General features: G+C 70.8%; 109 protein-coding genes and 4 tRNA genes (1 of these 113 running past the window's edge). 81 read left to right on the top strand and 32 right to left on the bottom strand.

Translation table 11 applies throughout. The features are described 5' to 3' along the window. The coding region (locus BLA60_RS00005) for a non-ribosomal peptide synthetase (RefSeq protein WP_154814029.1) at nt 1–3255 on the bottom strand (3255 nt) is incomplete at its 3' end. Nucleotides 3256–3607: 352 nt separating this feature from the next. Here BLA60_RS00005 and BLA60_RS00010 point away from each other — a divergent pair. Further along, nucleotides 3608–4354: a 2OG-Fe dioxygenase family protein gene (locus tag BLA60_RS00010; protein ID WP_075130592.1), complete on the top strand. Its 747-nt coding sequence runs from the start codon at nt 3608–3610 to the stop codon at nt 4352–4354. Beyond that, nucleotides 4351–5334 (top strand): aldo/keto reductase, encoded by a 984-nt coding sequence (locus tag BLA60_RS00015; RefSeq protein ID WP_075130593.1) that lies wholly within the window; start codon nt 4351–4353, stop codon nt 5332–5334. Before BLA60_RS00010 ends, BLA60_RS00015 begins: the two co-directional genes overlap by 4 nt. An 8-nt stretch (nt 5335–5342) precedes the next feature. Here BLA60_RS00015 and BLA60_RS00020 read toward each other — a convergent pair whose 3' ends face one another. Further along, the gene (locus BLA60_RS00020) at nt 5343–7091 is read right to left on the bottom strand and encodes a BTAD domain-containing putative transcriptional regulator (protein WP_075130594.1); all 1749 of its coding nucleotides are present in this window, start codon (nt 7089–7091) and stop codon (nt 5343–5345) included. Nucleotides 7092–7880: 789 nt separating this feature from the next. Between BLA60_RS00020 and BLA60_RS46480 the strand changes: the two genes are divergently transcribed. Then, complete coding sequence (locus BLA60_RS46480) at nt 7881–8219, top strand: helix-turn-helix domain-containing protein (protein WP_075130595.1); 339 nt, start codon at nt 7881–7883, stop codon at nt 8217–8219. Between the two features lie 33 nt (nt 8220–8252). Continuing rightward, on the top strand, nt 8253–9596 hold the full coding sequence (locus tag BLA60_RS00030) for a tyrosine-type recombinase/integrase (protein WP_245811765.1): 1344 nt from the start codon (nt 8253–8255) through the stop codon (nt 9594–9596). 49 nt (nt 9597–9645) lie between these two features. Here BLA60_RS00030 and BLA60_RS00035 read toward each other — a convergent pair. From BLA60_RS00035 to BLA60_RS00060, 6 genes are all read right to left on the bottom strand, one after another. Further along, nucleotides 9646–9720 (bottom strand) — tRNA-Val (locus tag BLA60_RS00035). A 1-nt stretch (nt 9721) separates the two neighbouring features. Beyond that, nucleotides 9722–9793: transfer RNA gene (locus BLA60_RS00040), tRNA-Cys, on the bottom strand. A gap of 81 nt (nt 9794–9874) precedes the next feature. Beyond that, nucleotides 9875–9947: transfer RNA gene (locus BLA60_RS00045), tRNA-Gly, on the bottom strand. A 106-nt stretch (nt 9948–10053) separates the two neighbouring features. Continuing rightward, complete coding sequence (locus BLA60_RS00050) at nt 10054–10479, bottom strand: SsgA family sporulation/cell division regulator (protein WP_075123646.1); 426 nt, start codon at nt 10477–10479, stop codon at nt 10054–10056. A gap of 362 nt (nt 10480–10841) precedes the next feature. Further along, nucleotides 10842–10913, bottom strand: a tRNA-Val gene (locus BLA60_RS00055). A 237-nt stretch (nt 10914–11150) separates the two neighbouring features. Then, nucleotides 11151–12569, bottom strand: a complete 1419-nt coding sequence (locus BLA60_RS00060; RefSeq protein WP_211288588.1) for an LVIVD repeat-containing protein — start codon at nt 12567–12569, stop codon at nt 11151–11153. 158 nt (nt 12570–12727) lie between these two features. On the opposite strand from BLA60_RS00060, the gene BLA60_RS00065 reads away from it, so the two are divergent. From BLA60_RS00065 to BLA60_RS00075, 3 genes are all read left to right on the top strand, one after another. Beyond that, the gene (locus tag BLA60_RS00065) at nt 12728–13384 is read left to right on the top strand and encodes a DUF305 domain-containing protein (protein ID WP_245811766.1); all 657 of its coding nucleotides are present in this window, start codon (nt 12728–12730) and stop codon (nt 13382–13384) included. 86 nt (nt 13385–13470) lie between these two features. Further along, complete coding sequence (gene thrS / locus BLA60_RS00070; protein WP_075130598.1) at nt 13471–15495, top strand: threonine--tRNA ligase; 2025 nt, start codon at nt 13471–13473, stop codon at nt 15493–15495. A 9-nt stretch (nt 15496–15504) separates the two neighbouring features. Further along, nucleotides 15505–16062 carry an HIT family protein gene (locus tag BLA60_RS00075; RefSeq protein WP_075130599.1) on the top strand — a complete coding sequence of 186 codons (558 nt, stop codon included), beginning with the start codon at nt 15505–15507 and terminating at the stop codon, nt 16060–16062. A 72-nt stretch (nt 16063–16134) separates the two neighbouring features. On the opposite strand, the gene BLA60_RS00080 is transcribed toward BLA60_RS00075, so the two are convergent. Further along, on the bottom strand, nt 16135–16719 hold the full coding sequence (locus BLA60_RS00080) for a YceI family protein (RefSeq protein WP_075130600.1): 585 nt from the start codon (nt 16717–16719) through the stop codon (nt 16135–16137). An 84-nt stretch (nt 16720–16803) separates the two neighbouring features. Between BLA60_RS00080 and BLA60_RS00085 the strand changes: the two genes are divergently transcribed. Genes BLA60_RS00085 through BLA60_RS00105 form a run of 5 tightly spaced genes read left to right on the top strand, consistent with a single transcriptional unit; the run spans nt 16804 to nt 21127 of the window. Then, nucleotides 16804–17286, top strand: coding sequence for a MarR family winged helix-turn-helix transcriptional regulator (locus BLA60_RS00085; RefSeq protein WP_075130601.1), 483 nt, complete (start codon nt 16804–16806; stop codon nt 17284–17286). 59 nt (nt 17287–17345) lie between these two features. Next, a complete protein-coding gene (gene pgsA / locus BLA60_RS00090) occupies nt 17346–17972 on the top strand; it encodes a phosphatidylinositol phosphate synthase (RefSeq protein ID WP_075130602.1) in 627 nt (208 codons plus the stop codon). Beyond that, a complete protein-coding gene (locus tag BLA60_RS00095) occupies nt 17969–18910 on the top strand; it encodes a phosphatidylinositol mannoside acyltransferase (RefSeq protein ID WP_075130603.1) in 942 nt (313 codons plus the stop codon). Before pgsA ends, BLA60_RS00095 begins: the two co-directional genes overlap by 4 nt. A 22-nt stretch (nt 18911–18932) precedes the next feature. Then, the gene (locus tag BLA60_RS00100) at nt 18933–20063 is read left to right on the top strand and encodes a glycosyltransferase family 4 protein (RefSeq protein ID WP_075130604.1); all 1131 of its coding nucleotides are present in this window, start codon (nt 18933–18935) and stop codon (nt 20061–20063) included. Nucleotides 20064–20086: 23 nt separating this feature from the next. Beyond that, nucleotides 20087–21127, top strand: a complete 1041-nt coding sequence (locus BLA60_RS00105; RefSeq protein WP_075130605.1) for an NUDIX hydrolase — start codon at nt 20087–20089, stop codon at nt 21125–21127. Here BLA60_RS00105 and BLA60_RS00110 read toward each other — a convergent pair. Further along, complete coding sequence (locus BLA60_RS00110) at nt 21120–23243, bottom strand: elongation factor G-like protein EF-G2 (RefSeq protein WP_075130606.1); 2124 nt, start codon at nt 23241–23243, stop codon at nt 21120–21122. The genes BLA60_RS00105 and BLA60_RS00110 overlap by 8 nt on opposite strands. Nucleotides 23244–23481: 238 nt before the next feature. Here BLA60_RS00110 and pdxS point away from each other — a divergent pair, with 238 nt between their 5' ends. Then, nucleotides 23482–24378, top strand: a complete 897-nt coding sequence (pdxS, locus tag BLA60_RS00115) for a pyridoxal 5'-phosphate synthase lyase subunit PdxS (protein ID WP_154814109.1) — start codon at nt 23482–23484, stop codon at nt 24376–24378. Between the two features lie 5 nt (nt 24379–24383). Here pdxS and BLA60_RS00120 read toward each other — a convergent pair whose 3' ends face one another. Beyond that, complete coding sequence (locus BLA60_RS00120; protein WP_075131397.1) at nt 24384–24935, bottom strand: helix-turn-helix domain-containing protein; 552 nt, start codon at nt 24933–24935, stop codon at nt 24384–24386. 74 nt (nt 24936–25009) lie between these two features. On the opposite strand from BLA60_RS00120, the gene BLA60_RS00125 reads away from it, so the two are divergent. The 4 genes from BLA60_RS00125 to BLA60_RS00140 are packed head-to-tail and all read left to right on the top strand — an operon-like array spanning nt 25010 to nt 27454. Further along, nucleotides 25010–25708, top strand: a complete 699-nt coding sequence (locus BLA60_RS00125) for an AzlC family ABC transporter permease (RefSeq protein ID WP_075130608.1) — start codon at nt 25010–25012, stop codon at nt 25706–25708. Further along, nucleotides 25705–26052, top strand: coding sequence for an AzlD domain-containing protein (locus BLA60_RS00130; protein ID WP_075130609.1), 348 nt, complete (start codon nt 25705–25707; stop codon nt 26050–26052). Before BLA60_RS00125 ends, BLA60_RS00130 begins: the two co-directional genes overlap by 4 nt. 29 nt (nt 26053–26081) lie before the next feature. Further along, nucleotides 26082–26708: a pyridoxal 5'-phosphate synthase glutaminase subunit PdxT gene (pdxT, locus tag BLA60_RS00135; protein ID WP_211288544.1), complete on the top strand. Its 627-nt coding sequence runs from the start codon at nt 26082–26084 to the stop codon at nt 26706–26708. Continuing rightward, nucleotides 26705–27454, top strand: a complete 750-nt coding sequence (locus tag BLA60_RS00140) for a YebC/PmpR family DNA-binding transcriptional regulator (protein WP_075130611.1) — start codon at nt 26705–26707, stop codon at nt 27452–27454. The genes pdxT and BLA60_RS00140 overlap by 4 nt, the downstream gene beginning before the upstream one ends. Before the next feature lie 6 nt (nt 27455–27460). Here the strand turns inward: BLA60_RS00140 and BLA60_RS00145 are convergent, their stop codons facing one another. Further along, nucleotides 27461–27943, bottom strand: a complete 483-nt coding sequence (locus BLA60_RS00145; protein WP_154814030.1) for a hypothetical protein — start codon at nt 27941–27943, stop codon at nt 27461–27463. 159 nt (nt 27944–28102) lie between these two features. Here BLA60_RS00145 and BLA60_RS00150 point away from each other — a divergent pair, with 159 nt between their 5' ends. From BLA60_RS00150 to BLA60_RS00190, 9 genes are all read left to right on the top strand, one after another. Beyond that, nucleotides 28103–29767 carry a purple acid phosphatase family protein gene (locus tag BLA60_RS00150; protein ID WP_084734496.1) on the top strand — a complete coding sequence of 555 codons (1665 nt, stop codon included), beginning with the start codon at nt 28103–28105 and terminating at the stop codon, nt 29765–29767. 59 nt (nt 29768–29826) lie between these two features. After that, nucleotides 29827–30432 carry a hypothetical protein gene (locus BLA60_RS00155; protein WP_075130613.1) on the top strand — a complete coding sequence of 202 codons (606 nt, stop codon included), beginning with the start codon at nt 29827–29829 and terminating at the stop codon, nt 30430–30432. Continuing rightward, the gene (locus tag BLA60_RS00160) at nt 30429–31199 is read left to right on the top strand and encodes a nickel/cobalt transporter (protein ID WP_075130614.1); all 771 of its coding nucleotides are present in this window, start codon (nt 30429–30431) and stop codon (nt 31197–31199) included. The genes BLA60_RS00155 and BLA60_RS00160 overlap by 4 nt, the downstream gene beginning before the upstream one ends. Nucleotides 31200–31270: 71 nt before the next feature. Beyond that, nucleotides 31271–31600, top strand: coding sequence for a hypothetical protein (locus tag BLA60_RS00165; protein ID WP_075130615.1), 330 nt, complete (start codon nt 31271–31273; stop codon nt 31598–31600). Continuing rightward, nucleotides 31590–33050, top strand: coding sequence for a sensor histidine kinase (locus BLA60_RS00170; protein WP_075131399.1), 1461 nt, complete (start codon nt 31590–31592; stop codon nt 33048–33050). Before BLA60_RS00165 ends, BLA60_RS00170 begins: the two co-directional genes overlap by 11 nt. Beyond that, nucleotides 33047–33709, top strand: coding sequence for a response regulator transcription factor (locus tag BLA60_RS00175; protein WP_075130616.1), 663 nt, complete (start codon nt 33047–33049; stop codon nt 33707–33709). The genes BLA60_RS00170 and BLA60_RS00175 overlap by 4 nt, the downstream gene beginning before the upstream one ends. 60 nt (nt 33710–33769) lie before the next feature. After that, nucleotides 33770–34957: a phosphotransferase family protein gene (locus tag BLA60_RS00180; RefSeq protein WP_075130617.1), complete on the top strand. Its 1188-nt coding sequence runs from the start codon at nt 33770–33772 to the stop codon at nt 34955–34957. Further along, nucleotides 34954–35436 (top strand): hypothetical protein, encoded by a 483-nt coding sequence (locus BLA60_RS00185; RefSeq protein ID WP_075130618.1) that lies wholly within the window; start codon nt 34954–34956, stop codon nt 35434–35436. The genes BLA60_RS00180 and BLA60_RS00185 overlap by 4 nt, the downstream gene beginning before the upstream one ends. 84 nt (nt 35437–35520) lie before the next feature. Next, nucleotides 35521–36249, top strand: coding sequence for an N-acetyltransferase (locus BLA60_RS00190; protein WP_075130619.1), 729 nt, complete (start codon nt 35521–35523; stop codon nt 36247–36249). Here the strand turns inward: BLA60_RS00190 and BLA60_RS00195 are convergent. The 3 genes from BLA60_RS00195 to BLA60_RS00205 are packed head-to-tail and all read right to left on the bottom strand — an operon-like array spanning nt 36238 to nt 39646. Then, nucleotides 36238–38664, bottom strand: a complete 2427-nt coding sequence (locus BLA60_RS00195) for an AAA family ATPase (RefSeq protein WP_075130620.1) — start codon at nt 38662–38664, stop codon at nt 36238–36240. The genes BLA60_RS00190 and BLA60_RS00195 overlap by 12 nt on opposite strands. Next, the gene (locus BLA60_RS00200) at nt 38661–38987 is read right to left on the bottom strand and encodes a hypothetical protein (protein ID WP_075130621.1); all 327 of its coding nucleotides are present in this window, start codon (nt 38985–38987) and stop codon (nt 38661–38663) included. The genes BLA60_RS00195 and BLA60_RS00200 overlap by 4 nt, the downstream gene beginning before the upstream one ends. A gap of 59 nt (nt 38988–39046) precedes the next feature. Next, nucleotides 39047–39646, bottom strand: coding sequence for a hypothetical protein (locus BLA60_RS00205; RefSeq protein WP_154814031.1), 600 nt, complete (start codon nt 39644–39646; stop codon nt 39047–39049). Between the two features lie 140 nt (nt 39647–39786). Between BLA60_RS00205 and BLA60_RS00210 the strand changes: the two genes are divergently transcribed. Both BLA60_RS00210 and BLA60_RS00215 read left to right on the top strand, forming a co-directional pair. After that, nucleotides 39787–40305 carry a DUF4262 domain-containing protein gene (locus BLA60_RS00210; protein WP_084734628.1) on the top strand — a complete coding sequence of 173 codons (519 nt, stop codon included), beginning with the start codon at nt 39787–39789 and terminating at the stop codon, nt 40303–40305. A 46-nt stretch (nt 40306–40351) separates the two neighbouring features. Continuing rightward, entirely contained in the window at nt 40352–42088 is a 1737-nt protein-coding gene (locus BLA60_RS00215; protein ID WP_075130623.1) for a metallophosphoesterase family protein, read from the top strand. Here BLA60_RS00215 and BLA60_RS00220 read toward each other — a convergent pair. The 5 genes from BLA60_RS00220 to BLA60_RS00240 all read right to left on the bottom strand — a co-directional run bounded on the left by BLA60_RS00220 (nt 42064) and on the right by BLA60_RS00240 (nt 47494). After that, complete coding sequence (locus BLA60_RS00220; RefSeq protein WP_075130624.1) at nt 42064–42795, bottom strand: SDR family oxidoreductase; 732 nt, start codon at nt 42793–42795, stop codon at nt 42064–42066. The genes BLA60_RS00215 and BLA60_RS00220 overlap by 25 nt on opposite strands. 119 nt (nt 42796–42914) lie before the next feature. Continuing rightward, the gene (locus BLA60_RS00225; RefSeq protein ID WP_084734497.1) at nt 42915–44447 is read right to left on the bottom strand and encodes a glucoamylase family protein; all 1533 of its coding nucleotides are present in this window, start codon (nt 44445–44447) and stop codon (nt 42915–42917) included. A gap of 12 nt (nt 44448–44459) precedes the next feature. Next, entirely contained in the window at nt 44460–45305 is an 846-nt protein-coding gene (locus BLA60_RS00230; RefSeq protein WP_075130625.1) for a carbohydrate ABC transporter permease, read from the bottom strand. Further along, nucleotides 45295–46218 carry a carbohydrate ABC transporter permease gene (locus BLA60_RS00235; RefSeq protein ID WP_084734498.1) on the bottom strand — a complete coding sequence of 308 codons (924 nt, stop codon included), beginning with the start codon at nt 46216–46218 and terminating at the stop codon, nt 45295–45297. The genes BLA60_RS00230 and BLA60_RS00235 overlap by 11 nt, the downstream gene beginning before the upstream one ends. 10 nt (nt 46219–46228) lie before the next feature. Continuing rightward, on the bottom strand, nt 46229–47494 hold the full coding sequence (locus BLA60_RS00240) for a sugar ABC transporter substrate-binding protein (protein ID WP_075130626.1): 1266 nt from the start codon (nt 47492–47494) through the stop codon (nt 46229–46231). 164 nt (nt 47495–47658) lie between these two features. Here BLA60_RS00240 and ruvC point away from each other — a divergent pair, with 164 nt between their 5' ends. The 7 genes from ruvC to BLA60_RS00275 all read left to right on the top strand — a co-directional run bounded on the left by ruvC (nt 47659) and on the right by BLA60_RS00275 (nt 54161). Further along, on the top strand, nt 47659–48249 hold the full coding sequence (gene ruvC, locus BLA60_RS00245) for a crossover junction endodeoxyribonuclease RuvC (protein ID WP_075130627.1): 591 nt from the start codon (nt 47659–47661) through the stop codon (nt 48247–48249). Continuing rightward, entirely contained in the window at nt 48246–48860 is a 615-nt protein-coding gene (gene ruvA / locus BLA60_RS00250) for a Holliday junction branch migration protein RuvA (protein ID WP_075130628.1), read from the top strand. Before ruvC ends, ruvA begins: the two co-directional genes overlap by 4 nt. Before the next feature lie 21 nt (nt 48861–48881). After that, complete coding sequence (ruvB, locus tag BLA60_RS00255) at nt 48882–49979, top strand: Holliday junction branch migration DNA helicase RuvB (protein WP_425427035.1); 1098 nt, start codon at nt 48882–48884, stop codon at nt 49977–49979. A gap of 41 nt (nt 49980–50020) precedes the next feature. Then, entirely contained in the window at nt 50021–50389 is a 369-nt protein-coding gene (gene yajC / locus BLA60_RS00260) for a preprotein translocase subunit YajC (RefSeq protein ID WP_245811767.1), read from the top strand. Nucleotides 50390–50545: 156 nt separating this feature from the next. Then, on the top strand, nt 50546–52357 hold the full coding sequence (gene secD, locus BLA60_RS00265) for a protein translocase subunit SecD (RefSeq protein WP_075130631.1): 1812 nt from the start codon (nt 50546–50548) through the stop codon (nt 52355–52357). Between the two features lie 2 nt (nt 52358–52359). Further along, nucleotides 52360–53637 (top strand): protein translocase subunit SecF, encoded by a 1278-nt coding sequence (secF, locus tag BLA60_RS00270; RefSeq protein WP_154814032.1) that lies wholly within the window; start codon nt 52360–52362, stop codon nt 53635–53637. Beyond that, entirely contained in the window at nt 53634–54161 is a 528-nt protein-coding gene (locus tag BLA60_RS00275) for an adenine phosphoribosyltransferase (RefSeq protein ID WP_154814033.1), read from the top strand. Before secF ends, BLA60_RS00275 begins: the two co-directional genes overlap by 4 nt. 4 nt (nt 54162–54165) lie before the next feature. Here BLA60_RS00275 and BLA60_RS00280 read toward each other — a convergent pair whose 3' ends face one another. Further along, on the bottom strand, nt 54166–54930 hold the full coding sequence (locus tag BLA60_RS00280; protein ID WP_075130634.1) for a dioxygenase family protein: 765 nt from the start codon (nt 54928–54930) through the stop codon (nt 54166–54168). A gap of 76 nt (nt 54931–55006) precedes the next feature. On the opposite strand from BLA60_RS00280, the gene BLA60_RS00285 reads away from it, so the two are divergent. Further along, nucleotides 55007–57319 (top strand): RelA/SpoT family protein, encoded by a 2313-nt coding sequence (locus BLA60_RS00285; protein ID WP_075130635.1) that lies wholly within the window; start codon nt 55007–55009, stop codon nt 57317–57319. Nucleotides 57320–57331: 12 nt separating this feature from the next. Here the strand turns inward: BLA60_RS00285 and BLA60_RS46080 are convergent, their stop codons facing one another. From BLA60_RS46080 to BLA60_RS00300, 3 genes are all read right to left on the bottom strand, one after another. Beyond that, on the bottom strand, nt 57332–58045 hold the full coding sequence (locus BLA60_RS46080; protein ID WP_084734630.1) for a helix-turn-helix domain-containing protein: 714 nt from the start codon (nt 58043–58045) through the stop codon (nt 57332–57334). A 36-nt stretch (nt 58046–58081) separates the two neighbouring features. Beyond that, nucleotides 58082–59779, bottom strand: coding sequence for a flavin monoamine oxidase family protein (locus tag BLA60_RS00295; RefSeq protein ID WP_154814034.1), 1698 nt, complete (start codon nt 59777–59779; stop codon nt 58082–58084). A gap of 134 nt (nt 59780–59913) precedes the next feature. Beyond that, entirely contained in the window at nt 59914–60756 is an 843-nt protein-coding gene (locus BLA60_RS00300; protein ID WP_075130636.1) for a peptidylprolyl isomerase, read from the bottom strand. A gap of 192 nt (nt 60757–60948) precedes the next feature. Between BLA60_RS00300 and BLA60_RS00305 the strand changes: the two genes are divergently transcribed. Next, nucleotides 60949–63195, top strand: coding sequence for an ATP-binding protein (locus BLA60_RS00305; RefSeq protein ID WP_162292879.1), 2247 nt, complete (start codon nt 60949–60951; stop codon nt 63193–63195). Here the strand turns inward: BLA60_RS00305 and BLA60_RS00310 are convergent. After that, nucleotides 63184–64137, bottom strand: a complete 954-nt coding sequence (locus tag BLA60_RS00310) for a nucleoside hydrolase (protein WP_075130637.1) — start codon at nt 64135–64137, stop codon at nt 63184–63186. The genes BLA60_RS00305 and BLA60_RS00310 overlap by 12 nt on opposite strands. A 67-nt stretch (nt 64138–64204) precedes the next feature. On the opposite strand from BLA60_RS00310, the gene BLA60_RS00315 reads away from it, so the two are divergent. From BLA60_RS00315 to BLA60_RS00330, 4 genes are all read left to right on the top strand, one after another. After that, on the top strand, nt 64205–64780 hold the full coding sequence (locus BLA60_RS00315; RefSeq protein ID WP_075130638.1) for an LOG family protein: 576 nt from the start codon (nt 64205–64207) through the stop codon (nt 64778–64780). A gap of 192 nt (nt 64781–64972) precedes the next feature. After that, nucleotides 64973–65743, top strand: a complete 771-nt coding sequence (locus BLA60_RS00320; RefSeq protein WP_162292880.1) for a GGDEF domain-containing protein — start codon at nt 64973–64975, stop codon at nt 65741–65743. 83 nt (nt 65744–65826) lie between these two features. Further along, nucleotides 65827–66525 carry an MBL fold metallo-hydrolase gene (locus BLA60_RS00325; protein WP_075130640.1) on the top strand — a complete coding sequence of 233 codons (699 nt, stop codon included), beginning with the start codon at nt 65827–65829 and terminating at the stop codon, nt 66523–66525. A 1-nt stretch (nt 66526) separates the two neighbouring features. Then, the gene (locus BLA60_RS00330; protein WP_075130641.1) at nt 66527–67156 is read left to right on the top strand and encodes a hypothetical protein; all 630 of its coding nucleotides are present in this window, start codon (nt 66527–66529) and stop codon (nt 67154–67156) included. A 546-nt stretch (nt 67157–67702) separates the two neighbouring features. Here the strand turns inward: BLA60_RS00330 and BLA60_RS46485 are convergent. Then, nucleotides 67703–69781: a YibE/F family protein gene (locus BLA60_RS46485; RefSeq protein ID WP_211288545.1), complete on the bottom strand. Its 2079-nt coding sequence runs from the start codon at nt 69779–69781 to the stop codon at nt 67703–67705. 379 nt (nt 69782–70160) lie between these two features. Here BLA60_RS46485 and pqqA point away from each other — a divergent pair, with 379 nt between their 5' ends. From pqqA to idi, 6 genes are all read left to right on the top strand, one after another. After that, on the top strand, nt 70161–70259 hold the full coding sequence (gene pqqA / locus BLA60_RS00340) for a pyrroloquinoline quinone precursor peptide PqqA (protein WP_075130642.1): 99 nt from the start codon (nt 70161–70163) through the stop codon (nt 70257–70259). 75 nt (nt 70260–70334) lie between these two features. Then, entirely contained in the window at nt 70335–71042 is a 708-nt protein-coding gene (gene pqqC, locus BLA60_RS00345) for a pyrroloquinoline-quinone synthase PqqC (RefSeq protein WP_075130643.1), read from the top strand. 2 nt (nt 71043–71044) lie between these two features. Further along, nucleotides 71045–71302 carry a pyrroloquinoline quinone biosynthesis peptide chaperone PqqD gene (pqqD, locus tag BLA60_RS00350; protein WP_075130644.1) on the top strand — a complete coding sequence of 86 codons (258 nt, stop codon included), beginning with the start codon at nt 71045–71047 and terminating at the stop codon, nt 71300–71302. Next, nucleotides 71293–72399, top strand: coding sequence for a pyrroloquinoline quinone biosynthesis protein PqqE (pqqE, locus tag BLA60_RS00355; protein ID WP_075130645.1), 1107 nt, complete (start codon nt 71293–71295; stop codon nt 72397–72399). The genes pqqD and pqqE overlap by 10 nt, the downstream gene beginning before the upstream one ends. Continuing rightward, nucleotides 72396–73286 carry a pyrroloquinoline quinone biosynthesis protein PqqB gene (gene pqqB / locus BLA60_RS00360; protein WP_075130646.1) on the top strand — a complete coding sequence of 297 codons (891 nt, stop codon included), beginning with the start codon at nt 72396–72398 and terminating at the stop codon, nt 73284–73286. The genes pqqE and pqqB overlap by 4 nt, the downstream gene beginning before the upstream one ends. A gap of 58 nt (nt 73287–73344) precedes the next feature. After that, entirely contained in the window at nt 73345–73920 is a 576-nt protein-coding gene (gene idi / locus BLA60_RS00365) for an isopentenyl-diphosphate Delta-isomerase (protein ID WP_075130647.1), read from the top strand. 293 nt (nt 73921–74213) lie between these two features. Here the strand turns inward: idi and BLA60_RS42875 are convergent, their stop codons facing one another. Beyond that, nucleotides 74214–74450, bottom strand: a complete 237-nt coding sequence (locus tag BLA60_RS42875) for a hypothetical protein (protein ID WP_154814035.1) — start codon at nt 74448–74450, stop codon at nt 74214–74216. A 283-nt stretch (nt 74451–74733) separates the two neighbouring features. On the opposite strand from BLA60_RS42875, the gene BLA60_RS00370 reads away from it, so the two are divergent. Next, entirely contained in the window at nt 74734–76659 is a 1926-nt protein-coding gene (locus BLA60_RS00370; RefSeq protein ID WP_245811768.1) for an intein-containing Rv2578c family radical SAM protein, read from the top strand. Between the two features lie 487 nt (nt 76660–77146). Further along, a complete protein-coding gene (locus BLA60_RS00380) occupies nt 77147–78181 on the top strand; it encodes a pyridoxal-phosphate dependent enzyme (RefSeq protein WP_075130650.1) in 1035 nt (344 codons plus the stop codon). A 370-nt stretch (nt 78182–78551) separates the two neighbouring features. On the opposite strand, the gene BLA60_RS00385 is transcribed toward BLA60_RS00380, so the two are convergent. Next, nucleotides 78552–79556, bottom strand: a complete 1005-nt coding sequence (locus BLA60_RS00385; protein WP_075130651.1) for a hypothetical protein — start codon at nt 79554–79556, stop codon at nt 78552–78554. Between the two features lie 218 nt (nt 79557–79774). On the opposite strand from BLA60_RS00385, the gene aspS reads away from it, so the two are divergent. The 3 genes from aspS (at nt 79775) to BLA60_RS00400 (ending at nt 83835) form a co-directional block, all read left to right on the top strand. Beyond that, nucleotides 79775–81556 carry an aspartate--tRNA ligase gene (aspS, locus tag BLA60_RS00390; RefSeq protein WP_075130652.1) on the top strand — a complete coding sequence of 594 codons (1782 nt, stop codon included), beginning with the start codon at nt 79775–79777 and terminating at the stop codon, nt 81554–81556. 4 nt (nt 81557–81560) lie between these two features. Then, nucleotides 81561–82502 (top strand): DUF389 domain-containing protein, encoded by a 942-nt coding sequence (locus tag BLA60_RS00395; RefSeq protein WP_075130653.1) that lies wholly within the window; start codon nt 81561–81563, stop codon nt 82500–82502. A gap of 190 nt (nt 82503–82692) precedes the next feature. Beyond that, nucleotides 82693–83835 carry an aminoglycoside phosphotransferase family protein gene (locus BLA60_RS00400; protein ID WP_245811769.1) on the top strand — a complete coding sequence of 381 codons (1143 nt, stop codon included), beginning with the start codon at nt 82693–82695 and terminating at the stop codon, nt 83833–83835. 4 nt (nt 83836–83839) lie between these two features. On the opposite strand, the gene BLA60_RS00405 is transcribed toward BLA60_RS00400, so the two are convergent. Continuing rightward, entirely contained in the window at nt 83840–84424 is a 585-nt protein-coding gene (locus BLA60_RS00405; protein WP_154814036.1) for a hypothetical protein, read from the bottom strand. Nucleotides 84425–84530: 106 nt separating this feature from the next. On the opposite strand from BLA60_RS00405, the gene BLA60_RS00410 reads away from it, so the two are divergent. The 8 genes from BLA60_RS00410 (at nt 84531) to BLA60_RS00445 (ending at nt 92804) form a co-directional block, all read left to right on the top strand. After that, nucleotides 84531–85892 (top strand): replication-associated recombination protein A, encoded by a 1362-nt coding sequence (locus BLA60_RS00410; RefSeq protein ID WP_075131406.1) that lies wholly within the window; start codon nt 84531–84533, stop codon nt 85890–85892. 119 nt (nt 85893–86011) lie between these two features. Beyond that, the gene (locus BLA60_RS00415; protein WP_075130656.1) at nt 86012–86422 is read left to right on the top strand and encodes a DUF948 domain-containing protein; all 411 of its coding nucleotides are present in this window, start codon (nt 86012–86014) and stop codon (nt 86420–86422) included. Continuing rightward, nucleotides 86419–86754, top strand: a complete 336-nt coding sequence (locus BLA60_RS00420) for a hypothetical protein (protein WP_075130657.1) — start codon at nt 86419–86421, stop codon at nt 86752–86754. Before BLA60_RS00415 ends, BLA60_RS00420 begins: the two co-directional genes overlap by 4 nt. Before the next feature lie 74 nt (nt 86755–86828). After that, nucleotides 86829–89498, top strand: coding sequence for an alanine--tRNA ligase (gene alaS / locus BLA60_RS00425; RefSeq protein ID WP_075130658.1), 2670 nt, complete (start codon nt 86829–86831; stop codon nt 89496–89498). A gap of 99 nt (nt 89499–89597) precedes the next feature. After that, nucleotides 89598–90083 (top strand): Holliday junction resolvase RuvX, encoded by a 486-nt coding sequence (gene ruvX, locus BLA60_RS00430; RefSeq protein WP_075130659.1) that lies wholly within the window; start codon nt 89598–89600, stop codon nt 90081–90083. Next, nucleotides 90080–91276 (top strand): endolytic transglycosylase MltG, encoded by a 1197-nt coding sequence (gene mltG / locus BLA60_RS00435; protein WP_075130660.1) that lies wholly within the window; start codon nt 90080–90082, stop codon nt 91274–91276. The genes ruvX and mltG overlap by 4 nt, the downstream gene beginning before the upstream one ends. Beyond that, nucleotides 91266–92195, top strand: coding sequence for a shikimate dehydrogenase (locus tag BLA60_RS00440; protein WP_084734501.1), 930 nt, complete (start codon nt 91266–91268; stop codon nt 92193–92195). The genes mltG and BLA60_RS00440 overlap by 11 nt, the downstream gene beginning before the upstream one ends. Nucleotides 92196–92204: 9 nt before the next feature. Beyond that, nucleotides 92205–92804, top strand: coding sequence for a GrpB family protein (locus tag BLA60_RS00445; RefSeq protein ID WP_075130662.1), 600 nt, complete (start codon nt 92205–92207; stop codon nt 92802–92804). 3 nt (nt 92805–92807) lie between these two features. Here the strand turns inward: BLA60_RS00445 and BLA60_RS00450 are convergent, their stop codons facing one another. Then, nucleotides 92808–93455 (bottom strand): prepilin peptidase, encoded by a 648-nt coding sequence (locus BLA60_RS00450; RefSeq protein WP_084734502.1) that lies wholly within the window; start codon nt 93453–93455, stop codon nt 92808–92810. 114 nt (nt 93456–93569) lie between these two features. Here BLA60_RS00450 and aroC point away from each other — a divergent pair, with 114 nt between their 5' ends. The 7 genes from aroC to BLA60_RS00485 are packed head-to-tail and all read left to right on the top strand — an operon-like array spanning nt 93570 to nt 100550. Next, nucleotides 93570–94757 (top strand): chorismate synthase, encoded by a 1188-nt coding sequence (gene aroC, locus BLA60_RS00455; RefSeq protein WP_075130663.1) that lies wholly within the window; start codon nt 93570–93572, stop codon nt 94755–94757. A gap of 3 nt (nt 94758–94760) precedes the next feature. After that, entirely contained in the window at nt 94761–95288 is a 528-nt protein-coding gene (locus BLA60_RS00460) for a shikimate kinase (protein WP_154814037.1), read from the top strand. A gap of 45 nt (nt 95289–95333) precedes the next feature. Beyond that, a complete protein-coding gene (locus BLA60_RS00465; RefSeq protein ID WP_084734503.1) occupies nt 95334–96470 on the top strand; it encodes a DNA glycosylase AlkZ-like family protein in 1137 nt (378 codons plus the stop codon). A 23-nt stretch (nt 96471–96493) separates the two neighbouring features. Then, complete coding sequence (gene aroB / locus BLA60_RS00470; RefSeq protein ID WP_075130666.1) at nt 96494–97588, top strand: 3-dehydroquinate synthase; 1095 nt, start codon at nt 96494–96496, stop codon at nt 97586–97588. A gap of 52 nt (nt 97589–97640) precedes the next feature. Beyond that, on the top strand, nt 97641–98069 hold the full coding sequence (aroQ, locus tag BLA60_RS00475) for a type II 3-dehydroquinate dehydratase (RefSeq protein ID WP_075130667.1): 429 nt from the start codon (nt 97641–97643) through the stop codon (nt 98067–98069). Next, entirely contained in the window at nt 98066–98962 is an 897-nt protein-coding gene (locus BLA60_RS00480; protein ID WP_075130668.1) for a GNAT family N-acetyltransferase, read from the top strand. The genes aroQ and BLA60_RS00480 overlap by 4 nt, the downstream gene beginning before the upstream one ends. 55 nt (nt 98963–99017) lie before the next feature. Continuing rightward, a complete protein-coding gene (locus BLA60_RS00485) occupies nt 99018–100550 on the top strand; it encodes a glycoside hydrolase family protein (protein WP_075130669.1) in 1533 nt (510 codons plus the stop codon). A 20-nt stretch (nt 100551–100570) separates the two neighbouring features. On the opposite strand, the gene BLA60_RS00490 is transcribed toward BLA60_RS00485, so the two are convergent. Further along, nucleotides 100571–100987 carry a B-4DMT family transporter gene (locus BLA60_RS00490; protein ID WP_075131408.1) on the bottom strand — a complete coding sequence of 139 codons (417 nt, stop codon included), beginning with the start codon at nt 100985–100987 and terminating at the stop codon, nt 100571–100573. A gap of 37 nt (nt 100988–101024) precedes the next feature. Here BLA60_RS00490 and BLA60_RS00495 point away from each other — a divergent pair, with 37 nt between their 5' ends. The 4 genes from BLA60_RS00495 (at nt 101025) to BLA60_RS00510 (ending at nt 104140) form a co-directional block, all read left to right on the top strand. After that, a complete protein-coding gene (locus BLA60_RS00495) occupies nt 101025–102122 on the top strand; it encodes a M24 family metallopeptidase (protein ID WP_075130670.1) in 1098 nt (365 codons plus the stop codon). Nucleotides 102123–102153: 31 nt separating this feature from the next. Then, nucleotides 102154–102717: an elongation factor P gene (gene efp, locus BLA60_RS00500; protein ID WP_075130671.1), complete on the top strand. Its 564-nt coding sequence runs from the start codon at nt 102154–102156 to the stop codon at nt 102715–102717. Then, nucleotides 102717–103136, top strand: coding sequence for a transcription antitermination factor NusB (nusB, locus tag BLA60_RS00505; protein WP_075130672.1), 420 nt, complete (start codon nt 102717–102719; stop codon nt 103134–103136). The genes efp and nusB overlap by 1 nt, the downstream gene beginning before the upstream one ends. A gap of 86 nt (nt 103137–103222) precedes the next feature. After that, nucleotides 103223–104140 (top strand): DMT family transporter, encoded by a 918-nt coding sequence (locus tag BLA60_RS00510; protein WP_075130673.1) that lies wholly within the window; start codon nt 103223–103225, stop codon nt 104138–104140. 52 nt (nt 104141–104192) lie between these two features. Here BLA60_RS00510 and bldD read toward each other — a convergent pair whose 3' ends face one another. Continuing rightward, entirely contained in the window at nt 104193–104681 is a 489-nt protein-coding gene (gene bldD / locus BLA60_RS00515; RefSeq protein WP_075123575.1) for a transcriptional regulator BldD, read from the bottom strand. Nucleotides 104682–104940: 259 nt separating this feature from the next. Here bldD and pyrR point away from each other — a divergent pair, with 259 nt between their 5' ends. The 10 genes from pyrR to coaBC form a co-directional block, all read left to right on the top strand. Then, entirely contained in the window at nt 104941–105531 is a 591-nt protein-coding gene (pyrR, locus tag BLA60_RS00520) for a bifunctional pyr operon transcriptional regulator/uracil phosphoribosyltransferase PyrR (protein ID WP_075130674.1), read from the top strand. Continuing rightward, nucleotides 105528–106460 (top strand): aspartate carbamoyltransferase catalytic subunit, encoded by a 933-nt coding sequence (locus tag BLA60_RS00525; RefSeq protein WP_075130675.1) that lies wholly within the window; start codon nt 105528–105530, stop codon nt 106458–106460. The genes pyrR and BLA60_RS00525 overlap by 4 nt, the downstream gene beginning before the upstream one ends. Beyond that, nucleotides 106457–107752, top strand: a complete 1296-nt coding sequence (locus BLA60_RS00530; RefSeq protein WP_075130676.1) for a dihydroorotase — start codon at nt 106457–106459, stop codon at nt 107750–107752. The genes BLA60_RS00525 and BLA60_RS00530 overlap by 4 nt, the downstream gene beginning before the upstream one ends. Nucleotides 107753–107795: 43 nt before the next feature. Further along, nucleotides 107796–108917 (top strand): glutamine-hydrolyzing carbamoyl-phosphate synthase small subunit, encoded by a 1122-nt coding sequence (gene carA, locus BLA60_RS00535; RefSeq protein ID WP_075130677.1) that lies wholly within the window; start codon nt 107796–107798, stop codon nt 108915–108917. Further along, nucleotides 108904–112218, top strand: a complete 3315-nt coding sequence (carB, locus tag BLA60_RS00540; protein WP_075130678.1) for a carbamoyl-phosphate synthase large subunit — start codon at nt 108904–108906, stop codon at nt 112216–112218. Before carA ends, carB begins: the two co-directional genes overlap by 14 nt. Beyond that, nucleotides 112215–113048, top strand: a complete 834-nt coding sequence (gene pyrF, locus BLA60_RS00545) for an orotidine-5'-phosphate decarboxylase (protein ID WP_075130679.1) — start codon at nt 112215–112217, stop codon at nt 113046–113048. Before carB ends, pyrF begins: the two co-directional genes overlap by 4 nt. A gap of 411 nt (nt 113049–113459) precedes the next feature. Next, complete coding sequence (gene mihF, locus BLA60_RS00550; protein ID WP_075130680.1) at nt 113460–113777, top strand: integration host factor, actinobacterial type; 318 nt, start codon at nt 113460–113462, stop codon at nt 113775–113777. Beyond that, nucleotides 113774–114382 (top strand): guanylate kinase, encoded by a 609-nt coding sequence (gmk, locus tag BLA60_RS00555; RefSeq protein ID WP_075130681.1) that lies wholly within the window; start codon nt 113774–113776, stop codon nt 114380–114382. The genes mihF and gmk overlap by 4 nt, the downstream gene beginning before the upstream one ends. After that, a complete protein-coding gene (gene rpoZ / locus BLA60_RS00560; protein WP_075123567.1) occupies nt 114379–114669 on the top strand; it encodes a DNA-directed RNA polymerase subunit omega in 291 nt (96 codons plus the stop codon). Before gmk ends, rpoZ begins: the two co-directional genes overlap by 4 nt. Beyond that, nucleotides 114666–115073 carry the start of a bifunctional phosphopantothenoylcysteine decarboxylase/phosphopantothenate--cysteine ligase CoaBC gene (gene coaBC / locus BLA60_RS00565; protein WP_075130682.1) on the top strand. The gene runs 822 nt beyond the window's last position, so 408 of the gene's 1230 nt are visible here — the first part of the coding sequence; the start codon lies at nt 114666–114668; its stop codon lies off the right edge, out of view. Before rpoZ ends, coaBC begins: the two co-directional genes overlap by 4 nt.

Raw genomic sequence — 115073 nt, forward strand, 5'->3', positions numbered from 1 at the left:
CTGCTCCAGGAACCACAACCGCGACTGCGCGAACGACAACTCGACCGGACCACCACCGACACGCGGCACCAACGGCATCTCAGCAACCCGGCGCGCCGCGTCGATCACCGCCGACAGACTACCCAACGTCGGCGTCGTGAACAGGTCCCGGACGACCACCTCCGCTCCCAGCACCTCCCGCAGACGCGTGATCAGGCGAATAGCCAGTAGTGAATGCCCGCCCAGGTCGAAGAAGTCGTCGTGTACCCCGACCCGGTCCACCCCCAGAACCTCGCTCCACACCTCGGCGACGGTCTCCTCGACCACCGACCGCGGCGCCGTGTACTCGGTCCGGTGTGGCGCGGTCGTGGCCGGATCCGGTAGCGAGTCCTCGTCGAGCTTGCCGTTGGGGGTCAGGGGAAGCCGGTTCAGCTCGATGAACCGCGATGGCACCAGCTGGCGCGGCAGCTGGGACGCCACCGCCGCACGCAGGGCCTGCTCGTTGACGGTCCGGCCCGGCGCCGCGACGACGTAGGCCACCAGGCGGTCGTCCCGGACGGTGAGGTACGCCTCGGCGACCTCCGGCCGTTCGGTCACCGCCGCCTGGACCTCACCCGGCTCCAGTCGCACCCCGTGGAGCTTGAGCTGCCGGTCGGTGCGGCTCAGGTAGAACAACGTGCCGTCCGACCCCATTCGAACGAGGTCGCCGGTGCGGTACAGCCGCTCACCCGCCGCGCCGTACGGGTCGGCCACGTACCGCTCCGCCGTCAGCCCAGGACGGCCCAGGTAGCCGGCACTCGGCGAAACACACTCGCCGCCCAGGTAGAGCTCACCGGGCACCCCCAACGGGACCTGTCGTCGTAGGTCGTCGAGGACGTGGCAGCGCACTCCGGGAAACGGGCGGCCGATCGGGAGGACCGATGGCAACTGGTCCTCCGGTCCCACAATCCACATCAGCGAGACGATGGCGGTCTCGGTCGGCCCGTAGCCGTTGAACACCGGCACCGGGGCGTACTGGCGCACCCGTCGCACCAGGTCGGGGGGCAGCACCTCGCCCGCGACGAACACCGCGCGCAGCTCCGGCAACTCGGGCGGTTGCTCGGCCAGGTACCTGCCGAGCACCGTGGGCACGGTGTACATCACCGTGACCCGCTCGGCGGCCGCGTACTCGGCCATCCCGCGTAGGTCGAACGTCATGTCCGGCGTGGCGATCACCACCGCGGCGCCGACCGCCAGCGGCCAGAACAGCTGTACCACCGAAATGTCGAACCCCAGCGGGCAGTTGTGCAGCAGCCGGTCGCCCGGCCGCAGCGGCATGACCTGCTGGTGATGGCGGACGACGTTGACCACCCCACGATGCGGCACCTGCACGCCCTTGGGCGTCCCCGTCGATCCCGACGTGTACAGGACGTACGCGACGTCCTCCCAGTGGGCCTTGGGCCGCGTCAGGTCGCCCGGCTCGTGATCGTCGCCGGCCCACCACGCGCCGGGAGCCAGCCGCAGGACGGGACAGGGGAGGGGAGCTGTCGGGGTCTCGGCACAGATCACCAGCACCGATCCGGTGTCCTGCAGCATCAACTCCGTCCTGGCGTCGGGCAGCGACGGATCCACCGGCAGGTAGTGCGCACCGGCGCCGAGCACCGCCAGGGCGGCGACCACGAAGTCGACCGAGCGCTCCAGGCGCACCCCGACCGAGTCACCCGGCCGCACCCCGTGGGCGGCCAGCATGCGCACCAGCCGGTCGACCCGTTCACCCAGCTCGCGATAGCTGACGACCTGGCCGTCACCCACCAGTGCATCGGCGGCCGGAGTTCGCGCGATCTGCGCGAAGACCAGATCGTGCAGCGTGTCCGGCTCGCCGGCCGGTTCCTCCGCCGCGGACAGGCGGCGCAGCTCGGCCTCCTCGCCGTCGACCAGCACGGGCAGGTCGGCCAGCCGGCAGGTCGGCTCCGTCGTTCCCGCCATCAGCACCAGCGCGACACGCCGCAACAACCGGGCCGCCGTGAGCTGGTCCAGCCGGGCGGTGTTGTACACCGCCGCCAGCTCAAGGCTGCCCGACTCCGCCGAGGCGAGGAGGTTGATGCTCTCCCGGCTCGCCTCGTTGTGCAGTTCGATCATCTTGGCCGTGACACCCGGCAGATTCAGCTGCGAGCTGCCGGTCTCGCGCTGGAAACCGACCTGTACCTGGCCGACGACCTCCCGCTCGGCGTCCGACCACAGTTCGCGCACCAGCCGTTCGTACGGCAAATCCGCGTGCCGGAACGCACGCAGCGTCTTGGCCCGGACCTGCTCGAGCAGTTCCTCAAAGGTGAGGTTCTCCGTGCTGTCGGTGCGCAGCACGAGCCGGTTGACGAACAGTCCGATGAGGTTCTCGTACTCCGCGCGGTCCCGGTTCGACGAGACGAACGAGGTCGTGACCGAGGTGGCGCCGGTGAGCCGGTGCAGCACCGCGTGAAGGGCGGTCGCGAGCAGCATGAACATCGACACCCGCTTGCCTCGGGCGAAGGCGTCGAGCCGGGCCGCGTCGTGGGCGGGAACCGTGTGCTCGGCCAGCCCGGCGGCGGGACCGTCGGGCGTGAACGACGGCCCGCTGGCGGGAAGTTCGAGTGGAGCCAGGCCGGTGCCGAGTTCGTCCCGCCAGTAGGCGAGGTCCTCGTCGAGCCGCTCCGCGCTGGTCTCCGCACGTTGCCGGGACGCGTAGCCGACATACCGCTCTGGCAGTTCGGGCAGCTCGACATCCTCCCCGTGTGCGTGACCCCGGTAGAACGCCGTCAGATCGCGGTAGAAGACGCCTGCGGACCACCCGTCCCACACGATGTGGTGCACGGCGAGGAACAGCAGGTTGTCCTCGGGGTCGAGCCCATAGAGCCGGGCGCGCAGCGGCCCCTCAGCCAGATCGAGCCTGCGGCTGACCGAGCCTCGCACGTCCGTCAGCGCGGCGGGGAGGCGCTCGGCGGCCGGCAGTCGAGAGAGGTCCATTGTGGACAGTAGGGGTGGACTGTAGGGTCGCACCTCCTGTACCGGCACGCCGTCGGGGGCGTGCACGACAGTGCGCAGCATCTCGTGTCGGGCGACCACGTCGTCGAGCGCGTGGGCGAGCGCTGTCACGTCGAGCGGACCACGCAGGCGCACCACCACGGGGATCGTGCAGGCCGCCTCGTCCGGACGAAGCTGGTCGGCGAGCCAGATACCCTCCTGCGCGAACGAGAGTGGCTCGGCCGAGCCAGACCGGATGTCGCGAGGTGGACTCGCGTCAGTCCAGGGGCGCACCGTCATGACTTCTCCCCACGGCCAGTCGAATCAGAGTTTCCATCGTGACCGCCACGGGCGTCGCACGTGCGCGCCGGCTATTTCGGGCCCGTGTGGTGGGCCACCCTGGTCATGCCTCCGATCCCGTGGTGAAGCGCGACCGACTACGGGTTCCGTACGGGGCCCGGGGCATCCGCCGGCAACCGCACGGAATCCGCGTCCATCCCCCGTAGTGCGGCAGACCGCACCGCCGCCACAACGCCGTCAGCCAGCCGGATCGGGGCGCCCGGTCCGAGCGACAGGTGATCGGGGACCGTCAGTTCTCCTGCGCAGCATGAGGACGGTCGACCGAACAGCGGCTCACCCCGGAAGGACTGTCATGTCGGACACCGACACCACCCTGAGCGCGCCCGCGCGCGCCGCCGTGGACGCACTGCGCGGCAGCGGCGAGCACCTGGCGCGCTCGCCCGAGCTTTCCGAGATCCTCGGCGTGACCGCGTCCGACTGGACCCGGTTCGCCACGAACTGGGAGGACCTGCGGCTCGACACCTTCATGGCGGACGGCGGCACCTACCGCTACCGGCGCTACGGCCAGTACGAGTACGTCCCCGGCACGGACGAGCTCGTGCTCCTGCCGCACGAGCCGTACCGGCAGGAGAAGTTCTTCAACCACCTCAACGGCGGTGTCGACCGGGTGTACGAGCCGCTGACCGACGCGTTCACCGGGGACTCGCTGCTGCACCGGCTGCTGGCCTCGCTCGGCGACATCTTCACCACGGTCGACGACACCCACCGCTGGCTGATCAAGCTGCACCCGGTGCGGATCATCGCGGGCGAGAAGATCGGGCAGCCCGCCCCGGAAGGCCGCCACCGCGACGGCGTTACGTTCGTCGGGTCGCTGCTGATCGACCGGCTCAACATCACCGGCGGCGAGAGCACCACCTACGACGACCAGCAGAACCTCCTGCGCACCGTCACCCTGTCCGAACCGGGTGACCTGCTCATCGGGGACGATCAGCGCACCTACCACCAGGTTACGCCGATCGAGGCGATTGACCCGGCCCAGCCCGCGCACCGCGACGTCCTGGTGGTCAACTACTCCGCGCTGCCGGGGAGGCTGTCGTGATCACCCACGAACTGGGCCGGCACGGCCTGACCGTGTCGGCCATCGGCCTCGGGTGCATGGGGATGTCGCAGGACTACGGTCCGGCGGACGACGAGGAATCGGTGCGAGTGATCCAGTGCGCGGCGGATCTCGGCGTCACCCTCATCGACACGTCGATGAGCTACGGCGCCGGGCACAACGAGGAACTTGTCGGCCGTGCCGTCGCGGACCGGCGCGACGATGTCGTCCTGGCCACGAAGTTCGGCATCTGGCGGGAGAACCGCGGCGACCCGCCCAGCCTCGACGCCCGTCCCGAGCGGATCCGCGGTTTCTGCGAGGACTCGCTGAAGCGGCTGCGCACCGACCACATCGACCTCTACTACCTGCACCGCGTCGACCCGACGGTGCCGGTTGAGGACAGCGTCGGGGCCATGGCCGAACTGGTGGCCGAGGGCAAAGTGCGCTACCTCGGGTTGTCGGAGAGCAGCACCGACGAGTTGAAGCGGGCCGCGAACACGGCTCCCATCAGCGCGGTTCAGTACGAATGGTCGCTGTTCTGGCGGGAACTCGAGGACGACACGCTCCCGTTGGCGCGCGACCTCGGTATCGGCGTGGTGGGGTTCAGCCCGTTGGGCCGGGGTTACCTCACCGGCAGGCTCAAACTGGACGAACTGGGGGAGGACGACGATCGCCGTCCTGACCAGCGTTTCCACGGCGAGCACTTGGCGGCCAATGACAACGGGCTCGCCCAGCTCAAGAGGATGGCCGCCGAACGGGACATCACACCCGGCCAGCTGGCGCTCGCCTGGCTCCTGGCCCAGGGCGACGATGTCGTGGCCATTCCCGGAACTCGTGACCGGACCAGACTCGCCGAGAACGTAGCGGCGGCGGACGTGTCGCTGTCCACCGCAGACCTCGCGCACCTCGAGGCGGTGGTTCCCCGCTCCGCGTGGTCGGGGGACAGGTTTTCCTACGCCGTCCCCCGGACCTCACGTCGGTAGCCCGGTGATCACGAGGTCTGCTGCCACGGGCTTTCGGCCGACCAGGTTTCCGGCAACTGCCCCGTCCGTAACCCTTCGGCGAGCGAGGACAACGACAACCATGGATCGGTGAGCGCCCGGGCCGCCACCGCCACCAGAACCGCCGGCAACCCCTCGCATCGCTGAAGAATCTTGCGTACGGCGTCCGGTTCGGCCATGGTCCGGGCCGGACCGAGCCTGCGCTGCAACAGCCTCAGCGCGTCCGGATCGGTCAACCGGTCCACGATGATCGGGCGCGCCGCTTCCGCGGCGACCAGCCCCACCAGTGGATCCTGGCTGGTGATCAGCGCTGCGCAACCGCGGGAGCCGGGGAGCAGCGGCCGCACCTGGTCCGCGCTGGTCGCGTTGTCCAGGACCATCAGCACCTGCCTACCGGTGAGCAGGCTGCGCAACAAAGCCGACCGGTCGATGCGGCTGTCCGGCACCTGGCCCGCGCCGACACCCAACGCCAGCAGGAAGCTGTGCAACACGTCGTCAGGAGCGCTCTTGCCGAGTACGGCGTACAACTGCCCATCGGAGAACCGCTTGGCGACCTGGTGTCCCCAGTGCACGGCAAGGCTGGACTTGCCGACGCCCGGCCGGCCCAGGAGCATCGCGATCACTACTGCGGGCTGCGCCAAGCCGTGGTCCAGCAGCGCGGTGAGGTGTTCGATCTCCTGGGTCCGGCCGGTGAAACCGTAGACGTCGGCCGGGAGCTGGGTCGGCACCGGACGGTCCCGGTCGGCTGGTGCCGGCACGGTCGCCGGACCAGGCTGTACCCGCGGCGGAAGGCCACGCAGGATCGCCTGGTGTCGCTCGCGCACCAACGAGCCAGGATCGATGCCGAGCTCGTCGGCGAGTTGCCTGCGCAGGGACTCGAACAGCTCCAGCGCTTCGGCTGGCTGGCCGGAGCCCGCCAGCGCGGTCATCAGCCGGGCATGGGCGGACTCGTCCAGCGCGTTGGACTCGACCAGTCGGTACAGCGGCGTGAGCACCTCCTCATGCCTGCCGGTGCTGGTCGCCGCGTCGGCGTACTCCAGCAGCACCGTCTCCAGTTCGCGCCGCAGCTCCGCCAGTGCGGGGAGTTCCTGCAACCCCGGCAGGTCCACCAACGGGGTGTCCCGGCGCAGCCCGATGGCCTGCCGGTACGCGTTCACCGCGGCGTCGGTCCGACCTGCCTCGTAGTCGCGCCGGGCCGAGCTCACCAGCCGGCGGAACGCCAGCAGGTCGAGTTCGTTGTCCTCCACGTGCAACGCGTAGCCACCGTTCACCGCGACCAGAACCGGCTTCCTCCGTTCTCTGGGCTGGATGCGCCTGCGCAGGCGGGACATGTGCGAGCGGACAAGGCTCACCGTGATGGGCGACCGCTCGCTTCTGGTGGCATCGACCAGACGATCCAGACTGACGGGGACGCCGGGCGAGATCGCGAGCAGCCCGAGGTACGTGCGTTGTCGTTCCGAGCTGAGGTTCACGTGCTCGCCGTCGACCGAGATCGACTGCGACCCGAGCACACAGATGCGAAGGTCCTGAGCCAACACCGGGCCTTGGGAGCCGAGGCGTACCAACTCCCGGGCTTCGACCGGGGACAGCTCTACGGCTTCGGCGATCCGGCGTAGAGTGCTGACTCTCGGGCGCTTGACTCGTCCCTGTTCCAGGTCCCGCAGTCCCGCCACGCTCATGCTGGCGCGGTCGGCCAGCTCACGCTGGGTGAGGCCCGCGTTTCGTCGAAGCTGTTGCACCAGGTCGCACAGTTCTCCGTGTATCCCGTTCAGATACAATCGACCCCCCAAAATGGGTTACTCGAATCGCCAACGACAGACCACGGGTCGAAGAAGATGGACCCGGGATGAGCGAGCTGGGGCGCGGCAGCAGGGCGCGGACTGTCCATCCTCCTCTCCTGGTTTTCCTGCTTACAGCGAAGTGAGCTAGTGAGGTGGCGGCCCGGCTCAACGGGACACCGCCGCTTCCGCGCAGTATAGGACTGAGGGACCCAAATCCGCGTCCGGTAAACACCCCACAGATCCAGGGCGAGCGGCCTCGACACGGTGCGGCCCGGGGTACCCTCGGTGCGTCGTGTCGTCACCGACCTGTTCGGCGAGCGTTCGTCGCGGTCAGGGAACGGGTGTCGCCGCGTGCGCGTTCTCGTACTGACCAAACTGGTCAGATGGCCAGTGCGGGTGTGGCTACGATCGGTTCGGAGAATCCTCGGGGTCCGTGTTCGTGTAGCGCAGGACCACCAGGCTCGGAGACGACATCGAACCCCGGTTCGCGGAACAGGTCCGCCCCGGACGGGACCAGCAGAGTGCCGCCGGCCGGCGCCTCCACCGAGTTCCCGCTGTGGGGTCTGGGTCTACCACCTCGCGGTGCTGAACCTCCAGCATGCTCCAGGGTAAAGCCCGCTCATCGAAACGGCTGACGCGCCGTGAGGCGTGCTGCGTTGAGCCACTCCCCGAATACACAACAGGTTCGGGGGCCGGTTTGACTGACGCCGTTACGAGCGGATCCAGTGACGTGTCCACAGAAGATTCATGGATCCCGCCGTCGATCGACTGTCAACGACAAAGAAGGAGGTTGTGCCTGACGGCCAGTACGACAATCTGATCTGGAGTGTGCAGGAACTAGCTGCCGCGATCCGTGAACTTGTGGCGCGGTCTCCGGTGTCCTCAGAGGAATTACTCACTGCGGAGCAGTTGGCTGAGCTGTTCCGTATGTCGCCGCGTACCCTGCGGGACCTCGCGGCATCCAATCGAATTCCACACCACCGAATCGGAAAACACTACCGATTCGGCCGAGACGATATCGCAGAAATCCTCGAGATGACAAGACAGGTCTCGCGAGCACGTCGTTCCCGACCGGGAGCGGCGTGAACAATGGCTCACACCACGGGAGAGTAGGAGACGATGGCACACGCCGAGAACAGAGGTGACGGATGGCGGGCGCGATACAAACGCCCCGATGGGACCTGGGGGAGCCAGTCCGGTTTCACCTCGGAGACCGCGGCGACGAACTGGGGCAACGATCAGGAGTCGCTGGTCCGGCGCAACACGTGGATAGACCCTCGGGACGCCGAGACGCTGTTCGGTGTCTTCGCGGAGGAGTATCTGAGCGCGATCTGTGCTCGCCTCGGCGAGGGGACGGCTGCCAAGTACCGGTCGCATCTGGACAGCCAGTTGCTGCCGCAGTGGTCGGACTGGCCGATGATCGGGATCTTCAACAGTTACATCGAGATCGAGAAGTGGGTGTCCGAACTCCACGAGGAGTATGCCGAGTCGACCGTGTCGTCGGTCTTCGCGACCTTCTCGACCTTTCTCAACGCCGCGGTGCGCGCGCGGATCATCCCCGCGAGTCCCTGTAGCGGTATCCGGGTCACCTCGGGTGAGTACGCGCCTGAGCGCCTCGTGGCGTCGCCGGTGCAGGCGCTGCGGGCGGCGATGCGGCTCTACGAGTCCGGGCTGGGTCTGGGTGGGTTCACGCTCTGTCTGGCCGACTTCTACACCGGCGGGCGCTGGGGGGAGTTGGCCGGGCAACAGAGCCACGAGTACGACGCCCAGAAGAAGGCGATCAGCATCCGGTCGCCGCTGAAGGAGGTGGGCGGGGTACTCAAGAAGCACGGCACGGCGGTCACCGAGACCTGTGCTGTGGTGCCCGCCCCGTCGGTGCGGAGACGTCGAGGTGCGGCGGCACGGAAGGGCCGGACCAAGACCCCTGCGGGTACCCGATGGGTGGAGTTGCCACCGAGTATCGCGGCGTTCTACGAGTTGCTGCTGGACAGCCACATCCACCCGTTTGTCTTCGCCACACCGGAGGGGCGTCCGTGGCGGCGGTCGAATTTCCGGCAGCGGTACTGGCGGCCGGCCTGGGACGGCATCCACGCGGACGATCCGTGTGCCGATGATCACATGCCCGCGATCCTGCCCTGGTTCACCTTCCACGAAGGCCGCCACAGCCATGCCACCTGGCTGACCGAGGACGGTGTCCCTGAGGTCGCGCGTCGGGCGCGGCTGGGGCAGAAGATGAAGGGCGTCGCCCGGATCTACGACCATGTGACCGACGTCATGCGCAAGCAGATCCTGGACGCCCTGGAAGCGCGGTGGGACGCCAGCCTGCTCGCGCTCACCGCTACGGAACGTGCTCGCCTGACAGGCTGGTTCCCCCATCTCGAACCGGTGATCACGAGGCTCATGATCGAGAACGGGGACGGTAAAAAAGATACCGTCTCCCATTCGTCTCCCACGCAAGACTGAAGCCCCGCTCCTCACGAGGAGGAACGAGGCTTCTACCAGCGCTGATGTCTGGTGGGCGATACTGGGATTGAACCAGTGACCCCTACCGTGTCAAGGTAGTGCTCTCCCACTGAGCTAATCGCCCGAGGCGGAGGCGGGAATCGAACCCGCGTACAGGGCTTTGCAGGCCCTTGCCTAAGCCACTCGGCCACTCCGCCGGCTGCCCGAGCGTATCCCGGGCGGACCAGGCTCGGACCGAGGGGCCAGGATTCGGTCCTGGGAAGACCGACCCCTCTTCGAGCGGACGACGGGACTCGAACCCGCGACCCTCACCTTGGCAAGGTGATGCGCTACCAGCTGCGCTACGTCCGCGAAAACCCCACGCCGGCCAGGAAGTTCCCGTCCCCCGTGGTGTGAGCGAAACTCTAGCCGACCCCCCGGAACCCCCTCGCACGGGGGTTCCCCTTTTCCGAAACGCTCAGGTCAGGTCGGTGGAGATCAAGTGTGTGAGCGCCTCGTCGACGTCCACCCACAGGTGCTCGTTGCCGGGCACCACGACGTCGTACGTGCGGTCGAGGAAGTCGGCGAGCTCCTGGGCAGAGGCCTCGAACACCGCATGCCCCGACGGCGAGCTCAGCTCGATCACGACGACCTCGGGATCGTCGACCGCCGGGCGGATGCGCACGTCGCCGTTGCCGGCTTCGGCGATCAGGCCGTCGGCCAGGAGGTCCCTGGCGAACACCCACTCCACCCAACCGGCGCGGCCGGTGCGGAAGGCCGCGACAACCGCGTACGGATCGCGGGTGTCGTAGCGCAGCTCGACCTTCACCGGCACCGCGGGCGTCCGCGGAGCCAGAAGGTCGAACACCGCCGTTGAGCGGAGCGTGACGTGGTCGTTGCGCATCGTCGCTACCCTTCTCTCCCTTCCCAGTCGTTGAACGACTGAGTCCCTTCCCTGTGACGGTTGGGAGACCCCTTTCGGTCAACGGCACCGCATACTTCACCCAAACGGGTCAGCGCTTCGGTACCCTGTGTCCAGGAGACGACACTCCGTGAACCTACCCCTGGCCTCTCCCATCCTGGCAAGAGGACGTCGGCTCGCGGTAGCGTCGTAGCCCGAATGTTGTTCGAGGCGCCTCCGGCAACTTACCCCAGGTCTTGCCCGATGAGCCCGTACCGACCCCGAATTCGGCGGACAGAGGTGGCGCGGAACACGCGAAAGGCCCCCATGCACCCGGTACTACCAGGCATTATGGGGGCCTTGCGTGGGCGATACTGGGATCGAACCAGTGACCTTTCCGGTGTGAGCGGAACGCTCTCCCGCTGAGCTAATCGCCCGTGGTGATCGAGATGGAACTGTACCGGACGCATTTCGGCCCGCTTGTCGGGGGGCCGGTTGTGTCTCGCGCTGGGCATTCGTCGGGTCACCGTCGGAGGTCGGGGCCTCTGTGGACGGCACGGTTCACCCGAACGGACCAGTGGCACTGCGGAGTGTTGTGGATCGTCACTGTTCGTGGCCAATGAGAGCGGGCCCCGTCGGCGACGCCGACGGGGCCCGGTTCCCACGTGCTGGGATCAGCGGCCGTAGCGGCCCTGGGTCTGCACGTTCAGCTCGTCCATCTTCACGCCCTTGGCCTTGTTCGTCCGGGGATCGTTGATCTCCAGGACGTCCAGGCCCTTACCGAGGTCGGACGAGTAGATGTAGCCGTTGTAGTAGTACGCCGACCAGCTGCCGCCGCCCTCGGCCGGGTCCGCGGCCGGGCCGCGCTCCCAGAAGCCGATGCGCTTCGGGTTCGACGAGTCGGTGAAGTCCCACACCTGCACGCCGCCCATGTACCAGGACTGGACCATGATGTCCTTGCCCTTGACCGGGATCAGCGAGCCGTTGTGCGCGACGCAGTTCTCGTCGTCGGTCTGGTAGCGGTCGATCTTGAAGTAGCTCTTGAAGTTGAGCTTGCGGTTGTCGCCGCGGCCGGAGATGTCGTAGATGCCGTCGGCACCGCGCTCGTCACCGATCTCGGCGTTGCAGGTCGCCGCGCCGCCGCCACCGAGCTCGTCGGTGAAGATCACCTTCGTGCCGGCGTTGTTGAACGTGGCGGAGTGCCAGAACGCGAAGTGCTCGTCGTCCTGGACCCGGTCGATCTCGCGGGGGGCGGTCCGGTCGGAGATGTCCCAGAGCACACCGTCACCCATGCAGGCGCCGGCGGCCAGGTCCTTCTCCGCGTAGACCGTGATGTCGTGGCAGCCGGTGGTGGCCGACGTCCCGTTCGGCCACGGGTTGCCGTCACCGGGGTTGCCGCCGTCCGGGAACAGGTTCGGCTCGGCGACGATCCTGGCCTGGGTCGGGTGCCGCAGCGGGACCTCGATGATCGAGATCTTGTCGTGCGGCGGCTGGCAGTTGGACAGGCTCGCCGACGGGCTGTAGGACGAGACGTACAGGTAGACGCTGCGCCCCTTCTTGTCCGGCACCAGCGTGTGGGTGTGGGACCCGCAGTCGGTCGCCACCGCCTTGATGTAGCGCGGCGAGGACTTGTCGCTGATGTCGAAGATCTTCATGCCCTCCCAGTACGGCTTCGTGCCGTCGTTCTGGGAGGTGGAGTTGCAGGAGTCGTCGCTGCGCCGCGAGTCGGTCGAGACGAACAACAGGTTGCCGGTGACCGAGATGTCGTTCTGGGAGCCGGGGCAGAGCACCTGGCTGACGATCTTGGTCTTCTTCGGGTTCTTGATGTCGTAGATCGTGAAGCCGAGGTAGTTGCCGACGAACGCGTACCGTCCCTGGAACGCGATGTCGGTGCCGGTGCCGCCGACCAGCGGCGCCGTCGGTGGCAGGTGCGCCACCTGCTTCATGTTCGAGCTGCTGACGATCTCGTCGGGCGCGGGGAACTCCTGGGCCGCCACCGAGGGGACTCCCGCCACCATGGCGGTGGCCGTCACGGCCGCCCCGGCAGCCACGGCTAACGCGCGTCTCCGCCACCCGCGCAGGGTCGATCTCACCACACTTACCCCTTCCGGTCTGCTGAAAGACCACATTATGACCGGGATGGTGAGGAATAAACTAGCTCCATTTGACTGGGCTTCGGCAGATCGGAACACGATTACCCATGACTCGGACATGCCGGACGGTTGGTACGGATCCGACGATACGACCACGGGTGTTCCCGCTGGTCGGAGCGCTGTTACTGGTGGCCGTCGCGGCCATCGGGTGCACCCAGCAGGAGGATGACCCGCCCGTGCCGGCCAACTCGGCCCCGGTGATCGTTCCCGGCAAGCCCGGCGCCGAGGCCAGCACGATCGCGCCCGGGGAGGCCACCACCGCCTACGAGCAGGAGCCCCCCAACGAGGCCGACGTGACGTTCGTGCGGAACATGATCGTCCACCACGCCCAGGCCGTCGAGATGGCCCGGCTGGCCCCCGAACGCGCCGCCGCCAAGGACGTCAAGGGCATCGCCGACCGCATCGGCGACACCCAGCAGCCCGAGATCGACATGCTCAACCGCTGGCTCACCCAGTTCGACCAGCCGACCGTCGACCCCAGCGCGCCCGCCCACGGCGGCCACGGCGGTCACGGGAGCGCCGAACCGATGGCCGGCATGGCCACCCCCGAACAGCTCGCGGCCCTGCGCGCGGCCAGCGGCAAGCAGTTCGACACCCTCTTCCTCCAGATGATGATCACCCACCACGAGGGCGCGCTGGCCATGGTCGAACAGGTCCGCACCACCGGCGCGGACGTGCGGGTGCAGGAGATCGCCGACGACGTCGCGGTCACCCAGACCGACGAGATCCACCGCATGCGCGGGATGATGCTCTGACCACACCGGAAACCCGCAGGCCAACCCCCGGCCCGGCTCGATAGCATCAACGCCCTACCGATGTCGAGCCCTCCCGAGGAGTAGCCGTGTCCCAGTCACGCCCACCAGTCGCCGATCCCACGCCGCGCGTGGTGGTGCCGGCGGGCACTACGGCGGGGGCCGCGGTCCGGGAGGCCGGCCTGCCCGGTAAGGGAGCGGACGCCGTCGTGGTGGTCCGCGACGCCGAAGGCCAGCTGCGCGACCTGTCCTGGACCCCGTCGGCCGACGCCGCCGTCGAGCCGGTCGCCGCCAACACCCCCGACGGCCGCGCGGTCATCCGGCACTCGTGCGCGCACGTGCTGGCCCAGGCCGTGCAGCAGCAGTTCCCGGAGGCCAAGCTGGGCATCGGCCCGCCGGTGCGTGACGGCTTCTACTACGACTTCGACGTCGAGCGGCCGTTCACCCCGGAGGACCTGCGGGCCCTCGAGAAGCGGATGAAGCAGATCATCAAATCCTCCCAGCGCTTCTCCCGGCGCGTGCTGGACTCGGTGGAGGCCGCGAAGGCCGAGCTCAAGGACGAGCCGTTCAAGCTGGAGCTGGTCGACCTCAAGTCCGACGTCGACACCGACGAGGTGATGGAGGTCGGGGGCGGCGAGCTGACCGTCTACGACAACCTCGACCCGCGCAGCGGCGACCGGATCTGGGGCGACCTGTGCCGGGGCCCGCACCTGCCTACCACCAAGCACATCCCGGCGTTCGCGCTGACCAGGGTCGCCGCGGCGTACTGGCGGGGCAGCGAGCAGAACCCGCAGCTGCAGCGGATCTACGGCACCGCGTGGGAGTCCCAGGAGGAGCTGGACGCCTACAGCGAGCGGGTCGCCGAGGCCGAGCGGCGTGACCACCGCAAGCTCGGTGCCGAGCTCGACCTGTTCTCCTTCCCCGACGAGCTGGGCTCGGGGCTGCCGGTGTTCCACCCCAAGGGCGGGATCATCCGCCGAGAGATGGAGAACTACTCGCGTCGCCGCCACGAGGAGTCCGGCTACGACTTCGTGAACACCCCGCACATCACCAAGGGCGGGCTGTTCCACACCTCGGGCCACCTCCCGTACTACGCGGAGACGATGTTCCCGCCGCTGTCGTTCGAGGGCGAGGACTACTACCTCAAGGCCATGAACTGCCCGATGCACCACCTGATCTTCCGGTCGCGCGGGCGGTCCTACCGGGAGCTGCCGCTGCGGCTGTTCGAGTTCGGCGCGGTGTACCGCTACGAGAAGTCCGGTGTGGTCCACGGCCTGACCAGGGCGCGCGGGTTCACCATGGACGACTCGCACATCTACTGCACCCAGGAGCAGGCGCCGGGGGAGCTGCGGTCGCTGCTGGCGTTCGTGCTCGACCTGCTGTCCGACTACGGACTGTCCGACTTCTACCTGGAGCTGTCGACGCGGGGTGACACCGGCAAGTTCATCGGCTCGGACGAGGAGTGGGCCGAGGCGACCGAGACGCTGCGGCAGGCGGCCGTGGACTCCGGTCTGGAGCTGGTGCCCGACCCGGGCGGCGCCGCGTACTACGGGCCGAAGATCTCCGTGCAGGCCAAGGACGCGATCGGCCGGTCGTGGCAGATGTCGACCATCCAGGTCGACTTCAACCACCCGAAGCGCTTCGGCCTGCAGTACACCGCCGCCGACGGTTCACGCCAGCAGCCGGTGGTGCTGCACCGGGCGCTGTTCGGGTCGATCGAGCGGTTCTTCGGTGTGCTGACCGAGCACTACGCGGGGGCGTTCCCGGCGTGGCTGGCGCCGGTGCAGGTGGTGGGCATCCCGATCGCCGACGAGCACGTCGAGCACCTGGAGCAGGTGGCGAAGGCGTTGCGGGAGCGTCGGGTCCGGGTCGAGGTGGACACCTCCGACGACCGGATGCAGAAGAAGATCCGCAACCACACCACCCAGAAGGTCCCGTTCATGCTGCTGGCCGGCGGCAAGGACGTGGAGGCGGGCGCGGTGTCGTTCCGCTTCCGGGACGGCTCCCAGATCAACGGGGTGCCGGTGGACCGGGCCGTCGAGCTGATCACCGAGTGGATCGCCGGCCGGGAGAACACCTCGCCGTCGGCCGAGAGCGTGCGGGTCGAACACTAGGATCGGCTCATGAGCAGCGATCCGTCGGAGCTGGTGTCGCAGGAGGGTGTCGGCGAGCCCGACGCCCTCCAACGGCTGTGGACGCCGCACCGGATGGCCTACATCAAGGGCCAGCACAAGCCGGTGGGCGACGACGCCGACGGGTGTCCGTTCTGCCGGCTGGTGGCCCTCGACGACGCGGACGCGTTGATCGTGGCGCGTGGTGAGCTGGTGTACGGGGTGCTCAACCTGTACCCGTACAACCCGGGGCACCTGATGGTCGTGCCGTACCGGCACGTCGCCGACTACCCGGACCTGACGGTGGCGGAGACGGCCGAGTTGGCCGGGTTCACCCAGCGGGCGATGGCGGTGGCGCGGTCGGTGTCGGCGCCGCACGGGTTCAACATCGGCATGAACCAGGGGGTGGTGGCCGGTGCGGGGATCGCCGCGCACCTGCACCAGCACCTGGTCCCGCGGTGGGGTGGGGACTCGAACTTCATGCCGGTGATCGGGCACACGAAGGTGCTGCCTCAGCTGCTGGCCGAGACCAGGGCGCTGCTGGCGAAGGCCTGGGCCGAGCTCCCCTGAGAGTGTCCCCGGGATGCCACACGGCGCCTCCCGCTCTGGTCGGAAGGCGCCGTGCCGGGGGAGGGCGGGGAGTCAGGACCCGGAGGTCTCGGTGTTCTCCGGCTGCCGGAGGACCGACTCGACCTCGATCTGGATGTCGATCTTGTCGCCGACGACCGCGAGGCCGTTCTGCACGCCCTCGAAGTTGACGTTGAAGTCCTTGCGGTTGATCTGGGCGGTGGCGCTGAACCCGGCGCGGGTGCCGCCCCACGGGTCGGCGCTGAAGCCGTTGAGCTCGAAGGTCAGCGGTACGACCTTGGTCACGCCCTTGAGTGACAGCTCGCCGTCGAGGACGAAGTTCTCGCCGTCCTGGCGGGCGCCCGAGGCCTTGTAGGTCATCTCGGGGTACGTCTCGACCTCGAAGAAGTCCGGTGAGCGCAGGTGCTCGTCGCGGGTGTCGTTGTGCGTGCTGATCGAGGCCAGGCCGATGGTGATGTCGACCGACGAGTCGAGCGGGTTGTCGGTGGTGACGATGGTGCCTTTGACGTCCGAGAACTTGCCACGAACCTTGGTCACCACCAGGTGGCGGACGACGAAGCCCACGTCGGTGTGCGCCGGGTCGATGTCCCAGGTCCCCGTGACGTAACCGGGTGGGATCTCGACGGTGGTGCTGGACATGTTGTGGTTCCCTCCGAGGTAGTTGAGCGATCAACCGAGAGCCTACACGTGCGTGATTGAGAGTTCAACAAGTACACTGGTGGCATGTCGGAGACCCGGTGGCTGAGCGCCTGTGAGCAGGAGATCTGGCGTGCTTTCATGTCGGCTGTCGACGGTCTCACCGACCAGTTCGCCCGGCAACTCCAACGCGACGCCAACATGCCCTACACCTACTACGAGATCCTGGTCGCGCTGTCCGAGGCGCCCGACCGCACACTGCGGATGAGCGAACTCGCCGGTGCGCGGGGCTCCTCGCGCAGCCGGCTCTCGCACGCCGTCTCGCGCCTGGAGGAAGCCGGCTGGGTCCGCCGGCAGAACTGCCCCACCGACAAGCGCGGCTCGTTCGCCGTGCTCACCGACGAGGGCTTCGCCGCACTCGCGGCCGCCGCCCCCGGACACGTCACCGAGGTCCGGCAGCGGCTGTTCGACGTGCTCACCCCCGAGCAGATCGCCCAGCTCGGGGACATCAGCCGGGCCATCATGCGCGGTCTCGGCACGCCGACCCAGCCACCCTGCCCTGAGCGGTAGGCCGGGCCGTTAGGCTGCGGGTGCCCCAGCCAGCGCAGAGCAAAGGGCTCGCCCGACCCATGTTGAACATCTTCGCCAGAGCCTCGGTCTCCCGCGTCACCGATCCGATCGGGGTCGTGCTGGTCCGCCTCGGCGTCACGCCCAACGCGATGACCCTGTTCGGCACCGCGGGCGCGATCGGGTTCTCCCTGTGGCTGTTCCCGACCGGGCACCTGCTGGCCGGCACCTTCGTGGTGTGGGGCTTCATGATGCTCGACCTGCTCGACGGGGCGATCGCGCGGGCACGGGGCGGCGGCACACCGTTCGGCGGGGTGCTGGACTCCACCTGCGACCGGCTGGCCGACGGCGCGCTGCTCGCGGCCATCGCCTGGTACGCGTTCGTGGTCGCGCAGAGCCGCTGGCTGGCGGCGGCCGCCCTGATCTGCCTGGTCCTGGGCCAGGTCGTGTCCTACGTCAAGGCCAGGGCCGAGGCGGCCGGGCTCTCCGCCGACGTCGGGCTGGTCGAACGCGCGGAGCGGTTGATCATCGCGCTGGTCGGCACCGGGCTGACCGGCCTGGGCGTGCCCTACGCCGTGGACGTCGCACTGTGGCTGCTGGTCGCCGGCTCGGTGATCACGATCGGCCAGCGGATCGTCGCGGTCCGGCGTTCGGCGGACGCGCTCTCGACCTCGGAGGCAGGCGAATGAGTGAGCGAGTGAGCCCGGGACAGCGGCTGGCCGACCTCGGTTACGCGGCCGGCTGGCGGCTGGTGCGCGGACTGCCCGAACCGCTCGCGCGCGCCGCGTTCCGCGCCGGCGCCGACCTGGCGACCCGCCGGGGCCGCGCCGGAGTCGCGCAGCTGCGGCGCAACTACGCCAGGGTCGTCCCCCAGGCCGGGCCGGGGGAGCTCGACGAGCTGGTCCGCGACGGCGTGCGCTCCTACGCCAGATACTGGATGGAGACCTTCCGGCTGCCCGGCATGGACCGGCACGCGGTCTTCGAGCGGGTCGACGAGACGGTCGTCGGCTGGCCGCTGATCCAGGCGGCGCTGGACCGGGGCAAGGGCCTGGTCGTCGCGCTGCCGCACACCGGCAACTACGACGTGTCCGGCATCTGGCTGGCCACCCGCGCCGGCGGATTCACCACCGTCGCGGAACGACTGCGCCCGGAGTCGCTCTACCAGCGCTTCCTGGAGTACCGCGAGTCGCTCGGGTTCGAGATCCTGCCGGCCTCCGGTGAGGACGTCGGGCCCTACCGGCTGCTGATGGAACGGTTGCGGCAGAACCGGATCGTGTGCCTGCCGGCCGACCGCGACCTGTCCCGCCGGGGCATCCCGGTCACCTTCTTCGGCGCGCGGACCAGGATGCCGGCCGGCCCGGCGCGGCTGGCAGCGGTCACCGGCGCGCAGCTGCTGATCGTGGACAACGCGTTCACCGACGACGGCTGGGGCCTGCGGTTCCACACGCCGATCACCGTGCACGGCCGCGACGACATCGCGCCGGCCACCCAGCGGATGGCCGACGCGTTCGCCGCCGACATCGCCGCGCACCCCGCCGACTGGCACATGATGCAGAAGCTGTGGATCGAGGACCTGTCCGAACAGCGTCAGCAGTCGCTGGCCGGTGAGGTCACGGAGTCGACATGACGGTCGACCCGAGGATCGGCCCGTGAGGATCGGGATCGTCTGCCCGTACTCCTTCGACATCCCCGGGGGAGTGCAGAGCCACGTCGTCGACCTGGCCAAGGCGCTGCGCCGGCTGGGCCACGAGGTCGACGTGCTCGGCCCGGCCGACGAGGACACCCCGGTACCGGAGTTCGTGCGCCCGGCCGGTCGCGCCGTGGGCATCCCGTACAACGGTTCGGTCGCGCGCCTGTCGTTCGGCCCGGTGTCCTACGCGCGGGTGCGCCGCTGGATCCGGCGCAACGACTTCGACGTCCTGCACCTGCACGAGCCGACCGCGCCGAGCCTGTCGATGCTGGCGCTGATGCTCGCCGACGGGCCGATCGTGGCGACCTTCCACACCTCGACCTCGCGGTCGCGCACGCTGAGCGCCTTCCAGGTCGTGCTGCGGCCGTTCCTGGAGAAGATCACCGCCCGGATCGCGGTGTCCGCGCTGGCCAGACGGGTGCAGGTGGAGCACCTCGGTGGCGACGCGGTGGAGATCCCCAACGGCGTGGACGTCGACTTCTTCGCCGCCGCCACCCCGCTGCCCGGCTACCCGAGGGACGGCGGGACGGTCGGGTTCGTCGGCCGGTTCGGCGAGCCGCGCAAGGGCATGCCGGTGCTGCTGGACGCGCTGCGGATCCTGCTGCCGGAGTTCCCCGGCCTGCGGCTGGTGGTCGTCGGCGGAGGGGACCAGGACGATCTGCGCCGCCAGGCCGGCCCCGCGCTCGCCGGACACCTGGAGCTGCTGGGGCAGGCCGACGACGAGGTCAAGGCCGGCATGCTGCGCGGCGTGGACGTCTACTGCGCGCCCAACACCGGCGGCGAGAGCTTCGGCATGATCCTCACCGAGGCGATGGCCGCCGGGTCGGCGGTGGTGGCCAGCGATCTCGACGCGTTCCGCCGGGTGCTCGACGACGGCCGCGCCGGGGTGCTGTTCCCGGTGGGGGACCCGGTCGGCCTGGCCTCGGCACTGCGCGGCATGCTGACCGACACGCGGCGCCGGGCGGAGGTCGTCGCGGCGGCCCGGCAGCGGGTGGGGGGCTTCGACTGGCCGGTACTGGCCGGTCAGGTCCTGCGGGTGTACGAGCAGGCGATCGCCGCGGATCCGCGGCACGTCGTCGAATCTGGGTGACGTCGAATCTGGGTGATGGAGTCGTGAGCACAGGTCTACTGGTCACGTTGCTGGCAGTCGGGATCGCGGTGGCCCTGGTGCTCGGGGTGTGGCTGGCCGCCACCGCGAACCGGCTCGACCGGTTGCACGTCCGGACCGACGCGGCGTGGGCGGCGCTGGACGCCGCCCTGGCCAGGCGGGCGGTGGTGGCCCGCGCGGTCGCCGCCGCCACCGCGCTGGACGACGTCGGCGCGGACAAGCTGCGCGCGGTGGCCGAACGGGCGGAGGGCACGCCCCGGTCCGAGCGCGAGGAGGCGGAGAACGCGCTGTCGCTGGAGCTGGCGGCGGTCGACCGCGGGCGGTTACCGCTGGCGTTGGCCGCCGAACTGCTCGACGCCGAGCAGCGGGTGGTGATCGCCCGGCGGGTGCACAACGACGCCGTGCGCGACACCCTCGGTCAGCGCCGGCGCCGGCCGGTGCGCTGGCTCAAGCTGGCCGGCACAGCGCCCCAGCCGGAGTACTTCGAGATCGTCGAGCCGGCGCTGACCGGTGGCCAGGACGGTGTTCCGCTGCCCCGGCCCTCGGCGCGGGTGCTGCTGGTGGACCGGGAGCGGCGGGTGCTGCTGTTCAACGGCCATGACCCCGGCCGGCCGGACACCCGCTGGTGGTTCACCGTCGGTGGCGGCGTCGAGCAGGGCGAGGACCTGCGTTCGGCGGCGCTGCGGGAGCTGGCGGAGGAGACCGGGATCCGGCTGGCGGCCGACGCCCTGGTCGGGCCGATGTGGCGGCGGCGTGTGGTGTTCAGCTTCGACGGGCGGACCTACGACGGCGAGGAGTGGTTCTTCCTCGCCGATCTGTCCGGTCAGAGCAACGGCGACGGCGACGGTGACGAGGACGGCGCCGAGGTCCGCATCGACACCTCCGGTTTCACCGACGGGGAGAAGAGCACCGTCGACGGGCACCGCTGGTGGAGCGCCGAGGAGCTGCGGCACACCGAGGAGACGGTGTACCCGGTGCAACTCCCCGCGCTCCTGCCCGAGGTGCTCACCTCCCCCTGGGACGGGACGGTCCGGCCGGTCAGGTGACCTGGGCGGCGATCGACTCCGGCAGCGGGTCGAACCGGCTGAACACGCGGGTGAACGTCGCCGAGCCCGAGGTCATCGAGCGCAGGTCGATGGCGTAGCGCAGCAGCGAGGTCGCCGGCACCTCGGCGCGGACCAGGCTGTAGCCCGGCGTGTCGGCGGCCTCGGTGCCCAGGACCCGGCCACGTCGGCTGGACAGGTCACCGAGCACGGTGCCGAGGTGGTCGTCGGGGAGCCGGACGGTGACCTCGTCGACCGGTTCGAGCAGTGAGATCCGGCCGTTGGCGGCCGCGTCCCTGAGGCCCAGTGACCCGGCCGTCTGGAACGCCGCGTCCGACGAGTCGACGCTGTGTGCCTTGCCGTCGAACAACGTCACCCGGATGTCGACCACCGGGAAGCCGGCGGTGAGGCCCTTCTCCAGCTGCGCGCGGACCCCCTTCTCCACCGAGCCGATGAACTGTGAGGGCACCGCGCCGCCGACCACCCGGTCGACGAACTCGAACCCGGACCCGACCGGCAGCGGCTCGACGTCGAGGTCGCACACCGCGTACTGCCCGTGGCCGCCGGACTGCTTGACGTGGCGGCCCTTCCCGCGTGCCTTGACCGCGAACGTCTCCCGCAGCGCCACCTTCACCGGCTCGGTCTCCACGTCGGCGCCGCCGGCGCGCAGCCGCGCCAGCACGACGTCGGCGTGCGCCTCGCCCATGCACCACAGCACCAGCTGGTGGGTCTCGGCGTTGCGTTCCAGCCGCAGCGTCGGGTCACCGGCGACCAGCCGGGCGAGGTTGCGCGACAGCGCGTCCTCGTCGTGGCGGGTCCTGGCCGCGACCGCCACCGGCAGCAGCGGTTCGGGCATCTGCCAGGGCCGCATGATCAGCGGCCGTTCCGGGCTGGACACCGTGTCACCGGTCTCGGCCGACCCGAGCTTGGTCAGCGCGCAGATGTCGCCGGCCACGCAGTGGGTGACCTCGCGCAGGTGGGAGCCCAGCGGGGAGTAGATGTGCGCCACGCGTTCGTCGACGTCGTGGTCCTCGTGGCCCCGGTCGGCCATGCCGTGGCCGGAGATGTGCACCGGCCGTTCGGGGCGCAGCGTGCCGGAGAAGACCCGCACCAGCGAGACCCGGCCGACGTAGGAGTCGATCGCGGTCCGCACGACCTCGGCCACCAGCGGGCCGTCGGGGTCGGCGGTCAGGCGCCGGGAGTCGTGCCCGCGCACGTCGCTGACCTCGGGCAGGGTGTGCTCCAGCGGGGAGGGGAAGGCGCGGGTCAGCGCCTCGAGCAGCTCGGCGAGCCCGACGCCGGTGGTCGCGCAGACCGGGATGACCGGGTGGAAGGTCCCTCGGGCGACGGCGGTCTCCAGGTCGTTGACCAACGTGGCCTGGTCGATGTCCTCGCCCTCGAGGTAGCGGTCCATGAGGGTCTCGTCCTCGCTCTCGGCGATGACACCCTCGATCAGCTCGTTGCGTGCGTCGTCGACCAGTGCGAGGTCCTCCTCGGTCGGCTCGCCGACCGTGGGCGGGTAGCCGTCGGTGTAGTCGAACAGCCGCCGGGTCAGCAGGCCGAGCAGTCCCGGCCGGCCGGGGGACGGGAGGTACAGCGGCAGCACGCCGGCACCGAACGCCTCCTGGCAGGCCGCCAGTTCGGCGGCGAAGTCCGCCCGCTGGTGGTCCAGGCGGGCGATCACGACGGCTCGTGGCATGCCGACGGCGGCGCACTCGGCCCACAGCGCGGTGGTCGCCGGGTCGACGCCCTCGGCGGAGCACACGACGAACAGTGCGGCGTCGGCGGCGCGCAGCCCGGCCCGGACCTCGCCGACGAAGTCGGCGTAGCCGGGCGTGTCGATGAGGTTGATCTTGACGTCGTTGTGCACCAGCGGGGCGACCGACAGGCCGACCGAGCGTTGCTGGCGCTGCGCGGCCGGGTCGTGGTCGCAGACGGTGGTGCCCTCGGTGACCGTGCCGGCCCTGCTGATCACTCCCGCCGAGGTGAGCAGGGCTTCGGTGAGTGTGGTCTTCCCGGAGCCGGAGGGCCCGACGAGAACGATGTTCCGAACGTTGGCGGGGTTTTCCACAGCGACCGCGGCTCCGCCGTCGCCGTTGTCCGAGTGTTTGCTCGCCATACCACTCAACCCTTTCGGTGCGACCTCACTGTCTGCCCGAACGTGCTCGATCTCACACCTGTTTACCAGTCTGAACGAGCGACGTCGACGACCCGTTTGACTCAGCGTCACCTGATGGTCACGGAAATCGAAGTGGCCTGGTGGAATACCTCCGAATTGGCACCGGAGAGGGGGCCACGTCGCTCCTAGACTGACGGCTGGGAACACCACCAGTGGAAGGAAACATCGGGTGACTGACATGTCGACCACCCCGCCGCAGACGGGAACGGCCCGCGTGAAGCGGGGCATGGCGGAGATGCTCAAGGGCGGCGTGATCATGGACGTGGTCACCGCCGACCAGGCCAAGATCGCCGAGGACGCCGGTGCGGTCGCGGTCATGGCCCTGGAGCGGGTGCCGGCCGACATCCGCGCGCAGGGCGGCGTGGCCAGGATGAGCGACCCCGACCTGATCGACGGGATCATCAACGCGGTGTCCATCCCGGTCATGGCCAAGGCCAGGATCGGCCACTTCGTCGAGGCCCAGGTGCTCCAGGCGCTCGGTGTGGACTACGTCGACGAGTCCGAGGTGCTCACCCCGGCCGACTACGCCAACCACATCGACAAGTGGCGGTTCACCGTGCCGTTCGTGTGCGGGGCGACCAACCTGGGCGAGGCGCTGCGCCGGATCACCGAGGGCGCGGCGATGATCCGCTCCAAGGGCGAGGCCGGCACCGGCGACGTGTCCAACGCGACCACCCACATGCGCAAGATCCGGGGCGAGATCAAGAAGCTCACCTCCCTGCCGGAGGACGAGTTGTTCGTCGCCGCCAAGGAACTCCAGGCGCCCTACGAGCTCGTCCGCGAGGTCGCGACGCTCGGCAAGCTCCCGGTCGTGCTGTTCACCGCGGGCGGTATCGCCACGCCGGCGGACGCGGCGATGATGATGCAGTTGGGTGCGGAGGGCGTGTTCGTCGGCTCGGGCATCTTCAAGTCCGGTGACCCGGCCAAGCGTGCCGACGCGATCGTGAAGGCGACGACCTTCCACGACGACCCGGACATGCTCGCCAAGGTCTCCCGTGGACTGGGCGAGGCCATGGTCGGGATCAACGTCGACGACATCCCCGAGCCGCACCGGTTGGCCGAGCGCGGCTGGTAGTCCACTCAGGTGTGCTCGGAGAGCATGACCACGACGGTGTCCGGTTCGAGTGCCTCGAAGATGTGCTCGACGTCGCCGGGGTAGGCGACGTAGTCGCCTGGTCCGGCCTCGACCGGGGTCTCGACCGGACCCAGTCGTGCTCTGCCCGAGCAGATCACCACGTGCTCGACCACGCCGGGCATGTGGGGGTCGGACTCCTTGACGGCGCCGGGTTCCGAGGTGATCAGGTACAGGTCGCGGCGGGCGTTGGGCGGGCAGGACGCGAGCAGTGTGACGACCCAGTCGGCGCGTTCGGAGTGGACGGCCGGCCCCTCGCCGGCCCGCACGACCTGCACCCGTGGCCTGGCCGGTTCGACGAGCCGGCTGAACGGGACGTCGAGGGCGACGCCCAGTGCCCACAGGGTTTCCACGCTGGGGTTGCCGCTGGCGGACTCCAGTTGGGACAGCGTGGACTTGGCGATGCCGGCCCGCCTGGCCAGCTCGGTCAGTGACAGGCCGGCCCGTTCCCGTTCGCGGCGCAGTGACCGGGCGATGACCTCGAGTGGTGCGCCACCCATGAACTCTCCGTTCGGCAGATCAGTCGCTGTGTTCGCGTTGACGAACGCCACTGTCGTGTTCAGTATAGGGTGCTATGCGTTCGATATGGCGAACCCTCACGCCGCCGCTCCGCCGGGACCTGCTGGCACTGTCCGGCGCGATCCTCGTGGTCGGCACGTCGTTCGGGACGATCGCGGTCGCCGCCGGCCTGCCGTGGTGGATGGCGTCACTGATGTCGGTCGTGGTCTTCGCCGGCGGCTCCCAGTTCATGGTGGTCGGCGTCGTGGCCGCCGGCGGCGGGCTGGTCACCGCGGTCCTCGGCGCGCTGCTGCTCAACGCGCGACACCTGCCCTTCGGCCTGGCCATCGGCCCGGTCCTGGGCCGCACCTGGCCGGCGCGGCTGCTCGGCAGCCACCTGCTGATCGACGAGTCGGTCGCCTTCGCCATGGCCCAGTCCGAGCCCCGACGGGCGCGCGCGGTGTACTGGGCGGCCGGGCTCGCGCTGTTCGTCTCGTGGAACATCGGCTGCGTGGCCGGGGCGATGGCCGGCCAGGTGATCGGCGACCCGGACGCGCTGGGCCTGGACGCCGCGTTCCCGGCCGCGCTGCTCGCCCTGGTCCTGCCGGCCCTGCGCGAGACCCGCGTGCGTCGCGCCAGCCTGCTGGGCGCCGGTGTCGCGCTGGCCGCCACCCCGTTCCTGCCGCCCGGCGTCCCGGTACTGCTGGCGCTGGTGGGACTGGTGATGCTGGTGCCGACACCCACCGGCCGCGACCGGGCGGAGGCGGCCACATGACGGTCACGGCCATGCTGGTCCTCGCGGCCGGCACCTACGGCTTCCGCGTCGCCGGCCCGCTGCTGCGGCAGTGGCTGGTCCGGCGCCGCGGGAACACCGGCGAGTCCGGCGAGGTCGCGTTACCGCCCCGGCTCACCGAACTGATGTCCACCGCGGCGACCGTTCTGCTGGTCGCCCTGATCGCCACCTCCTCGCTGACCTCGGGCGGCGGGTTCGCCGGGGTGGCGCTGCCGGCCGGCGTGGCGACCGCCGGGGTACTGGCCTGGCGGAAGGTGCCGTTCGTGTTCGTGGTGATCGCGGCCGCCGGGGTGGCGGCCGGACTCCGGGCACTGGGTGTGCCGTAGGCTGATTCGGGATTTCGGGAGGTCAACAGGTGTTTGGCGGGGAACCGCTCATCGGGGTGCTCGCACTTCAGGGCGACGTACGCGAGCACGTCGCCGCCCTGCGCGCGTCCGGCGCGCGGGCGCAACCGGTCCGCCGGGACACCGAGCTGTCCGAAGTGGACGGGCTGGTGATCCCGGGTGGCGAGTCCACCACGATCTCCCGGCTGCTGGCCATGTTCGGCCTGCTCGACCCGCTGCGCGAACGCATCGCCGCCGGTCTGCCCGTCTACGGTTCGTGCGCCGGCATGATCCTGCTGGCCGCCAAGGTCCTCGACGGCCGCGAGGACCAGCACCAGCTCGGCGGGCTGGACGTCATCGTGCGGCGCAACGCCTTCGGCCGCCAGGTCGACTCGTTCGAGGAGGACCTCGACGTCACCGGGGTCGGCTCGGTGCACGCGGTGTTCATCCGTGCGCCGTGGGTCGAGTCGGCCTCGCCGGAGGTCGAGGTGCTCGCCAGGGTGAGTGACACCCCGGACGTCCCGGGCGGCGAGCGAGCCGCCGGTAGGATCGTCGCGGTCCGGCAGGGGTCAGTACTGGCAACCGCGTTCCACCCGGAGCTGACGGGGGACACGCGCGTGCACCGACTGTTCGTGAAGATGGTGGAGGAGAATTCGTGAGCGGCCACTCAAAATGGGCGACGACCAAGCACAAGAAGGCCGCACTTGATGCCAAGCGGGGCAAACTCTTCGCCAAACTGATCAAGAACATCGAGGTCGCGGCGCGGACCGGCGGCGGCGACCCGGAGGGCAACCCGACCCTCTTCGACGCGATCCAGAAGGCCAAGAAGAACTCCGTCCCCCAGGACAACATCGAGCGCGCCCGCAAGCGCGGCGGTGGCGAGGAGGCCGGCGGCGCCGACTGGCAGACGATCATGTACGAGGGCTACGGCCCCAACGGCGTCGCCGTGCTGATCGAGTGCCTCACCGACAACCGCAACCGCGCCGCCAGCGAGGTCCGCACGGCGATGACCCGCAACGGCGGCTCGATGGCCGACCCGGGCTCGGTGTCCTACCTGTTCAACCGCAAGGGCGTGGTCATCCTGCCCAAGAACGGCCTGTCCGAGGACGACGTCCTGATGGCCGTGCTGGAGGCGGGCGCCGAGGAGGTCAACGACCTCGGCGAGAGCTTCGAGGTGGTCAGCGAGGCCACCGACCTGGTCGCCGTGCGCAGCTCCCTGCAGGAGGCCGGCTACGACTACGAGTCGGCCGACGCGAGCTTCCTGCCGTCGGTGAGCGTGCCGCTGGACGCCGACGGCGCGCGGAAGGTCTTCCGGCTCATCGACGCCCTCGAGGACAGCGACGACGTGCAGAACGTCTACGCCAACTTCGACGTCTCCGACGAGACCCTCGCCGAGATCGACTGACGGCTCTCACGCCCGCGGCAGCACCGACCCGGCCAGCGACCCGGCCGGGTCGTAGGCCACGCACATGACGTCCCGGTCGCCGTCGGCCCAGGTCTCGCGGGTGGGGACGACCGGGTAGAAGTCCAGTGCGGCGTCGATCGACAGGACGGTGAACCCGCGCTCGCACCGGTCCCAGGCCTGGGCCGCGACCCGGTCGCGGTCGAACGGCCCGTCCGGCAGGTGCACGAAGCTGTAGGCCTGGTTGTCCGAACGCTGGCCGCACGGCGTGTACAGCACGACCTCGCCACCGGCTGACGGGTGGAAGGCCGGGTCGGTGAAGCACTCGCCGGCCTCGATGTCCAGGATCCCGGGCGTCTCGGCGGTGACGAAGTGCTCGTCCTTGTGGACCGACGCGCGCGTGAGGTCGGCCCGTGCGGGCGCGAGGGTGACCGCGCACAGGCCGAGCACGACACCGAGCATGATCCAGCGCTGCGGGGGTTGGGCCGACACACGCGCAAGCGTAGGGCTGTTCCGCCCCGCGGCGGCGGAACCGAAACCGTTGTTCATCATGACGAAAGTCGCTGGTCGGGGAGCGTTCCACTGCCGATGAGCTAATCCGGTGGCCGCCGGGCGGATGCCCGGTCGTTCGAGTCCACAGGAGACGCTTACGTGAGTGACGTCAAGAGACGTGGGTCGGTCAGCCTGCGCAACGTCGGGGTCGCCGCCCTGTCGGCCACGCTGGTGATCGGCGGGTTCTCCGCCGCACCGCTGGCCTTCGGCGCCGATGTCGCCGAGCCGGTCAAGGTGCCGGCAGCGGAGATCTACCGGCCCAGCGCCATGCCCGACCGTCTCATTCTCATCCCCACCACCACCCCGGCCACGTCACAGAAGGTGACGTGGCGCGCCCAGGCGAGTGCCGAGTTCGCCCAGGCCCAGTTCCTGGTCGCGCCCCGGGCGCTCGGTGCCGTAGCGCCCGAACCCGGCGCGGTGACCACCGTGGCGGCCTCGGCCACCGAGTCGGTCAACACCTCCCTCGGCTACGCCTCGACCTACCACACCGCCGAGTTCACCGGCCTGCGCCCGGGAACCCGGTATACCTACCGCGTCGGCGACGGCGTCAACTGGAGCGAGTGGACGGACTTCACCACCGCCACCGCCGGTGCCCAGCCCTTCTCGTTCGTCTACTTCGGCGACGCGCAGAACTACATCGACTCCGCCGTGCCCCGGGTGTTCCGCCAGGCCTTCGCCGACCGCCCGGAGGCCAGGGTCGTCGTCAACGCCGGTGACCTCATCAACTCCGCCAACAGCGAGGAGGAGTGGGGCCAGTGGTACGCCGCTGACGGGTTCATCAACGCCCAGGTGAACAACATCTCCGTGCCCGGCAACCACGAGTACTCCGGTGGCCTGTCGGCGTTCTGGCGCCCGCAGTTCCCGTACCCGGACAACGGTCCCGGCGTCGAGGAACTGCGCGACACCGCCTACACGGTGGACTACCAGGGAGTGCGGTTCATCGGCCTGGACTCCAACGTGCAGAGCAACGCCACGCTCATGGCCGCGCAGACCACGTGGCTCGAGGGGCTGCTGAAGGACAACCCGAACAAGTGGACGGTCGTCACGTTCCACCACCCGGTGTACTCGACGACCGGGACCCGCAACAACCCGAACGTGCGCAACCAGTGGGGTCCGCTGCTGGAGAAGTACGGCGTGGACCTCGTGCTGCAGGGCCACGACCACAGCTACGGACGCGGTGACCAGGTGGTCAACCGCCGGTCCTCGGCGGTGCACAACGGCGTGACCTACGTGGTGTCGGTCTCCGGCGGCAAGATGTACGCGCTCAACAACGGCGAGAACTGGACCGGCAACGGCGCCGAGGTCCGCAGCAGCAGCCAGAACACCCAGCTGTACCAGATGGTCGACGTCGCGGCCGACACGATCCGGTTCGAGGCGCGCTACGCCAACGGCGAGCACCACGACGGGTTCGTCATCCGCAAGAACGCGCGGGGCGAGCGCACGGTCAACGACATCCGCACGGCGGAGAACACCGTCGGCGAGCAGGTCACCGTCGACCGGACCAGCGTCGGTCACAAGGCGACGGTGTCGGTGTCGGCCTACGGCTACGACCCCGGCGAGCGGGTCGCGGTGTACCTGCGCACGGTCGACCGGCACGGCGAGGGCCGGGCGAGGCTGCTCGACCACGTTCGGGCCGACGAGCTGGGCCGGGTCGTGGAGCGGGTGCGGATGCCGGCGTGGGCGAGCCGCGGCGGCACCTACCGGTTCTTCCTGGACAGCGAGAACCAGGAGTTCACCAGCCCGGTCATCACCGTGACCAGGTAAGACCCCTCTCTGCTGGCCGGGCTGGCCCTCGCCGGCCCGGCCAGTCCCCTGGAGTTGTCGTGCGCATTCTGTTGTTGGCCGGGGTGTTCGTCCTGGCGTTCGCCACCCCCGCGGCGGCCCATCCGTTCGGTCCGCCCTCGACCGCGCGGCTGGCCGTGGACGGGTCGACGGTGAGCCTGTCGTGGCTGGCCGCCGAGGACGACTGGGTCGCGCTCGGGCAGTCGCTCGGCGCGTTCGACGGGTCGGCGGCGGTGACCGGTGAGGAGCAGTTGCGCCGGTCACCGGCCGTGCGGGACTACCTGCTGGCGCGGGTCACCGTCAGCCAGGGCGGGCGGGCCTGTCCGGGTGAGCTGGCACCGCTGGCGGACCTGACGGGCCAGGGCGCCCGTTACACGTTCCACTGTCCGGCGTCGGTGGCCGAACTCGACGTGCGGGTCTCGGCCCTGACCGACCTGAACTCCGCGTACCGCACGGTGGTGACGGCCGACGCGGCGACACCGGCGCGGGGTCTGCTGACCGCCGCCGAGGACACGCTGCGGGTGCGGTTCTCCGGTTCCGGTGGCCTGCCGGGGTCGGTGGTCGGCCTGGCCGCCGGGCTCGCGGTGCTGGTCGCGGTGGTCGTCGCGGTGGGGCTCGTGGTGCTGGTGAGACGGAGGCGGGCATGACCGGGTTCGAGCAGAAGCTGGTCGGCCTGTTCGACAGCGGGGCGGTGTTCTGGCTGGCGCTGGTGGTGGCGTTCGGCGTCGGCGCGGTGCACGCGGTGGCGCCGGGGCACGGCAAGACGGTGACCGCCGCCTACCTGGTCGGCACGCGCGGCCGTTACCGCGACGCCGCGCGGCTCGGGGTGATCGTCGCGGTGATGCACACGTTCTCGGTGCTGGTCCTCGCGTTGGTGTGGGTCGGGGTGTCGGGCGTGGCGACGCTGGGTACGGAGACGCTCACCGCGTGGCTCCAGGTGGTGGCCGGCCTCGTGGTGATCGCCGTCGGCGTCCACCTGTGCTGGCGACACACCCGCACGAGAGCCACCGCGAACCACGGCCACGGCCACGGCCACGGGCATGGACATGGGCATGGGCACGGCCACGGGCCGGCGCCGGTGGATCCGTGGTCACGGCGCGGGCTGGTGGCGCTGGCGCTGTCCGGCGGGCTGCTGCCCTCGCCGTCGGCGTTCATCGTGCTGGTCAGCGGGCTGCTGACCGGCCGGGCGGTGAACGCGGTGGTGCTGGTGGTGGTGTTCGGCGTCGGGATGGCGGCCACGCTCACCGCGGTCGGGGTGCTCACGATCAAGAGCGTCGAGGTGATCGGGCACCGCACCAGGACCTGGTCTCTCGCCTCGACCGTCGCCGCCTGGACCCCGGTCGTGGCCGGGGCGGCCGTGACCGTCGGCGGCCTGCTGTACGTGGGTGTGGCGGTGTCGGTGCTGACCGGCTGACCTCGGCGGATGAAAGTTCTCTCATCCGCCCTTCACGTCGGCCTGTCCGGCCACCATGGACACTGGCCGGCATGCGGTTGACCACCCGGACGGCGGTGCTGGCCATCGCGCTGGTCCTGCCGCTGGTGGCCGCGCTGGCCAGCTACCTGCTGGCCGCCGACCCGCCGCCGCCCCGGGTGCCGGCGACCGTCGAGATCGGCGAGGCCAACCCCTCGCTGCCGCCACTGACCTCCCCGGCGCCACCACCTCCACCACGACCGTCGACCCAACCCCCGGAGCGGGTCGTCCCACCGCCACCACCGGTCAGTGACGACGGGGGTGATGATGACGATCGCGACGACGACATCGACGACGATGACACCGGCGGCGACGATGACACCGGCGGCGACGATGACGGCTGACCCGCCGCTGCGGCGCCGCCGGACGTGGGGCGTGCCGGCCCGCGTGGTCATCATGTGCTGGCTGCTGGTGCTGATGACCGTGGTGCTCGCGGCGGTCTGCCTGGTCACCCGGAACCTGCTGCGCCAGGAGGCGTACTCCGACATGACCGCCGCGCTCGAACAGGAGGCGCGCGAGTACCGCGACCTCGCCGCGCGCGGCGTCGACGAGAACGAGCGGCCGTTCCCCTCGGTGTCCGCGCTGCTCGACCACCACCTGGGGCTCCAGGTCGCCGACGACGACGAGGTGATCGTCGGCTGGGTCGACGCGCCCGAGAGCCAGTACCTCTACCAGCGGCGCGACGAGGTGCCGCTGCGGATGTCCGAGCACCCCGACCTGCTCGACACGATCGTCCGGTCGGCCTCGGTGAGCGGGGTCGAGCCCACCGCCGCGGGGGACATGCACTGGGTGCGGGTCCACACCACCGACCCGCGCGAGGGCGGCGGAACCGGCGCCTACGTCGTCGGCTACTTCATCGACCGCGACCTCGCCGAGATCGACCTCACGGTCCGCACGATGGCCCTGGTGTCGTTGGCGGGTCTGGTGTTCGCCGGCGTCGCGGCGTGGATCGTGGCCGGTCAGATCCTGGCGCCGGTCCGGCTGGTGCGCCAGGGCGCCGCCGAGATCACCGAGCACGACCTGACCCGCCGCATCCCGGTCGAGGGCAACGACGACATCGCCGCGCTCGCCGAACAGTTCAACGCGATGCTCGACCGGCTGGAGCAGGCGTTCGCCACCCAGCGCGAGTTCCTCGACGACGCCAGCCACGAACTGCGCACCCCGATCACGATCGTGCGCGGGCACCTGGAGCTGACCTCCCAGGACGACGACCCGGCCGAGCGGGCCGAGGTGGTGCGGCTGTGCCTGGACGAACTGGACCGGATGAGCCGGATCGTGGAGGACCTGCTGCTGCTGGCCAAGGCGGAACGGCCCGACTTCGTGCGCCCCGAGCCGGTGGAGCTGGCCGAGCTGACCAGCGACGTCGACGCGAAGGTGCGGGCGCTGGCAGACCGGGACTGGCGGCTGTCCGACATCGGCACCGGCCTCGTGCACGTCGACCCCCAGCGGGTCACCCAGGCGATGGTGCAGCTCGCGCAGAACGCCGTCCAGCACACGTCTCCCGGTGACCGGATCACGCTCGGTTCGTCCCACTGGGACGGCTCGGTGTCCCTGTGGGTGACCGACACCGGACCGGGGGTGCCGCACAACGAGATCGCGGTGATCTTCGAACGGTTCGCCAGGGGCAGCGGCGGACGGGCGCACCGGGGCGGCGCCGGTCTCGGCCTGGCGATCGTGCGGGCGATCGCCATGGCGCACCACGGGACCGTCCGGGTGCTGTCCACACCGGGGGAGGGCGCCACGTTCGGGCTCGAACTCCCGGCCGGAACGGGAGAGCGGGGTGTCGGGTCGTGAACCGGATCCTGATCGTCGAGGACGAGGCGCGGATCGCGTCGTTCGTGCGCAAGGGCCTGTCGGCCAACGGTTTCACCACGACGGTCGTCACCGACGGCCGCGGCGGCATCGACTACGCCCTCACCGGCGACTTCGACCTGATGCTGCTGGACCTCGGCCTGCCGGACCTGGACGGCTTCACCGTGCTGCGCACCATCCGCGAGGCGCGGGTGACGACCCCGGTGATCATCCTGACCGCCCGCGACTCGGTCCGGGACACCGTCGCCGGTCTGGAGGGCGGCGCCGACGACTACGTCACCAAACCGTTCCGGTTCGAGGAGCTGCTCGCCAGGGTCCGGCTGCGGCTGCGCGGCGACAACACCCCGGAGGCGACGGTGCTCAGCGCCGGCACGCTGTCGCTGGACCTGCGCACCCGCCGGGCGCGGGTCGAGGACCGCACGGTCGACCTGACCGCCCGCGAGTTCACCCTGCTGGAGCTGTTCCTGCGCCATCCCGGGCAGGTGCTGTCCCGCGAGCAGATCCTGTCGCACGTGTGGGGCTACGACTTCGACCCAGGGTCGAACGTGGTGGACGTGTACGTGCGGTCGTTGCGCCGCAAACTCGGCCAGGACCGCATCTCCACCGTGCGCGGGATGGGCTACGCCGTGGGCCGCGAGTGATGAAGACGCCTTCATCGGCGGCTCAGGTGACGGTCATCCCGCGCGACCAGCCTGAATGGCATGGACACGAACCTGGGCCCGCTGGTCGGGCCGGAGGCGGTGGAACTGCTCGCCGCGGTGCTGACGCCGGCCGGCGGCCGGGTCGAGAACTGGCGGGTCGACCAGGTCGACCACCAGCCGGGCGGGCGGACCACCGTCGGCTACCAGGTGCGGGTCGGCTGGGCCGACGGCTCGGTGACCGAGGAGACGCTCGGCGCCGCCACCGGTGACCTGCCGCCCGAGGTGGCGCGTCTGACCGACGGCCACACCGAGGTGGGTCTGTGGCGTTTCCCGTTCGACCCGGACCTGCCGGCGCTGCCCACGGCCTGCGACCCGCACCGCATGGGCCGGCTGGCGACCCGCCTGGGCCTCGACGGCGCCGCCGCCCGCCTGACCGTCCGGACCTACCGGCCGCGCCGCCGGGCGGTCGTCGAGCTGGCGACCCCGACCGGCACGGTCTACGTGAAGGTCCTGCGACCCGGCCGGGTCCGGTCGGTGCACGAGGCCCACCGCGCCGCCACCGCCGCCGGCTACCCGGCCCCCCACCCCCTGGGCTGGACCACCGACGGCCTCCTCGTCCTGGCGGCACTGCCCGGCCGCCCCCTCCGCGACGCCCTGCTCACCGGCACCCCCCTCACCGACGGCGTGGTCGACGGCGTGCTCGCGGCCCTGGACCTGCCCCCGGCCCTGGCCACCGGCGCCCGCCGCCTCACCTGGGGTCAGAAGGCCCGCCACTACGCCGGCGTCATCGCCGCCACGGTGCCCGACCTGGCCGCCAGAGCCCGGTCGATCGCCGCCGCCGTCGACCACGCCGCCCCCGAAGGCCCCGACACCCCGGTCCACGGCGACTTCTACGAGGCCCAGCTGATGGTCGCCGCCGACCGTGTCACCGGCGTCCTCGACATCGACACCGCCGGCCGAGGAGAACGCCTCGACGACGCGGCCTGCCTGCTCGCCCACCTGGCCGTGCTGGCAGACCTCCACCCCACCCGCCGCGCGCCCATCGACCAGTTCCGGGCGGCGCTGCACCCCCGCCTGACCCAGACCCTGGATCCGGCCGCGCTGGCCCGCCGCACGGCTGCGGTCGTGCTGTCCCTGGCGACCGGACCGTTCCGGGTACGGGAGCCGGGATGGCGGCGGGCCACCACCCAACGCGTCGAGCTGGCAGAGCGCTGGCTCGCGGAACAGATGCAAGGAGTCGAGGTATGAACATCAGGCGCACCTGGGTCGTGATCGGCACCGCCGCGGCCGTTGCCGGCTTCACCGGCACAGCCCTGGCCAGCGACGACGTCGACCTGAAGGACCAGCAACGGGCCCCGGTCACCGAACAGCACGACAGCCCCCGCCAGGCCTTCGCCGCCGACAGCGCGTCGTCCCCCGACAGCGCGAACTCGCCGAACGGCGCCGCCAGCGCCGGATCGCCGAGCAGTGCCGCCAGCGCCGCGTCGCCCAATGGCACCGACAGTGTCGCGTCGCCCAACAGCGCGGACAGTGTCGGGTCGCCCAACGGCGTCGACAGCGCCGGGTCGCCCAACGGTGCCCCCGCCGCGCCCGCCCCCCAACCCCAACCCGCGCCGGCCCCCGCGCCGGCGCCGGCCGCGCACTCCGCCGACAGCCCCGCCCCAGTGGCGTCGGCCAACAGCGCCGCCAGCGCGGACAGCGCCGGCAGCGCCGGCAGCCCCGACTGATCACCCCGCGAAGGCCCGTGGCCGGAACACCGGTCGGTGTTGCGGCCACGGCGCCGGTGTGGACCACGCGGCATACTGACTCCCATGGACGCGCCGCCGCCCGAAGCCGCCGGTTCGGATGTCGTGGACATCGCCGACCTCGCCGACCTCGACGACGCGGCCTTCGACCAGGTGTACGACCTCGTCCTGGCCCCGTCCTTCCCGCCGACCGAGCTGCTCGGCCGGGAGGTCCTGCGCGCGCTGTACCTCGGCGGCAACCCCGACTTCTTCGGCTACACCGTCCTTCGGGGACACCGGCCGATCGCCGCCGCGTTGTGTGAGCACCATCGTCCGAGTCGGATCTCGTTGCTGGACAACCTCGCCGTGGCTCCCGACATCCGTCAGGGTGGTCATGGCGGCCGGCTGATGCGCCACCTGTTGTCCCGCTGGGAGTCCGCCGATTCGGTCGCGTTTCTCGCGGAGGTCGAGGACCCGCGCCACCACCCGGGCGGCGAGCACGGCGACCCGGCCGCCCGGCTGCGTTTCTACGACCGCCACGGTGCCCAACTGCTTCCGTTGCCCTACTTCCAGCCCTCGCTCGGGCCGGGGCTCGACCGGGTGCCGAACCTGCTGCTGCTCGCCCTCCGCACCCGCGACTCCGGGCTGCCCAGCGCCGCCCTGGGCGCGTTCCTCGACGACAACATCACGGCCTGCGAGGGCGACACGGCCAGGGACACCGACCCCGACTACCGCTCGCTGCGGGACCGGGTCACCGCCTGGCCGCCGACCGCACCGCTGTGGCCGCTGTCGCGCCTGGCCGACCTACCCGAATGATCCGGGCTCGGCCCGCAGATCGTCGAGGCCGGCGACCGGGTCGAGGCAGTCCTCCCAGTCGCGTCGCCAGCGGGACATGAAGTCCGAGCCCTCGGTGCGCAGGTCGGCCGGGGACGGTCCTGCGACGAACAGGGCCGTGAGCGGTTCGGCGGGGTCGGTGGGCAGGACCTCGTGGCAGGCTTCCTGGCCGCCGGTGCGCAGGCCGGCGACGAACTCGGCCATCGCCTCCGGTGACAGCTGCGCCGCGCGTTCGGCGGCCCGTCCGGTCATTTCCAGGTAGAAGCGGCTGGTGTACTCGTCCGGCCCCCGCTGCCAGGCGCCGTGCAGCCAGTACGCCTGGCGCACCGCCCGGCCGTAGGCGGCACCGGCCGCGCGGGTCTCGCCGCGCTGCCACAGCAGGTCGCCGCGCAGCCGGTGAAGGTTGCCCTGGACCTCGTGGTCCCAGTCGTCGTCCTCGCCCGCGCGGGTGAACTCGTGCCGGGCGGCGCGTGCCAGCAGGTCCTCGGCCTGCGCCGGGTCGCCGGACTCGTAGGCCATGTCGGCACGCTCGTAGAGCATCCACACGACGTTCCAGTCGTCGTCGAGTTTCTCGAACGCGGAGGTCGCCGCCCGGTAGTAGCGCACCGCCCTCGGGTCGCCGGGGGCGCGGAAGCGGATCGAGTGCGCCAGGAACACCGTGATCAACGCGTCGGCGAACGCCACGTCCCGGCGCTCCGCGTCGGTGAGGCGCACGCCCCTGGCCAGGCTGTCGACGGTGAGGCTGCGCACCAACAACAGCTGGTCGCGGACCTGGTCCCACGGCGCGTCGGCCGGTTTCGGCGCGCCCATCGGATAGCTGGTGAGCAGGGTCGCCAGCGCCTCGAGGAACTGGCGGTCGCGCCGCAGCTCGGTCTCCACCAGCTCGACGTCCTCGCTCGCGTTCGCCCAGATGGTCGCCGTGCGGTGCCAGTCCTCCAGCAGCCCCCGGTTGAACTCGAACGGCACGTAGCAGCCCCACCACCAGAACGCCTTCAGGAACACCAGCAGGAACCGGGACCGGGTCACCGCGCGCCGCTCGACCAGCATCCCGGTGTGGTGCAGCCAGCGACGTTTCCGGTGCTGCCACAGGGGATCCTCGAACGCGTACCAGGACTCGTAGGACTCGCCGTCCAGTTCGGTCAGCGCACCGAAGTAGTGTTCGGCGGCCAGGCGGTGCAGCTCCAGCCAGCGGGAGCGGTTGCGCGCCGGGGTCCGGGCCTCGATCGCCAGCCGCAGGAACTCGTGCAGCCGGTAGCTGTTGTGGGCGCGGCCGGAGGTCTCCACCACCTGCCGGATCATCCGCAGCCGCACCAGGTCGGCGATGACGTCGGCCGCCTGGACCTGCGAGGAGTCGGTCAGCTTGGTGAGCAGGCCCTCGGTGAACGTGTCGGCCACCGCCGCCGCCTCGACCGCCGCCCGGTGACGTGGTTGCCGTGCGGCGCCGAGGATCGTGTCGACCAGGTCGGCCCACCGCTGGTGGGTCCGGGTCGGCAGCCGGTCGAGGGTGCGGCGCAGCGTCAGCGCGTCCAACGCCGGCCCGCCCAGTTCCAGGACCAGCTCGGCGACCAGACCGACACCGCCGGGGTGCCCGTCGGTGAACCGCTGCACGACGTCGGTGACCTCCTCGGCCACCGGGACGCCCGAGCACCGCTGCCGCAGGCATTCGGCGGTCTCGGCCCGGGTGAAGTGGTCCAGCGGCAGCTGGTCGAACTCGGTGTCCTTGAGCCAGGTCCGCACGGTGGGGGTGCGGGCGAGCACCACCAGCGTTCTGGGCAGGTGGCGGGCGAGGTCACGCAGCAGCCACCAGCCGATCTGGTCGTCGGCGACCAGGTCGAACGCGTCGATGGTGACCAGGACCGGGCGGCGGCGCCGGCGCAGGGAGGACTCCCACGCGGCGACGAACGCGTCGGTGATCCGCTGCTGCCGTTCCCGCAGCGCGTCCCGGGTGGCCGACTCGGCGTTGACCTCGACCCGCGCGGTGAGGGTGCCGACCCTGGCCGCGTCGCCGAAGGTGATCGCGTTGTATCCCTGCTGCCGGTCGGCCTCCGGTCCGTCGAGGCGGGCGAGGGCGCGGAACTCGGCGAACTCGCGGTGCCCGTCGTCGAAGTACCGGTGCAGGATCTGCTTGGACCGCGACAGGGTTTCCAGCAGCATCGTGGCCGACGCGTTGGGCCCGAACTCGCCGGAGTAGCCCTCGCCGATGCCGTGGTCGCGCATGTCGATCCGGATCACCCTGGCCGGGCCGTCGTCGGCCGCGGCCGCGAGCCGTTCGAGGAACATGGTCTTGCCGATGCCGTTGAGGCCGGCGACGTCCACCACCCGGCCGTGCAGGTCGGCCGAGTACAGGTGGTCGAGGCAGGTCCGCAGTTCCCGGTCTCGGCCGATGAAGTCGGTCATCTGGGTCCGGAGGAGATGTCGATGTCGTCGATCGTGGCGTCGTCACCGACGCGCAGCACGTTACGACGTCCGCGCACCCGCAGCCGGCGGGACCGGACCCGATCGCCGAACCGCACGGTGTTCCCGGGTTCGGTGCCCGACGGTGCGCGGGACACCAGCAGCGAGACCGCCGCCGTCAGCACGGTCAGCACGCCCACCACGACCCAGGCCAGCACGCTGTACTTCCATTCGGTGGCCAGGTTGATCGCGACCGCGAGCGCCGAACCGAGCAGCGCCGGGACAAGAGCCAGTACGACCGAACGCCGAAACCGCTGACCGGACATGGGGACCTTCGCTCTGCCGTGGCACGTCCCGACCGTGACCCCGATCATACTCCGCGTGGTCACGCGCAGGTGGCACGCCAACACCGCAGGTCCCAGTGTTCGACGGGAGTTCCGCCGCCGCCCCGGACCACCCGCTGCCCGTGCGCGAAGGTCACCGTTGCCGAGGTGCGCACCCACAGCCACGCGGTCAGCTTCGGCTCCGGCCGGGTCCAGACGTGGTACCAGGCCTGGCCATCGACGTCGTCCCCGGTGGTCACCAGCGGGACCTGCAGATACCACTGGGCGGGCGCCGGCAGATGTCCCAGCAGGTCGCGGACCGGCGTCGGCAGCGCCCCCAGCGTCGGCGGGCGGTCCTCACGGGTGACGGCGCCCGGCCCAGGGCCGTGGAACTCGCTGCTGGTCAGCGAGCCGGGAACCCACCGCAGGATCTCGAGGCGGTGTCGCGCCCGGCCCTCGGTGGTGACCGGGGTCGCCACGCACATCGCCCGGTCGCCGAACGCCGTGACCGACGTGCGGTTCGGGTCGTCGTGGTCGCGCCACCACATCTGGAGGGTGCCGAGCTCGCCGGCGAGCCGGTCGCGCAGCGCCGCCCGCAGCCCGTCCCAGTCCTGCCGCGCGGCGGGGTCCACGGCCGGTAGCGCACCGGGTACGTGCAGCACACCCCGCTCGTCGACCACTTCGGCCCCCGTCCGTCGTCCCGGTGTGACACTGGCACAGGTTGCGACCGTTCGGCAGACGCGGGCCGCCGCGTTTCGTATCCTCACGGCCGGGAGCGCGAAAGATCGACCAGGGGGTGCCGGTGACCGACGGTGGTTCGAGCCTGACCGAGGACGACCTGGCCCTGCGGGACCGGCTGATCGCCGAGGCCGACACCAACGGCCACGCGATCGTCCAGGTCCCCGCCGAGGACGGCGAGGCGCCGTTCACGTTCTCCGTCGGCGCCTACCGCAGCTTCGGCGTGCCGGAGGGCATCGTTGTCGGCCTGCCGCCCGACGCCGGCCGGCACCTGGTGAACGTGTACGTGCACCGGGTGGCCGCCGGCAAGAAGTACATCCCGGGCGTGCGGTACCACGACTTCTTCGACGGCACACCGATCACCTTCGAGCGTGTCGCCAAGGGCCACTACTTCCCCTACTTCGGCACCGCGTTCCTGCTGCACCCCGACGGTGACTTCCCGGCCCTGCAGCTGATCGTGCCGACGGCCGACACGGTCTGGCCGTGGCAGCCGCAGGCGCCGGCCGGGTTCGCGCGCTGGCAACGGATCCTGACGGTCAGCGGCAGCCCGGAGAGCTGGGTGCCGGGCGTCAACGGACCGTGACCCCCGGTACTCGACATCGCACCGGCGATGCACGAGGCTGTCCGGCATGGCAGCGCCCCGGCCCCGCCCACGGGAGATCACCGAGGAACAACTGGGTTTCCAGCCACGGCGGGCGGTGCGCTGGCTCAACCCGGGGGTGCTGATCACCACCGGCGCGCAGTCGGTGATGGCCTCGATCTTCGGTTCCTACGCGGACAAACGCGAACTCCAGGCCACGCTGGGAGCCGGGGTCCACTCCCACGCCGAGGACGGCCACTGGCTGGACTTCGTCGCCGACCTCGGTGACGGCTTCGACGCCACCTACTCCATCGCCTCGCTGCTGGCCGCGCCGGAGCTGACCGTCGGCGGGCAGACCCTGCCGCGCGGACGGGTGCTGGTCATGGGCGGTGACCAGGTCTACCCGGCCGCGTCCACCGAGGCCTACGAGGACCGCAGCAAGGGTGTCTACCGCGCGGCGCTGCCGGTCGCGCCGCCCGAGTCGCCGACGCTCTACGCCCTGCCCGGCAACCACGACTGGTACGACGGCCTCACCACGTTCCTGCGGGTCTTCGGCCAGGGCCGGCCGGTCGGCGGCTGGGCCACCGCGCAGAGCCGCAGCTACTTCGCCCTCGAGTTACCCCACCGGTGGTGGCTCTACGCCGTCGACACCCAGTTCGACGACTACGTCGACGCCCCGCAACTGGCCTACTTCCGCGACGCCGCCACCGCCCTGGAGGAGGGCGACGCGGTCATCCTGTGCACCTCCAAGCCCGCCTGGGTGCCGGCCGGCTCCGGCGGGCCGAGCACCGGCTACGACACCATCGAGTTCTTCCAGCGAGAGGTCATCCGCCCGCGCGGCGCCACCGTCCCGCTGATGCTCTCCGGCGACAAGCACCACTACGTGCGCTACGCCGAACGCGACGGCACCGGCCAGCGGATCACCTGCGGTCTCGGCGGCGCCTACCTCGCCAGCACCCACACCCTGCCCCGGACGCTGACCCTGCCGCCGGCGCGGTCGCGGGTGCGGGCCCCGTCCGACCAGCGGCGCTACGACCTGGCCGCCCGCTACCCCGGCAAGACCGAGTCGGAGTGGCTCGCGGCCGGGATCTTCCGTCTGCCGTGGCGCAACCCGGGGTTCTGGGCGCTGACCGGCCTGCTGCAGACGGCGATGACGCTGGCCGTGCTCTACGGCGTGACCGGAGTCGGCAACCCCGACCGCCAGGGCGTGTTCGGTCAGCTGGCGGCCTGGTCACCGGCGGCGGTGGCCGCGGTCGTGCTGGTGTTCGCCGGGGTGGCGTTCGCCCGGTTCGACCTGCCGAGGACCGGCAGAACCAACGTGCTCGCCGGTGTCCTGCACGCCGCCGGGCACCTGGCGCTGAGCGCCGGCTGGGCGTTCGCGGTGCGTTGGCTCTACCGCGACGTGCTGCCCGAGGGCGCGGCGGGGGACTGGCTGGTGTTCGGGTTCGTGGTGGTCGTGACGCCGGTGGTGCTCGGGTTCCTGGACGCGCAGCTGGTCGCGCTGTACCTGCTGGTGGCGAGCCGGTTCGGGATCAACTCCAACGAGGCGTTCGCCGGGCAGGGCATCGAGGACCACAAGGGTTTCCTGCGCCTGCACATCGCCGGGGACGGCACGCTGACCGTGTACCCGGTGCGGCTGTCGAAGGTCTGCCGCCGCTGGCGTGCCAACCCCGACGGCGCCCCGACCGACCCGTGGCTGCTGCCGGTGGAGCGGTTACGCCCGGAGTTGGTGGAGGCCCCGGTCAGGGTCCCGCGCGACCCTCAGGCCGCGCCGCCGTTGACGTAGAGGACCTGGCCGTTGACCCACCGGCCGGGGCCGGCGAGGAACGCGACGGTCTCGGCGATGTCGGTCGGGGTGCCGAGGCGCCCCAGGGGGTTCGCCGAGGCGATCTGGTCGATGAGTTGCTGGCTCTTGCCGTCGAGGAACAGCGGTGTGGCGGTCGGCCCGGGGGCGACGGCGTTGACCGTGATGTCCCGGCCGCGCAGCTCACGGGCCAGGATCAGCGTCAGCGACTCCACCGCGCCCTTGGACGCCGCGTAGGCGGCGTACCCGGGCATCTGCAACCGGGTCACCGACGTGGAGAAGTTGACGATCGCGCCGCCGGGCCGCAGCCGCCGCGCGGCGAGCTGGTCGACGACGAACGTGCCGCGCACGTTGGTGCGCTGGACGCGGTCGAACGTGTCCAGGTCCAGGTCGACGACCGGCGCCAGCGGCATGATCCCGGCGGTGTGGACCAGCACGTCGACCCCGCCGAACTCGCTGTCGGCGAGGTCGAACACCGCCGCCATGGCCGTCTCGTCGGCCACGTCCCCGCCGGCGACGACCGCGCGGCCCCCGGCGCCGGTCACCGCGCCGGCCGCCGCCACCGCCCGGTCCCGGTTGCCCGCGTAGTGCACGACGACGGCGAAGCCGTCGGCGCCGAGCCGTTCGGCGCTGGCCCGGCCGATCCCGCCCGACCCACCGGTGACGATCGCGACCCGCTGGTCCGCCATGTCCGCTCCTCCCACCCGACTGACGCTCCCGATCATCCGCCCCCGGCGCCGACCTCGGCTACTCCGAGGCGACGCCGGGCGTGGACGACCGCGCCCGGCCCGCGCCCGGCCTGCGTCACTCACTGGTGGCGCGGCAGGCTGAACTCCTCCATCGCCATCACCGGGCGCAGGTGCCGTTGCGGTCCGCCGGGGACGAACGCCTCCCGCAGTACGTCGTCGCCGAGCAGGTTGCCCAGCGTCCCCATGATCATGCCCTGGTCGAGGGCCAGGTACCGCTTGGCGACCGTGCCGCTGCGCACCGCGATCGAGTCGTAGAACCCGCCCGGGCCGTAGCTGTCGAAGTCGCGCCGCAGCTTCGCCAGCTCGGTGGTCGCCGCCCTCGGCTGGTAGGGCAGCGCCAGCACCACCGCGTGCGGGGTGACCACCCCGTCGCCGTACCCGGCCGGTTCCGGCTGGGCGTCCCGGCAGCCGGCGAACCCCGGGTCGACCGAGGTGCGTTCCTGGTCGCTGGTGTAGCCCAGCGAGTCCAGGCCCATCGCGTCCACGCCGTACTCGCGGTAGCCGCCGGCCGGGTTGGACGCGGGGGAGAAGCCCCAGTAGCCGTAGCCGGCGTCGCGCAGGCCGTGCTCGATCTGCCCGCGTACGTACACCGAGTGCTGCCGTGCCCAGGAGTTCCTGCCCCAGCTGACCTCCGGCACGAACAGGTCGGGCATCAGCTCCTCGAACATGTCCCCGCCCCAGGTCGGCACGAACTTCAGGCCCCGGTAGGTGTAGTGGCCCTCGAACACCGGGACCCCGAGGTAGTCGACGAACTCGCCGTTCGGGCGCTGCTCCTGCCAGCCGTAGTCGCAGGTGTCCGGGAACGTCCGCCACGGCGCGAAGTAGTGCGCGGGTGGCACCTGCCCGAGCGAGATCGCCACGTAGCTGATCATCCGCACCTCGCTGGCGAAGTTGCCGTAGGTGTGGCAGGTGTAGAACACGTCCTCGCCGATGCCCAGGTAGTTGCCCGGCAGTGAGCAGCCCGGCGGCTGTTCGTCCCAGAACCCGCCGCGCATCAGGCCGGCCGGCACGTCCGGGCCCCGGGCGGCCGGGTCGTAGTAGAAGTCGAAGCGCATGGGTTCCAGCAGCTCACCGGCCCGCGTGCGGGCCTCCGGGACGGCGTTGCGGACCACCATCAGCGCGGTCGCCAGCCACGCGTTGTCCACGCTGGACAGGAACGGGTGCACGACCGTGCCGTCCTCTGGCCAGGTCCGCAGCTTCGCCAGGGTCACCGGGTCGTACCAGTTGTAGAACTGGCCGGAGTCGGCGTGCCGCTCCAGCCTGGCCACCGAGTCCAGCGTCCTGCGGGTGCGTTCCACCAGCTCACGCCGCCCGATCAGGCCCAGTTCCTCGGCCACCACCGCCGACCACAGGTACGAGCCGATGTTGGTCGGCGAGGTGTAGCGCGAGCGCGTCGACGGGTCGAGGTCGCCGCCGATGTTGTCGGCCGGCAGACCCGTCGCCGGCGCCACCAGCGCGGTGAACGACCGCCAGGTGTCCCGCGCGAGCCGCTCGAACCCCGGGGCGGCCGCCGGCTGCGCGGCGGCGGCGGGGGCGAGCGGGGTGACCAGCGCGACGGCGAGCACCGCCGTCACGGCCAGGCGTAAGGCCATCGGTGAACCCTCCTACTTGAGTCCGGTGGTCGCGATGCCCCGGACGAAATGGCGTTGCAGCAGGACGAACACGACGAGCACGGGCACCACGACCACGACCGAGCCGGCGAGCAGCAGGTCGTAGTCGGTGCGGTTCTGGCCGATGGCGTAGAGCGCCAGCGCCACCGGCAGGGTGTAGGTGTCCTCGGTCGTCGCGGACACCAGCGGCCACAGGAAGTTGTTCCAGGAGGACAGGAACGTCAGGATCCCCAGCGTCGCCAGCGCCGGGCGGCACAGCGGCAGCACGATCCGGCGGAAGATCCGGAACTCGGTCGCGCCGTCGATCCGCGCGGCCTCCAACAGGTCGTCCGGGATCGACAGGATGAACTGGCGCATCAGGAACACGCCGAACGCCTGCGCGGCGAAGGGCAGGATCAGGCCGGCGAGCGTGTTGACCAGCCCGAGATTGCTGGACAGCACGAACAGCGGCACGATCGTCACGATGTTGGGCACCATGATCGTGCCGAGCACCACCGCGAACAGCAGCCGCCTGCCGCCGAAGGGCAGCTTCGCCAGCGCGTACCCGGCCGCTGAGCAGAACAGCAGGTTGGTCAGCGTGGTGAACACCGTGACGACGACCGAGTTGGTGAAGTAGGTCGGAAAGTCCAGCCTGGCGAACAGGTCGCCGTAGTTGGCGAAGGTCACCTCGTCGGGCAGCCAGGTCATCGGCACCTGGCGGATCTCGCTCTCGGTCTTGAACGAGGACAGCACCATCCACACGAACGGCCCGACCATCACCACCAGCCCGGCCGCCAGCACCAGGTGCAGGCCCAGCCTGGCCACCCGGTCCTTGCGTCGCGTGCCGCGCTCACCGGTCAACGTTGTTCCTCAGCAGCCGGAACCAGGCGATCGACAGCCCCACGACCACGACGAACAGCACGTAGCCCATCGCCGAGGCGTAGCCGTAGTTGCCGAAACCGAACTGGTTGTAGGTGTGGTGGGCCATCGACAGGGTCGAGTCCAGCGGCCCGCCCTGGGTCATCACGAACGGCTCCTCGAAGTACTGCACGTAGGCGATGGTCGTGATCACCGCGACGAACAGCATCGTCGGCGCCAGCATCGGCACGGTCAGGTGCCGCAGTTGGGCCCAGCGCCGCGCGCCGTCGATCGTCGCCGCCTCGTACAGCTCGCGGGGGATGGCCTGCAACCCGGCCAGGAAGATCACCATCGCGAAGCCGAGGTTGCGCCACGCGGCCATCACGATCAGCGTCGGCAGCGCGAACGCCTCGTCGTTGAGCCAGTTCGGGCCCTGGATCCCCACGGCCGAGAGCAGTTCGTTGACCAGTCCGGACTCCGGCTGGAGCAGGAAGCGCCAGACCACCGAGATGGCCACGATGCTGGTGACCACCGGCAGGTAGTAGCCGACCCGGAACGCCGTGCGGAACCGGACCAGCCCGGAGTTCAGCCCCAGCGCGAACGCCAGTGCCAGTGCCATCGTCAGCGGGACACCGACCCCGACGAACACCGCGGTGTTCACGCACGCCCGCACGAACTTGGGGTCGGTGAACAGCCGCACGTAGTTGTCGAACCCGACCACCTCGACCCCGAGCGGGTCGAGCAGGTCGGCGCTGCGGATGTCGGTCACGCTCATCACCAGCGACACCGCCACCGGTCCCGCCGTGAACAGCAGGAACAGCACGGTGAAGGGCAGCGCGAACGTCCAGCCGGTCAGCGCCCGGTACAGCGCGGACCCGGCCGCCGGTGACGTCCGGGAGTTCCTGGTCCGGCGCACGCCGGGGTCCTCAGTTCCCGGTACCGATCGCGCTCGCCTGTTCCTGCATCGCCGTGGCGGCGGCCTCGGGGGAGGTGGCGCCCTTGGCGATCTTCTCCAGCTCGGTGTCCACGCCGGCGGCGATCTGTTCCCAGGTGGGGATGGGCGGCGGGGCCTTGGCGGTGTCGAGCTGGTCGCCGAAGGTCGCCAGCAGCGGGTCGTCGGCCAGCACCGGGTCGTCCCACGCGGCCTGCACCGCCGGCAGGTCGCTGACCGTCTGGTACCACCTGACCTGAACGTCCGGTCGCATCAGGTAGGAGACGAACTTCCAGGCGCCGTCGCGGTTGTCGGCCTCCTTGAACACCGACAGGTTCGACCCGCCGATGAAGGAGGTGTACTCGCCGGGGCCGGCGGGCATCGGCCACAGCTCGAACTTCCCCTCGCCGCCGAGCTCGTTGAGCAGGCCGATGTGCCACGGCCCGGACACGAACGACGCGATCTCCCCGGACAGCAGCTTGGGCTCCGGCTCACCCTCCCGCAATCTGTCCCGTGTGGACAGTCCGTCGGCGTAGAACGACTCGTAGTAGGCCAGCGCCTCGACGTTGGGCGCCGCGTCGAGCACGAACCGCGTCCCGTCGTGGATGTCGCCGCCGTTCTGCCAGACGAAGGGCATCACCGTCTGCCACGCGCCGGTCTGGCCCGGTTGCAGGTAGATGCCCCACTTCGCGCCGCCCTTGGTCCGCAGGGCGGTGACCGCCGCGTGCAGGTCCTCCCAGGTCGCCGGCGCCTCGGTGATCCCGGCCTTCTCGGCCGCCGCCCGGTTCACGAACAGCAGCCGGGTCTCCACGTACCACGGCACGCTGTAGGAGGTGCCGTCGACGACGCCGGTCTCCCAGGCGCCGGGGAAGAAGTCCTGCTCGGACACCAGGTCGGACGGGACGACGTCGAGCGCGCCGGTGTTGGCGAACTCGCCGATCCAGGTCGTGCCGAGCATGGACACGTCCGGGGTCTCCTGGCCGGCGATCGCGGTGGAGATCTTGTTGTGCGCGCCGTCCCAGGGCACCGGGGTCACCGTGACCCGCGCGTCCGGGTTCTCCTTCATGAAGTCCTCGGCCAGCACGGATAACTTCTCGCCCTCCGTGCCCATGGCCCAGACGGTGATCTCGCCGGAGGCCTTGCCCTGGTCGAGTTGGGCGCCCTCCTCGGCGGCGCCGCCGCCGTCGTCGTCGCGTCCGCAGGCCGAGGCGAGCAGCGTCACCGCCAGGACGGCCGCGAGGAGTCGGGTGGGTCGGGTCATCGCATACCTCCGGGTCGGTCGCCGTGGACACCAGACTGGAAGCGCTTACATTCCCTGTACGAGGATGTTTTAGCACGCATGTCAACAGCCGCCGTGTCGCTGCCGGACCCGGGCGGGGACCCTCGATAGGGTTCGAACTGATGTTCTCAGGGAATGGTGGACGCATGCGCGTGTTGGGTGTCGACCCCGGGCTGACGAGGTGCGGGATCGCCGTCGTCGACGGGGGCACCGGTCGCTCGGTGCGCTGTGTCGCGGTCGACGTGATCCGCACGTCCCCCGACGACGACCTCGCGCTGCGCCTGCTGGCGGTCGCCGACGCCGTCGACGAGTGGCTCGACCGCCACCGCCCCGACGTGGTCGCCGTCGAGCGGGTCTTCAGCCAGCACAACGTGCGCACCGCGATGGGCACCGCCCAGGCCGGCGGCGTCGTCGCCCTGGGCGCCGCCCGCCGGGGCCTGCCGGTCGCCTTCCACACCCCCAGCGAGGTCAAGGCCGCCGTCACCGGCTCGGGCCGCGCGGACAAGGCCCAGGTCACCACGATGATCACCCGCCTGCTGGGGCTCGCCGAGGCCCCCCGCCCGGCCGACGCGGCCGACGCGCTGGCCCTGGGCATCTGCCATCTCTGGCGCGCACCCCTGCGCGACCGCCTCGCCGAGGCCGAGGCGAAGGCGGCCGAACTGGCCCGCCGCCACCGCGCCCGGATCACCGAGGCCGCCCGAGGCGCCGCGAAGGGCGCGAAAGGAACGACGTCATGATCTCCTCAGTCCGTGGCCGGGTGCTCGCCATCGGTCTCGACCACGTCGTGGTCGAGGTCGGTGGGGTCGGTCTCGCCGTGCAGGCCACCCCGGCCACCCTTGCCACCCTGCGCACCGGCGAGGAGACGGCGCTGGCCACCGCCCTCGTGGTGCGCGAGGACTCGTTGACCCTCTTCGGTTTCGCCGACCACGCCGCCCGCGACCTGTTCGGGCTGTTGCAGACCGTCTCCGGGATCGGCCCGAGGATCGCGTTGGCCACCCTCGCCGTGCTCGACCCCGACCAGCTGCGCGCCGCGCTCGGCGAGGGCAACCTCACCGTGCTCACCCAGGTGCCCGGCATCGGCCGCAAGGGCGCCGAGCGGATGGTCATCGAACTGCGGGACAAGATCGGCGCCCTGCCGGCCGCCGCCCCCGCCGTCAACGGCGCGGTCCGTGGTTCGGTCGTGGAGGCGTTGGTGGGCCTGGGTTTCCCGGCCAAGCAGGCCGAACAGGCGGTCGACGGCGTCCTCGGCGGCAACGGCTCGGGCAACGGTTCGGGCAATGGCTCGGGCACCGCCGACCAGGCGACCGTGCTGCGCAAGGCACTGGCCACCCTCGGCCGCAAGCGGTAGCGGATCATGCACCATGGCCCGGTGACCGGGGACGAGATCGAGGACGAGTTCGGCGGATCCGCCGACGGCACGGAGCTGTCGCCGCTCGCGACACCGAACGAACGTGACGACGAGACGTCGCTGCGACCCCGCCGGCTCGCCGAGTTCGTCGGCCAGCCCCGGGTCCGCGAACAGCTCGAACTCGTCCTCCAGGGCGCGACCCAGCGCGGCGTCCCACCCGACCACGTCCTGCTCTCCGGCCCGCCCGGCCTCGGCAAGACCAGCCTCGCGATGATCATCGCCGCCGAACTGGGCAGCGCGCTGCGGATCACCTCCGGCCCGGCGCTCGAACGCGCCGGCGACCTCGCCGCGATGCTGTCCAACCTCGTCGAGGGCGACGTGCTGTTCATCGACGAGATCCACCGCATCGCCCGCCCCGCCGAGGAGATGCTCTACCTCGCGATGGAGGACTACCGGGTCGACGTGGTCGTCGGCAAGGGCCCCGGCGCCACCAGCATCCCACTGGAGATCGCGCCGTTCACGCTGGTCGGCGCCACCACCCGGTCCGGATCGCTGACCGGCCCACTGCGTGACCGGTTCGGCTTCACCGCCCACATGGAGTTCTACTCGCCGGCCGAACTGGAACAGGTGCTCCGCCGCTCGGCGGCGATCCTCGGCGTCGACCTGCGCGAGGACGGCGCCACCGAGATCGCCGGCCGCTCCCGGGGAACACCCCGCATCGCCAACCGCCTGCTGCGCCGCGTCCGCGACTTCGCCGAGGTGCGCGCCGACGGTTCGATCACCCGCGAGATCGCCATGTCCGCGCTGCGTGTCTACGACGTCGACGAGCTGGGTCTGGACCGCCTGGACCGCGCCGTACTGGACGCGCTCGTGCGTTCGTTCGGCGGGGGGCCGGTAGGGGTGTCGACACTGGCTGTCGCGGTCGGCGAAGAAGCAAGTACGGTGGAGGAGGTGTGCGAGCCATATCTGGTTCGAGCAGGCATGTTGGCCAGGACGCCCCGGGGCCGGGTGGCGACCGCGTCGGCATGGACGCACCTAGGGCTGTCGGCCCCGGCTAACGCCCCAGGTCCGATTCCGCCTACTCTGTTCGGCAGTGACCCTGCGCACACCGCAGACTGAATACAGCTTTCCACGGATGGAGAAAAATGGAACTGCTTCCCATGCTTCTGCTGTTCGGGCTGCTCGGCGTCATGATGTACTTCATGAGCCGGCGCCAGCGCAGGGCGCAGGAGCAGCAAGTCGCGCTGCAGAACTCGCTGACCATCGGTGACCGGGTGATGACCACCTCCGGTCTCTACGGCACGGTCATCGACACCTCGGACGACAGCACGATCGGCATCGAGATCGCGCCCGGTGTCGAGACCGAGTGGCTGCGTGCCGCGGTGCGCGAGAAGGTGGGCCCGGTCGTCGAGGACGATGAGGACGTCGTCGAGGACGCCGAGGGCGAGGACGTCGACCTGGTCGAGGACGAGACCCTGGTGGACGAGGACGTCAAGGACGACACCAAGGCAGACACCAAGCAGAAGTAGCCATAACCTGTGAACGTGACGTGACCGTGTGACACGGGCCTCACGTCACCACAGGTACGCTGCGCCTTCGCCCGCACTTGTCAACGGGTGCGGGCGCAGTCGTGTGTGACAAGACGCGCCGGAGGACCGACGCCAGTCCGAGGAGACCGACCGACCGTGGCACCACCGTCAGGGCAGATCCGCCCGGGGCGCTATCTCGCGTTCTTCCTGTTCATCGTGGTCCTGCTCTACACCTTGGTGTTCGCCACCCCGGATCATCAGCTGAAACCCAAACTGGGTATCGACCTCCAGGGCGGGACCCGGGTCACCCTGACGGCCAGGACCGAGGACGGCCAGGCGCCCTCGCGTGAGGCCCTCGAACAGGCCCGGCAGATCATCGAGAACCGCGTCAACGGTATCGGTGTCTCCGGCACCGAGGTTGTCCTCGACGGTAGCAACTTGATCATCACCGTACCGGGCGAGGAGGGCGATCAGGCCAAGGACCTCGGCCAGACGGCCCAGCTCCGCTTCCGGCAGGTGTACCAGGCGGTCCCCGCCGAGCCGGCGCCCACCGAGGAACCGGCGCCGAGCACCGACCCGTCGGCCCCGGCCTCCACGCCACCCTCGACCCCACCGTCGACCCCGCCCCCGGCCGACGCCTCGACCCCGCCGGACGCCTCCAGCGCCCCGCAGGGCCGCCCGGCGCCGGCGCTGGCCGGCCAGCCCAGCGACGAGCCGTCCCAGCCGCCGGCGAGCGAGCCACCCGCCTCGGACCCGGCCACCGAGCCGCCGGCCGACGGTGATGACGGTGACAGCGCCGTCGACCCGGAGACGGCCAAGCAGATCCAGGAGGCCAAGGCGGTCCGCCAGGCCGCGACCCTGGTCCCCAGCGCCGACGGCACGGTCCAGGCCGACCCGGCCGCCCAGCAGGCGGCCATCGCCGCACTGGACTGCTCCAAGGCCGACCCGCTGGTCGGCAACGACGACCCGAAGCTGCCGCTGGTCGCCTGTGACCAGGACGGCACGGCCAAGTACATCCTCGGCCCCACCTTCCTGCAGGGCACCGAGATCTCCGACGCCAACTCCGCGGTCAACCCCGAGGGCGTCGGCCACGTGGTGACGCTCAACTTCAAGAGCGAGGGCACCCGGATCTGGGCCGACTACACCACGGCCAACGTCGGCAAGCAGGCCGCGTTCGTGCTCGACACCCAGGTCGTGTCGGCCCCGGAGATCCGCGAGCCGATCTCCGGCGGGCAGACCCAGATCAGCGGCGGTGCCGGCGGTGGGTTCACCGCCGACGAGGCCAAGAGCCTCGCCGAGGTGCTCAAGTACGGCTCGCTGCCGCTCTCGTTCGACAACTCCGAGGCCGAGACGGTCTCGGCGACCCTGGGCCTGGCCTCCCTGGAGGCCGGCCTGATCGCCGGCGCGGTCGGCATCGTGCTGGTGTTCGTCTACTGCCTGTTCTACTACCGGATGCTCGGCCTGCTGACCGGTCTGTCGATCGTGCTCTCCGGTGTGATCGTGTTCGCCGTGCTGGTGCTGCTTGGCCGCTGGATCGGGTTCACGCTCGACCTCGCCGGCGTCGCCGGGTTCATCGTCGCCATCGGTATCACGGCCGACTCGTTCATCGTGTTCTTCGAACGGCTCAAGGACGAGATGCGGGAGGGCCGAACGTTCCGGTCGGCGGTCCCCAGAGCGTGGGTCCGCGCCCGGCGCACCATCCTGTCCGCCGACGCGGTCATGTTCCTCGCCGCCGGTGTGCTCTACGTCCTGGCCGTCGGCCAGGTCAAGGGCTTCGCGTTCACCCTCGGCATGTCGACCGTGCTCGACCTGATCGTGGTGTTCTTCGTGACCCACCCGCTGGTCGCGCTGGCGTCCAAGTCGAAAACCCTGTCCAGTCCGAAGCTGTCCGGTCTCGGCAACGTGCAACGCGTGTCGAACGACCGGACCGCCGGTGGTCGCGCCCGCACCGCGACGAAGGAGGCGTGACGGTGGCGAGCGACGAATCCCCCCGTCCGGCGGCCAAGCCACGCAAGCTCCGCGAACGGCTCTACGTCGGCAACGGCGCGTTCGACGTCGTCGGCAAGCGCAAGCGCTGGTACGTGTTCTTCGCGGTGCTGATGCTGGTCTGCATCGCCTCGATCGTGTTCCGGGGCTTCAACCTGGGCATCGACTTCGAGGGCGGCACGCGTATCTCGATGCCGGCCCAGGGCGCCAACGGCGAGATCTCGACCGAGCAGGTCACCGACGTCTTCTCCGACACCCTCGGCCGTGAGCCGGCGACCGTGCAGGTGGTCGGGTCCGGCGAGAGCTCGACCATCCAGATCCGCTCGGAGACGCTGAACAGCCGCGAGGTCGCCGACCTGCGCGAGGCGCTGTTCAGCGACTTCCAGCCGCTCAACGACAGTGGCCAGCCCAGCGAGCAGGCCATCTCCGACAGCGCGGTGAGCGCGTCGTGGGGTGGGGAGATCTCCCAGCAGGCGCTGATCGCTCTGGCCGTGTTCCTGGTGCTGGTGACGATCTTCCTGGCGGTCTACTTCGAGAAGTGGATGGCGGTCGGAGCGCTGGCCGCGCTGATCCACGACGTCGTGGTCACCGCCGGCGTGTACTCGATCGTCGGCTTCGAGGTGACCCCGGCGACCGTCATCGGTCTGCTGACGATCCTCGGCTTCTCCCTCTACGACACGGTGGTCGTGTTCGACAAGGTCAAGGAGAACACCCGGGGTCTGCTCGGCCTGACCAGACGGACCTATGCCGAGGCGGCCAACCTCGCGTTGAACCAGACGCTGATGCGGTCGATCAACACGTCGCTGATCGCCGTGCTGCCGATCATCGGTCTGCTCGTGGTCGGCGTCGGCCTGCTCGGCGTCGGCACCCTGCAGGACCTGGCGCTGGTGCAGCTGACCGGCATCCTCGCCGGCGCGCTGTCCTCGATCGCCCTGGCCACGCCGATCCTGGTCGACCTGAAGATGACCGACCAGAAGTACAAGGACCAGGCCCGCCGGGTGCACGCCCGCCGGGAGAACCTGGCCCGCAAGGCGGCCGCCGAGCAGGACGCCACCGGCCAGGTCGAGGTCGAGGTCGAGGATGAGTTCGACGCCAGCGACGACGACGCGCTGGCCGCGGAGCTGCGCAAGGAGAAGGCGATGGCGGCGGCCTCCAGCGTGCCGGCGCGCAACCCGAAGCCGGCGGAGTCCGGCCGGCGCAAGCAGGGCGGGCGACCGGGCGGCAAGCACGGCGGCCGGCCGACCGGCAAGAAGCGCCACTGACCGTGGCTGATCTGCGACGGGCGTTGGAACTGGTGCGCACGGTTCCGGACTTTCCGGAACCGGGCGTGCTGTTCCGCGACCTCAACCCCCTGTTCGCGGACGCGGAGGCGGTCCGGACGGTCGTCGACGCGATGGCCGCCGGGCTGCCGGCCGACGTCGACGTGATCGCCGCCGTGGAGGCCAGGGGCTTCCTGCTCGGCGGTCCGGTGGCGGTCGCGCTCGGCTGCGGCCTGGTGCCGATCCGTAAGCCGGGCAAGCTGCCGGCCGTGGCCGACCGTGTCGACTACTCGCTGGAGTACGGCACGGCCTCCCTGGAACTGCCGGCGGGCGTGCTCGAACCCGGGCAGCGGGTGGCCGTGGTGGACGACGTGCTGGCCACCGGCGGCACGGTGGCCGCCGTGTGCCAGCTGGTGGAGCGGGCCGGCGCGCGGGTGTCGGCGGTGTCGGTGGTGCTGGAGCTGACCGCCCTCGGCGGCCGGGGCCTGCTCCCCGGCCGGGACATCCAGGTCCTGCAGACGATCTAGGCGGCTAGGCGAACTGCACGGACCGCTTGGACAGGCCGTACCAGTAGCCGTCGATGACCGACCGTGGCGCTTCGCTGGTGGCCAGGCCGGCGCCGAGCGTGACGAACAGCGGGGCGAAGTGCTCGGTCCTCGGGTGAGCCAGTTGGCTGGCCGGGGCCTTGTGCGGGAAGTCCAGCAGCGCGTCGAAGTCCCGTTCGGCCAGTACCCGTGAGCCCCAGTCGTCGAACTCGGCCGACCAGGACGGCGGGGCGACGGCCGGGTCGGTCATCTGGATCTCCGACAGGTTGTGGGTGAAGAACCCGGACCCGACTATCAGTACGCCCTCCTCGCGCAGCGGGGCGAGTCGTTGGCCGACGCCGAGCAGCTCGGTGGGGTCCAGTGACGGCATGGAGATCTGCAGGACGGGCACGGTGGCGTCCGGGTACATCTCCACGAGTGGCACGTAGGCGCCGTGGTCCAGGCCCCGGGTCGGGTCGTCGTGCACCGACGGGCCGAGCAGGCCGCGGACCTTCGCCGCGAGTTCCGGCGCGCCGGGGGCGGCGTAGGTGACCTGGTAGTAGCGCTCGGGGAAGCCCCAGAAGTCGTAGACCAGTGGCGCGGTGGTCGTGGCGCCGATGGTCAGCGGGGCGTTCTCCCAGTGCGCGGACACGATCAGGATGGCGCTGGGTGTCGGCAGGCCGGCCGACCAGTCGGCGAGTTCCCTCGTCCAGACCTGGTCGTCGGCCAGCGGCGGGGCCCCGTGGCTGAGGTAGATCACCGGCATCGACATGACAACTCCTGAGGTTGAAGATTCAACTATACGTTAGCAGGCTATTCTCAGGACTTGGAGTTCTCGGGAGCCGCGAGTGAGCCAGAACGTTGAGACCGGGGCGACACAGGATGGTGCCGCCCAGCAGAACGCCGTGCGGGCACCGTCGGCGACCCGCCGGGTACGGGCGCGCCTGGCCAGACGGATCACCGCCCAGCGGTCCGCGCCGGTCAAACAGGTGCTCGAACCCCTCGCCGCGGTCCACCGCGAACTGCACCCCAAGGCCGACCTCGCCCTGCTCCAGCATGCCTACGACGTCGCCGAGGAGGCCCACCGCGACCAGCGGCGCAAGTCCGGCGACCCGTACATCACCCACCCGCTCGCCGTCGCCACCATCCTCGCCGAGCTGGGCATGGACACGATCACCCTGGTCGCGGCCCTGCTGCACGACACCATCGAGGACACCGAGTACTCGCTGAAGAACCTGCACGACGACTTCGGCGAGGAGGTCGCCCGCCTGGTCGACGGCGTGACCAAGCTCGACAAGGTGCAACTCGGCTCGGCCGCCGAGGCCGAGACCATCCGCAAGATGGTCATCGCCATGGCCCGCGACCCGCGCGTCCTGGTCATCAAGCTCGCCGACCGGCTGCACAACATGCGCACCATGCGCTTCCTGCCCCCCGAGAAGCAGGCCAAGAAAGCCAGGGAAACCCTGGAGGTGCTCGCCCCGCTGGCCCACCGGCTGGGCATGGCGACCGTCAAGTGGGAGCTGGAGGACCTCGCGTTCGCGATCCTGCAACCCAAGAAGTACGACGAGATCGTCCGCCTGGTGGCGACCAGGGCACCCTCGCGGGACACCTACCTGCACAAGGTGACCGAGGAGCTGACCACCCACCTCGAACAGTCCCGGATCAACGCCAAGGTCGAGGGCCGCCCCAAGCACTACTACTCGATCAACCAGAAGATGATCGTCCGCGGCCGCGACTTCGACGACATCCACGACCTGGTCGGCGTGCGGCTGCTGGTCCAGGACGTGCGCGACTGCTACGCGGCCATGGGCGTGGTGCACGCGCTGTGGCAGCCGATGCCCGGCCGGTTCAAGGACTACATCGCCCAGCCGCGCTTCGGCGTCTACCAGTCGCTGCACACGACCGTGATCGGTCCGGAGGGCAAGCCGCTGGAGGTGCAGATCCGCACCTACGACATGCACAACACCGCCGAGTACGGCATCGCCGCGCACTGGCGGTACAAGGAGACCAGAGGCACCCACGAGGGCCACGCCGTCGAGGTCGACGAGATGGCCTGGATGCGCCAACTGCTCGACTGGCAGCGGGAGGCCGCCGACCCCGGCGAGTTCCTGGAGTCGCTGCGCTACGACCTGGCCGCCCGCGAGATCTTCGTCTTCACCCCCAAGGGCGACGTGCACACGCTGCCCGCCGGCTCGACCCCGGTCGACTTCGCCTACGCCGTGCACACCGAGGTCGGCCACCGCTGCATCGGCGCGCGGGTCAACGGCCGGCTGGTCGCCCTGGAACGCAAGCTGGAGAACGGCGACGTCGTCGAGATCTTCACCTCCAAGGCCGAGGGCGCCGGCCCCTCCCGCGACTGGCTCGCCTTCGCCGCCTCACCACGCGCGCGGGCCAAGATCAAGCAGTGGTTCGCCAAGGAACGCAAGGAAGAGGCGATCGAGGCCGGCAAGGAGTCGATCACCAAGGAGGTCCGCCGGGTCGGCCTGCCCATGCAGCGACTCGTCTCCGCCGACTCGATGGCCGCCCTGGCCCGCGAACTGCGCTACACCGAGATGAGCTCGCTGTACGCGGCCGTGGGGGAGGGCCACGTCTCCGCCCGGCACGTCGTCCAGCGCCTGGTCGCGCTGCTCGGCGGGGTCGAGCACGCCGAGGACGAGCTGGCCGAGCGGGCCACCCCCTCCACCATCACCCGCCGCCGCTCGACCGGCGATGCCGGCGTGATCGTCAAGGGCGCCAGCGACATCTGGGTCAAGCTCGCCCGCTGCTGCACCCCGGTGCCCGGCGACGACATCCTCGGGTTCGTCACCCGGGGCGGCGGCGTCTCGGTGCACCGCACCGACTGCACCAACGCCGGTGAGCTGATCGCCACGCCCGAACGGCTCGTCGACGTCGAGTGGGCGCCGTCGGAGTCGTCGGTGTTCCTGGTGACCATCCAGGTCGAGGCGCTCGACCGGCACCGGCTGCTCTCCGACGTCACCAAGGTCCTGGCCGACGAGAAGGTCAACATCCTGTCCGCCTCGGTGACCACCTCCCGCGACCGGGTGGCGGTGAGCCGGTTCAGCTTCGAGATGGGCGACCCGAAGCACCTGGGCCACGTGCTCAAGGTCGTGCGCAGCGTCGAGGGCGTCTACGACGTCTACCGGGTCACCTCGGCGTCCTGACCCGGTTCCGGTTCAGCCGACCAGCGCGGTCAGCGGCACCCCCGCCAGCGCCCGCACCTCCCGGGACAGGTGCGCCTGGTCGGCGTAGCCGCACCGGTGGGCGACGTCGGCGAGGCCGGTGCCCTGTCTGGCCAGCCGCAGGGCGTTCTGGAACCGCAGCACGCGCGCCAGCACCTTGGCGCCGTAACCGAACGCCGCCAGGCAGCGCCGGTGCACCTGCCGCTCGGTCAGCCCGATCTCCTCGGCCATCGCGCTGACCCGCCGACCGGCGCCGGCCAGCGCCAGCAACGCCGGCACGGCCGGGTCCGGCCCGGTGCGCACCCCGTCGAGCACCGAGGCGGCCAGCACGTCCTGGGCCTCGGCGGCCGACGTGGTGCCGTGAAGGCCCTCGGCCAGCCGGGCCACCCGGCCGGCCTCCCACAGCGCGTCGAGGGGGACCTGCTGGTCACGCAGCACGTCGGCCGGCACGCCCAACCCCGCCGGGGCGTGCCCGGAGCGGAACCGCGCGCCGACCATCTCTCCCGGCGCCGTCGACGCCAGCCGCGCGGCGGTGTCCGGCCCGGCGACGAACAACGCACCGGTCGCGCGGTGCCAGATGATGTCCGCGCAGGCGTCCGGCACGACGCGCGCGACCCCGGCCGGGGGCGTGTCGACCCGGCGTGCCCACACGCGGGTCAGCAACTCCCCGGTCGGGGCCGGCGGGCGTCGTTCGGTGTACCGGTCCACGTCCGGCAGTCTGCCACCGGACACCGACCGTTGTGGCTAGGGCCGCAGCGCGCGGGAGTCCGGCACCTGGTGGACCACCGGCGGCTCGGACCGCTGGGTGCCGGTCAGCTGCCCGACGACGTACTCGGCCGACATCAGGGCGCCCTCCTGCCAGCCGGGCAGCGGCGAGACCTGGTCACCGATCACGAAGAACCGGCGGTTGGTCGGCGTGTCCGGCGCGAGCAGCCGGCTGTAGGCGAACGCCGAGTTCACGTCGGCCGGATCCCAGTGCGCGCTGACCCCGGACTGGTAGGGCACCTTGTGCCAGGCGATCGACAGGCCGTTGTTCGGCACGATGTCGGTGTCGCCGAACTCGGTGTGCAGCCTGGTCGCCGACTGGCGGGCGGTGTCCAGCCGCTCCGCCAGCGACATCTCGCCCATCTTGATGGCGTCGTCGTCGAAATTGTAGGCACCGGTCATGGTGCCCTTCTCGGAGAAGTAGTCGTTCGACGGATACCAGACCTGCTGAATGATGTCATTGGTCCAGCTGATGCCGCCGTAGATCTGGTACTTGTCCGATTCCCAGAACCGCTCGTTGGCCTGCCAGCCGACCTTGCACGACGGCCCGAACTTGAGAATTCCGACGGCTTTCTGGAAGTCCGACGAGAAACCGCCCTTGAGGACCTTCTCGTGCAGCACCGGAAGCGGCATGTTGCTCAGGCAGTAGTCGACCGTCCGCTCGCCGCCCTTGGCCGACTTCACCAGGACCCCGTCGGGCAGGATCTCCACCGAGGTGACCGGGTCGTCGTAGGTGATCGTGCCCTCCGGCAGGTCGCCGACCAGGGCCTTGACGATCATGTCCATGCCGCCGACCGGCTGGAACATCGTGGCCTGCCACAGGTGGTTGACCGGGTGGTAGAACTGGTTCTGCCAGTACCGGGCGTCGATCAGGTCGCCGAGGCCCAGCGGCGTCGGCGCCTGGGGCATGTCGGTGACGCTCAACGGCACCTTGTTGCCGGCGCGGGTCGACCCGGTGTACTCGAAGTCCTTCGTCGTGTTCAGGTCACCGAACACGGTGAGCAGGTCGAGCAGGTTCTCCTGCTGCGAGGACGACAGCGCGGCGAGTTCCGCGGTCAGCGCGCCCTTCTTCACCGCCCGGTGCAGCAACGCCGCCAGGTGCCCCCTGGTGTCGTTGGCCACCCGCCGGTTCGTCTCGGCGACCCCGCCGACCGCGGCGAACCGGTTGGCGGTGGTCTCCATGATGTACGGCTCGAGCAGGACCTCCAGCCGGGAGCACAGGTCCAGCACGCGGCGGTGGTGGTAAGGGATCCGACCCGCGCCGAGGTTGAGGTAGAGGCCCTCGTCGAAGGTGCAGGTCTGGGTGGTGATCGTGCCGCCGCTGCCGTTCTCCACGACCTTGTCGCCGGTGCGCGCGGTGAAGTTGCGGCCCCCTGGCCGGTCGAGGGCCTCGGAGATCTCCACGGAGTACCCCTGGTCCAACAGCAGGCGGGCGGCCCGCAGCCCGGCGACCCCCGCCCCGATGATCAGGACGGTGCCGGCCTGCCGTGCGCCGCCGCGCCCCTGCCGGAACTGCCCGGCCGGTGCCGCGGTCGCCGGAATCGCCCCGGTCATCGACTGCAACAATGCCGAGCCGGCGGTCGCCGCCCCGATCACGCTCAGAAAACGGCGGCGCGACGGCAACCGGGTTCCGGATTCCACTCCGGCGTTCCCGGCAGGCTTGTCGACTGTGGACACGATTGGTTTCTCCCTCCGACACACGGCAATTCCGCAAGGGAACCTAAAACCGTGGGCCGAAGGGAGCGACCGTTGTCACTCGCCGATCGGGGCCGGTCACTCAGTGGAGTGGCGGTTACTCACCGTTGTGATCGTCAGCTGTCGACCGTGGCCGTCTTGATGTTCACCGGCGTCTTCGGCGCACCGTCGTCGGGCGAGCTGCCCGGCGTGATGCCGGCCTGGGCGATCTTGTCCAGGACCGTGAGCCCCGGAGCCTCCACCTTGCCGAACACCGCGTAGTTCGGCGGCAGGGTGGAATCGCCGTAGACCATGAAGAACTGGCTGCCCCCGGTGTCCGGGCCGCCGTTGGCCATCGCCAGCGTGCCGCGCGGGTAGATCTTCAGCGGCTCACCGGTCGGGTTGTTCGGCGCGTCGGCCAGATCGGTCGGCAGCTCGTCGGGGATCGTGTAGCCGGGGCCGCCGGTGCCGTCGCCCTTCGGGTCACCGCACTGCAGGACCTTCAGGCTCTCCGAGTTCGTCAGCCGGTGGCACACGGTGCCGTCGAAGTACTTGGCCTTCGCCAGATGCTCGATGCTCTGCACGGTGCACGGCGCCAGCGCGCGGTCCAGCGTCAGCGGGATCACGCCCTGATCAGCGGTGACGGTGATCTTCACCGTGCCATCGGACGGCGTCTGCGCCGGGTCGTCGGGCAGACCGGCCTCCGCCGGCGGCTGCTCGGCCGGGTTCTCCGTGTAGGCGCACGACCCGTCGGTCGTGTTGGCGGGCGCGGTCTCCTCCTCGGTGGGGTTGGTCGCCGCCTCCGAGTCCTCGGGGCCCAGGTTGGCCAACCAGTACACCAGCCCGACCACCGCGACCACCACGATCACGGTCAGGCCGACGCCCCAGATCCGGCGGCGCTTCACGCGCTCCGCCCGCCTGGTGAGCTGTCGCTCCAGCTTGCGCTTGGCGGCCTGCCGACGCTGCTCGTTGCTCGGCACGGGCACCCTCCTGACTCAGCCATCCGTCCTGCCGGGCGGCAGTCTATGGGTAACCAGGGTAAGAACCGTGTGGAGGTCCCGAGAAACTCAGGGGATTGCCAGGTTCCGAAGGGAGAGTGGGAACCTGGATACTGGGCGTGGCAGGGTGGTGACCCATGGACCGTGCCAGCGGGTACTGACAAGGTGGACTCCATGCAAGACAGGCGTGACGACGGGACCTCGCCGTTCGCCGATGAACTGGAACGCCTGCTGCGCAAGCGCGGGCTGTCCTGGCGTCGCCTCTCCGACCTGATCGGCTACACCCCGAGCTGGCTGTCCAAGATCAAACACGGTGCCCCGCCCTCGGCCGAACTCGCCCGCAAGTGCGACCAGGTCCTGGAGGCGGAAGGCCAGCTCATCGCCCTTGCCGCGTCCTCGGGTGGCCCCGTGCGACTGGCCCAACTGCCGGCCGCCGCGGCCACGTTCGTCGGCCGGGAGGCCGAGATGGCGGAGCTGTCCCGGATCCTGTCCGGCGAGGGCGAACCGGGCATCCCGCAGACCGTCGCGATCGACGGACCGCCCGGCGCCGGCAAGACCGCACTGGCCCTGCGGGTGGCGCACGCGGTGGTCGCCCGCTACACCGACGGCCAGCTCTACGTCGACCTGCGCGGATACTCACCCGACGGCCAGCCCCGGATCGTCGAGGAGGTGCTGGAGGAGTTCCTCACCGCACTCGGCGTGCAGATCGACGTGATCCCGGCCAGCCTGGAGTCGCGGGCCAAGCTGTACCGCTCGGTGCTCGCCGACCGGCGGGTGATGGTCGTGCTGGACAACGCCGCGGACTCCTCCCAGCTGCACCACCTGATGCCCGGCGCGTCCGGCTGCGCGGTCGTGGTGACCAGCCGCAAACGCCTCGGCGGCCTGACCATCCAGACCGACCGGCGGGTCACCCTCGGCCCGATGGCCGACGACGAGGCGATCACCCTGCTGCGCAAGGTGATCGGTGAGGAGCGGGTCGCCGCCGAACCGGACGCGGTACGGGCACTGGCCAACCGCTGCGGCAACCTGCCGCTGGCGTTGCGCATCGCGGCCGAGCGGGTCGCCACCCATCCGCACCACTCGGTGAGCCTGCTGGTGGAGGAACTTGCCACCGAGGACGAGCGGCTGGAAGCGCTGTCCACCGACGACTCGGTCGCCGTGAAGACCGTGTTCTCGTGGTCCTACCGTGACCTGTCGGCCGAGGCGGCACGGATGTTCCGGCTGATCGGTCTGCACGTCGGCTCGCACCTGAGCACCGGCGCGGCCGCGGCACTGGCCGACCAGCGGCTGACCAAGGCGCGGCGACTGCTCGACCGGCTCACCGGCGTGCACCTGCTGGAGGGCCTGGGCAGCGACCGGTACCGGATGCACGACCTGTTACGCGTCTACGCCGCCGAGCAGGCCACCCTGGAGGAGCCGCAGCAGGAGCGCACGCTGGCGCTGCGCCGGATGGTCGACTGGTACCTGCACAACAGCTACGCGGCCAACCACGCCCTCGCCCCGCAGCGCCACGACCCGGAACTGGAGAAGTCCGAGTTCTCGGTGGAGGTCACCGACTTCGACTACGACTCCGCGCTGGAGTGGTGCGAGCTGGAGATGTCCAACATCGCGATGGCGACCCGCACGGCGGTCGAGGTCGGCGAGAACGTGGCGGCGTGGAAGCTGCCGGCCGGCTCGTTCAACTACCTGAACCTGCGCAAACGCTGGACCCCGTGGGTGGCCTCGCACGAGGTGGGGGTGGTCGGCGCGCGGCGGGCCGGCGACCGCTACGGCGAGGCGTGGGTGCTCAACAACCTGGCGATCGCCTACCGGGACCTGCGGCGCATCGACGAGGCCAAGGAGTGCTTCCAGCAGGCCAGAGTGCTGCGGATCTCGCTCGGTGACCGGGTCGGGCAGGCGTGGAGCCTGACCGGCATCGGCTACCTCGGCCTGGACGAGCAGCGCTACGGCGACGCGGCGCTGAACTTCGGGGAGGCGCTGGACATCTTCCGCGAGGTCGGCGACCGGCACGGGGAGGGCATCTCGCTGGCCAACGTCGGCGACGCGTACCGGGCGCTGCACGACCACGACCGGGCGGTCGAGGCGCTGGGCAGCGCGCTGACCCTGTTCCGGGAGATCGCCGACCGCTACGGCGAGGGCTACACGCTGGTCAAGCTGGGCGACACCTACTCGGAGCTGAACCGGGCACCGGACGCCCTGGAGTGCTTCGAGCACGCCCTGGAGGCCCGCCAGGAGCTCGGTGACCGCTGGGGCGAGGGGGAGACCCTGCACAAGCGTGGGCTCGTGCTGCACGACAGCGGGCAGCACGACCTCGCCGTGGAGTCCTTCCGCGCGGCCCACGCGATCTTCGAGGAGCTGGGGGATCCCAGAGCCGCCGATCTGCGCGGGTTGTTGGCCGACAACCAGGAGTCAGCCCTGTAGGGACTTGAACATCTGGTCCAGGAACCGCGGCACGTCGACCTTTTCCGCGACCTTCACCGGAACACGGCCCGCGCCGGCGGTCGCCGGAATGTGGTCGTCGCTGGAGATCATGCGTCGGTCGGAGACGACCTGGCCCCTGGTGTGCGTGCCGGTGAGTTCCACGCCGAGCGGGATTTCCCGATAGCTGGCGAGATTCTGGTCCAGCATGATGGCCGCCGCCAGCGGGTCGTGCAGGGTACAGGTGACCTCGCCGAACATGTGGGAATAGAACTGTCCATAGTGGTCCAGCAGTCGGCTGGCGAACCGCGCCCGGGGGCTGTCGACGGAATTCAGCGCGGCCAGCCATTCGCCGTTGACACGGGCCTGTTCGGTGGCGTCGAGACCCACGAGCGTCAGGTCCGGGAATCCCGAGTCGAAGACCAGATCGGCGGCTTCCGGGTCGTGGAAGAAATTGGCGTCGGCGTACGGGGTGATGTTTCCCGGGACGTTCACCGCGCCGCCCATGATGACGACCGAGCGCAGCAGACTGGGTAATTCCGGTTCGAGGATGACCGCGAGCGCGATGTTGGTCAGCGGGCCGAGGGCGAGCAGCGTCAGCTCACCGGGGTGCGCACGGGCCAGCCGCACGAGCTGTTCGGCGGCCGAGCCGGGTGCCACCGAGCCTGTCGGCGGCGGACCGGCGTGTCCACCGAGCCCGTCGTCACCGTGGACGAACTCCGCGGTCTGCAGCGGCTGGGCGAGTGGCCGGGCGGCACCGACGGTCACCGGCGGAGTGAGGCCGACGAGCTCGAGCACGCGAAGCGCGTTCAGTGCCCCGACCGGGGCGGGCACGTTGCCGTGGACACTACCCACGGCGACGATCTCAGCGTCCTCCTGGGCCGCCAAGTACATGATCGCGAGGGCGTCGTCAACCCCCGGATCGGTGTCGAGAATGATGCGCACGCTGAGGCACTCAACCAGACGACCCGGTTGTCGTGCCAGACCGGGGGTGCGTGATCTGATCTTGAATATGCGGGTATGTGTTTTCTGTGGATCGTCCGCCGGCAGGGGCCCTGCCTACCTGGAGGCGGCGGCGGAGGCCGGTCGTGTGCTGGCCGGCAGGGGCATCGGTCTGGTCTACGGCGGGGCCGCCGTCGGGACCATGGGCGCGGTGGCCGACGCGGCGTTGGCGGCCGGCGGTGAGGTGATCGGGGTGATCCCAAGGTCGCTGGTCGACCGGGAGGTCGCCCACCCGAGTCTTTCGAACCTCGAAGTGGTCGCTGACCTGCACGAACGCAAAGCGCGGATGGCGGAGCTGGCGGACGCGTTCCTGGTGCTGCCCGGCGGCGCCGGCACCCTTGAGGAGCTGTTCGAGGTCTACACCTGGGCGCAGCTGGGGCTGCACGCGAAGCCGATCGCACTGCTGGACGTCGACGGGTTCCACCAACCGCTGCTGGGGATGCTCGACCACCTCGCGGGAGAGGGTTTCCTCGGCGAGGCCTACCGGGGCATGCTCATCGTCGAGACCGACGTGAATCGGGTGCTCGATCGTTATGCGAGCTACTCGCCGACCAGCCCCAAGTGGGTTGACGAGCACGAAGAGTGATCGCGGCCGTCGCCCTTGACTCACCCATTCGGTGTTTCCTCAAACGCTCAACACCTCAACACTGTTCAGTTCGCCCGTGACTCCGGATAGTTAGGTGTACACGGCCGGTGAAGGCGTCGGTTTGGATTGACGTGTACGGGGGATCCGGCCAGGGAGTAGTCGATGCAGGTGTCATGACCAGGGGAGATGTCGATGAACACCGCTAGGGCGGGGGCCGGCGAGAACTCGCCGGTGACCGCGGACCATGAGCCGGAGATTGTGGCGCCAAGGTCGGGGGACCGGCCGCTGCAGTCCGTGTGCGATCCGGGCCCGGCCGCTGGGGAGCGGCGCTGTGGCTCGTGCGGCCAACTGCTCACCGATCCGCCGACCGGGCTGATCGAGCGCTGGCACTGGGACGAGATCGCCGCCGAGGAGGTGGCCCGCGCGAGGGGGAACGGCCACTCCGTGGCGTTGATCATGCTGGACCTCGACCGGTTCAAGGACGTCAACGACAACTACGGCCACCTCGCCGGGGACGCCGTGCTGCGGGGGGTCGCGGACGTGATCCGCGAGAACACCCGCGACGGCGACCTGGCGTGCCGCTACGGCGGGTCGGCCGGCGACGAGTTCATGGTGTTGCTGCCGAGGTCGGGCCTGGAGGAGGCCTTGGCGGTGGCTGAGCGCATCCGTGCCGAGATCACCGCGATGTCGGTGACCGCGAAGGTCACCAGGGAGATGTCGGCCTCGATCGAGGGCCAGACGGTGTCGATCGGCGTGGCGACGTACTGCCTCGGCGATCTGGCCGAACTGGATCTCGAGGACCTGATGCTCGACGCCGACGTGTCCCTGCGGGCGGCCAAGCGCCACGGCCGGGACCGGATCTGCGTGGCGAACGTGGACGTGACGAGCGAGCAGTCGCAGGGCAGCCAGGCTGACCGTAGGCTGGCGAGCTGGTCACGCTTCCGCCGCCTGCGGTCCGTGTAGAGCGATCACCTCGAAGGAGCCCGCGAGCCCTACGCGCGGGGCTCGCGGGTTCCGCCGGGGTGGGCCGCGTGTAAGTTGCGTTCGTGCTCGTTGTCGGATTTCCCACCGGGGCGTTCCAGGCCAACTGTTATCTGGTCGCGGCCGGCGAGGGTGAGCCGTGTGTGATCGTCGACCCCGGCCAGGACGCCGAGGAACCGATCAGTGAGGCGCTGCGCAAACATCGCCTCACCCCGGTGGCCGCCCTGCTGACCCACGGACACTTCGACCACGTCTTCTCGGTGACCCCGGTCTGCGACGGCAACGACATCCCGGCCTGGATCCACCCCGATGACCGGTCGCTGCTCAGCGATCCCCTCAAGGGCCTCGGCCGGGAGAGCGCGGCGTTCTTCGGCGGGCGCCTGGAAATGCGCGAACCGGCGGAGGTCCGGGAACTGTCCGACGGTGCGGATCTGGACATCGCCGGCCTGCGCCTGACGGTTGATCACACCCCGGGCCACACCATGGGTTCGGTCGTCTTCCGTTCGGAGCTGGACGAGGGCGGCCGCGTGATGTTCGCCGGCGACACGCTGTTCGCCGGTTCGATCGGCCGCACGGACCTGCCCGGCGGCAACATGCGCGCGATGACCGAGACGTTGCGGACCCGCATGCTCCCCCTCCCCGACGACACGGTGGTCCTGCCCGGTCACGGCCCCAGCACGACGATCGGTCGTGAACGCGCGACCAACCCGTTCCTGCTGGGTCTGGACGATCCGCGCACCGCCGGGCCCACCAGAGGACTCTGACTTGACCGCGCCGGAGCGAGTTTCCCTCAACCTCACCGAAGTGACCAACGCCCGCCGTCGAGGCTGTGTGGCCCTGGGTGTGGCGGCGTTGTTCGGTGCCGCCCTGGGGGGTCTGGTGGGCCTGCTGGCCAACCAGACGGCCGCCCTGATCACCGCTGCCGTGGTGATCGTGCTGATGACGGCGTTGTTCTGGGTCTCCGGCCGCCGCCGCCTGTGGTTGGAGGGCGACGAGGTCGTGTCCAAGGCGGTGGCGCGCAAGAAGGTCGACCTGCGCCACGCCGAGCGGATCGAACTGCTGGTCACCGACATCCGGGGTACCAGGACGATCGGCCTCCTGGTGGGCGCCAAGAACAAGACGATCAACCTGTCGCTGGCGGTCTACGCCGGCACCGGCGGTCGTGAGCTGGGCATCCTGATCCTCCGCCGCCTGGCCGACATCCTCGCGGGCAGCGACAACACCAGCGGCCTGATCTTCTCCCAACTCCTGGTGGCCCAACTCCGCGCCGAGGCCAAGGGCGAGGCGGCTGCCGACCGCCCGCTCTACCGCCTGGCGTCCCTGGCCCCGACCGGTCGCCTGGCCCAGCGCCTCAAGCCCGAAGCCATCACCCGCTTCGTCGCTAGTCTCGATTGATTGCTGGTTGTCTGCTCTGCGGTTTGGTGTCTCTGGCGCCGGCCGGTTGCTTGGCGTGGCGCTTCAGGTCTGAGGCCATGACCGGCTTGGTCGCTGGTCTCGATTGATTGCTGGTTGTCTGGCCTGCGGTTTGGTGTCTCTGGCGTTGGCCGGTTGCTTGGCGTGGCGCTTCAGGTCTGAGGCCATGACCGGCTTGGTCGCTGGTCTCGATTGATTGCTGGTTGTCTGGCCTGCGGTTTGGTGTCTCTGGCGTTGGCCGGTTGCTTGGCGTGGCGCTTCAGGTCTGAGGCCATGACCGGCTTGGTCGCTGGTCTCGATTGATTGCTGGTTGTCTGGCCTGCGGTTTGGTGTCTCTGGCCTCGATCGGTTGCTTGGCGTGGCGCCTCAAGCCCGAAGCCATTACCCGCTTCGTCGCTAGTCTCGACTGACTGCCTACCGCCGGCCTGTCGGCCCGGCCTCACCGCCCGTGGCGGCCACCAGGTGGCCTGGACGCCGGTCCGAGCATCGCCCCGGTGCCGGCCCGTGCCACAAGCGTCGGGTGGGGCGCTACCGCTGGTCGTCCAGGTCGTCGTCGAACCACGCACGCTGGTCCGGCGGCGGCCCGCCAGCCTGAGGTGACGTTCCGGTGCCTCGCCGCTGTTCCGTGCCGTCGCGGTGATGCGTTCGCCTCGGTAGGTCCGACTGTGCTTCACCTGGCGCCAACCCGCCAGCGACCGATTCGTCGGAGCGAGACCCCCGATCCGGGTCGATCCGCCGGCCGCTTCGCCGTGCACGAGACAGCCGTTCGTCGGAACGGCGCGACTCACCGGTGCCGTGTGTCCGCCCAGCCGGTACACCCGCACGACCGTCGGGTCGTCCCGACTCGCCCCTGGCGCCGGATCGTGGCGGACGGTCAGCGGACTCACCGCCAACCCTTCTGGCACTGCCACCGTCAGAGCGGCCCGCTTCGCCACCGGTCTCGCGTGTGCGTGCGCCGGGCAGGTCTGCCCAGTTCCCGGGATGGTTGGTGTCGCGGGTTCGTGCCCCCGGGCTTGTCCGGCCCTCGTCGTTACCCGGTTGGTGGCTGGTGTCGTGTGTTCGTGCGGCTGGCAGGTGTGCGCGGTCGCCGGAACGGCCCGATTCAGGACCAGCGCGGCCGGAACGCGCCGCGGGAAGATCCGCGCCACCGCGGCCTTCGCCGTCGCCCGCGCGCCGGGTCCACTGGCCTCCGCCGCCGCGGCCGGAACGGTCTGGCTGACCGTCCCCACGCTCGGCACGGGCCCGGTTCCGGGCCGGCCGACCAGCGCCGGACTCCTCCTGGTGCTCGCCAGGCTGTCCGGTCCTGGACCGGCCGCCGCCCGAGTCCCGCCGCCCGGCCGGTTCCGGTGCCGGCTCCTGGGCGGCGACCGCCGCCGCCAGCGCGGTCGTGATCGGCACCGCCGCCACCAGGCCGATGCTGCCCACGAGCGTGCGCACCAACTCCTGGGCGATCGACTGGGACGTCAGGATGCTCCCCAGCCCCACCCCGGAGATCGACGAGTACAGCAGCATCGGCAGCGCCGCCCCCGCGTATGCCATCACCAGCGTGTTCACCGCCGACGCCACGTGGTCGCGGCCGATACGCAGGGCCGAGGTGTACAGCTCGCGCCTGGTCAGCAGCGGGTTCGCCGCCCGCAGCTCCCACACCGCGCTTGTCTGTGTCACCGTCACGTCGTCGAGGACGCCCAGCGCCCCGATCACCACGCCGGCGAGCAACAGTCCTCGCGTGTCGATCGGTGCGTTGAGCAGACCGACGAGCGTCGCGGTCTCCTCGTCGAGGCCGGTCAGCTTCGCGAACGCCGCCCACAGCGCGCCGAGTACGCCGATCAGCGCCAGGCTCACCATCGTGCCCAGAACAGCGGTCGACGTGCGCGCCGAGAACCCGTGGGTCAGGTACAGCACCACGAACATGATCACGCCGGCGCCGCAGACCGCGACCAGCAACGGACTCTCCCCGCCCAGAATCGCCGGCAGCACGAAGAACACCAGCACGAGGAAGCTCAGCCCGAGCGCGATCAGGGCCTTGAGCCCCTGCCACCGGCCCAACACCAGCACCGCGACCGCGAACAGCCCGGCCAGCAGCGCCAACGGCACGTCTCGCTGGAAGTCCACCAGTTGGTAGGACCCGCTCTGCCGGGGATCACTGCCGCCGTAGGACAGCACGACCTCGTCGTCCACGGCGAACCGGGGCGTGCTCGGCTCCTGCGGCACGATGACACCGATCTCCGCACCGGGCGCCTCGCCATCGGTCATCCGGACCGTGACCACCAGGCACTGTGGCTCGTCCGGCTGCTCGCCGACCTGCACCTGACCGGTGCACGAGCCGCTCTGGGCCGCGGTGATCACGCCGTGCACCGGACGTCCGGCACCGCCCTGGGTCTGTGGCCCGCCGCCGAACGGGAACAGCAGGATCGTGCCGACCGCCGCCGCCAGCGCGAACGGGATGAGCAGCGCGGCGACCAGGGTCCGCACCCGCCGCGACGCCGGTGGCGGAGGACTGTGGTCGTGGTGGTGATGGTGGTGGGCGGACGGGCCGGGTCTGTCCCGTACCTCGGGTTCGGCGGGGTCGGTCACCCGTGGGATCGGTTCGGTCTCGCCCTCGTACACCGGCGCAGTCTCTCAGGTCCGGCGGGCTGACCAGGCGTGGTGGTGGCACAGGCGCCGAGCGAGCCACTGGTCCAGGCTTCAGCGTGCCAGCCGGCGGACCCGCGCGGTGCCGGTGCCGACGGTCCCACCGTCAGGCCACCAACGGTCTACACAGGACTCCCGATGGTGGGATCACCGCCCGGCGGGGCGCTTGCCAGGGCGGAAACCGCTGCTCGGCTGTCTCGGCCGCCATGTCCACAGTGGATGCCAGATTCCCAGGTCCCGACGGGTATTCGAGTCGGTCATGAGCGGGGTACGACTCTTTCATCGGACCTTCCCGGGAAATGCGGATACCCTGATAACCGCAAGGTTACGGGTCGACGATCCTTTGGAGGGAACGATGCAGGACAGCCCTGAGCTGGAGGTCTGGACCACTCCTGATTTCGTCGAGTACGAAACGCCGATGGAGGTCACGGCCTACGCGGCGCGGATGGACTGACCGCAACATCCAGTCCGGCGGTCCGGGTCGGGTGTGCCCCGGTCCGGGCCGCGGGCAGACATCGGAGGTGTCAGCGTGTCCACGTCGAGTCCTGCTCGTGGTGCCGAGGAGTTCGTCGCCGCGCTGCGTGGCCTGTCGTACCGCTACTGGGGATCCCACCCGTTCCACGTCCGCATGCACGCCGGCGAGCTGAGCGAGCACGAGTTGCGGGTCTGGGCGGCGAACCGGTGGTACTACCAGAGTGTGCTGCCGCGGAAGGACGCGGCGATCATCAGCAACTGCCCGGTGCCCGAGGTGCGCCGGGACTGGCTGGACCGCATCGTCTACCACGACGGCACCGCCGAGGGCGACGGCGACAGCGGCCGGGAGCGCTGGCTGCGCCTGTGCGAGGCGGTCGGCCTCGACCGCGCCGAGGTGCTCGACGAGCGGCACATCGTGCCCGGCGTCCGGTTCGCCGTCGACGCCTACGTGACCTTCGCCAGGACCAGGCCGTGGGTCGAGGCGGTCGCCTCCGGCCTCACCGAGATGTTCTCCGGCCATCTGATGCAACGCCGGGTCGGCGACATGCTCGCCAACTACTCGTGGATCCGCCGCGAGGACCTCGTCTACTTCACCAACCGCATCGACGCCGTGTCCGAGGAAGGCAAGTCCACTCTGGACATCGTGGTCCGCTACTGCGTGACCCGTGAGCAGCAGGACCAGGCCATCGCGGCACTGTCGTTCAAGTGCGACGTGCTGTGGTCCCTGCTGGACGCCATCGAACGCGCCGCCATGAAGGAGTAGCCATGCCAGGCAAGCCGCGGCTGCGGCGAGGGGTCCGGCTCACGTTCGACAAGGTCAGGGACACGCACGTTCTGCTGTTCCCAGAGGGTGTGCTGGTGCCCAACGCGACCGCGGCCGCGGTGCTGGAACTGTGCGACGGCGCCAGTGACGTCGACCAGATCGCCGCACGCCTGGGCACCCGGTTCCGAGGCGTGCGCGCCGAGGACGTGACCGACGTGCTCGCCAGGTTCGAGGACAGGAGGGTCGTGGAATGGACGTGACCGTCGAACCGCCGCTGGGCATGCTGGCCGAGCTGACCCACCGCTGCCCGCTGCACTGCCCCTACTGCTCGAACCCCGTCGAGCTCGCCGCCAAGCGGGACGAGTTGACCACCGAGCAGTGGCTGGCCGTGATCGAGGCCGCGCGGGACCTCGGCGTGCTGCAGGTACACCTGTCCGGCGGCGAGCCGCTGCTGCGCCCCGACCTCCCCGAACTGGTCAGCCGGGCCTCGGACCTCGGCTGTTACGTCAACCTCGTCACCAGCGGACTCGGCCTGACCAAGCCACGCCTGACTGACCTGGCCGAGCGGGGCCTCGCCCACGTCCAGCTGTCCGTGCAGGGCGCCGACGCCGCCAGGGCCGATCTCATCGCCGGTGCCAAGGCGCACGCGCGCAAGATCGACGCCGCCGCCGTCGTCCACGAGGTCGGCCTGCCGCTGAGCGTCAACGTCGTCCTGCACCGGGCCAACCATGACCAGGTCGGTGCGCTGATCGCGCTTGCCGAACAGCTGGGCGCCGACCGTCTCGAACTGGCCAACACCCAGTACTACGGCTGGGCACTGCGCAACCGCACGGCGTTGATGCCGACTCCCGGGCAACTTGCCGCCGCCGAGCCGATCGTGCGCGCCGCCGTCGAACGACTCCGTGGGCGGATGGAGATCGTCTACGTCGTCGCCGACTACTACGAGAAATACCCCAAGCCGTGCATGTACGGCTGGGGCGCCCGGCAGTTGACCGTGGCACCGAACGGGGACGTGCTTCCCTGCCCGGCCGCCTCGGTGATCACCACGTTGCCCGTGGAGAACGTGAGGAGCCGGCCGCTGGCGGAGATCTGGTACGAGTCCGAGTCGTTCAACGCCTTCCGCGGCGAGGACTGGATGCGCGACCCGTGCCGTACCTGCGACTTCCGCGCCCGCGACTTCGGCGGCTGCCGGTGCCAGGCCTTCATGCTGACCGGCGACGCGTCGGCCACCGACCCGGTCTGCTCCCGCTCGCCCGACCGTTCCGTGGTGGACGGGATCCTGGCGGCCGAGGACGCGGCCGTGCGCTCCGGCGGCGTTCCGGAGTTCGTCATGCGCACGCCGACGGTGGTGCGGTGAGGGTCCGGTTGCTCGGCACCGCCGCGGGCGGCGGCTTCCCGCAGTGGAACTGCGCCTGTGCCCTGTGCGCGGCCTGCCGAGCGGGCTCACCGGACGTGCCGCCGCGCAGCCAGGACTGCCTCGCCATCAGCCTCGACGGCAAGGACTGGTACCTGGTCAACGCCTCACCCGACCTGCGGTCGCAACTGCTCGCCGAGTCGGCGCTGGCCCCCGGACCCGGACCACGGGACACCCCGTTGCGCGGCGTGCTGCTCACCGACGCGGAACTCGACCACAGTCTCGGGCTGATGTTGCTCCGCGAGAGCGGCGGACTGCCGGTGTGGGCGCCGCCGGCGGTGCTGCACGCGCTCGCCGAGCGGTTCCCGATCCGCGACACGGTCGGCCGCTACGGCGACTGGCGGTGGGAACCGGTTGGCTCGTCCGTCGCCGGCCTCACGGTGACGTCCCTGGCGGTGAGCGACAAGCGACCCAAGTACGCGCGCGAGTCCACGGCGGACGGACCGTGGGTCGTGGCGTATCGCATCGAGGACCCGGCGACCGGGGGCGTGCTGGTCTACGCGCCGTGCCTGGCGACCTGGCCGACCGGCTTCGACGAGTTCGTGGCCGGAGCGGACTGTGTCCTGCTGGACGGCACCTTCCACTCGGCCGGGGAGATGACCGGCACCGGTACCAGCACCGCCGCGCAGCACGCCATGGGCCACGTCCCGATCGACGGCCCGGACGGCAGCCTCGCCCGGATCCGGTCGCTGGAGTCACCGGGAACCCGGTGGATGTACACCCACCTGAACAACACCAACCCGGTCCTCGACCGCCGCTCGCCCGAGTACCGCCAGGTGGTCGAGGCCGGTGTCGAGGTACCGACCGACGGGACATCACTGAACCTGTGAGGCGCCGGGGTTGACAGCCAGGCATGCTTGACCCCTGCCGCCTGATGAGGAGATGTGAATGGAACAGGTCGTCCTGCTCGACGAGCAGGGGCGGGGGATCGGCACCGCGGACAAGGCGACGGTGCACCACCGCGACACCCCGCTGCACCTGGCGTTCTCGTGCTACGTGTTCAACCGGTCCGGAGAGCTGCTGGTCACCCGCCGCGCGCGGTCCAAGACGACGTGGCCCGGTGTGGTCACCAACTCGTGCTGCGGACACCCCGCGCCGGGCGAACCGTTCACGGCCGCGGTGACCCGACGGCTACGGGACGAGCTGGGCCTGCCCGCCCCGGCCATCGACCTGATGCTGCCCAGGTTCCGCTACCGCGCGGTCATGGGCAACGGCGTGGTCGAGAACGAGCTCTGCCCGGTGTTCCGCACGGTCACCGACACGCAACCACGGCTCGAGCCGGCCGAGGTGGACGAGTACGGCTGGGTGTCCTGGCCGCTGTTCCTCAGCCTGGTGACCGGCGGGGAGCTCGCCGTGTCGCCCTGGTGCGGGCAGCAGGTCGACCAGTTGGCGGCGTTGGGCGACGACCCGCTCGGCTGGCCGGTGGCCGATGCGGGGGAGTTGCCGCCGGCCGCGGCCGGCTAGCGCTCCCCAGCGTCCGCTGGCAGGAGGAGAGCACTGCCGAACCATCGAGGTCGGCTTATTCGTGACGTCAAACAACGAACGCTGGTGGGAAACCAACGTGGCACTACGGGTGGAGCAGGCGGTGGTGGCCGGTGCCGGGGTGATCGGCAGACCACCGCCGCCTGCTTGGCCGAGATGGGCTGAGCGGTCCAGGTGTGGTCGGCCGAACCGCCGCAGGTGACCACCTCGGTGATCATGGGTGCCCGTTGAGGGCGTCGTTCCGGGCCGGTGCGTCCGCGGGCCGCCGCTGACGGTCAACCTGCCCTGAGGCCGTGCTCGCGAGGTGGCGGTGCCTGGCCGCCCAGCTGCCTGACGAGCCGGCGTACCGTCCGTAATCGGTCGGCGTCGGTGATCCGCTCGCCTGTCTCGGCGGGGCCACTGTAGCCGAGGATCGGCGATCGCGCCGCGCGCAGGACGAACGGGCCGCCGGTAGCGGCCACAGGGTGGCCGGCGCCGTTCACGGCTGCTGGTTCGCGCGGGGCGGTGGTCATGGAGAACACGGTAGACACCTGGTCCGACAGTGTCGGTGCGGTGGCTGTTCTCGCAGGTGAGAGCGTTGTCGTGACCGATCCGATGTGCTCGGACCCGGACGGTGTCCGCCTCGGACGGTGGACTGTGGACAGCCGTTTGGTCGTCGGGGCCGTGCGCGCGATCCTCTTCCCGAGGCGCTTGCGAAGGCCGTCCCGAAGCCCGCCGAACGGCGGCTCCGGATCGAAAACACTCGACCAGGTGACCTTGATTGACACCTCATCGAACGTGTGTTCGACTGTGATCGTGCGATGGGACAGCCAACGGGTAGATCAGCAAGGACAGCAGACCCTGCCGGGTCTGCCGGGTCTTGTGCGCAGCGTGGAGACGCCGGAGTTCGCCGGCATGGTCTTCCACGAGGTGCGGGCCAGATCGATACTGAACAAGGTGTCGGGCAAGTCGGCGCTGCCGTTCCGGTGGACGATCAACCCGTACCGAGGGTGCAGTCACGCCTGCCGGTACTGCCTGGCGGGCGACACCCCGATCCTGCTCGCGGACGGGCGTACGCGCCCGCTCGCCGAGCTCAGGGTCGGCGACGAGATCTACGGCACCGAGCGTCAGAGCAGCAGACGCCGGTATGTGACCACCCGCGTTCTCGCGCACTGGTCCACGGTGAAACAGGCCTACCGGTTGACGCTGCGCGACGGCACCCAGCTGATCGCCAGCGGCGACCACCGGTTTCTCACCGACCGGGGCTGGCGGCACGTCGCGAAGAGTGCCGAACGTCGGCGGCGTGCCGTGCTCGCCTCCGGCGACAAGTTGGTGGGCACCGGTCACTTCGCCGTCGCGCCGAAGCAGACCGTCGAGTACCGCAGCGGTTATCTGTCCGGAGTCGCCGGTGGGTTCGGCGAGCCGTCCGAACCTCGGGTACTCCAACGGGTGCGGGAATACCTGACCGGTGAGGACTCGATCAGCCTGCCGGTGGAGAGGCCTCTCGTGCCGAGCGAGGAGTGGCGCAAGGGCTTCGTCGCCGGGGTGTTCGATGTGGACGGTGAGTTCGCCCGGGGCGACCTGCTGGTCGCCCGCACGGGCCGGGCGAACGTCAGCACGATCTGTGAAGCGTTGCTGCGTATGGACTTTCGGTTCACGGTGGAGGACCTCGGCCATCGCAGCGGTGTTCAACGGATCCGGTTGAGAGGAGGCCTGGCGGAACAACTTCGTTTCCTGCACACGGTCGATCCGGTCCGCACGGGTGACGGCGAGCTGGCCGGGACAGCGATCAAGGCGGCCGACCGATTAGCCATCGAGACGGTCGAACCACTGGGTCTGGAGATGCCCATGTTCGACATCACGACCGGCACCGGTGACTTCATCGCCAACGGTGTGGTGAGCCACAACTGCTTCGCGCGGAACACGCACACCTACCTGGATCTGGATTCCGGCCAGGACTTCGACACCCAGGTGGTGGTGAAGGTGAACGCGGTCGAGGTGCTGACCGCGCAGCTCCGTTCACCGCGTTGGACCCACGAACACGTGGCCATGGGCACCAACACCGACCCGTACCAGCGGGCGGAGGGCCGGTACAAGCTGATGCCGGGAATCATCCGGGCGTTGGCCAACAGTGGCACCCCGTTCAACATCCTCACCAAGGGCACGGTGTTGTCGAGGGATTTGCCGCTGCTGCGGGAGGTGAGTGCCGATGTGCCGGTCGGGTTGGGAGTCTCGATCGCGCTCGTCGACCGTGACCTCCAGCGAAGTCTCGAACCGGGCACCGCCAGCCCACAGGCGAGACTGGAACTGGTCCGCAAGATCGTCGATGCCGGCCTGCCGTGCGGAGTGTTCGTCGGTCCTGTCCTGCCCGGACTGACCGACTCCGTCGAGCAACTCGACGCGCTCCTGGCGGCGATCTCTGCCACCGGCGCGACCGGAGTCACGGTGTTGCCGCTGCACCTGCGGCCCGGCGCGAGGGAATGGTTCGCGACGTGGCTGGCGCGCGAACACCCGGAACTCGTGCCGAGCTACCGACAGATCTACGCACGCGGCGCCAACGCCGACATCCGTTACCGCCGCTGGCTGGGACGGCGGGTCGGGCCACTGTTACGCAAACACGGCCTGGCCGGCAACGAGGACCGCTCCATGAGGAAGGAGGAACCCACTTGGCCGAAGGGAAGCCTGGTCTCGATACCGGAACAGGCCGCGTCCGCGCCACAGGAGCAACTGGAGCTGTTGTGAGCACAGGACATCACCACGACCTGTCCACCTCGCTCCGGCTCGCGCGCGGCCGAGGCGAGGCGGTCATCCGGACAGATCCACGGACGGGTGGAGAGCCACCCCGGGACCAACCGGATACCGCGAGGACGCGGACCACCGCGATCCGTTCAGGACAGTGCCGATAGCCACTGACTGACCAGACCGCAGGTCCGTACTCAGCCCGTCGCACGCCGAGCGACCGGGACACCAGCGCCGCATCAACGGAAACAGCAACCGAGGTGGCCGGCCTCGTTGATGTGACCAGGTGGCGATGCGACGCTGCCGTCGAAGCGGCTGGGCGGCTGGGCGGCTGGGCGGCTGGGCGGCTGGGCGGCTGGGCGGCTGGGCGGCTGGGCGGCTGGGCGGCTGGGCGGCTGGGCGGCTGGGCGGCTGGGCGGCTGGGCGGGCCACTGACGAGAGGTTGCGCGGCGGAGATCTGACGGGGGAGGGCTGCCGTTAGGGTCCGCACATGGACGCGGGCAACCTCAGTCAGTGGGCCGATGACGCCGTTCGACGGGTGTGGGCCGAGCACCGGGTGACACCGCTGCGCACGGTGGAGCGGGTCTCACCGGACGGGGTGACGGTTCTGCTCAAGGACGAGTCCCTGCTGCCGACCGGCAGTCTCAAGTACCGCCACCTCGGGGCGATGTACTGCCAGGCCATCGCCCGTGGTCGCATCGCGGCGGGGACACCTGTCGTCGTGGGGACGGGTGGGGCGGTGGCGGTCGCGGGGGCGTACTTCGCGCGGCTGCTGGAGTTGCCGTTCACCGCGGTGGTGCCGGCCAAGACAGCCAGCGGTGTTCTGGAGCGGATCGAGGGGTTCGGCGGGCGGTGGCAGGTCGGGGAACTGCCTCCGGTGGCGATTCAGGAGGAGGCAACCGAACTCGCCGCGCGGGTGGGCGGGTACTTCCTCGACCACTTCACCGACGCCGACACCGCGATGTCCGCAGCGGGGCCGACGGTGGCCGAGGAGGTGTTCAAGGAGGTCACGCCTGACTGGATCGTCGTCGGCGTGGGCACCGGCGCCACCTCGGCGGCGATCGGGCGGCACCTGCGTCAGCACGGGCTCCCGACGCGGCTCGCGGTCGTCGACCCCGAGAACTCGGCTTACTTCCCGGCCTGGGTGACCGGGGCCGCCGACTACGGCACGGGCATGCCGTCGCGGATACCGGGAATCGGGCGGCCGAGGGTCGAGCCGGGGTTCCAGCCGGACCTGATCGACCTCGTCATCCCCGTTCCGGACGCCGCCGCTGTGGCGGCCATGGGATGGCTGCACCGTGTGGCCGGCGTGAACGCCGGCCCCGCGACCGGTGCCAACCTGTGGGGCGCCCGGTACCTCGCCGCGCGCCTGGCCGAGGAACGCGGCAGCGGAACCGTCGTCACCGTCAACGGGGACAACGGCGACGCCTACCGCCACACCCACCTCGACGCGGACTGGGTACGCGCCCGTGGGCTCGACCCGGCGCCGTTCGAGGCCGAGATCGCCGAGTGGGACCGGCGGTAGCGCCTGACAAGACCGGCGCCCTCGCCGCGAGCAGGCCGGTACCCCTTGGCGCGATCAGGTTGGTGCCCCTTGGCGCGATCAGACTGGCGCCCTCAGCGGTAGCGGTCACGGTCTGCTCCTCACTCATCGGTGCCAGCCCGCCACGGTCGCACTGGCGCTGGCGAATGCGGCGCCACCACCTCGTCGTCGCCGGAGGACTCCGTGGCCGCGTCGGCCCCGTTGGGCCTGCGTCGATGACCTGGGCTGGTGGGGTGCGGCGGACGCAGCGGGACCGGCGCCGGTGGCGATGCGTGGATGGCGATGCGTGGATGGTGGGGCCAAGCGAGTGCCAGACAGGACCGCGGTGACGCGGGGCGAACAAGGGCGGGGGTTACGTGCGGTCCTGGGGCCATTCCCAGCGGATGCAGAACGTGCCTGGGCCGTAGTCGAGGGCCACGGCGTGGGCCTCACCGGCTGCGTTGACCTCGATCTTGCGGCGGGTGGTGGTCTGTTCCTCGGGGTCCACCGTGTACTGCTCGCAGTAGGCCGGCAGGGCCCGGGGGTCGAACCGGAGCTCGAGGACGAACTCGCGTGCCGGCGTCGTGAACTTGCGCGAATACGTGTCGTCGCCCCGGGAGTACGGGGGACCGGGGTGGTTGAGCGCGTACTCGACGATCGTCGTGTCGCCCCTCGCGAGAGGGGTGTTGAGGAGGATCTCCGCGGCGATCAGGCCAGCTGCCTCGTCCCGGGCTATGCGGCCGATTCGGCACGACTGGTGCGCGGTGATCTCGGGGAACGGGCGGCCGATGCGCTCGAGGTCGTAGACCATCAGAGTTCGGTCGACACCGTCACGTTCGGCGCGGAGGACCTGGCGGACGCTGATCCTCTTCTCGCCCCGGTCGACGCCGACGTCGATCCGGTCGTGCTGGCTCAGTTTGGTCAACGCTGTCTCAGTGGTGAAATCGATCCGCTTGAGCAGCTTCGTCACGGGCTCGCGTTCGGACCATAACGCCTCGATCGGGAGGCGGGAGGACTCGCGCTGCACGCGGCCGCGCGGCCGCGGCGGGCCCAGTAGCGCGATCAGCGAACCCGGGGCCACACCGAGCACCGACTCCAGGTGACCCAGCGCCGCCAGCGACTCGGCGCGTTCCGGACGCCGGCGGCCCGACTGCCAGTAGCTCAACGCCGTCACACTGACCGACACACCACGCGCCCGTAACCGGTACTGGATCCGGTCGAGGCTCAGCCCGCTGGCCTGAATCGCCGTTCGCAGTGCGGTGGGGAAGGCGTCCGCGGCAAGGCTGTCCGTCGTGTGTGCGGTGAGCGTGCGGCGCATGTCGCCTGCCGCCGCTCGATGCAGTTCCCGAACTGGTTCGCGGGTCGCGCCGCCAGCCATCGTGGTCTCCCTGCGTTCGCCCCCCAGCGATTCCTACCACCTGGTAACCAACACCCTACGGGTTGACCGCAAGGCTTGGTAGCCGTCACGTTAAATCCGCGAGTGATCGCCCTGCTGCGTACGGTGATGGTAGACCCGCAAACCTGCTGGGCGGAACCGCCGTGGCGTTGGCTAGCCTTCTCTCGTTTCCATCGAAATCCGACAGGAGAGAGCACGCCGTGATCCGCACGCACGAGGCCGGGACGCTTCGGGCCGAACACGCTGGTCAGACCGTCACCTTGAGCGGTTGGGTCGCCCGTCGGCGTGATCACGGTGGGGTCATCTTCGTCGACCTTCGTGACGCGTCCGGAGTCGCCCAGGTCGTCTTCCGCGAAGGGGAGATGGCCGAGCGGGCCCACCAGCTGCGCTCCGAGTTCTGCATCCGCGTCGTGGGTGAGGTTTCTCGCCGCCCCGAGGGCAACGAGAACCCGGAGATCGCCACCGGCGACGTCGAGGTGCTGGTGACCGAGCTCGACGTCCTCAGCGAGGCCGCGCCGCTGCCCTTCCAACTCGACGAGCACCTCACCGTCGGCGAGGAGGTCCGGCTCCGCTACCGCTACCTCGACCTGCGGCGCGCCGGCCCGGCCAAGGCCATGCGCCTGCGCAGCGAGGCCAACCGCATCGCCCGGGACGTGCTCCACCAGGACGGGTTCCTCGAGGTCGAGACCCCGACCCTGACCCGATCCACCCCCGAGGGCGCCCGCGACTTCCTCGTCCCCGCCCGCCTGCGGCCCGGCTCCTGGTACGCCCTGCCGCAGTCGCCGCAGCTGTTCAAGCAGCTGCTCATGGTCGGCGGCGTCGAGCGCTACTTCCAGATCGCCCGCTGCTACCGGGACGAGGACTTCCGCGCCGACCGCCAGCCCGAGTTCACCCAGCTCGACATCGAGATGAGCTTCGTCGAGCAGGACGACGTGCTCGCCCTCGGCGAGCGGGTCATCGCCGCGCTCTGGCGGGAACTGGCCGGCCACGACATCACCCTGCCGATCCGGCGCATGACCTACGCCGAGGCCATGTCCCGCTACGGCACCGACAAGCCCGACCTGCGCTTCGACCTCGAACTCACCGAGCTGACCGACTACTTCGCCGACACCCCGTTCCGCGTTTTCCAGGCCCCCTACGTCGGCTCGGTCGTCATGCCCGGTGGCGCCGACCAGCCGCGCCGCCAGCTCGACGCCTGGCAGGAATGGGCCAAGCAGCGCGGCGCCAAGGGCCTGGCCTACGTCCTGGTCGGCGCCGACGGCACCCTCGGCGGTCCCGTCGCCAAGAACCTGTCCGACACCGAACGCGACGGTCTGGCCAAGGCCACCGGCGCCCAGCCCGGCGACTGCGTCTTCTTCGCCGCCGGCACGCCGTCGGAGGCCCGCGCGCTGCTCGGCGCCGCTCGTCTGGAGATCGGCAAGCGGCTCGGGCTGATCGACGAGTCGACCTGGTCGTTCGTCTGGGTCGTCGACGCGCCGCTGTTCGAGGAGGCCGACGCGGCCCGCAGCGCGGGTGACGTCGCCGTCGGCGGCGGGCGCTGGACGGCCGTGCACCACGCGTTCACCTCGCCCAACGCCGACTGGATCGACACCTTCGAGCAGGACCCGGCCAACGCCCTGGCCTACGCCTACGACATCGTCTGCAACGGCAACGAGATCGGCGGCGGCTCCATCCGTATCCACCAGGCCGACGTGCAGAAACGTGTCTTCGAGGTGATGGGCATCTCCGCCGAGGACGCCGAGGAGAAGTTCGGCTTCCTGCTGGAGGCGTTCAAGTTCGGCCCGCCTCCGCACGGCGGCATCGCGTTCGGCTGGGACCGCATCGTCATGCTGCTCGCCGACGAGCCGTCCCTGCGCGAGGTCATCGCGTTCCCCAAGACCGGCGGCGGCTACGACCCGCTGACCAGCGCTCCCGCCCCGATCACGGTGGAGCAGCGCAAGGAGGCCGGCGTGGACGCGAAGCCGACACCGGCCAAGGCCTGACCGCGTGCTGCACCTCCGGGTGATCAGCCCGCCGGAGCAGACGGACAAGGTCCTCGAACAGCTCACGACCCACCCCGGGGCCACGCACCTCGTGCTGAACCGGGGCGCCGCGATCGCGCCCGCCGGTGACCTGATCGAGGCGCTGGTCGCCAGGGAGGCCGCCGACGACCTGCTCGGCTCGCTGTGCCGGCTGGACATCGACCACACCGGCGGCATCACCCTGGAACCGGTCGACACCGCCCTGTCGGACGCCGCCGACCGGGCGGAGGAGGACGCGCCGGGCGACGCCGCCGACGCCGTCGTTTGGGAGGAACTGCTCACGCGCACCGGCGAGGAGTCCCGGCTCAACGGCGCCTACCTCGCGTTCCTGTCGATCGCGTGCCTGCTCTCGGCCGTCGGTGTGATCATCAACTCACCGGTGACGATCGTCGGCGCGATGGTGCTCGGCCCGGAGTTCGGGCCGCTGGCCGCGCTGGCCGTCGGGCTGGTGCGGGCCAGGTGGGACCTGGTGCGCCGGGCGCTGGTCGCGCTGGCGGTCGGCTTCCCGGTCGCGATGGCGATCACCGCGCTGGGCACGCTCATCGGCAACGCCGCCGGGCTGTTCGACACCAGTGTGCTGACCGGTCGGCACGACGTGGACTTCGTCTACCAGGTCGGCCCGTGGTCGCTGATCGTCGCCGTGCTCGCCGGGGCGGCCGGGATGCTCGCGATGACCTCGGCCAAGTCGGCGGCGCTGGTCGGCGTGTTCATCTCGGTCACCACCGTCCCGGCCGCCGGCTATGCCAGCGTCGCGGCGATTCTCGGCGAGTGGGCCCGGTTCGTGGAGTCGACGAGACAACTCGGGATCAACTTGCTCGGTATCGTCGCGGCAGCGGCGATCGTCCTGTTGTTGCGCAGGGCGACCTGGAGGTCACAGGACGTTGGCCGACCGTTGCCGAACGGGTGACCAGGAGGTTTCTCGACCAGTCGCAACGTGCTCGAAATGACAACGTTCCCTTTATTTGTCCCCGGAATGCTGGCTACTTGATCGATGGACACGACTACGGTCGGTGCCAGGAGCGGGAGTAGGGTCTGAGGAGATGAGTGTGGAAACCGCCGCTGACCCGCCGGCTATCGGTGGCGAAGCGGATCCAGAGGTGTTGGCGACCGTGGTCGCGGCGGAGTCTGTGCTCAGCCGCCGGTTCGGCGCGAAGATCCAGTTGATCGAGCCGGAAGACCTCGGTGGCAGTGAACGATCCGTCGTGGTGCGGGTCCGGGTCTCGACGAGTCCGTTCTCGCTGCCGCGCACGATGGTGCTGAAACGCTACCTCGGACCACCCGAGGGCCACAGCGACAGCTTCGTCCGCGAGGCGGCCAGCTACCAGCTGTTCACCGCCCTCGCCTCCGAGGACCGGATGTGTCCCGAGCTGTTCGCCCACGGTTCGGACAGCCGGCTGGTCGTGCTCGAGGACCTCGGTGGCGCCCCCACCCTCGCCGACAAGCTGCTCGGCGACGACGCGCGGGCCGCCGAGCGCGCGCTGCTGTCCTATTCGCGGTCGCTGGGCCGGCTGCACGCCACCACCGCCGGCCGCGAGGCGGACTTCGACGCGCTTCAGCGCCGGCTCACCCCGCCCGACCTCAAGGACCCGCTCGCCGTCGACGGCGCGGCGGCCCTGGACGAACTGCCGGCGCTGCTCGCCGACGAACTCGGCCTGCCCACCACCCCGGCGACGCTGGAGTGCGCCGAGCGCGGCCGCCAGCTGCTGGACAACGGGCGGCACCGGGCGTTCAGCCCGTCGGACTCGTGCCCGGACAACAACCTGATCACCACCCGTGGCGTCCGGTTCCTGGACTTCGAGGGCGGCTGCGTGCGCAACGCGATCTTCGACGCCGCGTACCTGCGGGTGCCGTTCCCGTCGTGCTGGTGCCCGTTCGCCCTGCCGGCGGGCATGACCGACGCGATGCTGGCCGCGTGGCGGGCTGAGGTGCGGGTCGTGTGGCCCGACTTCGACGACGACGCGGTGTTCGCCTCGCTGCTGCTCGACGCCCAGCTGTTCTGGGTGTGGCTCAGTACCTGGCAGCACTTCACCCGCCCGGACGCCGCCAGGACGCACTCGTCGAGCCTGGTGCACACGCCCCGGGCGAGCCAGGTTCTCCTCGACCGCTGGCAGCAGCTCGCCGAGGCCGGCGCGGCGGCCGGACTCGACCCGGTCGCCGAGCACGCGTCGCTGACCCACGCCGCGCTGCGCAAGCGCTACGACGCCAGCCAACCGCTGCCGCTGTACCCGGCCTTCCGCTGACCGGTCAGTTCTTGGTGAACCGCACGTGCTCTCCGGCGAGTGAGCGCAGGTCGCGGACGGTCTCGTCGAGCGAGGTGTCCTTGTACTGCTCGGAGATCGCGATCGGGGAACCGAAGGTGATGGCCAGGCGCCGCATCCGGCGGTCCTGCGCCCCGTCCAGCGCGCCGGACAGCTCCTTGCTGACGGTGTCGGTCAGACCGAAGGTCAGGTAGCGCGCGGTCGCCTTGCGGCGGCCGTGCCAGGTGTGCAGCGCGATGCCCTGGACCTCCGACCAGTCCAGCCGGACCGAGGCCGGTCGCAGGAAGCCGCCGGTGCGGACCCAGACGTGCTCGTCGTCGGCCGCCAGCGCCGGGCCGAACGCGATCTCGGCGCGCAGCCCCAACAGCTCCAGGACGAACCCGAGCAGGCAGAGCACGCCGACCACGCCCCACACCCCGATCGGGGTGCCGGTGGCGATCACGCCGAACACGGCGATCACCGTGGTCACCCCGAACGTCACCAGCGTGAACATCTGGCCGCGGGTCGCCGCGCGCCGGTCCGGGCGGACCACCAGGGAGACGTCGTCGGGTATCCGGCTCGTTCGCTGCACGGCCGCAGCGTAGCGGGAGGGCCGGTGCCGATCCGCTGACGACGGCGCTGGCGGGCGTCGTCGTGCCGGCACAGGCGTGTCGGGGCTGCCGGGTAGCGTCGAAACCGTGGACGACGGGCACGACCTTCAACTCTTCGACGAACCCCGGGCGCAGGCGCACCCGGGTGGCAGTGCGCGGCTCGCCGCGAACGCGCCGCTGGCCGTGCGCATGCGCCCGGCGGCGCTGGAGGAGGTCATCGGCCAGGACCACCTGCTGGGCCCGGGCGCCCCGCTGCGCCGGCTGGTCGAGGGTGCCGCCCCGGCGTCGCTGCTGCTGCACGGCCCGCCCGGCACCGGCAAGACCACGCTCGCGATGCTCGTGTCCAGCGCGATCGGCCGGCGGTTCGTCGCGCTCTCGGCGCTCTCGGCCGGGGTCAAGGAGGTGCGGGCGGTCATCGAGGAGGCGCGCCGGCGGCTCACCCACTCCGGCGAGTCGACCGTCCTGTTCATCGACGAGGTCCACCGGTTCTCCCGCACCCAGCAGGACGCGCTGCTCGGCGCGGTCGAGGACCGGATCGTGCTGCTGGTCGCGGCCACCACGGAGAACCCGTTCTTCTCGGTTGTGGCGCCGCTGCTGTCCCGGTCGCTGGTCCTGCAGCTGCGGTCGCTGGGTGAGGACGACGTCCGTGAGCTGGTCCGCCGCGCGATCGCCGACGAACGCGGCCTGGCCGGCACGGTCACCCTGGAGCCGACGGCCGAGGACCACCTCGTCCGGCTGGCCGGCGGCGACGCGCGCCGCGCGCTCACCGCCCTGGAGGCCGCCGCCGACTCCGCGCTGGCCACTCGCGACGGCGCGATCGACCTGGCCACCGTCGAGTCGACCGTCGACAAGGCGGCGGTGCGCTACGACCGCCAGGGCGACCAGCACTACGACGTCGTCAGCGCGTTCATCAAGTCGATCCGCGGGTCGGACGTGGACGCCGCGCTGCACTACCTCGCGCGGATGATCGAGGCGGGGGAGGACCCCCGGTTCATCGCCCGCCGGCTGGTCATCCACGCCAGCGAGGACGTCGGCATGGCCGACCCGACCGCGTTGCAGACCGCCACGGCCGCCGCCCAGGCCGTCCAGTTGATCGGCCTGCCGGAATGCGCGCTCAACCTCGCCCAGGCCACCGTGCACCTGGCCACCGCGCCCAAGTCCAACGCGGTCACCACGGCGATCTCGCAGGCCATGGCCGACGTGCGGGGCGGGGCGACCGGTGCCGTGCCGGCCCACCTGCGCGACGGCCACTACGCCGGCGCGAAGAAGCTGGGCAACGCCGTGGGCTACCGGTACCCGCACAACGTGCCGGAAGGCGTGCTCGAACAGCAGTACCCACCGGACGAGCTGGTCGGCCGGGACTACTACGAGCCGACCCAGCGCGGCGCGGAGCGCGCGGTGGCCGAACGGCTGCCCCGGTTGCGCCGCGCGATCCGTGGTGGACGGTGAGCGCGGACGTGAGCGCGGACGTGAGCGCCGCGCGCCCCGGTGATCCGGGAAGGCCCTCGTCGTAGCCGCGCGGTAACCTGACGCGCAATCCACGATGTTTGGCACCCTTAGGAGGGCTCGTGTCAGCAGGGCAGCTCGCCGCGCTGATCGCGGCCGGCGCGTTCGTACTGCTCGTACTGCTGCTGGCGATCCCGTTGATCAAACTCGGGCGCACGCTCGACGAGGCCACGATCGCGATTCGCAAGGCCCACACCAACTCCGACCCGTTGTTCGACGAGGCCAACACCGCGTTGACCCACGTCAACACCCAGCTCGAACGGGTCGACGGCATCACCGCCAACACCCAGGCCGTCACCGGCAACGTCTCCGCGCTGACCTCGGTGTTCACCGCGACGCTCGGCGGTCCGCTGGTGAAGGCCGCCGCGTTCTCCTACGGGGTGAGCAAGGCGGTCAAGGCCCGGCGCAGGACCAAGGAGATCGGCGAGGGCAAGCACGCGCGGCGCGGGAAGCGGCGAGGAGGCCGCACGTGAGGCGCCTTTTCTGGCTTGGAGTCGGCGTCGCCGCCGGCGTAACGTTGTCGAAGAAGGCCAAGGAGACCGCCCGCGCGGCCACCCCCGCCGGCATCGCCGGCAACCTCGGGGAGGCCATGCGCGAGCTGGCCGGGGCGATCGGCTCGTTCGGCGCCGACGTCCGGGCCGGGATGGTCGAACGGGAAGAGGAGCTGTCCGACGTGGTCGAGGAGCGGTCGGGGATCACATCCCGGGCCCGTCACGCGCTACCGGCGCGCGACGAGGCGCGCTCGGACCGGCCCGCACGGCGCGGTGGCGCCGCCGACGCGCGAGCTCGCCGGGCGGGCAGCTGACCCGCGCCCGTGCGGCGCGCCGCTGTCCGCCGTGACCGGAACTCCGTCGCTTCGACACCTTCCTAGGACCTACCGTGCAGACACACGAGATCAGCAAGCGATTCCTCGATCACTTCAAGTCGGCGGGGCACACGGTGGTGCCCAGCGCCTCGCTCATCCTCGACGACCCGAACCTGCTGTTCGTCAACGCGGGGATGGTGCAGTTCAAGCCCTACTTCCTCGGTGAGGAGCCGACGCCGTACCCGCGCGCGACCAGCGTGCAGAAGTGCGTGCGCACCGGCGACATCGACGAGGTCGGCAAGACCACCCGGCACAACACGTTCTTCCAGATGGCCGGGAACTTCTCGTTCGGCGACTACTTCAAGGCCGGCGCGATCGAGCACGCGTGGCAGCTGGTCACCGGCAGCCAGTCCGACGGCGGCTACGGCTTCGACCCGGAACGGATCTGGGTGACGGTCTACAAGACCGACGACGAGGCGATCGAGCTGTGGCGCAAGATCGCCGGTCTGCCGGACGAGCGGATCCAGCGCCGGGGCGGCAAGGACAACTACTGGGACATGGGCGTGCCCGGTCCCGGCGGCCCGTGCTCGGAGATCTACTACGACCGGGGTCCCGAGTTCGGCCGGGAGGGCGGTCCGGTCGCCGACGAGGACCGGTACCTGGAGATCTGGAACCTGGTCTTCATGCAGGACGAGCGCGGTGAGCTGTCCCCCAAGGAGGACCACCCGCCGATCGGCACGCTGCCGGCGAAGAACATCGACACCGGCATGGGCATCGAGCGGGTCGCGTTCCTGCTGCAGGACGTGCACAACGTCTACGAGACCGACCTGGTGCGGCCGGTGATCGCCAGGGCGGAGGAGATGTCCGGGCGCCGCTACGGCGTCGACCCGGTCGACGACGTGCGCTTCCGGGTGATCGCCGACCACGCGCGCAGCGGCGTGATGCTGATCGGTGACGGCGTGACGCCGGGCAACGAGGCGCGCGGGTACGTGCTGCGCCGGCTGCTGCGCCGGATCGTGCGTTCGGTGCGGCTGCTGGGTGTGAACGAGCCGGTGCTGCCGGAGTTCGCGGCGGTCGTGCGCGACACGATGGGCCCGTCCTACCCGGATCTGGTCAGCGACTTCGAGCGGATCGAGTCGGTGGTGCGGGCGGAGGAGGAGACCTTCCTCTCGACGCTCACCAGCGGCTCGCGGATCTTCGACGTGGCGGCGGCGGAGACCAAGCAGACCGGTGGCACGGTGCTCTCCGGCGACCAGGCGTTCCAGCTGCACGACACCTACGGGTTCCCGATCGACCTGACCCTGGAGATGGCGGCCGAGCAGGGTCTGAAGGTCGACGAGGACGGCTTCCGGCGGTTGATGACCGAGCAGCGGCAGCGGTCCAAGGAGGACGCGGCGTCCCGCAAGGTCGGCCACGGCGACGGCGGGGCGTACCGCTCGATCCTCGACAAGCACGGGGTCAGTGACTTCCTCGGCTACCGCGACCTGACCACCGAGGCGACCGTCGTCGGCCTGCTGGTGGACGGCGCGTCCGCGGTGTCGGCCGGCGCGGGGACCGACGTCGAGGTCGTGCTCGACCGCACGCCGTTCTACGCCGAGGGCGGCGGGCAGCTCGCGGACACCGGCCGGATCGTCGGCGACGGCTTCGAGGTTCAGGTGCGGGACGTGCAGTCGCCGGTCGCGGGCCTGAACGTGCACCGGGGCACGGTGGCCTCCGGCGAGGTCCTGCTCGACGCGACGGTCAACGCCGAGGTCGACCCGACGCGCCGCCGCGCGGTGTCCCGGTCGCACTCGGCGACCCACCTGGTGCACGCGGGCGTGCGCCGGGCGCTGGGCACCCAGGCGGCGCAGGCGGGTTCGCTGAACGCGCCGGGCCGGCTGCGGTTCGACTTCACCTCGCCCGGCGGCGCGGTGCCGGCGAGCGTGCTGGCCGACGTCGAGGACGAGGTCAACGACGTGCTGCTCAACGACTACGACGTGCGGGCGGAGATCACCACGCTCGACGAGGCGCGCAAGTCGGGTGCGATCGCGTTCTTCGGCGAGAAGTACGGCGAGAAGGTCCGTGTGATCACCATCGGCGACTACTCGAAGGAGCTGTGCGGCGGCACGCACGTGCACCGCTCCGGCGAGATCGGCGTGGTGAAGCTGCTGTCCGAGGCGTCGATCGGGGCGGGGGTGCGCCGGGTCGAGGCGCTGGTCGGGCTGGACGCGTTCCGGTTCCTGGCGCGCGAGCACGTGCTGGTGGGTCAGCTGGCCGAGCAGTTCAAGGTGCGCCCGGAGGAGCTGCCCGAGCGCATCGGCCAGACCGTCGAGCGGCTGCGCACGGCGGAGAAGGAGCTGGAGAAGCTGCGTGGCGCGCAGCTGCTCTCCTCGGCGGGCACCCTGGCCGACCAGGCAGAGGACGTCGGCGGGACGGCGCTGGTCGCGGTGGCGACCCCGGACGGCATCGGCGGCAACGACCTGCGGGCGCTGGCCGGCGAGGTGCGCAACCGTCTCGGCGGTCGGCCGGGTGTGGTCGCGCTGTTCTCGGCGGAGGGCCCCAAGGTGAGCTTCGTGGTGGCGACCACGGCGGCGGCCAGGGACCGTGGGCTGGCGGCGGGCAAGCTGGTGCCCTCGTTCGCGTCGGCGGTCGGTGGTCGCGGCGGCGGCAAGCCGGATCTCGCGCAGGGCGGCGGAACGAACGCCGAGGGCATCCCCGAGGCGGTCACCGCGCTGCGCCGGACGTTGGCGGAGGGCTCCGCGTGAGTCGTGCTCCCCGGTGTCGCGGACGGCGTTCATGATCGTGACAACACTCACGTTCGTGCCGGTCGCGACGCAGGGGCGCCCCGGCGCCGGTGAACCCCGATGACCGAGCCTGACCGGCCGGGTTCCGACGATCCGGGTCCGGGTCGCCGACTCGGCGTCGACATCGGCTCCGTGCGGGTGGGGGTCGCGCTGAGCGATCCCGCTCCGGTTCTCGCGACCCCACTGGTTACGCTGTCTCGCGATGAGCGCACCGGCACGGATCTCGACCAGCTGGCTGAGCTCGTCGTCGAGCACGAGGTGGTCGAAGTGGTGGTCGGTTTACCGAGGACGCTGGCGGCCCGTCACGGCAAGGCCGCAGCCGGAGCGGTGTCCTACGCACGGCGGTTGGCCAGGCGGGTACGTCCGGTACCCGTCCGGTTGGCCGACGAGCGGCTCACCACTGTCAGTGCTACCAAGATGCTCAGTGATCGCGGGGTTCGCGGGAAGCGGCAGCGGGCGGTTGTCGACCAGGCGGCGGCCGTCGAGATCTTGCAGGCCTGGCTGGACGGGCGGGCACGGCTCCTGCCTCCGGAGGCACGCCAATGAGCAACGACGACCTCGACCTGTTCGACCCGCACACCGACCGCAGGCAGCCGGTCCGTAGACCGAAGAAGCGCAAGAAGCGCCGCACGGTCCTGTGGGTGAGCATGGGTGTGCTGCTGGTGCTGATCGCCGGCGGTGGGTACTACGGCATCCGGCAGATCGTGGACATCGGCAGCTACGACGACTTCTCCGGTGCGGGGGAGAGCGACGTCGTCATCCGGGTGAAAAAGGGTGACTCCACGGGTGACATCGCGTCGACCCTGGTCGACGCCGGTGTCGTCGCGAGTTCCAGCGCGTTCGTCGCGGCGTCGGAGACCGACGGCCGGGTTCGCCAGGTCCAGCCCGGCTACTACGTGATGAAGACGAAGTCGTCCGGAGAGGCCGCCGTCGGCCAGATCGTCACCCCCGAGGCGCGGGTCGGCAACCTGCAGATCAAGCCGGGCACCCAGCTCCACGACATCACCAAGACCGACGGCGGGGTCATCCCCGGTGTCGTCTCGCTGATCGCCACGGCCTCCTGCGCCGAGCTGAACGGCGAGAAGACGTGTGTGGAGGCCAAGCAGCTGTGGGCCACCGCCGAGAAGGGCGACCTGGCCAAGTTGGGCGTGCCGGACTGGGCCCAGGGCCCGGCCAGCAGGGCCACCCCGCAGCGCAGGCTCGAAGGCCTGGTCATGCCGGGCGTGTACGACGTGCGTCCCGGTGCCACGGCCGACGAGCTGTGGAAGGAGCTCGTCACCGACTCGGCCACCCGTATGCAGGCCGTCGGTATGCCGAACGTCGCCGAGGAGACCGGCTTCACCCCCTACCAGGTGCTGGTGATGGCTTCCCTGATCGAGCGCGAGGCCATCGAGAAGGACTTCGGCAAGATCTCCCGCGTGACGTACAACCGGCTGATCGAGTCCATGCCCCTGCAGTACGACTCGACGGTCAACTACGTTCTCGATCGCCCGACGATCCGCACCGACTCCTCGGAGCGCGCCAAGCCGGGCCCGTACAACTCCTACCTGAACACCGGCCTGGTCCCGACCCCGATCTCCTCACCGAGCGAGAACGCGCTCAAGGCGGCGGTGACGCCGGAGAAGGGCGAGTGGCTGTACTTCGTCCGGTGCCAGACCGACGGCTCATCGTGCTTCGCGGCGACCCACGACGAGCACCGGCAGAACGTGAGGGAAGCCGAGGCAAGGGGTGCCTACTGACCCGGCCACCGGCCCCACGCGGGGGCCGGAGCCGGGAGCGGGGCATGCCTCGGCCGCACACCCCGTCCCCGGCCCCCGGCGGGCCGCGGTGGTCGGCTCGCCGGTCGCGCACTCGCTCTCACCCGTGCTGCACGGCGCCGCCTACCAGGCACTCGGCCTGACGGGCTGGACCTACGAGCGGCTCGAGGCGGCCGCCGACGCCCTGCCCGCGCTGGTCGAGTCGCTCGACGACGCCTGGGTCGGCCTGTCCGTCACCATGCCCGGCAAGCAGGCGGCGCTGGCCCACGCCGGGTCGGCCACCTCGCGCGCGGTGGCCGTCGGCGCGGCCAACACCCTGGTGCGGGACGGCACGGGCTGGCGTGCCGACTGCACCGACGTGGACGGCGTCACCGGCGCCCTCCGCGCGGCCGCGGGTTTCACCTCCTCATCCACCACCTCCTTCGGTGTCGTACTGGGTGCCGGCGGCACGGCCTGTGCCGCCGTCGCCGGACTCGCGGACCTCGGTGTCCGGTCGGTTCGCGTGGTGGCCCGCGAACCGGCCAGGGCCGAGCCGGTCCTCCGGTGTGCCTCGGAGCTCGGGGTCACCGCTGAGGTGACCCGCTGGTCCGAGGCCGATCTCGGCGCGCTCGCCGACGAGGCGGACGTCCTCGTCAACACCGCGCCCGCCGCCGCGATCGCGTCGTGCGTCGGCGACCTGGCCAGGGCCGCGCACGTCCTCGACGTCATCTACCACCCGTGGCCCACGGCGCTGGCCGAGGCGGTCGCCGCCCGGGGCGGGCGGTTGGCGACCGGCCTGGACATGTTGCTGCACCAGGCATTCGGCCAGGTCGAGCAGTTCACCGGCCTGCCGGCGCCGCGTGCGCGGATGCGGGCGGCGCTGCGCGCGGCGACCGGTGAGATCCTGCCGCTGCCGCTCTAACCTTGGGTCATGGTCCAGAAACGCAAGGTGGAGAACGGTACGGACGAGGAGTACCTACGAACGGTCACGATCGGGGAGTTGAGACCGCACGAGATCAAGGTCGTCCTCGAGGACTACGACCCCCGCTGGCCCGAACGGTTCGAGGAGAACCGGGCGTTGATCGTCGGCGCGCTGGGCGACCGGGCCCTCGCCGTCGACCACGCGGGGTCGACCTCGGTGCCGGGCCTGCCGGCCAAGCCCGTCATCGACATCGTCCTGCAGGTCGCCGACAGCGCCGACGAGTCCAGCTACGTCCCGGACCTGGAGGCCGTGGGGTACGTCCTGCGGATCCGTGAGGCCGACTGGCTCGAACACCGCGTGCTGTACCGGCGGGTCGAGCACGGCGCCCCGCACAACGTCAACGTGCACGTGTTCTCCCCGAGTCGGGCCGCGGAGGAGATCGCGCGGATGCTCGGCTTCCGTGACTGGCTGCGCACCCACGACGAGGACCGTGACCGGTACGCCGCGACCAAGCGGGAACTCGCGGCCAGGGACTGGAAGTACGTCCAGGGCTACGCCGACGCCAAGTCGGAGATCGTCGAGGAGATCCTCGCCAGGGCGATGGGCTGACGGTCATCGCGTCCCCAGCGCGGTGCCGGGGAACAGCGCGACCAGGCTGGTGGCGGCCAGCAGTCCCGGGCCGTGCGGGACGCCCTCACGCCACCGGCGCGGCCCGGTCACCCGGAGCGCGAGCGTCAGTACGGCGGCCAGTGCCGAGGCCAGCATCATGGCCGGCCAGCCGACCGCGCCGAGCACCCCGCCGAGACTGCCGGACAGTTTGACGTCACCGGCGCCGAGCGCTCCCGGGCTGGACAGGTGGACCGTGGCGTGCACGACGCCGAAGACCACCGCCCCGACCAACGCCCCGGTCGCCAGGGACCAGCCGCCGCCGGCGGAGGCGGCGACCGCGACGGCGGCGCCGAGCGCGGGATAGGCAGGCAGCGTCAGTGCGTCGGGCAGCCGGCGGTGGCGCAGGTCGGTCGCGGTGAGCAGGACGGCGAACCAGGTCAGGGTCAGGGGAACCGGTAGCCACCAGGCCGGGACGGCGCCGGTGGAGGCCTGCCACCCCAACGCGGCCCACGGTGGTCCGACACCGGCGATCAACCATCCACTATGGATGGTCGTGCCCCGGCGGAGGGTCGCCAGCAGGCGACGGCCGGCGAGACCGGCCACCAGGCCGGCCACGGCGAACAGGATGGTTACGAACGGTGATTGCATCATGGCGTTATGTTGCGGTCGCGTCGCGCGGGTTGGCAAGCGGATTCGGGGAAAAAAGATTGTTTGCTCGGATTGCCTGAAGAAGGGTCGGTCCCCCCGACGTGGCAGGATTGACGGGTGCTGCGTTGGATCACCGCTGGGGAATCACACGGACCTGCCCTCGTCGCCGTGCTGGAAGGCATGGTGGCCGGAGTCGAGGTCACCACGGCCTCGCTGGGCGAGCAACTCGCCCGTCGCCGTCTCGGGTTCGGTCGTAGCCCGAGGATGGGGTTCGAGACCGACGCCGTGGAGTTCCTCGGCGGCGTGCGACACGGCGTCACCCAGGGTGGCCCGATCGCCGTGCGGATCGACAACGCGGAATGGCCGAAGTGGTCGAAGGTCATGGCCGCCGACCCCGTCGACCCCGACGAGCTGGCCGGCCTGGCGCGCAACGAACCACTGACCCGCCCCCGCCCGGGCCACGCCGACCTGCCCGGCATGCAGAAGTACGGCTTCGACGAGGCCCGGCCCGTGCTGGAGCGGGCGAGCGCGCGGGAGACCGCGTCGCGGACCGCGCTGGGGACCGTCGCCAGGGCCTTCCTGCGCCAACTCCTCGAGGTCGAGGTCATCAGCCACGTCGTGTCCATCGGCCGGGCCGAGGCCCCCGACGGCCCGCCGCCCCAGCCGGGCGACCTGGCGGCCATCGACGAGAGCCCGGTCCGCGCCTTCGACCCGGCCGGGACCGAGGCGATGGTCGCCGAGGTCGAGGCGGTCAAGGAGGCCGGCGACACCGTCGGCGGCGTGATCGAGGTGATCGCCTACGGCCTGCCACCCGGCCTGGGCTCGCACGTGCACTGGGACCGGCGGCTCGACGCGCGGCTGGCCGGCGCGCTGATGGGCGTGCAGGCCATGAAGGGCGTCGAGGTCGGCGACGGGTTCACCACCGCGCGCCGGTGGGGCAGCGAGGCGCACGACGAGATCGACCGCGCCGACGGAGTCACCGGGGTCAGCCGGCGGTCCAACCGGGCCGGTGGGTTGGAAGGCGGCATCACCAACGGCGAGCCGCTGCGGGTGCGGGTCGCGATGAAGCCGATCTCCACCGTGCCCAGGGCGTTGTCCACCGTCGACGTGCGGACCGGTGAGCCGGCGGTGGCCATCCACCAGCGCTCGGACGTGTGCGCGGTCCCCCGGGCCGGCGTGGTGCTGGAGTCGGTGGTCGCGCTGGTGCTGGCCGAGGCGGCACTGGAGAAGTTCGGCGGTGACTCGCTGGCCGAGTCGCGGCGCAACGCCGAGTCGTACCTCAAGGACCTGCGGGAGCGGTGGTAGAGCGTGAGTGAGCGTGTGAATGGGCCGGTGCTGATCCTCGTCGGTCCGCCGGGGTCCGGGAAGAGCACGGTCGGCCGGCTCGCCGCAAAGCGACTCGGCGTCGACTTCCGCGACTTCGACGACGACATGGAGGCCGAGCACGGGCTGCCGGCCGGCGAACTCGTCGTCAGCCTGGGCAGGGAGAAGTTCCAGGAGTCGGAGCGGGAGCTGCTGGCCGGTGTCCTGCCGACGTTCACCGGGGTGCTTGCCCTCGGCGGCGGCACGCCGACCGCGCCGGGCGTGCCGGAACTGCTCGAACCGCACCACGTGGTGTTCCTCGATGTCGAGCTGGAACACCTGTTGCGTCGCGAGGGGCTCGTGCCGCTGCACCCGTGGCTGATGCCCAACCCCCGCGCCCACCTGCGGGAACTGCTCAACCAGCGCCGTCCGGTCTACACCCGGGTGGCGGCCGCGACGGTGCCGACCAGCGGCCGGGAGCCCGACGAGGTGCTCGCCGACGTCCTGGCCACCCTGGAGTTGTCCACAGACTGAGCGACGGGTCCTGACACTGTCGGTGTTCTCCGGTACATCTGGTGCATGGCAGTTGATCTGGACCGACGCGACGTGCTGGCCCACCGGGTGGCGGCCCAGGGCCTGCACGGCGTCGCGTCGGTCGGCGAGCTGGACGTCCTGACCCTCGGCCTGCAGGACTCGCCACCGGGGTCGGCCGGGCTCGGCCTTCGTCAGCGCATCGCCCATGGTGCGCCGGATCAGCCTGACCTGGTGCTCGCGATGACGGTGCGGGGCTCACCGCACCTGCACCGGCGGGCGGACCTGCCGCTGTTGCGGGCGGCGCTGCGTCCCGGGGACAACGAGATGCTCCGTGCCTTTCTCGGCGGGTACGGCGACGAGCTGATCGCCTCGGGAGCGGACGGACCGGCGCTGCTGGAGACGGTGGCGCGACGGCTGCGGGAGGTCTTCCCCGGCGGGACGGTCACCAAGGGCGAGTTGTCGGGCGCGGTCAGCCCGTCGTTGCCCGAGGTGGCCAGGCCGTGGTGCCCGGGCTGCGGCACCGCACACGTGGCCGAGGGACTGTTCCGGTTGGGCACGCTCTACGCCGGTATCGAACTGGAGCCGGGCGGTGGCCGGCGCCAGCGGTTCCGGCTCGGGCCACCGCCGGCGGACCCCGGCGACGGCGACGCGGCGCTGGTCGAGCTGCTGCGGTCCTACGCCCTGCTGGCCGGCCCGGTGACGTTGGGCGATCTGCTGGTGTGGCTGGACACCAGATCGGTCACCGCGCCGCCGGCCTGGCTGAAACCGGCGTTCGACGTGCTGGGCGACGAGCTGGTCCCGGTCCGGGTCGCCGGCGCCGACGGCACGGTGTTCGCCCACGCCGAGACCGTCGCGACGGTCTCCGGTGCGCCGGACCCACCACCCGCGCTGTTGCTGCCGGCGCGGGACGCGTTGGTCCTCGGTCACCGGTCGTTCCTGGTACCGGAGCGGTCGGCGGCCAAGGCGGTGTGGCGGGCGGTCGGCAGCCCGGGTGTGGTCGTGGTGGCCGGTGAGGTGTCGGGCGTGTGGCGGGCCCGGCAGAGCGGGCGGACGCTGCGGCTCACGGTCGACGCGCACCGGGACCTGACGGCCGGGGAGCGCGCGGCCGTCGAACGGCAGGCGGGCGTGGTGGCCCAGGCGCGTGGCCACTCCGGCAGGACGGAGGTGGTGTGGGACGGGTGATCCAACGGTGACATGCTCGGCGCATGAGTGATCAGGCGAGCGGACCGGTGCGGATCGAGGTCGCGACCGGTCGGCCGTACGTGGTGACGGTCGGGCATGGGCTCGGGGACCAGTTGGTCGAGGCGGTCGCCGGTGCGCCGAAGGTGGCTGTGGTGCACCCGCCGACGCTGGCGACCGAGGCGGGGGCGATGCTGGGCCGGTTGCGGGCCGCCGGCGTGGACGCCCAGCCGGTCGCCATCCCGGACGCCGAGGCCGGCAAGACGCTCGCGGTGGCGGGTGCCTGCTGGGACGCGTTGGCCGCGATGGGCATGGACCGTGGTGGTGTCGTGGTCGCCTTCGGTGGCGGGGCGGTCACGGACCTCGGCGGTTTCGTCGCGGCCTCCTGGATGCGCGGGGTGCGGCTGGTCAACGTGCCGACCACCCTGCTCGGGATGGTGGACGCCGCGGTCGGGGGGAAGACCGGCATCAACATCGACGCCGGGAAGAACCTCGTCGGGGCGTTCCACGAGCCGAGCGCGGTGCTGGCCGACCTCGACTCGCTGCGCACCCTGCCGCGTGCCGATCTCGCGGCCGGCATGGCCGAGGTGATCAAGGGTGGGTTCATCGCCGACCCGGTGATCCTCGACCTGGTGGAGGCCGACCCGGTGGCCGCGCTCGATCCGGACGGCGACGTCCTGGCCGAGCTGGTCCGGCGCAAGATCCAGGTCAAGGCCGACGTCGTGGCGGCGGACCTGCGTGAGTCGAACCTGCGCGAGATCCTCAACTACGGCCACACCCTCGGTCATGCGATCGAGCGCCGCGAGGGCTACCGGTGGCGGCACGGCGCGGCGGTGAGCGTCGGGCTGGTGTTCGCCGCCGAGCTGGCGCGTGCCGCCGGCCGGCTCGACCAGGCGACCGTCGACCGGCATCGTGCGGTGCTGTCCTCGATCGGGCTGCCGACCGGGTACGAGGCCGGGGCGTTGCCGGAGCTGGTGTCCGGCATGCTCGGGGACAAGAAGACCCGCGCCGGGGTGCTGCGGTTCGTGGTGCTCGACGGCCTCGCGCGGCCGGGGCGGCTCGAGGACCCCGACCCCGACCTGCTCACCGCCGCCTATCGCGCGGTGTCTACAAAGGACTGATCGGGTGTCGGCTACGGTTGTCGCCGGACGGACCACAAGGGAGGGCAAGGCCATGAAGGTGTTGGTGCTCAACGGACCCAACCTCGGCCAGTTGGGTACGCGGGAGCCGCACGTCTACGGCTCGACCACCTACGCCGACCTCGTGGAGCTGTGTGTCGCGACCGGACGGGAGCTCGACCTCGACGTCGAGGTGCGCCAGACCGACCACGAGGGCGAGATGCTCGGCTGGCTGCACGAGGCCGCCCGGAACTCGACCCCCGTCGTGCTCAACGCCGGGGCGTGGACGCACTACTCGATCGCCGTGCGGGACGCGTGCGCCCAACTCACCGCGCCGCTGGTCGAGGTGCACATCACCAACGTGCACAAGCGGGAGGAGTTCCGACACCACAGCTACATCTCGGCCGTCGCCAGTGGCGTGATCGTCGGGCTCGGCGTCGACGGGTACACGCTGGCACTGCGGTGGATCACCACCACCGCATGACCATCCTGCGCACCCCGAGACTGGTCCTGCGTCCCCTTGGCGTTGAGGACACCGCCGCCGTCGCCGCCCTGTTCGGTGACCCCGAGGTCACCCGCTTCCACGGGGACGACCTCGACAACCCCGACCGGGTCACCGCCATGATCGACCGCCGGCTCGGGTACCGAGGGCCGCGGGGGACCGGCGACTGGGTGTTCACACGGGACGGACAGGTCGTCGGGATCGGACACGTGCGGGTGTCGACCGAGCTGCCCGGCGGGGTGATCGAGGTCGGCTGGTACCTGGCGAGCGGGCACTGGGGGACCGGGCTGGCCGAGGAGGCGGCCCGGGCGCTGGTCGACCACGCCCACCACACGCTCGGCGCGCCGGTCGTGTTCGCCCTGGTGCACCAGGACAACGACCGTGGCCTGAGGTTCGTGCGGCGACTGGGTTTCCACGACGTCGGCCGGGGCGAGCACTACGGGGCGACCCACCGCGTGCTGGTGAGTCCCCGGCCCACGGGCGGTGTGCACCACGTCGAGCTGTGGGTGGCGGACCTGGCCACCGCGGAGAAATCGCTGGGGTGGCTGCTGGTCGAACTCGGCTGGCGGGAGTACCAGCGCTGGGACCGGGGCGTGAGCTGGCGGCTCGGGTCGACCTACGTCGTCGTCGAGGATTCTCCCGACCGGGTGGGCGAGGTCCACGACCGTCGGCGGCCGGGGTTGAACCATCTGGCCCTCCACGTCCGTACCAGGACAGAGGTTGACCGGATCACCGCCGCCGCGGCCGGCCACGGGTGGCGACTGATGTTCGCCGACCGACACCCCTACGCCGGCGGACCGGACCACTACGCGGCCTACCTGCATGACGACGCGGGGTTCGAACTCGAACTGGTGGCAGCTGATCACATGGCGTAATCGTTACACTAGGCAAGGATCTCGATGGGGCTACCTTTCGGAGGACACGTCCACGATGCGCGTTACGCACCGTCGAAGATCGGCCGTGGTGTCCGCTCTGCTGCTCGGAATGACCCTGGTCGCCGGGTGTACCGCGAGCGAGGCCTCACCGCCGACCAACGGGCCGGCGATCGACGTCCTGCCCGGTAAGGAAGCCTCGCCGTCGGCGCAGCCCCAGGACACCGACCCCGAACCCGTCGTCCTCACCACGGCCCGGGGCCGTGCGAGCTCCGGCACCATCGCGGCGGGCGGCGGGGACGCCCCCTACAACTACGCTCCGTCACTGCTGCTGGACCGGGGCAAGTACCGGATGTGGTGGTGCAGCCAACTCGGCATCGCCAACCCGCCCGGTGACGACATCCTGCTGGCCGAGTCCACCAGGATCGACGGCGGCTTCCGTGGCCCGGACGGCAGGGCCGCCACCCCCGTGTTCTCCGGCCGCCCCGGCGGGTTCGACGGCATGCACACCTGCGACCCGTCGGTCATCCGCGTCGGCGCGACCTACTACCTCTACTACACCGGCGCCGCCGGCGACCACGCCCTCGGCAACGCCATCGGCCTGGCCACCAGCCCCGACGGCCGGGTCTGGACCAGGGCCAACAGCGGCAAACCGATCGTCGGCGCCGCCCGCGACGTGAACAACGGCAACACCTACGGCGCTGGCCAGCCCTCGGTGCTCTACCTCGCCGGCCAGTTCTACCTGATGTTCACCGACACCACCGGCGAGTACACCGGGCACAACGGCGCCGGCCAGTTCGTGCTCCGCTCGCCGGACCCCAACTTCCAGACCAACGTCCAGGCGTTGGCGCCCGGCGGTTTTCGGGACGTCACGAACACCGGCGAGCGGCTGCGCTCGATCGTCGACGCGTTCAGCGCCGACTGGATGTGGGTGGACTCGCTGGCCGCGTTCGCCATCGCCCACGAGACCCAGGACGGCACCACGATCACGTTCTGGGACCTGAACTTCCGCCACCAGCCCTACGAACCGGTCCTCGTGCCCGGAGTCTGGCGGGAGGGCCCCGGCCTGGTCCGCCGGCCGGACGGGCACGCCCCGGTCTCGCGCGACGACCCGTGCGGCACGGTCTCCATCGACCTGGTGCGGGCCACGCACCAGGGCCGCTTCGGGCCGTCGAACCTGCGCCACTTCGGCCTGGACGTCGTCGGCTTCAACGCCTGCGAGAACGAGGGCCGCGCGCTGCTGGCGCTCGACGGTTTCGCGATGCCCTCACCGCAGCGCACCATCGACCTGGTCGTCGACGGCACCCTCGTGCGGATCGACCGCCGCTCGGTGGCCGAGAAACTCGCCATCCGCATCCTCGACGAACCGGTGCCCGCCCTGGCGAAGGCCGAGGTCGCCGCCCGCCTGAAACCGGGCGCAGAGGCCAGGCGAACCCCGAACCGTGGCGTCGCCTTCCTCATCGACGACCGTCTCTGGCCGGTGAACTCCGAGGAGGTCCCGGCACTGAACTCCTCGGCCGTGCTGGACATGCCCGAACAGGAGTGGGACGCCTACGACAGCGGCCCCGACCTGCTCGGCCCACCCCGCTGACCGCTCAGACCGCGGACCGCTCAGGCCTCGGCGTCGTCGGTGCGGTGTGAGCGGCCGATCCACCGGCCGGCCAGCAGACCGACGCCTGCCGGGACCAGCACCAGCAGCGCGACGAACGCCGCGCCGCCGGTGACCGCGGCGCCGAGGTCGGCCACACCGGACTGGTCGACGAAGCTCGCCTTGCCGACCACGCCGAGGATCGCGCCGCCCAGGCCGGCGACGAGCGCCGCGAGCACCCACGCCCGGCCGCGGTCGGGGACCTCGCGCCAGCTGTCGACCGCGCCCCAGACCGCGGCGACGCCGACCAGGACCCCCAGCGTCAGTGCCTCGAAGACCGTGCGGGACGTCGGGTTGTGCACCCCGAAGTCCGTCCGCACCGTCTCCGCCACCGCGTGCACCACGGCCAGCGCCGCGCCGCGTAGCAGCCAGGTTCGCATCGCCACAGCGTAGGCCCGCCCTACTACAGTCGCACCTATGCCCGACAACCACGCCCGGCGCCGCACGGCGCTGCGAACCCGGCTGCGCGAGCGTGAGCTGGACGCCCTGCTCGTGGTCGACCTGCGCAACGTCCGCTACCTGACCGGATTCACCGGGTCCAACGCCGCCCTGCTGGTGCACGCCGACGACGACGAGCGCACGGTCCTGTGCACCGACGGCCGCTACCTCACCCAGTCCGCCCAGCAGGTGCCCGACCTCGAGCGGCTCATCGAGCGGCCGTGCCCGCCGGCGCTGGTCGAGCGCGCCGCCGCGAAGGGACTGCGGCGCACCGGGTACGAGAGCCACCGGGTCACCGTCGACGAGCTGGACGTGCTGCGCGCGGCCGGCGGCGAGGACGCGGTCGAGCTGGTTCGGGCCTCCGGGCTGGTCGAGCAGCTGCGCGTGGTCAAGGACGACACCGAGATCGAGGCCCTGCGGATGGCCTGCGCCGCCGCCGACCGTGCGCTCGCCGACCTCATCGAGCACGGTGGTCTGCGGCCCGGCCGCACCGAGCGGGAGGTCGCCCGCGAACTGGAGGGCCGCATGCTCGACCACGGCGCCGCCGGCCCGTCCTTCGAGTCGATCGTGGCCACCGGGGCCAACTCCGCCGTGCCCCACCACCGGCCGACCGACGCCGTGTTGGCGGCCGGTGACCTGGTCAAGCTCGACTTCGGTGCGTTGGTCGACGGGTACCACTCGGACATGACCCGCACCTTCGTCCTGGGTGCACCCGCCGACTGGCAGCGCGAGCTGTACGACCTGGTCGCCGCGGCGCAGGCGGCCGGCCGGGCGGCGCTGCGGGTGGCCGCCGACGTCCGCGACGTCGACGCGGCGGCGCGCGGCGTGGTGGAGGACGCGGGGCACGGCGAGCGGTTCCTGCACGGTCTCGGTCACGGCGTCGGCCTGGAGATCCACGAGGCCCCGGCGCTGGCCAAGACGGGTGAAGGTAAACTGTCCGCCGGCATGGCAGTCACCGTGGAGCCGGGCGTGTACCTGTCCGGCAGGGGCGGAGTCCGCATCGAGGACACGCTCGTCGTGCGGGACGGCGATCCAGAGCTTCTCACGCTGACGACCAAGCAGCTCGTCGTCGTGTGACCCCGTTGCGAGTACAGGAGATTACTATCCCGTGGCTTCCACCAACGACCTGAAGAACGGCCTGGTGCTCAACCTCGAAGGGCAGCTGTGGGCCGTCGTGGAGTTCCAGCACGTGAAGCCGGGCAAGGGCCCGGCCTTCGTGCGCACCAAGCTCAAGCACGTGCTCACCGGCAAGGTCGTCGACAAGACGTTCAACGCCGGTATCAAGGTGGACACCGCCACCGTCGACCGCCGCGAGATGACCTACCTGTACCAGGACGGGTCGCAGTACGTCTTCATGGACGGCGAGACCTACGAGCAGATCCACATCGACGGTGACGTCGTCGGGGACAACGCCCGGTTCCTGCTGGAGAACCAGACCGCCGTGGTCGCCACCCACGAGGACTCGCCGCTGTTCATCGAGCTGCCGACCTCGGTGGAGCTGATCATCCGGCAGACCGACCCCGGTCTGCAGGGCGACCGGTCCACCGGCGGCACCAAGCCGGCCACGCTGGAGACCGGCGCGGAGATCCAGGTCCCGCTGTTCCTGTCCACCGGCGAGAAGGTCAAGGTCGACACCCGCGACGGCCGTTACCTCGGCCGCGTCAGCTCCTAGTGGGCGCGCGCAGCAAGGCTCGCAAGCGCGCGGTCGACATCCTCTACGCGGCGGCGCTGCGCGACACCGATCCGCTGGTGCTGCACGCCGAGCGCACCGCGGTGGCCGAACACCCGCCGCCGGACGACTACGCCACCGTGCTGCTCGAGGGTGTGGTCGCCCATCGCGAGCGGATCGACGAGCTGCTCACCGAGCACGCCGAGGGCTGGACGCTGGACCGCATGCCGTTCGTGGACCTGGCGATCCTGCGCCTGGGCGTGTACGAGCTGCTCTGGGCGCAGGACGTCCCGGATCCGGTGGCGATCGACGAGGCCGTGCAGCTGGCGAAGTCCCTGTCGACCGACGACTCGCCCCGGTTCGTCAACGGGGTCCTCGGCCGGCTGGCGACGATCGCCGACCAGCTGCGCGCCACCCTCTAGTTCCGGGCTCGACTCCCGGTGTGACCTCCGACGTCAGGACGGAAAACCGCGCGAGATTCGTCGGTGTTCCGATCTAGCTTGGCGGCATGGAGATCACTGAGGCCGGGATCGACCGGCGCAGCCTGGCGGCAGCCGGTGTCACGGTCCTGCTGTGGGCGTCGGCGTTCGTGTCGATCCGGGTGTCGGGGGAGCACTTCTCGCCGGGGGCGCTGGCGCTGGGCCGGCTGCTCACCGGGTCGGCCGTGCTGGTGCTGGTCCTGCTGTGGCGGCGGGAGGGCTGGCCGCGGCGTGCGGCCTGGCCGGGGATCATCGGGTCCGGCGTGCTCTGGCTCGGTGTCTACATGGTGGCGCTCAACTGGGGCGAGCGTGAGGTCGACGCCGGTACGGCGGCGATGCTGGTCAACATCGGTCCGGTGCTGATCGCGCTGCTCGGCGGCTGGCTGCTCAAGGAGGGGTTCCCGCGCCAGGTGCTGGCCGGGATCGCGGTGTCGTTCGCCGGGGCCGTGGTGGTCGGCCTGTCGATCTCCGACGCCGGCGACGCCTCGGTGCTCGGCGTGCTGTTGTGCCTGGTCGCAGCCGCGACCTACGCGCTGGGGGTGACCTGCCAGAAGCCCGCGTTGCGGCATGCCTCGGCGGTGCAGGTCACCACGTTCGGCTGCCTGGTCGGGACGGTGGCCTGCTTACCGTTCACCGGCCAGCTGGTGGGCGAACTCGGCGACGCGCCGCTGTCGGCCACGCTCAACATGGTCTATCTCGGGGTCTTCCCGACCGCGATCGCATTCCTGACCTGGGCCTACGCCCTGGCCCGGACGACGGCGGCGAAGATGGGCGCGACCACCTACGTGGTGCCGACGATCGTCGTGCTGATGTCGTGGGTCGCGCTCGACGAGGTGCCGGGATGGCTCACCCTCGCCGGTGGTGTGCTCTGCCTGGCGGGCGTCGCGGTCTCCCGCGTACGCCGCCGGGTTCGGCCGCCCACACCGGAGGTGGTGGCCGCTCGCTGAGCAGGCGGTGCCGACAACCGAGCCGGTGCGCCAGCCACCGGCTCGGTTGCGATCAGTCCTCTTTGGAAGGGCGAGCTTCCGGGGGAAGCACACCCCAGTCGATCAGCTGTTCGGTCAGCTCACCGGGTGTCATGTCGTAGATGATCGCCAGCGAGCGCAGGTCCTCGGTGCGGATCGAGAGCACCTTGCCGTTGTAGTCACCGCGCTGGCTCTGGATCGTTGCCGCGTACCTGGCCAGCGGTCCGACTTTCTCGGCTGGCAGTTGCTGCAGACGTTCCAGATTGATCACGATCTTGGTCGCTGGTTCGGCTCCGGAGGGCACGCGGCCCTCTGGCAGCAGTTCGACCACCGGGACCCCGTAGAAGTCGGCCAGCTCGGCCAGCTTCTGCACGGTCACCGCGCGGTCGCCCCGCTCGTAAGAGCCCACCACGACAGCCTTCCAGCGGCCGCCGGACTTCTGTTCGACGCCGTGCAGGGACAGGCCCTGCTGCTGGCGGATGCCGCGGAGCTTGCTCCCCAGCGCCTTGGCGTAGTCGCCCATATGGCGATTCTCCCATTCATTCGCCCCGCTGGCCGATCTGTGTACGCCGCGGGTAGCCGCATATCAACACGCAGAGTAATGGTTACTTAGTGTTGTCACCAGGTCAAGCTGATCTGGGAACATCTGCGGTTGATCTGCATTATTACCACCCGGTTGGTGGATCCATTGAGCCTGGTACGGTGCTAGCGCGTCCGACTTGGACGCTAGTTTCGACGTCCTTTAAGGACCCGTCCGGTGAGGCGGGGAAGGAGGTCAGACCGTGGCACCGCGCAACCGCGGTGCGGCGGAACCGGCTGGGCAGCGTGAGCTGCTCTCGGCCGGCGACGTCGCACGCACTGTCGCCCGAATGGCCCATCAGGTCATCGAGCGGACGGCACTCGACGTGCCCGACTCGGCACCGGTGGTCCTGCTCGGCATCCAGACCAGGGGCGCGCCGCTGGCCACCCGTCTGGCGGCACGGATCGCCGAGTTCAGCGGCGTCGCCGTACCGACCGGTGTGCTTGATGTCACCCTCTACCGTGACGACCTCCGGCGTAAGCCGACTCGTCCGCTCGGAGCCACCCAGCTGCCGCCCGACGGCGTCGACGACCGGCTGGTGATCCTGGTCGACGACGTCCTCTACTCCGGCCGCACCATCCGCGCCGCTCTTGACGCCCTGCGCGACGCCGGCCGCCCGCGCGCCGTCCAGCTCGCCGTCCTGGTCGACCGGGGCCACCGCGAGCTGCCGATCCGCGCCGACTACGTCGGCAAGAACGTGCCGACCTCCCGCACCGAGGAGGTCCACGTCCGCTTGGCCGAGACCGACGGCCACGACGCGGTGGTCCTGCGGCGGACGGGAGACGGGACATGAAACACCTGCTGGGAACCGACGGCCTGGACGCCGACCAGGCGAGCGCGGTCCTGGACACCGCCGAGGCGCTCAAGCGCACCCTGCTCGGCCGGGAGGTCCGCAAGCTGCCGACGCTGCGCGGGCGCACCGTGATCACCCTGTTCTACGAGGCGTCCACCCGCACCAGGGTGTCCTTCGAGATCGCCGGCAAGTGGATGAGCGCCGACGTGGTGAACGTCTCGGCCAGCGGTTCCTCGGTCGGCAAGGGCGAGTCGCTGCGGGACACCGCGCTGACCCTGGCCGCCGCCGGCGCGGACTGCGTGATCCTGCGCCACCCCTCCTCCGGGGCCGCGCACCGGCTCGCCGGCTGGCTCACCGAGGCCGGCACCTCGGTGGTCAACGCCGGCGACGGCATGCACGAGCACCCGACCCAGGCCCTGCTCGACGCCGCCACCCTGCGCGAACGCCTCGGCGACCTGGCCGGGCGGCGGATCGCGATCGTCGGCGACGTGCTGCACAGCCGGGTCGCCCGGTCCAACGTGAACCTGCTCACCACCCTGGGCGCCGAGGTCGTCCTGGTCGCCCCGCCGACGTTGCTGCCGGCTGGGGTGCGGCGCTGGCCGGTGACCGTCTCGCACACGCTGGACGCGGAGCTGCCCGGCGCCGACGCGGTGATGATGCTGCGGGTGCAGGCCGAGCGGATGCACGGCGGCTTCTTCCCGTCGGCCAGGGAGTACTCGATCGCCTACGGCCTGAGCGAGGCGCGGCTGGCGACCCTGCCCGACCACGCCGTCGTGTTGCACCCGGGGCCGATGTTGCGCGGCATGGAGATCGCCTCGGCGGTGGCCGACTCGCCACGCGCCGCGATCACCCAGCAGGTCGCCAACGGCGTGCACGTGCGCATGGCGGTGCTCTACCACCTGCTGGCCCACGAGGAGGAGATGGCGTGAGGACACCGCTGGTGCTGCGCGGCGCGCGGCCCTACGGCGAGGGCGAGCCGGTCGACGTCCTGGTGCGCGACGGCCTGATCGCCGCCATCGGGCCCACGGTGGGCGCCGAGGGCGCCGAGGTTCTCGACGCCACCGGCCAGGTCCTGCTGCCCGGGTTCGTCGACCTGCACACCCACCTGCGCGAGCCGGGCCGGGAGGACACCGAGACCATCGCCACCGGCTCGGCCGCCGCGGCGCTGGGCGGGTACACGGCGGTGTTCGCCATGGCCAACACCGACCCGGTCGCCGACAACGCGGTGATCGTCGAGCACGTGTGGCGGCGGGGTCGCGAGGTCGGGCTGGTCGACGTGCACCCGGTCGGCGCGGTGACGGTCGGCCTCGCCGGGGAGCGGCTGGCCGAGCTGGGCACCATGGCGGGCTCGCGGGCGCGGGTGCGGGTGTTCTCCGACGACGGCCACTGCGTGCACGACCCGCTGCTGATGCGCCGGGCGCTGGAGTACTCCACCGCCTTGGACGTGGTCGTCGCCCAGCACGCCGAGGAGCCCCGGTTGACCGCCGGCGCCCAGGCCCACGAGGGCGAGATCGCCGCGCGTCTGGGCCTGGCCGGCTGGCCGGCCGTCGCCGAGGAGTCGATCGTCGCCCGCGACTGCCTGCTGGCCCGCCAGACCGGTGCCCGGCTGCACGTCTGTCACGTGTCCACCGCCGGTACCGCCGAGATCCTGCGCTGGGCCAAGGAGCAGGGGATCGCGGTGTCGGCCGAGGTCACCCCGCACCACCTGCTGCTCGACGACGAGCGCCTGACCACCTTCGACCCGGTGAACAAGGTCAACCCGCCGCTGCGGACCGGGGAGGACACCACGGCGCTGCGCGCGGCGCTGGCCGCCGGGGTGCTCGACTGCGTGGCCACCGACCACGCCCCGCACGCGACGCAGGACAAGGACTGCGAGTGGTCCTCGGCACGTCCGGGAATGCTCGGCCTGCAGACCGCGCTGTCGATCGTGGTGCGCACGATGGTCGAGCCGGGCCTGCTGGACTGGCGTGGTGTGGCGCGGGTGATGAGCGAGCGCCCCGCCGAGATCGCCGGGTTGCCCGACCAGGGCCGGCCGCTGGCGGTCGGCGAGCCGGCGACCCTGACGCTGGTCGACCCGGACGCGACCTGGACGGTGCGCGGCGCGGAGTTCGCCAGCATCGCCACGAACACCCCGTACGAGGGCATGGAGCTGCCCGCCCGGGTGGTCACCACGCTGTTGCGCGGGCGGATCACCGCGCGGGAAGGAGAGGTACGCGCATGACACTCGCCGTGTCGACTGTGAATTCCGGGGAGGCGGGCCGGTCATGACGCCAGCTGCCCTGGTTCTCGAGGACGGTCGGGTGTTCCGAGGTGAGGCGTTCGGCGCCACCGGCAGCACACTCGGCGAGGTCGTGTTCTGCACCGGCATGACCGGCTACCAGGAGACCCTGACCGACCCGTCCTACCACCGCCAGATCGTGGTGGCCACCGCCCCGCAGATCGGCAACACCGGCTGGAACGACGAGGACGACGAGTCCCGCCGGATCTGGGTGGCCGGCTATGTCGTGCGTGACCCGGCCAGGGTGCCGTCCAACTGGCGCTCCCGGCGGTCGCTGGACGACGCGCTGGTCGAGCAGGGGATCGTCGGCATCGCCGGGGTGGACACCCGCTCGCTGACGCGGCACATCCGCGAGCGCGGGGCGATGCGCGGCGGCGTGTTCTCCGGCGGCGCGCTGACCGGCGACCAGGCCATGGTCGACCAGGTGCTGGCCACCGCGCCGATGACCGGCGCCGACCTCGCCGGGCAGGTCACCACGCCGGCCGGCTACGTCGTCCCGGCCCAGGGCGAGCGCCGGTTCACGGTGGTCGCGCTGGATCTCGGGATCAAGACGAACACGCCGAGGATGATGGCCGCGCGCGGCATCGAGACCCACGTCCTGCCGGTGACGGCCACCATCGACGAGGTTCTCGCGCTCGAACCGGACGGTGTGTTCCTGGCCAACGGCCCCGGTGACCCGGCCACCGCCGACGGCCCGGTCCAGCTGACCCGCGACGTGCTGGAGCGGCGGATTCCGCTGTTCGGCATCTGCTTCGGCCACCAGATCCTCGGCCGAGCCCTGGGCAAGGACACCTACAAGCTCCGCTACGGCCACCGGGGCGTCAACATCCCGGTGATCGACGTGGACACCGGGCGGGTCGCGATCACCGCGCAGAACCACGGGTTCGCGCTGGCCGGTGAGCCGGGGGAGCGGTTCGACACCCCGTTCGGCGCGGCGAAGATCAGCCACTACTGCCCCAACGACGGCTGTGTGGAGGGCGTGCGCGCGCTGGACGTGCCGGCGTTCTCGGTGCAGTACCACCCGGAGGCGGCGGCCGGCCCTCACGACGCCGCCCCTCTGTTCGACGAGTTCGTCACCCTCATGGAGGAAGCCCGTGCCACGTCGTGACGACCTCAACCACGTCCTGGTGATCGGATCAGGCCCGATCGTGATCGGCCAGGCGTGCGAGTTCGACTATTCCGGTACCCAGGCCTGTCGGGTGCTGCGCGAGGAGGGCCTGCGGGTCAGCCTGGTCAACTCGAATCCGGCGACGATCATGACCGACCCGGAGTTCGCCGACGCCACCTACATCGAGCCGATCACCGTCGACTTCGTCGAGAAGGTGATCGCCACCGAGCGGCCGGACGCGCTGCTGGCCACCCTCGGCGGGCAGACCGCGCTGAACACCGCGGTCGCGCTGCACGAGCACGGCGTGCTGGACAAGTACGGCGTGGAGCTGATCGGTGCGGACATCGAGGCGATCCAGCGTGGTGAGGACCGCCAGCGGTTCAAGGACATCTGTGCCGCCGTCGGTGCGGAAACCCCGCGCAGCGCGGTGTGCCACACGATGGACGAGGTGCGCAAGACCGTCGCCGACCTGGGCCTGCCGGTGGTGATCCGGCCGTCGTTCACCATGGGCGGGCTCGGTTCGGGACTGGCGTACACGCCAGAGGACCTGGAGCGGCTGGCCTCCACGGGGCTGGCGGAGAGCCCGGTGCACGAGGTGCTGATCGAGGAGAGCGTGCTCGGCTGGAAGGAGTACGAGCTCGAGCTGATGCGCGACCGCAACGACAACGTCGTGGTCATCTGCTCGATCGAGAACATCGACCCGATGGGTGTGCACACCGGCGACTCGGTGACCGTCGCGCCGGCCATGACGCTGACCGACCGCGAGTACCAGCACATGCGCGACGTCGGTATCGCCGTGCTGCGTGAGGTGGGTGTGGACACCGGCGGCTGCAACATCCAGTTCGCTGTGCATCCGCAGACCGGCCGGCTGGTCGTGATCGAGATGAACCCGAGGGTCTCGCGCAGCAGCGCGCTGGCGTCCAAGGCCACCGGCTTCCCGATCGCCAAGATCGCCGCCAAGCTCGCCATCGGCTACACCCTCGACGAGATCCGCAACGACATCACCGGCGAGACCCCGGCGTCCTTCGAGCCGACGCTGGACTACGTCGTGGTGAAGGTGCCGAGGTTCGCCTTCGAGAAGTTCCCCGGCGCCGACCCGACGCTGACCACCACGATGAAGTCCGTCGGCGAGGCCATGTCGCTCGGCCGCAACTTCGTCGAGGCGCTGGGCAAGGCGTTGCGGTCGATGGAGACGAAGGCCGCCGGGTTCTGGACCACCCCCGACCCCGACCCGCTCACCGTGGAAGGCGTCGTCGAGGCGCTGCGGGTGCCGCACGACGGCCGGCTCTACACCGTCGAGCGGGCGCTGCGGATGGGCGTGAGCGTCGCCGAGGTGCACGACGCGTCCGGGATCGACCCGTGGTTCCTCGACCAGATCGTCTCGCTGGTCGAGCTGCGGGCCGAGGTCGGCGGCGCGCCGGTGCTCGACGAGCCGCTGCTGCGCCGGGCCAAGCGCGCCGGCTTCTCCGACCGTCAGGTCGCGGCGCTGCGTCCGGAGCTGGCGGGCGAGGACGGGGTGCGGGCGCTGCGCCACCGGCTGGGCATCCGGCCGGTGTTCAAGACCGTCGACACCTGCGCCGCCGAGTTCGCCGCGACGACGCCCTACCACTACTCGGCCTACGAGCTGGACCCGTCGGCCGAGACGGAGGTCGCCGAGCAGCGCGAGCGGCCCAAGGTGCTGATCCTGGGCTCGGGCCCCAACCGCATCGGCCAGGGCATCGAGTTCGACTACTCCTGTGTGCACGCGGCGATGGCGTTGCGCGCCGCGGGCTACGAGACCGTCATGGTCAACTGCAACCCGGAGACGGTCTCCACCGACTACGACACCTCCGACCGTCTGTACTTCGAGCCGCTGACGTTCGAGGACGTGCTGGAGGTCGTGCACGCCGAGCGGCAGTCGGGCACGGTCGCCGGCGTGATCGTGCAGCTGGGCGGGCAGACGCCGCTGGGCCTGGCCCGCCGGCTCACCGAGGCGGGGGTGCCGGTGGTCGGCACGCCGGCCGACGCGATCCACCTGGCCGAGGACCGGGGGGCGTTCGGCGAGGTGCTCACCACCGCCGGGCTGCCGGCGCCGGCGTTCGGGCTGGCGACCTCGTTCGCCGCGGCCAAGCGGATCGCCGACGAGATCGGCTACCCGGTCCTCGTGCGACCGTCCTACGTGCTCGGTGGGCGCGGCATGGAGATCGTCTACGACGAGACGTCGCTGGCCGGCTACATCGCCCGCGCCACCGAGGTCACCCCCGAGCACCCGGTGTTGGTCGACCGGTTCCTCGACGACGCGATCGAGATCGACGTGGACGCCCTGTGCGACGGCACGGACGTGTTCCTGGGTGGCGTGATGGAGCACATCGAGGAGGCCGGTATCCACTCCGGGGACTCCTCGTGCGCGCTGCCGCCGATCACCCTGGGCCGCACCGACCTCGCGGTCATCCGCCGCTCGACGGCCGCGATCGCCGAGGGCATCGGGGTGCGCGGGCTGCTGAACGTGCAGTACGCGCTCAAGGACGACGTGCTCTACGTGCTGGAGGCCAACCCGCGCGCGTCACGCACCGTGCCGTTCGTGTCGAAGGCGACGGCCGTGCCGCTGGCCAAGGCCGCCGCGCGGATCATGCTCGGCGCCACGATCGCCGAGCTGCGCGAGGAGGGCCTGCTGCCGGCCAGGGGCGACGGCGGTGAGCTGCCGGCGACCTCACCGGTGGCGGTCAAGGAGGCCGTGCTGCCCTTCCACCGGTTCCGCACCCCGGAGGGCCACGGTGTCGACTCGCTGCTGGGCCCGGAGATGAAGTCCACCGGCGAGGTGATGGGCATCGACGCGTCGTTCGGCAAGGCCTACGCCAAGTCGCAGACGGCGTCCTACGGTTCGCTGCCGACCTCGGGCAGGGTGTTCGTGTCGGTGGCCAACCGGGACAAGCGTGCGATGGTGTTCCCTGTCAAGCGCCTGGCCGATCTCGGGTTCGAGGTACTGGCCACCGCCGGCACGGCGGAAGTGTTGCGCCGCAACGGAATCCCGTGCACCGAGGTGCGCAAGCACTTCGAGACCCCGCGTGCCGGCGAGCCGAACATCGTGGAGATCATCCGCGACGGCGGGGTCGACATGGTGATCAACACCCCGTACGGCAACCCCGGTCCGCGCGTGGACGGCTACGAGATCCGCACGGCGGCGGTCTCCCGCGACATCCCGTGCGTGACGACCATCCAGGGCGCCGCGGCCGCCGTGCACGGCATCGAGGCGCTGATCCGCCAGGACGTCGGCGTCGAGTCGTTGCAGTCCCTGCAGGCCACCCTGAGGAGCACCCGATGAGGGCACCGTTCGGCGCGCGGCTCACCACGGCGGTCTCGCTGCGCGGCCCGCTGTGCGTCGGCGTCGACCCGCACCCGGCGCTGCTGGCGGACTGGGGGCTGCCGGCGACGGCGGCCGGCCTGGAGCGCTTCGCGATGACCTGTGTGGAGGCCATGGCGGGGGAGATCGCGGTGCTCAAGCCGCAGTCGGCGTTCTTCGAGGCGTACGGCTCGGCGGGGGTCGCGGTGCTGGAGCGGCTGATCGCGGCGGCGCGGCAGGCCGGCGCGCTGGTGCTGCTGGACGTCAAGCGTGGCGACATCGGCTCGACGATGGCCGCCTACGCCCAGGCCTACCTCGCCGAGGGCTCGCCGCTGGCGGCCGACGCCGTGACGGTCTCGCCGTATCTGGGTTTCGGCTCGCTCGACCCGGTGATCGAGTTGGCGCAGCAGACCGGCCGGGGGCTGTTCGTGCTGGCCATGACGTCGAACCCGGAGGGCGCGGCGGTCCAGCGGGCGGTGTCGGGGGAGCGCACGGTGGCCCAGACGATCGTCGACGAGGCGGCCGCGCGCAACGCCGGGCGCAGCCCGCTCGGGCCGGTCGGCCTGGTGATCGGCGCCACGGTCGGCCGGACCGGCCTGGATCTGTCGGCGCACAACGGCGCGATCCTGGCGCCCGGTCTCGGTGCCCAGGGCGGCACGCTGGCCGACCTGCGCGCGGTGTTCGGCGAGAACCTGCGTTTCGTGCTGCCCTCGTCCTCGCGGGAGGTCCTGCGGCACGGTCCGGACGTCGCCACGTTGCGCGGCGCCGCGTTGCGGGCGCGGGACGCGGTGGCGCTCGCCCACCCGCACTAGGCCATTCGGACCAGTTTGTGCGTCCGAGCAGGTAGTTCTTCAGGCGTGCCGAATCGCCGGGCGGTCGTTTGCGTGCGTTGGTCGGCTTGAGTCTTCATGCGGACTGAACTCAAGTGCCGTGTGGCCCCGAAAATGGGTCTCCTGCCGCATTGTCCAATCTGAATTTCGCCATTTTCTGTTATAGGTTCCGAAGCCCGTTTTCAGCACGCCCCGTAGCGGAAAACGCCCAAATGATCAAGTTGGCCGCTCCGTGTTGCCCCTGGTCCGGGCACTGAGAACTACGGAGAGTAGATCTCGCCTTCAAAAACGCTACGTTGCGCACTAAGGTGGACCCGCGTTGTCGTGACCGCTCCGACCTCGGTAACGTCGCGGCACCGATCCACAAGACAACCCCACCCCCCGGAGGAAATCGTGGCCCTTCCCCAGCTGACCGAGGAGCAGCGGGCCGCAGCGCTGGAGAAGGCGGCTGCCGCCCGTCGCGCCCGAGCTGAGCTCAAGGAGCGCCTGAAGCGAGGTGGCACCACCCTCAAGGACGTGCTCACCCAAGCTGACAAGGACGAGGTCCTGGGCAAGATGAAGGTCACCGCGCTGCTCGAGGCCCTGCCGGGCGTCGGCAAGGTGCGTGCCCAGCAGATCATCGAGCGCCTGGAAATCGCCCCGAGCCGCCGCCTGCGCGGTCTTGGTGAGCGTCAGCGCAAGGCGCTGCTCGCCGAGTTCAGTGGCGAGTGAGTAACTCGCACCGCAACGTCCGGAGGGGTCGGCTGGTAGTACTGGCCGGCCCCTCCGGCGTTGGCAAGAGCAGCGTGGTGCGCGAGCTGCTCGAGATGGACCCCGACCTGTGGTTCAGCGTCTCGGTCACCACCCGCGAACAGCGGCCCGGTGAACGCGACGGCGTGGACTACCGGTTCGTCAGCCCCGCCGATTTCGACAGCATGATCGCCAAGGACGAGCTGCTCGAGTGGGCGGAGATCCACCGCGGCACCCACCGGTCCGGCACACCGAGGGCGCCCATCGAGAACAGGCTGGCCGACGGCCGGCCGGCGCTGGTCGAGGTCGACCTGCAGGGCGCGCGGGAGCTGCGGCGCAGCATGCCCGAGGCGTTCCTGGTCTTCCTCTGCCCCCCGAGCTGGGACGCGCTGGTCGAACGACTGGTCGGCCGGGGCACCGAGTCGCCGGAGATCGTCGAGCGCCGGCTGCGTACCGCGAAGGAGGAACTCGCCGCCCAGGACGAGTTCGACGCGGTCGTCGTGAACACCGACGTGAAGAGTGCCGCCAGGGAGTTGCTAACCTTGGTACTTGACAAATCGTCTGACCAGCTGGAGAACCACGAGTGATCACCCCCACCGAGTTGGGCGCACTGGGTGACCCGACGAGCCCGCAGCTCGAAGGCATCACCAACCCCCCGATCGACGACCTGCTCGACAAGGTCAGCTCGAAGTACGCGCTGGTGATCTACGCGGCCAAGCGTGCCCGCCAGATCAACGACTACTACGCCCAGCTCGGCGAGGGCCTGCTGGAGTACGTCGGTCCGCTGGTGGAGCCGGGTCCGCGGGAGAAGCCGCTGTCCATCGCGCTCCGCGAGATCCACGCCGGCCTGCTCGAACACACCGAGGGCGAGTGACCGAGGCCGCGTCCCGGCCTCGCGTCGTTCTCGGCGTGGGGGGCGGGGTCGCGGCCTACAAGGCGTGCGAGGTCCTCCGCCGGCTGACCGAGTCCGGACACGACGTCCGGGTGGTCCCGACGGAGGCCGCGCTGCGCTTCGTCGGCGCGGCGACCTTCGAGGCGCTGTCCGGCAACCCGGTGCACACCGAGGTCTTCGCCGACGTCCCCGAGGTGCCGCACGTGCGCCTCGGTCAGGAGGCCGACCTCGTCCTGGTCGTCCCGGCCACCGCGAACCTGCTGGCCAAGGCCGCGAACGGGCTGGCCGACGACCTGCTCACCAACACCCTGCTGACCGCGCGGTGCCCGGTACTGATGGTGCCGGCGATGCACACCGAGATGTGGGAGCACCCGGCCACCCGGGAC

The organism is Actinophytocola xinjiangensis (genome assembly GCF_001921215.1).
GTDB classification, from domain to species: Bacteria; Actinomycetota; Actinomycetes; order Mycobacteriales; family Pseudonocardiaceae; genus Actinophytocola; species Actinophytocola xinjiangensis.

Coding starts and splice junctions, on each gene's coding strand:
- BLA60_RS00010 (WP_075130592.1), top strand. CDS start 3,608: ATGTCGGACACCGACACCACCCTGAGCGCGCCCGCGCGCGCCGCCGTG.
- BLA60_RS46480 (WP_075130595.1), top strand. CDS start 7,881: ATGGATCCCGCCGTCGATCGACTGTCAACGACAAAGAAGGAGGTTGTG.
- BLA60_RS00030 (WP_245811765.1), top strand. CDS start 8,253: ATGGCACACGCCGAGAACAGAGGTGACGGATGGCGGGCGCGATACAAA.
- BLA60_RS00050 (WP_075123646.1), bottom strand. CDS start 10,479: ATGCGCAACGACCACGTCACGCTCCGCTCAACGGCGGTGTTCGACCTT.
- BLA60_RS00075 (WP_075130599.1), top strand. CDS start 15,505: ATGAGCAGCGATCCGTCGGAGCTGGTGTCGCAGGAGGGTGTCGGCGAG.
- BLA60_RS00080 (WP_075130600.1), bottom strand. CDS start 16,719: ATGTCCAGCACCACCGTCGAGATCCCACCCGGTTACGTCACGGGGACC.
- BLA60_RS00085 (WP_075130601.1), top strand. CDS start 16,804: ATGTCGGAGACCCGGTGGCTGAGCGCCTGTGAGCAGGAGATCTGGCGT.
- pgsA (WP_075130602.1), top strand. CDS start 17,346: ATGTTGAACATCTTCGCCAGAGCCTCGGTCTCCCGCGTCACCGATCCG.
- BLA60_RS00095 (WP_075130603.1), top strand. CDS start 17,969: ATGAGTGAGCGAGTGAGCCCGGGACAGCGGCTGGCCGACCTCGGTTAC.
- BLA60_RS00110 (WP_075130606.1), bottom strand. CDS start 23,243: ATGGCGAGCAAACACTCGGACAACGGCGACGGCGGAGCCGCGGTCGCT.
- pdxS (WP_154814109.1), top strand. CDS start 23,482: ATGTCGACCACCCCGCCGCAGACGGGAACGGCCCGCGTGAAGCGGGGC.
- BLA60_RS00120 (WP_075131397.1), bottom strand. CDS start 24,935: ATGGGTGGCGCACCACTCGAGGTCATCGCCCGGTCACTGCGCCGCGAA.
- BLA60_RS00125 (WP_075130608.1), top strand. CDS start 25,010: ATGCGTTCGATATGGCGAACCCTCACGCCGCCGCTCCGCCGGGACCTG.
- BLA60_RS00130 (WP_075130609.1), top strand. CDS start 25,705: ATGACGGTCACGGCCATGCTGGTCCTCGCGGCCGGCACCTACGGCTTC.
- BLA60_RS00160 (WP_075130614.1), top strand. CDS start 30,429: ATGACCGGGTTCGAGCAGAAGCTGGTCGGCCTGTTCGACAGCGGGGCG.
- BLA60_RS00165 (WP_075130615.1), top strand. CDS start 31,271: ATGCGGTTGACCACCCGGACGGCGGTGCTGGCCATCGCGCTGGTCCTG.
- BLA60_RS00170 (WP_075131399.1), top strand. CDS start 31,590: ATGACGGCTGACCCGCCGCTGCGGCGCCGCCGGACGTGGGGCGTGCCG.
- BLA60_RS00180 (WP_075130617.1), top strand. CDS start 33,770: ATGGACACGAACCTGGGCCCGCTGGTCGGGCCGGAGGCGGTGGAACTG.
- BLA60_RS00185 (WP_075130618.1), top strand. CDS start 34,954: ATGAACATCAGGCGCACCTGGGTCGTGATCGGCACCGCCGCGGCCGTT.
- BLA60_RS00190 (WP_075130619.1), top strand. CDS start 35,521: ATGGACGCGCCGCCGCCCGAAGCCGCCGGTTCGGATGTCGTGGACATC.
- BLA60_RS00195 (WP_075130620.1), bottom strand. CDS start 38,664: ATGACCGACTTCATCGGCCGAGACCGGGAACTGCGGACCTGCCTCGAC.
- BLA60_RS00200 (WP_075130621.1), bottom strand. CDS start 38,987: ATGTCCGGTCAGCGGTTTCGGCGTTCGGTCGTACTGGCTCTTGTCCCG.
- BLA60_RS00215 (WP_075130623.1), top strand. CDS start 40,352: ATGGCAGCGCCCCGGCCCCGCCCACGGGAGATCACCGAGGAACAACTG.
- BLA60_RS00220 (WP_075130624.1), bottom strand. CDS start 42,795: ATGGCGGACCAGCGGGTCGCGATCGTCACCGGTGGGTCGGGCGGGATC.
- BLA60_RS00225 (WP_084734497.1), bottom strand. CDS start 44,447: ATGGCCTTACGCCTGGCCGTGACGGCGGTGCTCGCCGTCGCGCTGGTC.
- BLA60_RS00240 (WP_075130626.1), bottom strand. CDS start 47,494: ATGACCCGACCCACCCGACTCCTCGCGGCCGTCCTGGCGGTGACGCTG.
- ruvC (WP_075130627.1), top strand. CDS start 47,659: ATGCGCGTGTTGGGTGTCGACCCCGGGCTGACGAGGTGCGGGATCGCC.
- ruvA (WP_075130628.1), top strand. CDS start 48,246: ATGATCTCCTCAGTCCGTGGCCGGGTGCTCGCCATCGGTCTCGACCAC.
- yajC (WP_245811767.1), top strand. CDS start 50,021: ATGCTTCTGCTGTTCGGGCTGCTCGGCGTCATGATGTACTTCATGAGC.
- BLA60_RS00280 (WP_075130634.1), bottom strand. CDS start 54,930: ATGTCGATGCCGGTGATCTACCTCAGCCACGGGGCCCCGCCGCTGGCC.
- BLA60_RS00305 (WP_162292879.1), top strand. CDS start 60,949: ATGCAAGACAGGCGTGACGACGGGACCTCGCCGTTCGCCGATGAACTG.
- BLA60_RS00315 (WP_075130638.1), top strand. CDS start 64,205: ATGCGGGTATGTGTTTTCTGTGGATCGTCCGCCGGCAGGGGCCCTGCC.
- BLA60_RS00320 (WP_162292880.1), top strand. CDS start 64,973: ATGAACACCGCTAGGGCGGGGGCCGGCGAGAACTCGCCGGTGACCGCG.
- pqqA (WP_075130642.1), top strand. CDS start 70,161: ATGCAGGACAGCCCTGAGCTGGAGGTCTGGACCACTCCTGATTTCGTC.
- pqqD (WP_075130644.1), top strand. CDS start 71,045: ATGCCAGGCAAGCCGCGGCTGCGGCGAGGGGTCCGGCTCACGTTCGAC.
- pqqE (WP_075130645.1), top strand. CDS start 71,293: ATGGACGTGACCGTCGAACCGCCGCTGGGCATGCTGGCCGAGCTGACC.
- idi (WP_075130647.1), top strand. CDS start 73,345: ATGGAACAGGTCGTCCTGCTCGACGAGCAGGGGCGGGGGATCGGCACC.
- BLA60_RS42875 (WP_154814035.1), bottom strand. CDS start 74,450: ATGACCACCGCCCCGCGCGAACCAGCAGCCGTGAACGGCGCCGGCCAC.
- BLA60_RS00380 (WP_075130650.1), top strand. CDS start 77,147: ATGGACGCGGGCAACCTCAGTCAGTGGGCCGATGACGCCGTTCGACGG.
- BLA60_RS00385 (WP_075130651.1), bottom strand. CDS start 79,556: ATGGCTGGCGGCGCGACCCGCGAACCAGTTCGGGAACTGCATCGAGCG.
- ruvX (WP_075130659.1), top strand. CDS start 89,598: ATGACCGAGCCTGACCGGCCGGGTTCCGACGATCCGGGTCCGGGTCGC.
- mltG (WP_075130660.1), top strand. CDS start 90,080: ATGAGCAACGACGACCTCGACCTGTTCGACCCGCACACCGACCGCAGG.
- BLA60_RS00445 (WP_075130662.1), top strand. CDS start 92,205: ATGGTCCAGAAACGCAAGGTGGAGAACGGTACGGACGAGGAGTACCTA.
- BLA60_RS00450 (WP_084734502.1), bottom strand. CDS start 93,455: ATGATGCAATCACCGTTCGTAACCATCCTGTTCGCCGTGGCCGGCCTG.
- BLA60_RS00465 (WP_084734503.1), top strand. CDS start 95,334: ATGGCAGTTGATCTGGACCGACGCGACGTGCTGGCCCACCGGGTGGCG.
- aroB (WP_075130666.1), top strand. CDS start 96,494: ATGAGTGATCAGGCGAGCGGACCGGTGCGGATCGAGGTCGCGACCGGT.
- aroQ (WP_075130667.1), top strand. CDS start 97,641: ATGAAGGTGTTGGTGCTCAACGGACCCAACCTCGGCCAGTTGGGTACG.
- BLA60_RS00480 (WP_075130668.1), top strand. CDS start 98,066: ATGACCATCCTGCGCACCCCGAGACTGGTCCTGCGTCCCCTTGGCGTT.
- BLA60_RS00485 (WP_075130669.1), top strand. CDS start 99,018: ATGCGCGTTACGCACCGTCGAAGATCGGCCGTGGTGTCCGCTCTGCTG.
- BLA60_RS00490 (WP_075131408.1), bottom strand. CDS start 100,987: ATGCGAACCTGGCTGCTACGCGGCGCGGCGCTGGCCGTGGTGCACGCG.
- BLA60_RS00495 (WP_075130670.1), top strand. CDS start 101,025: ATGCCCGACAACCACGCCCGGCGCCGCACGGCGCTGCGAACCCGGCTG.
- BLA60_RS00510 (WP_075130673.1), top strand. CDS start 103,223: ATGGAGATCACTGAGGCCGGGATCGACCGGCGCAGCCTGGCGGCAGCC.
- bldD (WP_075123575.1), bottom strand. CDS start 104,681: ATGGGCGACTACGCCAAGGCGCTGGGGAGCAAGCTCCGCGGCATCCGC.
- BLA60_RS00525 (WP_075130675.1), top strand. CDS start 105,528: ATGAAACACCTGCTGGGAACCGACGGCCTGGACGCCGACCAGGCGAGC.
- carA (WP_075130677.1), top strand. CDS start 107,796: ATGACGCCAGCTGCCCTGGTTCTCGAGGACGGTCGGGTGTTCCGAGGT.
- pyrF (WP_075130679.1), top strand. CDS start 112,215: ATGAGGGCACCGTTCGGCGCGCGGCTCACCACGGCGGTCTCGCTGCGC.